The organism is Sphingomonas sp. CFBP 13714 (assembly GCF_014842205.1).
GTDB classification, from domain to species: domain Bacteria; phylum Pseudomonadota; class Alphaproteobacteria; order Sphingomonadales; family Sphingomonadaceae; genus Sphingomonas; species Sphingomonas aerolata.
Genome location: NZ_JACYVG010000002.1, coordinates 1 through 110,919, shown reverse-complemented (window position 1 = coordinate 110,919; position 110,919 = coordinate 1). Strand labels below are relative to the sequence as shown.

The 110,919-nt window shown below is 66.6% G+C and carries 115 protein-coding genes and 1 tRNA gene (1 of these 116 only partly in view); 59 read left to right on the top strand and 57 right to left on the bottom strand.

Annotated features, from left to right (window positions below; all coding sequences use genetic code 11):
• From clpA to IFT54_RS04760, 13 genes are all read left to right on the top strand, one after another.
• On the top strand, positions 1 to 2,294 hold the 3' portion of the coding sequence (gene clpA / locus IFT54_RS04820) for an ATP-dependent Clp protease ATP-binding subunit ClpA (protein WP_031394983.1). It extends 25 nt beyond the left edge of the window; 2,294 of the gene's 2,319 nt are visible here — the last part of the coding sequence; its start codon lies beyond the left edge, outside the window; the stop codon is at positions 2,292 to 2,294.
• 151 nt (positions 2,295 to 2,445) lie between these two features.
• On the top strand, positions 2,446 to 4,092 hold the full coding sequence (locus IFT54_RS04815; protein ID WP_166746868.1) for a GGDEF domain-containing protein: 1,647 nt from the start codon (positions 2,446 to 2,448) through the stop codon (positions 4,090 to 4,092).
• A gap of 75 nt (positions 4,093 to 4,167) precedes the next feature.
• Positions 4,168 to 4,365 (top strand): hypothetical protein, encoded by a 198-nt coding sequence (locus IFT54_RS04810; RefSeq protein ID WP_166746869.1) that lies wholly within the window; start codon positions 4,168 to 4,170, stop codon positions 4,363 to 4,365.
• 96 nt (positions 4,366 to 4,461) lie between these two features.
• The gene (locus IFT54_RS04805) at positions 4,462 to 4,701 is read left to right on the top strand and encodes an exodeoxyribonuclease VII small subunit (RefSeq protein ID WP_031394986.1); all 240 of its coding nucleotides are present in this window, start codon (positions 4,462 to 4,464) and stop codon (positions 4,699 to 4,701) included.
• A 7-nt stretch (positions 4,702 to 4,708) separates the two neighbouring features.
• Entirely contained in the window at positions 4,709 to 5,608 is a 900-nt protein-coding gene (locus IFT54_RS04800) for a polyprenyl synthetase family protein (protein WP_192069805.1), read from the top strand.
• A gap of 21 nt (positions 5,609 to 5,629) precedes the next feature.
• The gene (gene coaD / locus IFT54_RS04795) at positions 5,630 to 6,151 is read left to right on the top strand and encodes a pantetheine-phosphate adenylyltransferase (RefSeq protein WP_166746871.1); all 522 of its coding nucleotides are present in this window, start codon (positions 5,630 to 5,632) and stop codon (positions 6,149 to 6,151) included.
• A gap of 116 nt (positions 6,152 to 6,267) precedes the next feature.
• A complete protein-coding gene (locus IFT54_RS04790; RefSeq protein ID WP_192069804.1) occupies positions 6,268 to 6,990 on the top strand; it encodes a peptidylprolyl isomerase in 723 nt (240 codons plus the stop codon).
• A 7-nt stretch (positions 6,991 to 6,997) separates the two neighbouring features.
• On the top strand, positions 6,998 to 8,053 hold the full coding sequence (gene queA / locus IFT54_RS04785) for a tRNA preQ1(34) S-adenosylmethionine ribosyltransferase-isomerase QueA (protein ID WP_192069803.1): 1,056 nt from the start codon (positions 6,998 to 7,000) through the stop codon (positions 8,051 to 8,053).
• 7 nt (positions 8,054 to 8,060) lie between these two features.
• Positions 8,061 to 8,504: an EF-hand domain-containing protein gene (locus IFT54_RS04780; protein WP_192069802.1), complete on the top strand. Its 444-nt coding sequence runs from the start codon at positions 8,061 to 8,063 to the stop codon at positions 8,502 to 8,504.
• Complete coding sequence (gene tgt / locus IFT54_RS04775; RefSeq protein ID WP_192069801.1) at positions 8,504 to 9,649, top strand: tRNA guanosine(34) transglycosylase Tgt; 1,146 nt, start codon at positions 8,504 to 8,506, stop codon at positions 9,647 to 9,649. The genes IFT54_RS04780 and tgt overlap by 1 nt, the downstream gene beginning before the upstream one ends.
• Positions 9,650 to 9,658: 9 nt before the next feature.
• Positions 9,659 to 9,874 (top strand): hypothetical protein, encoded by a 216-nt coding sequence (locus tag IFT54_RS04770; RefSeq protein WP_197975095.1) that lies wholly within the window; start codon positions 9,659 to 9,661, stop codon positions 9,872 to 9,874.
• A 92-nt stretch (positions 9,875 to 9,966) separates the two neighbouring features.
• The gene (locus IFT54_RS04765) at positions 9,967 to 12,720 is read left to right on the top strand and encodes a M16 family metallopeptidase (protein ID WP_244648609.1); all 2,754 of its coding nucleotides are present in this window, start codon (positions 9,967 to 9,969) and stop codon (positions 12,718 to 12,720) included.
• Positions 12,721 to 13,127: 407 nt separating this feature from the next.
• Positions 13,128 to 13,823 (top strand): cell wall hydrolase, encoded by a 696-nt coding sequence (locus IFT54_RS04760; protein ID WP_192069799.1) that lies wholly within the window; start codon positions 13,128 to 13,130, stop codon positions 13,821 to 13,823.
• 76 nt (positions 13,824 to 13,899) lie between these two features.
• Here IFT54_RS04760 and IFT54_RS04755 read toward each other — a convergent pair whose 3' ends face one another.
• The 6 genes from IFT54_RS04755 to IFT54_RS04730 form a co-directional block, all read right to left on the bottom strand.
• Positions 13,900 to 14,124, bottom strand: a complete 225-nt coding sequence (locus IFT54_RS04755) for a hypothetical protein (protein ID WP_082451641.1) — start codon at positions 14,122 to 14,124, stop codon at positions 13,900 to 13,902.
• A gap of 103 nt (positions 14,125 to 14,227) precedes the next feature.
• Positions 14,228 to 14,440, bottom strand: a complete 213-nt coding sequence (locus IFT54_RS04750) for a cold-shock protein (protein WP_031394996.1) — start codon at positions 14,438 to 14,440, stop codon at positions 14,228 to 14,230.
• A 249-nt stretch (positions 14,441 to 14,689) separates the two neighbouring features.
• Positions 14,690 to 15,103 (bottom strand): glycine zipper 2TM domain-containing protein, encoded by a 414-nt coding sequence (locus IFT54_RS04745; protein WP_031394997.1) that lies wholly within the window; start codon positions 15,101 to 15,103, stop codon positions 14,690 to 14,692.
• A gap of 74 nt (positions 15,104 to 15,177) precedes the next feature.
• Positions 15,178 to 15,621, bottom strand: coding sequence for a DUF3597 domain-containing protein (locus tag IFT54_RS04740; protein WP_192069798.1), 444 nt, complete (start codon positions 15,619 to 15,621; stop codon positions 15,178 to 15,180).
• Between the two features lie 25 nt (positions 15,622 to 15,646).
• Positions 15,647 to 15,931 (bottom strand): hypothetical protein, encoded by a 285-nt coding sequence (locus tag IFT54_RS04735; protein WP_192069797.1) that lies wholly within the window; start codon positions 15,929 to 15,931, stop codon positions 15,647 to 15,649.
• A gap of 27 nt (positions 15,932 to 15,958) precedes the next feature.
• Positions 15,959 to 17,596, bottom strand: coding sequence for a hypothetical protein (locus IFT54_RS04730; RefSeq protein ID WP_192069796.1), 1,638 nt, complete (start codon positions 17,594 to 17,596; stop codon positions 15,959 to 15,961).
• 422 nt (positions 17,597 to 18,018) lie between these two features.
• Between IFT54_RS04730 and IFT54_RS04725 the strand changes: the two genes are divergently transcribed.
• Together IFT54_RS04725 and IFT54_RS04720 are read left to right on the top strand one after the other, a co-directional pair.
• Positions 18,019 to 19,440: a deoxyguanosinetriphosphate triphosphohydrolase family protein gene (locus tag IFT54_RS04725; RefSeq protein WP_192069795.1), complete on the top strand. Its 1,422-nt coding sequence runs from the start codon at positions 18,019 to 18,021 to the stop codon at positions 19,438 to 19,440.
• Entirely contained in the window at positions 19,424 to 20,203 is a 780-nt protein-coding gene (locus tag IFT54_RS04720) for a hypothetical protein (protein ID WP_192069794.1), read from the top strand. Before IFT54_RS04725 ends, IFT54_RS04720 begins: the two co-directional genes overlap by 17 nt.
• Before the next feature lie 202 nt (positions 20,204 to 20,405).
• On the opposite strand, the gene uvrA is transcribed toward IFT54_RS04720, so the two are convergent.
• Positions 20,406 to 23,300: an excinuclease ABC subunit UvrA gene (gene uvrA / locus IFT54_RS04715; RefSeq protein ID WP_192069793.1), complete on the bottom strand. Its 2,895-nt coding sequence runs from the start codon at positions 23,298 to 23,300 to the stop codon at positions 20,406 to 20,408.
• Between the two features lie 152 nt (positions 23,301 to 23,452).
• Here uvrA and IFT54_RS04710 point away from each other — a divergent pair, with 152 nt between their 5' ends.
• A complete protein-coding gene (locus tag IFT54_RS04710; RefSeq protein ID WP_192069792.1) occupies positions 23,453 to 23,944 on the top strand; it encodes a hypothetical protein in 492 nt (163 codons plus the stop codon).
• Between the two features lie 40 nt (positions 23,945 to 23,984).
• Here the strand turns inward: IFT54_RS04710 and IFT54_RS04705 are convergent, their stop codons facing one another.
• The 11 genes from IFT54_RS04705 to IFT54_RS04655 form a co-directional block, all read right to left on the bottom strand.
• A complete protein-coding gene (locus IFT54_RS04705; RefSeq protein ID WP_342354761.1) occupies positions 23,985 to 24,647 on the bottom strand; it encodes a DUF4893 domain-containing protein in 663 nt (220 codons plus the stop codon).
• Between the two features lie 1,108 nt (positions 24,648 to 25,755).
• Entirely contained in the window at positions 25,756 to 27,150 is a 1,395-nt protein-coding gene (gene lpdA / locus IFT54_RS04700) for a dihydrolipoyl dehydrogenase (protein ID WP_192069791.1), read from the bottom strand.
• Positions 27,151 to 27,277: 127 nt separating this feature from the next.
• The gene (odhB, locus tag IFT54_RS04695; RefSeq protein ID WP_192069790.1) at positions 27,278 to 28,537 is read right to left on the bottom strand and encodes a 2-oxoglutarate dehydrogenase complex dihydrolipoyllysine-residue succinyltransferase; all 1,260 of its coding nucleotides are present in this window, start codon (positions 28,535 to 28,537) and stop codon (positions 27,278 to 27,280) included.
• 127 nt (positions 28,538 to 28,664) lie between these two features.
• Positions 28,665 to 31,604, bottom strand: a complete 2,940-nt coding sequence (locus IFT54_RS04690; RefSeq protein ID WP_031440110.1) for a 2-oxoglutarate dehydrogenase E1 component — start codon at positions 31,602 to 31,604, stop codon at positions 28,665 to 28,667.
• 160 nt (positions 31,605 to 31,764) lie between these two features.
• Complete coding sequence (gene sucD, locus IFT54_RS04685) at positions 31,765 to 32,649, bottom strand: succinate--CoA ligase subunit alpha (protein WP_192069789.1); 885 nt, start codon at positions 32,647 to 32,649, stop codon at positions 31,765 to 31,767.
• Positions 32,650 to 32,705: 56 nt separating this feature from the next.
• Complete coding sequence (locus IFT54_RS04680) at positions 32,706 to 33,002, bottom strand: GIY-YIG nuclease family protein (protein WP_031440111.1); 297 nt, start codon at positions 33,000 to 33,002, stop codon at positions 32,706 to 32,708.
• Between the two features lie 67 nt (positions 33,003 to 33,069).
• A complete protein-coding gene (gene mdh / locus IFT54_RS04675; RefSeq protein WP_192069788.1) occupies positions 33,070 to 34,032 on the bottom strand; it encodes a malate dehydrogenase in 963 nt (320 codons plus the stop codon).
• Between the two features lie 262 nt (positions 34,033 to 34,294).
• Positions 34,295 to 35,386 (bottom strand): cell division protein ZapE, encoded by a 1,092-nt coding sequence (gene zapE / locus IFT54_RS04670; protein WP_192069787.1) that lies wholly within the window; start codon positions 35,384 to 35,386, stop codon positions 34,295 to 34,297.
• 129 nt (positions 35,387 to 35,515) lie between these two features.
• Entirely contained in the window at positions 35,516 to 35,980 is a 465-nt protein-coding gene (locus IFT54_RS04665; RefSeq protein WP_192069786.1) for a PaaI family thioesterase, read from the bottom strand.
• Positions 35,981 to 36,253: 273 nt separating this feature from the next.
• A complete protein-coding gene (locus IFT54_RS04660; protein WP_031393667.1) occupies positions 36,254 to 37,036 on the bottom strand; it encodes a succinate dehydrogenase iron-sulfur subunit in 783 nt (260 codons plus the stop codon).
• Positions 37,037 to 37,170: 134 nt separating this feature from the next.
• Positions 37,171 to 37,752 (bottom strand): ClpP family protease, encoded by a 582-nt coding sequence (locus IFT54_RS04655; protein ID WP_031393666.1) that lies wholly within the window; start codon positions 37,750 to 37,752, stop codon positions 37,171 to 37,173.
• 96 nt (positions 37,753 to 37,848) lie between these two features.
• Between IFT54_RS04655 and IFT54_RS04650 the strand changes: the two genes are divergently transcribed.
• Both IFT54_RS04650 and brnA read left to right on the top strand, forming a co-directional pair.
• The gene (locus IFT54_RS04650) at positions 37,849 to 38,124 is read left to right on the top strand and encodes a BrnT family toxin (protein ID WP_031393665.1); all 276 of its coding nucleotides are present in this window, start codon (positions 37,849 to 37,851) and stop codon (positions 38,122 to 38,124) included.
• Positions 38,102 to 38,386 (top strand): type II toxin-antitoxin system BrnA family antitoxin, encoded by a 285-nt coding sequence (brnA, locus tag IFT54_RS04645; protein WP_197984579.1) that lies wholly within the window; start codon positions 38,102 to 38,104, stop codon positions 38,384 to 38,386. Before IFT54_RS04650 ends, brnA begins: the two co-directional genes overlap by 23 nt.
• 2 nt (positions 38,387 to 38,388) lie before the next feature.
• Here brnA and IFT54_RS04640 read toward each other — a convergent pair whose 3' ends face one another.
• Genes IFT54_RS04640 through sdhC form a run of 4 tightly spaced genes read right to left on the bottom strand, consistent with a single transcriptional unit; the run spans position 38,389 to position 41,208 of the window.
• Positions 38,389 to 38,676: a hypothetical protein gene (locus tag IFT54_RS04640; RefSeq protein WP_056405189.1), complete on the bottom strand. Its 288-nt coding sequence runs from the start codon at positions 38,674 to 38,676 to the stop codon at positions 38,389 to 38,391.
• Positions 38,676 to 40,478 carry a succinate dehydrogenase flavoprotein subunit gene (sdhA, locus tag IFT54_RS04635; protein ID WP_031440116.1) on the bottom strand — a complete coding sequence of 601 codons (1,803 nt, stop codon included), beginning with the start codon at positions 40,476 to 40,478 and terminating at the stop codon, positions 38,676 to 38,678. The genes IFT54_RS04640 and sdhA overlap by 1 nt, the downstream gene beginning before the upstream one ends.
• Entirely contained in the window at positions 40,478 to 40,864 is a 387-nt protein-coding gene (gene sdhD / locus IFT54_RS04630; RefSeq protein WP_031440117.1) for a succinate dehydrogenase, hydrophobic membrane anchor protein, read from the bottom strand. Before sdhD ends, sdhA begins: the two co-directional genes overlap by 1 nt.
• Positions 40,864 to 41,208, bottom strand: a complete 345-nt coding sequence (sdhC, locus tag IFT54_RS04625; protein ID WP_031393660.1) for a succinate dehydrogenase, cytochrome b556 subunit — start codon at positions 41,206 to 41,208, stop codon at positions 40,864 to 40,866. The genes sdhD and sdhC overlap by 1 nt, the downstream gene beginning before the upstream one ends.
• Positions 41,209 to 41,529: 321 nt before the next feature.
• Between sdhC and IFT54_RS20685 the strand changes: the two genes are divergently transcribed.
• From IFT54_RS20685 to IFT54_RS04605, 4 genes are all read left to right on the top strand, one after another.
• Positions 41,530 to 42,873 (top strand): methyl-accepting chemotaxis protein, encoded by a 1,344-nt coding sequence (locus tag IFT54_RS20685; protein WP_031393659.1) that lies wholly within the window; start codon positions 41,530 to 41,532, stop codon positions 42,871 to 42,873.
• Positions 42,874 to 42,894: 21 nt separating this feature from the next.
• Complete coding sequence (locus tag IFT54_RS04615; RefSeq protein ID WP_197984578.1) at positions 42,895 to 44,286, top strand: methyl-accepting chemotaxis protein; 1,392 nt, start codon at positions 42,895 to 42,897, stop codon at positions 44,284 to 44,286.
• 65 nt (positions 44,287 to 44,351) lie between these two features.
• Entirely contained in the window at positions 44,352 to 45,056 is a 705-nt protein-coding gene (locus tag IFT54_RS04610) for an SDR family NAD(P)-dependent oxidoreductase (protein ID WP_192069785.1), read from the top strand.
• Complete coding sequence (locus IFT54_RS04605; protein WP_192069784.1) at positions 45,046 to 45,996, top strand: 50S ribosomal protein L11 methyltransferase; 951 nt, start codon at positions 45,046 to 45,048, stop codon at positions 45,994 to 45,996. Before IFT54_RS04610 ends, IFT54_RS04605 begins: the two co-directional genes overlap by 11 nt.
• Positions 45,997 to 46,436: 440 nt before the next feature.
• Here the strand turns inward: IFT54_RS04605 and phhA are convergent, their stop codons facing one another.
• Positions 46,437 to 47,306 carry a phenylalanine 4-monooxygenase gene (phhA, locus tag IFT54_RS04600; RefSeq protein WP_192069783.1) on the bottom strand — a complete coding sequence of 290 codons (870 nt, stop codon included), beginning with the start codon at positions 47,304 to 47,306 and terminating at the stop codon, positions 46,437 to 46,439.
• Between the two features lie 22 nt (positions 47,307 to 47,328).
• Between phhA and IFT54_RS04595 the strand changes: the two genes are divergently transcribed.
• Positions 47,329 to 47,994, top strand: a complete 666-nt coding sequence (locus tag IFT54_RS04595) for a TIGR02117 family protein (protein ID WP_192069782.1) — start codon at positions 47,329 to 47,331, stop codon at positions 47,992 to 47,994.
• Between the two features lie 211 nt (positions 47,995 to 48,205).
• Here the strand turns inward: IFT54_RS04595 and IFT54_RS04590 are convergent, their stop codons facing one another.
• Both IFT54_RS04590 and IFT54_RS04585 read right to left on the bottom strand, forming a co-directional pair.
• Positions 48,206 to 48,484 carry a hypothetical protein gene (locus IFT54_RS04590; protein ID WP_031396071.1) on the bottom strand — a complete coding sequence of 93 codons (279 nt, stop codon included), beginning with the start codon at positions 48,482 to 48,484 and terminating at the stop codon, positions 48,206 to 48,208.
• Positions 48,485 to 49,489, bottom strand: a complete 1,005-nt coding sequence (locus IFT54_RS04585; RefSeq protein ID WP_192069781.1) for a glycerophosphodiester phosphodiesterase — start codon at positions 49,487 to 49,489, stop codon at positions 48,485 to 48,487. It abuts the gene before it with no gap.
• A gap of 129 nt (positions 49,490 to 49,618) precedes the next feature.
• Between IFT54_RS04585 and IFT54_RS04580 the strand changes: the two genes are divergently transcribed.
• From IFT54_RS04580 to IFT54_RS04555, 6 genes are all read left to right on the top strand, one after another.
• Entirely contained in the window at positions 49,619 to 50,182 is a 564-nt protein-coding gene (locus IFT54_RS04580) for a 2Fe-2S iron-sulfur cluster-binding protein (RefSeq protein ID WP_081874216.1), read from the top strand.
• Complete coding sequence (locus tag IFT54_RS04575; protein ID WP_192069780.1) at positions 50,179 to 51,159, top strand: FAD binding domain-containing protein; 981 nt, start codon at positions 50,179 to 50,181, stop codon at positions 51,157 to 51,159. Before IFT54_RS04580 ends, IFT54_RS04575 begins: the two co-directional genes overlap by 4 nt.
• 2 nt (positions 51,160 to 51,161) lie before the next feature.
• Positions 51,162 to 53,393 (top strand): xanthine dehydrogenase family protein molybdopterin-binding subunit, encoded by a 2,232-nt coding sequence (locus tag IFT54_RS04570; protein WP_056679786.1) that lies wholly within the window; start codon positions 51,162 to 51,164, stop codon positions 53,391 to 53,393.
• A 360-nt stretch (positions 53,394 to 53,753) separates the two neighbouring features.
• Positions 53,754 to 55,958 (top strand): xanthine dehydrogenase family protein molybdopterin-binding subunit, encoded by a 2,205-nt coding sequence (locus tag IFT54_RS04565; RefSeq protein WP_192069779.1) that lies wholly within the window; start codon positions 53,754 to 53,756, stop codon positions 55,956 to 55,958.
• 46 nt (positions 55,959 to 56,004) lie between these two features.
• On the top strand, positions 56,005 to 56,928 hold the full coding sequence (locus tag IFT54_RS04560) for an XdhC family protein (RefSeq protein WP_192069778.1): 924 nt from the start codon (positions 56,005 to 56,007) through the stop codon (positions 56,926 to 56,928).
• On the top strand, positions 56,915 to 57,532 hold the full coding sequence (locus IFT54_RS04555; protein ID WP_192069777.1) for a nucleotidyltransferase family protein: 618 nt from the start codon (positions 56,915 to 56,917) through the stop codon (positions 57,530 to 57,532). The genes IFT54_RS04560 and IFT54_RS04555 overlap by 14 nt, the downstream gene beginning before the upstream one ends.
• On the opposite strand, the gene IFT54_RS04550 is transcribed toward IFT54_RS04555, so the two are convergent.
• From IFT54_RS04550 to IFT54_RS04535, 4 genes are all read right to left on the bottom strand, one after another.
• Entirely contained in the window at positions 57,507 to 58,715 is a 1,209-nt protein-coding gene (locus tag IFT54_RS04550; protein ID WP_192069776.1) for an ABC transporter permease, read from the bottom strand. The genes IFT54_RS04555 and IFT54_RS04550 overlap by 26 nt on opposite strands.
• A 196-nt stretch (positions 58,716 to 58,911) precedes the next feature.
• Positions 58,912 to 59,568, bottom strand: a complete 657-nt coding sequence (locus tag IFT54_RS04545; RefSeq protein WP_081874217.1) for an ABC transporter ATP-binding protein — start codon at positions 59,566 to 59,568, stop codon at positions 58,912 to 58,914.
• Between the two features lie 55 nt (positions 59,569 to 59,623).
• Entirely contained in the window at positions 59,624 to 61,012 is a 1,389-nt protein-coding gene (locus IFT54_RS04540; RefSeq protein WP_192069775.1) for an efflux RND transporter periplasmic adaptor subunit, read from the bottom strand.
• Positions 61,012 to 62,445, bottom strand: coding sequence for an efflux transporter outer membrane subunit (locus IFT54_RS04535; protein WP_235188322.1), 1,434 nt, complete (start codon positions 62,443 to 62,445; stop codon positions 61,012 to 61,014). The genes IFT54_RS04540 and IFT54_RS04535 overlap by 1 nt, the downstream gene beginning before the upstream one ends.
• A 243-nt stretch (positions 62,446 to 62,688) precedes the next feature.
• On the opposite strand from IFT54_RS04535, the gene otsB reads away from it, so the two are divergent.
• From otsB to IFT54_RS04520, 3 genes are read left to right on the top strand one after another with little or no spacing between them, the layout of a single operon-like run.
• Positions 62,689 to 63,447 (top strand): trehalose-phosphatase, encoded by a 759-nt coding sequence (gene otsB / locus IFT54_RS04530; protein ID WP_192069774.1) that lies wholly within the window; start codon positions 62,689 to 62,691, stop codon positions 63,445 to 63,447.
• Entirely contained in the window at positions 63,444 to 65,270 is a 1,827-nt protein-coding gene (locus IFT54_RS04525; protein ID WP_244648607.1) for a glycoside hydrolase family 15 protein, read from the top strand. The genes otsB and IFT54_RS04525 overlap by 4 nt, the downstream gene beginning before the upstream one ends.
• Positions 65,267 to 66,655: an alpha,alpha-trehalose-phosphate synthase (UDP-forming) gene (locus IFT54_RS04520; protein WP_192069773.1), complete on the top strand. Its 1,389-nt coding sequence runs from the start codon at positions 65,267 to 65,269 to the stop codon at positions 66,653 to 66,655. The genes IFT54_RS04525 and IFT54_RS04520 overlap by 4 nt, the downstream gene beginning before the upstream one ends.
• Positions 66,656 to 66,862: 207 nt before the next feature.
• On the opposite strand, the gene IFT54_RS04515 is transcribed toward IFT54_RS04520, so the two are convergent.
• Positions 66,863 to 67,948 (bottom strand): mechanosensitive ion channel family protein, encoded by a 1,086-nt coding sequence (locus IFT54_RS04515; protein WP_192069772.1) that lies wholly within the window; start codon positions 67,946 to 67,948, stop codon positions 66,863 to 66,865.
• A gap of 261 nt (positions 67,949 to 68,209) precedes the next feature.
• Here IFT54_RS04515 and IFT54_RS04510 point away from each other — a divergent pair, with 261 nt between their 5' ends.
• From IFT54_RS04510 to IFT54_RS04445, 14 genes are all read left to right on the top strand, one after another.
• Positions 68,210 to 69,868, top strand: coding sequence for an MFS transporter (locus tag IFT54_RS04510; protein ID WP_031440138.1), 1,659 nt, complete (start codon positions 68,210 to 68,212; stop codon positions 69,866 to 69,868).
• Positions 69,865 to 71,052: an HlyD family secretion protein gene (locus IFT54_RS04505; RefSeq protein WP_192069771.1), complete on the top strand. Its 1,188-nt coding sequence runs from the start codon at positions 69,865 to 69,867 to the stop codon at positions 71,050 to 71,052. The genes IFT54_RS04510 and IFT54_RS04505 overlap by 4 nt, the downstream gene beginning before the upstream one ends.
• A 269-nt stretch (positions 71,053 to 71,321) precedes the next feature.
• A complete protein-coding gene (locus IFT54_RS04500; protein ID WP_446740658.1) occupies positions 71,322 to 72,734 on the top strand; it encodes an efflux transporter outer membrane subunit in 1,413 nt (470 codons plus the stop codon).
• A 210-nt stretch (positions 72,735 to 72,944) separates the two neighbouring features.
• On the top strand, positions 72,945 to 73,652 hold the full coding sequence (locus IFT54_RS04495; RefSeq protein WP_192069770.1) for a phosphocholine cytidylyltransferase family protein: 708 nt from the start codon (positions 72,945 to 72,947) through the stop codon (positions 73,650 to 73,652).
• Positions 73,649 to 74,755, top strand: coding sequence for a hypothetical protein (locus tag IFT54_RS04490; RefSeq protein ID WP_192069769.1), 1,107 nt, complete (start codon positions 73,649 to 73,651; stop codon positions 74,753 to 74,755). The genes IFT54_RS04495 and IFT54_RS04490 overlap by 4 nt, the downstream gene beginning before the upstream one ends.
• 47 nt (positions 74,756 to 74,802) lie before the next feature.
• Positions 74,803 to 75,918: a CDP-alcohol phosphatidyltransferase family protein gene (locus IFT54_RS04485; RefSeq protein ID WP_192069768.1), complete on the top strand. Its 1,116-nt coding sequence runs from the start codon at positions 74,803 to 74,805 to the stop codon at positions 75,916 to 75,918.
• 73 nt (positions 75,919 to 75,991) lie between these two features.
• Complete coding sequence (locus IFT54_RS04480) at positions 75,992 to 77,320, top strand: lipopolysaccharide biosynthesis protein (RefSeq protein WP_042467122.1); 1,329 nt, start codon at positions 75,992 to 75,994, stop codon at positions 77,318 to 77,320.
• Positions 77,321 to 77,415: 95 nt separating this feature from the next.
• Positions 77,416 to 77,880: a DUF2141 domain-containing protein gene (locus IFT54_RS04475; RefSeq protein ID WP_042467124.1), complete on the top strand. Its 465-nt coding sequence runs from the start codon at positions 77,416 to 77,418 to the stop codon at positions 77,878 to 77,880.
• Between the two features lie 66 nt (positions 77,881 to 77,946).
• Positions 77,947 to 78,984 (top strand): diacylglycerol kinase family protein, encoded by a 1,038-nt coding sequence (locus tag IFT54_RS04470; protein ID WP_192069767.1) that lies wholly within the window; start codon positions 77,947 to 77,949, stop codon positions 78,982 to 78,984.
• On the top strand, positions 78,981 to 79,874 hold the full coding sequence (locus IFT54_RS04465; protein WP_192069766.1) for a hypothetical protein: 894 nt from the start codon (positions 78,981 to 78,983) through the stop codon (positions 79,872 to 79,874). Before IFT54_RS04470 ends, IFT54_RS04465 begins: the two co-directional genes overlap by 4 nt.
• Positions 79,871 to 80,641, top strand: coding sequence for a nucleotidyltransferase family protein (locus IFT54_RS04460; protein ID WP_192069765.1), 771 nt, complete (start codon positions 79,871 to 79,873; stop codon positions 80,639 to 80,641). The genes IFT54_RS04465 and IFT54_RS04460 overlap by 4 nt, the downstream gene beginning before the upstream one ends.
• 101 nt (positions 80,642 to 80,742) lie before the next feature.
• Positions 80,743 to 81,471 carry a 4-hydroxy-tetrahydrodipicolinate reductase gene (dapB, locus tag IFT54_RS04455; protein ID WP_056405144.1) on the top strand — a complete coding sequence of 243 codons (729 nt, stop codon included), beginning with the start codon at positions 80,743 to 80,745 and terminating at the stop codon, positions 81,469 to 81,471.
• A 4-nt stretch (positions 81,472 to 81,475) separates the two neighbouring features.
• A complete protein-coding gene (gene nth / locus IFT54_RS04450) occupies positions 81,476 to 82,165 on the top strand; it encodes an endonuclease III (protein WP_192069764.1) in 690 nt (229 codons plus the stop codon).
• Between the two features lie 23 nt (positions 82,166 to 82,188).
• A tRNA-Arg gene (locus IFT54_RS04445) sits at positions 82,189 to 82,265 on the top strand.
• A gap of 4 nt (positions 82,266 to 82,269) precedes the next feature.
• Here IFT54_RS04445 and IFT54_RS20880 read toward each other — a convergent pair.
• The 9 genes from IFT54_RS20880 to IFT54_RS04400 all read right to left on the bottom strand — a co-directional run bounded on the left by IFT54_RS20880 (position 82,270) and on the right by IFT54_RS04400 (position 86,279).
• On the bottom strand, positions 82,270 to 83,376 hold the full coding sequence (locus tag IFT54_RS20880; protein WP_192069763.1) for a tyrosine-type recombinase/integrase: 1,107 nt from the start codon (positions 83,374 to 83,376) through the stop codon (positions 82,270 to 82,272).
• Entirely contained in the window at positions 83,373 to 83,528 is a 156-nt protein-coding gene (locus tag IFT54_RS04435; RefSeq protein ID WP_192069762.1) for a hypothetical protein, read from the bottom strand. The genes IFT54_RS20880 and IFT54_RS04435 overlap by 4 nt, the downstream gene beginning before the upstream one ends.
• Positions 83,529 to 83,900: 372 nt before the next feature.
• Entirely contained in the window at positions 83,901 to 84,143 is a 243-nt protein-coding gene (locus tag IFT54_RS04430) for a DUF2312 domain-containing protein (protein ID WP_197984591.1), read from the bottom strand.
• Between the two features lie 29 nt (positions 84,144 to 84,172).
• The gene (locus tag IFT54_RS04425) at positions 84,173 to 84,451 is read right to left on the bottom strand and encodes a hypothetical protein (RefSeq protein WP_192069760.1); all 279 of its coding nucleotides are present in this window, start codon (positions 84,449 to 84,451) and stop codon (positions 84,173 to 84,175) included.
• The gene (locus IFT54_RS04420) at positions 84,448 to 84,606 is read right to left on the bottom strand and encodes a hypothetical protein (RefSeq protein WP_192069759.1); all 159 of its coding nucleotides are present in this window, start codon (positions 84,604 to 84,606) and stop codon (positions 84,448 to 84,450) included. Before IFT54_RS04420 ends, IFT54_RS04425 begins: the two co-directional genes overlap by 4 nt.
• Entirely contained in the window at positions 84,603 to 85,040 is a 438-nt protein-coding gene (locus IFT54_RS04415) for a hypothetical protein (RefSeq protein WP_192069758.1), read from the bottom strand. The genes IFT54_RS04420 and IFT54_RS04415 overlap by 4 nt, the downstream gene beginning before the upstream one ends.
• A gap of 113 nt (positions 85,041 to 85,153) precedes the next feature.
• Entirely contained in the window at positions 85,154 to 85,492 is a 339-nt protein-coding gene (locus IFT54_RS04410) for an ogr/Delta-like zinc finger family protein (protein WP_192069757.1), read from the bottom strand.
• Positions 85,489 to 85,983 (bottom strand): hypothetical protein, encoded by a 495-nt coding sequence (locus tag IFT54_RS04405; protein ID WP_192069756.1) that lies wholly within the window; start codon positions 85,981 to 85,983, stop codon positions 85,489 to 85,491. The genes IFT54_RS04410 and IFT54_RS04405 overlap by 4 nt, the downstream gene beginning before the upstream one ends.
• Positions 85,980 to 86,279, bottom strand: coding sequence for a transcriptional regulator (locus IFT54_RS04400; protein WP_192069755.1), 300 nt, complete (start codon positions 86,277 to 86,279; stop codon positions 85,980 to 85,982). Before IFT54_RS04400 ends, IFT54_RS04405 begins: the two co-directional genes overlap by 4 nt.
• Before the next feature lie 83 nt (positions 86,280 to 86,362).
• Here IFT54_RS04400 and IFT54_RS04395 point away from each other — a divergent pair, with 83 nt between their 5' ends.
• A complete protein-coding gene (locus IFT54_RS04395) occupies positions 86,363 to 87,025 on the top strand; it encodes a S24 family peptidase (RefSeq protein ID WP_192069754.1) in 663 nt (220 codons plus the stop codon).
• A 2-nt stretch (positions 87,026 to 87,027) separates the two neighbouring features.
• Here the strand turns inward: IFT54_RS04395 and IFT54_RS04390 are convergent, their stop codons facing one another.
• The 15 genes from IFT54_RS04390 to IFT54_RS04320 form a co-directional block, all read right to left on the bottom strand.
• Positions 87,028 to 88,038, bottom strand: coding sequence for a contractile injection system protein, VgrG/Pvc8 family (locus tag IFT54_RS04390; protein WP_192069753.1), 1,011 nt, complete (start codon positions 88,036 to 88,038; stop codon positions 87,028 to 87,030).
• Positions 88,035 to 88,427, bottom strand: coding sequence for a phage tail protein (locus tag IFT54_RS04385; RefSeq protein WP_342354760.1), 393 nt, complete (start codon positions 88,425 to 88,427; stop codon positions 88,035 to 88,037). The genes IFT54_RS04390 and IFT54_RS04385 overlap by 4 nt, the downstream gene beginning before the upstream one ends.
• A 2-nt stretch (positions 88,428 to 88,429) precedes the next feature.
• Positions 88,430 to 90,868, bottom strand: a complete 2,439-nt coding sequence (locus IFT54_RS04380) for a phage tail tape measure protein (RefSeq protein WP_192069752.1) — start codon at positions 90,866 to 90,868, stop codon at positions 88,430 to 88,432.
• Between the two features lie 4 nt (positions 90,869 to 90,872).
• Positions 90,873 to 90,989 carry a GpE family phage tail protein gene (locus IFT54_RS04375; protein WP_192069751.1) on the bottom strand — a complete coding sequence of 39 codons (117 nt, stop codon included), beginning with the start codon at positions 90,987 to 90,989 and terminating at the stop codon, positions 90,873 to 90,875.
• 11 nt (positions 90,990 to 91,000) lie between these two features.
• Positions 91,001 to 91,306, bottom strand: coding sequence for a phage tail assembly protein (locus tag IFT54_RS04370; RefSeq protein WP_192069750.1), 306 nt, complete (start codon positions 91,304 to 91,306; stop codon positions 91,001 to 91,003).
• A 35-nt stretch (positions 91,307 to 91,341) separates the two neighbouring features.
• Positions 91,342 to 91,848 carry a phage major tail tube protein gene (locus IFT54_RS04365; RefSeq protein ID WP_192069749.1) on the bottom strand — a complete coding sequence of 169 codons (507 nt, stop codon included), beginning with the start codon at positions 91,846 to 91,848 and terminating at the stop codon, positions 91,342 to 91,344.
• A gap of 40 nt (positions 91,849 to 91,888) precedes the next feature.
• Positions 91,889 to 93,058 carry a phage tail sheath subtilisin-like domain-containing protein gene (locus IFT54_RS04360; protein WP_192069748.1) on the bottom strand — a complete coding sequence of 390 codons (1,170 nt, stop codon included), beginning with the start codon at positions 93,056 to 93,058 and terminating at the stop codon, positions 91,889 to 91,891.
• A 10-nt stretch (positions 93,059 to 93,068) separates the two neighbouring features.
• Entirely contained in the window at positions 93,069 to 93,437 is a 369-nt protein-coding gene (locus IFT54_RS04355; protein WP_192069747.1) for a GPW/gp25 family protein, read from the bottom strand.
• On the bottom strand, positions 93,434 to 94,003 hold the full coding sequence (locus tag IFT54_RS04350) for a phage baseplate assembly protein V (protein WP_192069746.1): 570 nt from the start codon (positions 94,001 to 94,003) through the stop codon (positions 93,434 to 93,436). Before IFT54_RS04350 ends, IFT54_RS04355 begins: the two co-directional genes overlap by 4 nt.
• 77 nt (positions 94,004 to 94,080) lie before the next feature.
• Positions 94,081 to 94,332, bottom strand: a complete 252-nt coding sequence (locus tag IFT54_RS04345) for a hypothetical protein (protein WP_192069745.1) — start codon at positions 94,330 to 94,332, stop codon at positions 94,081 to 94,083.
• A 24-nt stretch (positions 94,333 to 94,356) separates the two neighbouring features.
• A complete protein-coding gene (locus IFT54_RS04340; protein WP_192069744.1) occupies positions 94,357 to 96,309 on the bottom strand; it encodes a hypothetical protein in 1,953 nt (650 codons plus the stop codon).
• A 12-nt stretch (positions 96,310 to 96,321) separates the two neighbouring features.
• The gene (locus IFT54_RS04335; RefSeq protein WP_192069743.1) at positions 96,322 to 96,867 is read right to left on the bottom strand and encodes a phage tail protein I; all 546 of its coding nucleotides are present in this window, start codon (positions 96,865 to 96,867) and stop codon (positions 96,322 to 96,324) included.
• On the bottom strand, positions 96,864 to 97,763 hold the full coding sequence (locus IFT54_RS04330) for a baseplate assembly protein (RefSeq protein ID WP_192069742.1): 900 nt from the start codon (positions 97,761 to 97,763) through the stop codon (positions 96,864 to 96,866). Before IFT54_RS04330 ends, IFT54_RS04335 begins: the two co-directional genes overlap by 4 nt.
• Positions 97,764 to 98,595: 832 nt before the next feature.
• The gene (locus IFT54_RS04325) at positions 98,596 to 98,850 is read right to left on the bottom strand and encodes a hypothetical protein (RefSeq protein ID WP_192069741.1); all 255 of its coding nucleotides are present in this window, start codon (positions 98,848 to 98,850) and stop codon (positions 98,596 to 98,598) included.
• Between the two features lie 80 nt (positions 98,851 to 98,930).
• Complete coding sequence (locus IFT54_RS04320) at positions 98,931 to 99,191, bottom strand: hypothetical protein (RefSeq protein WP_192069740.1); 261 nt, start codon at positions 99,189 to 99,191, stop codon at positions 98,931 to 98,933.
• Positions 99,192 to 99,805: 614 nt separating this feature from the next.
• On the opposite strand from IFT54_RS04320, the gene IFT54_RS04315 reads away from it, so the two are divergent.
• Positions 99,806 to 100,426 carry a DJ-1/PfpI family protein gene (locus tag IFT54_RS04315; RefSeq protein ID WP_192069739.1) on the top strand — a complete coding sequence of 207 codons (621 nt, stop codon included), beginning with the start codon at positions 99,806 to 99,808 and terminating at the stop codon, positions 100,424 to 100,426.
• 102 nt (positions 100,427 to 100,528) lie between these two features.
• Here the strand turns inward: IFT54_RS04315 and IFT54_RS04310 are convergent, their stop codons facing one another.
• From IFT54_RS04310 to IFT54_RS04300, 3 genes are all read right to left on the bottom strand, one after another.
• Positions 100,529 to 101,335 (bottom strand): DNA adenine methylase, encoded by an 807-nt coding sequence (locus IFT54_RS04310; protein ID WP_192069738.1) that lies wholly within the window; start codon positions 101,333 to 101,335, stop codon positions 100,529 to 100,531.
• A gap of 150 nt (positions 101,336 to 101,485) precedes the next feature.
• Entirely contained in the window at positions 101,486 to 102,499 is a 1,014-nt protein-coding gene (locus tag IFT54_RS04305) for a phage portal protein (protein WP_192069737.1), read from the bottom strand.
• Positions 102,499 to 104,319, bottom strand: a complete 1,821-nt coding sequence (locus IFT54_RS04300) for a terminase large subunit domain-containing protein (RefSeq protein ID WP_192069736.1) — start codon at positions 104,317 to 104,319, stop codon at positions 102,499 to 102,501. The genes IFT54_RS04305 and IFT54_RS04300 overlap by 1 nt, the downstream gene beginning before the upstream one ends.
• 171 nt (positions 104,320 to 104,490) lie before the next feature.
• Between IFT54_RS04300 and IFT54_RS04295 the strand changes: the two genes are divergently transcribed.
• The 11 genes from IFT54_RS04295 to IFT54_RS04245 all read left to right on the top strand — a co-directional run bounded on the left by IFT54_RS04295 (position 104,491) and on the right by IFT54_RS04245 (position 110,831).
• Entirely contained in the window at positions 104,491 to 105,318 is an 828-nt protein-coding gene (locus IFT54_RS04295) for a GPO family capsid scaffolding protein (protein ID WP_192069735.1), read from the top strand.
• Positions 105,319 to 105,363: 45 nt separating this feature from the next.
• Entirely contained in the window at positions 105,364 to 106,434 is a 1,071-nt protein-coding gene (locus IFT54_RS04290) for a phage major capsid protein, P2 family (protein WP_192069734.1), read from the top strand.
• A gap of 94 nt (positions 106,435 to 106,528) precedes the next feature.
• The gene (gpM, locus tag IFT54_RS04285; RefSeq protein WP_244648605.1) at positions 106,529 to 107,251 is read left to right on the top strand and encodes a phage terminase small subunit; all 723 of its coding nucleotides are present in this window, start codon (positions 106,529 to 106,531) and stop codon (positions 107,249 to 107,251) included.
• A 135-nt stretch (positions 107,252 to 107,386) separates the two neighbouring features.
• On the top strand, positions 107,387 to 107,869 hold the full coding sequence (locus IFT54_RS04280) for a head completion/stabilization protein (protein WP_342354759.1): 483 nt from the start codon (positions 107,387 to 107,389) through the stop codon (positions 107,867 to 107,869).
• Complete coding sequence (locus tag IFT54_RS04275) at positions 107,869 to 108,084, top strand: tail protein X (protein WP_192069732.1); 216 nt, start codon at positions 107,869 to 107,871, stop codon at positions 108,082 to 108,084. The genes IFT54_RS04280 and IFT54_RS04275 overlap by 1 nt, the downstream gene beginning before the upstream one ends.
• 4 nt (positions 108,085 to 108,088) lie before the next feature.
• Positions 108,089 to 108,442, top strand: coding sequence for a hypothetical protein (locus IFT54_RS04270; protein WP_192069731.1), 354 nt, complete (start codon positions 108,089 to 108,091; stop codon positions 108,440 to 108,442).
• The gene (locus IFT54_RS04265) at positions 108,442 to 108,957 is read left to right on the top strand and encodes a lysozyme (RefSeq protein ID WP_192069730.1); all 516 of its coding nucleotides are present in this window, start codon (positions 108,442 to 108,444) and stop codon (positions 108,955 to 108,957) included. The genes IFT54_RS04270 and IFT54_RS04265 overlap by 1 nt, the downstream gene beginning before the upstream one ends.
• Positions 108,954 to 109,418, top strand: a complete 465-nt coding sequence (locus IFT54_RS04260; RefSeq protein ID WP_192069729.1) for a hypothetical protein — start codon at positions 108,954 to 108,956, stop codon at positions 109,416 to 109,418. The genes IFT54_RS04265 and IFT54_RS04260 overlap by 4 nt, the downstream gene beginning before the upstream one ends.
• A 16-nt stretch (positions 109,419 to 109,434) precedes the next feature.
• Complete coding sequence (locus tag IFT54_RS04255; RefSeq protein ID WP_342354758.1) at positions 109,435 to 109,665, top strand: hypothetical protein; 231 nt, start codon at positions 109,435 to 109,437, stop codon at positions 109,663 to 109,665.
• Between the two features lie 216 nt (positions 109,666 to 109,881).
• Positions 109,882 to 110,376, top strand: a complete 495-nt coding sequence (locus IFT54_RS04250) for a phage tail protein (RefSeq protein ID WP_192069727.1) — start codon at positions 109,882 to 109,884, stop codon at positions 110,374 to 110,376.
• Positions 110,373 to 110,831 carry a phage virion morphogenesis protein gene (locus tag IFT54_RS04245; RefSeq protein ID WP_192069726.1) on the top strand — a complete coding sequence of 153 codons (459 nt, stop codon included), beginning with the start codon at positions 110,373 to 110,375 and terminating at the stop codon, positions 110,829 to 110,831. The genes IFT54_RS04250 and IFT54_RS04245 overlap by 4 nt, the downstream gene beginning before the upstream one ends.
• Positions 110,832 to 110,919: the final 88 nt, after the last annotated feature.

Sequence of the window (110,919 nt, the reverse complement as noted above, 5' to 3'; positions counted from 1 at the left end):
AGACCACCCTGCACAAGGCACTCGAGGCTGCATCGTCCCGACGCCACGAATATGCGACGCTCGAGCATCTCTTGCTGGCGTTGATCGACGACGAGCACGGATCGAAGGTCATGGGCGCCTGCAACGTCGACCTGGGCGAGCTGAAAACCACGGTAGCGCATTATCTCGACACCGAGCTTGATGCGCTCAAGGTCGATGCCGCGACCGATCCGTCGCCGACGAGCGGCTTTCAGCGCGTCGTCCAGCGCGCCATCCTTCATGTTCAGTCTTCGGGCCGCGACGAAGTGACGGGTGCCAATGTGCTCGTTGCCTTGTTTAGCGAGCGGGAAAGCTATGCCGTCTATTTCCTGCAACAGCAGGACATGAGCCGCCTCGATGCGGTCAGCTTCATCAGCCACGGCGTCGGCAAGGGCGGGCAGCAGCCGACCGAAGCCTCGACACCTAAGGGTGCCGACGACGAGAAGCCGACCAAGGGACAGGAGAAGGGCAAGACGGAAAGCGCGCTCAAACAATTCACGGTCGACCTGAACGAGAAAGCCAAGAACGGGAAGGTCGATCCCCTGATCGGGCGCGGGCCGGAGGTGGATCGCACAATCCAGATCCTGTGTCGTCGCTCGAAGAACAATCCGCTTTATGTCGGCGATCCCGGCGTCGGCAAGACCGCGATCGCGGAAGGCCTCGCGCGCAAGATCGTCGAGGGCGAGGTCCCCGACGTGCTCAAGCCGGCGGTAATCTATTCGCTCGACATGGGCGCATTGCTGGCAGGCACCCGGTATCGTGGTGATTTCGAGGAACGCCTGAAGGCAGTCGTCAACGAGTTGGAGAAGATGCCGGACGCGGTCTTGTTCATCGACGAGATCCACACAGTCATCGGTGCCGGCGCGACGAGCGGCGGTGCGATGGATGCGTCAAACCTGCTCAAGCCGGCGCTCTCGGGCGGCACGATCCGCTGCATTGGCTCGACGACGTACAAGGAATTCCGCAATCATTTCGAGAAGGATCGCGCCCTGCTGCGGCGATTCCAGAAGATCGATGTGAACGAGCCGACGATTGAGGACACGATCAAGATTCTGGCGGGCCTGCGCTCGGCGTTCGAAGACCACCACAACGTCAAATACACCCCCGACGCGATCAAGTCGGCGGTGGAGCTCAGCGCGCGCTACATCAATGACCGCAAACTGCCCGACAAGGCGATCGACGTGATCGACGAGGTCGGTGCGATGCAGATGCTGGTGCCGCCGAACAAGCGCAAGAAGACGATCACCCCCAAGGAGATCGAACAGGTCATCGCGACCATGGCGCGCATCCCGCCGAAATCGGTTTCGACCGACGACAAGCTCGCGCTCGCCACGCTCGAAACAGATCTGAAGCGCGTGGTGTTCGGGCAGAATGCGGCGATCGAAAAGCTCAGTTCGGCGATCAAGCTGGCGCGAGCGGGTCTACGCGAGCCAGAGAAGCCGATCGGCAACTATCTGTTCACCGGCCCCACCGGCGTCGGCAAGACGGAGGTGGCCAAGCAGCTGTCTTCGATCCTGGGTATCCCGCTCCAGCGATTCGACATGTCCGAATATATGGAGCGGCACTCGGTCAGCCGTCTGATCGGTGCGCCCCCGGGCTATGTCGGGTTCGACCAAGGTGGGTTGCTGACCGATGCCGTCGACCAGAATCCGCATTGCGTGCTACTGCTTGACGAGATCGAGAAGGCGCATCCAGACCTGTTCAATATCCTGTTGCAGGTGATGGACAACGGGCGCCTTACCGACCAGCACGGCAAGTCGGTCGATTTCCGCAACGTCATCCTGATCATGACGACCAATGCGGGGGCCAGCGACATGGCGCGCGAGACGGTGGGCTTCGGCAACCTTACGCGTGAAGGCGAGGACGAACAGGCGGTGCAGAAGATGTTCACGCCGGAGTTCCGCAATCGCCTCGATGCGATCGTGCCGTTCGGCTATCTGCCGACGACCGTGGTCGCCCGGGTCGTGGACAAATTCATTCTCCAGCTCGAGCTTCAGCTGGCGGACCGCGGCGTCCATATCCAACTCGATGACGAGTCGAAGGCGTGGCTCACCGAGAAGGGCTATGACAAGCTCTACGGAGCACGTCCGATGGGGCGTTTGATCCAGGAAAAGATCAAGCAGCCACTTGCCGAGGAGCTGCTGTTCGGGAAACTGGTCCATGGCGGCGAGGTGACGGTGAAGATGAAGGATGGTGCGCTTTCGTTCGCGATTGAAAGTGCGGCGCCGAAAAAGCCCAAGAAGAAGGGGAAGGCTGAACCCGTCTCTGCCAAGTAGCAGCGAGACGGCGTCAAGCCGCGTTTATGAGACCCGGCGGCAGCGCTTGCCGCCGGGTTTTTTTGTGCCATAGCCAGCCACGTTTACCGTTCTTTGCCGAACGCGCTTTACGAGGCATGTCATGGGGATATGGGCATATATGCGGTGGGTCATGGTCTTGCTGCTGTGGACGCTCTGCTTGGTGACTGCACCGCCCGCCGCCGCGACCGCCTTCCCTCTGGCGACCTGTCTCGTCCGCGCAGCACCCGGCATGACGGCGCCGGCCCTGTTCAAGACGCCGGAACGATTCGACTGCACCACCCCACAGCGCCGATTCGGCCCGGGTGATTTCTGGGTCCTGTCACAGCCGCTTCCCGCCGCTCAGCTACGCGGCACCAGCGTGCGTATCGGCAGTATCTGGATGACGCGCATCACGCTCTACGTCCGCTATGCCGATGGTGCGATTCGCCATGTCGGCGTCACGCCAAAAACCGCCCATGAGATCCTGAACCTCGGCGCCGTCCTCTCGCAACCGCTGCCGCGCCATGACGCGCCACCAGTGCGCCTCCTGTGGCATGTCGAAGGCGCCACGAATCTTCGCGGCGTCATCCTGCAGCCGGTACTGGCGGATCATGGCGAGGCGGCGACGACGGAGATCGTGCGCGGCGCACTTTACGGCGCCTTTGCCGGCATGGCGATCGCGCTGATCGTCTACAATCTAGCGCTATGGGGTGCGCTTCGCCAGGCTTTCCAGCCGGTCTACTGCCTCCTCGTCCTGTGCTTGCTGGCCTATGTATCGACGTCGTCAGGTGCTGCGGGCCAAGTCTTTACGGGCCTCGACAATAACGACCGCCAGCGGCTCAACATACTGTTCCTGGCCGCATCAGCCAGCACAGCACTCCTTTTCGCCCGCAGCTTTTTCGAACGCGCCGTGTTCTCGGGTTGGGTACGGCCGCTCAGCAGTGCTGTGATGGTCGGGCTGGTCGGCATGGCGGGGCTCTGGGTTATGCTCGCCCCCCGCGCGATCCATGTCCTCGATACCGGCATGTCGATCGCATATCTGGGGTTCATCGGGGTTGTGGCGATCATCCTGTGGCGCGCGTGGCGCGTCCGCAGCAATTATCTGTGGTTGTTTGCGCTTGCGTGGGGTGCACCGATCGTCATGTCCGGGCTTCGCATCGCCAGCAGCTTCGGGATGGTCGAGCCGAGCCTGCTGGTCGACAATTCGACGGTCATCGCGATGGCGATCGAGGCGCTTCTGTCGAGCACGGCGATTGCCTATCGCATCCTGTTGCTGAGCCGCGAACGCGACGCCGCGCGGGAACAGGAGATCGCGGCGCGCCTGCTTGCCGATACTGACCCGCTGACCGGCCTGCTCAATCGTCGCGCCTTCCTGGAACGTGCGATTGGCCGCCTCGGCCAGCAGACGCTGCTGATCGCCGACATCGACCATTTCAAGCGGGTCAACGAAACGATCGGTCATGATGGCGGCGACGAGGTGTTGAGGGCCTTCGCCCGTGCGCTTCGCAGCGCACTGCCAACCGATACGCTCATCGCCCGAATTGGTGGCGAGGAGTTTGCTATCCTCGTCGATGCCTCGACATCGGTTTCGCCCTGCGCAATCCGCGACCGTGTCCGCGGCCAGTCGATGCCGTATGATATCACCGTCACCGCCAGCATCGGTACGTGCACCGGCCCCCTGTTGCACGACGCCGACTGGAAGACGCTCTACCGCGACGCCGACCGCGCCTTGTTCGAGGCCAAAGCGGCGGGCCGCGATCGATCGCGAAGCGCGGTCAGCCTCGTCTCGGCCGCCTGAGTGCGGTGCCTGGTGCCGCGGCTTGTCAAAGCGGATTAACGACGTCAGGATGCAGCTTCGCCCGGGAGAATGACGATGCGTAATCGTAAGGCTGCCCTCGCTGTCGCTGCGCTGGTGCTGACGCTCGCAGTAATGCCGCGACCGACGGCGGATATCCGCCTCATCACGCATGACCCGTCCGACCCCGCGCCGCACAGGATGCAGGCTGCAGTCGACCTGGGGCTGATCGGCATATCGGTGCTTTACACCTGGACCGTCGACCGGTTGCGCTAGAATTCGCGGCAAACTCGGCGCGTGCCGGTCGCGGCATAGCCTCCGCCGTCGACGCGTCCTTGACCCCCGTCGCGCGCCTGCTCCATAGCAGCACCCATGGAAACGCCGACCGAAGACCTCTCATTCGAAGAGGCATTGAAAGAGCTGGAGACGATCGTGGGGCAGCTCGAGCGTGGCGATACGCCGCTGCAGCAGGCGATCGAGCTTTACGAACGCGGCAACAAGCTGCGCCAGCGTTGTGCCGATCGGCTCGATGCTGCGCAGGCGCGGATCGAAGCGATCCGGCTCGATGCCGAGGGTAAGCCGGCTGGGGTTCGCCCCTTTGCGGCAGGTTGAGCCGCGCATGACGACCTTGCCGCAATCGCTGGCGGAAGCGCTCGCTGAGGTTTCCGCAGAGATCGACGCGCAGTTCGACGTCCTTCTGGCGATTCCCGAAGATCCGCGTGCGGACCTGTATAGCGCGATGCGTCATGCCGCGATCGGCGGCGGCAAGCGGCTACGCCCGTTGCTCGTTTTCGCGACCGCCAGCCTGTTCGGGGTCGACCGTGCTTGTGCGGCGCGGGTGGCCACGGCCATCGAGGCGATCCATGTCTATTCGCTGATCCATGACGATCTCCCGGCCATGGACGATGACGACATGCGTCGTGGCAAGCCGACCGTGCACAAGATGTTCAGCGAAGCATGCGCGATCCTCGCAGGTGACTGCCTCCACGCGCTGGCGTTCGAGATCCTCGCCGACCCGGCAACACACCCCGATCCGTTCGTGCGCGCTGATCTGGTGCTCGACCTTGCCAAGGCGTCCGGCCCGACTGGGATGGCCGGCGGCCAGATGATGGATCTCGAGGCGGAGAATGCCCGGTTCGATCTGAACACTGTCACCCGGCTTCAGCAGATGAAGACCGGTGCGCTGATTTTGGCGTCCGTCGAAGCAGGCGCCATTCTTGGCAGGATTGCGCCCGAGGGCCGGGTTGGCCTGCGCGGCTATGCGCACGATCTGGGGCTCGCCTTTCAGATCGCCGACGATCTGCTCGACGCCGAAGGCGATGAGGCGGCGGCGGGTAAACGCCTCCGCAAGGATGCCGGTGCGGGCAAGGAGACGTTCCTGTCGCTGCTCGGCGCGGATCGCGCGCGTGAACAGGCCCGCATGCTTGTCGACCAGGCGATCGCACATCTGCACAGCTATGGCCGCGAGGCCGATCTGCTCCGCGAGATCGCACGCTTCGTGCTTGACCGCGACCGCTGACCTCTTCCGGAGACACCGACCATGACGGCAAGCCACGAGACCGTAAGGGTCGGTGTTTACCCGGGTACGTTCGACCCGATCACGCTGGGCCATATGGACATCATCCGGCGTGGCGCGAAGCTGGTCGACCGGCTGGTCGTCGGCGTCACGACGAATGCCTCCAAATCGCCGATGTTTACGATCGAGGAACGCATGGCGATGGTGAGGCGTGAGGTAGACGGCGTGGCCGGCGAGATCCACGTGGTCGCGTTCGACTCATTGTTGATGGATTTTGCCGAGCGCGAAGGGGCAAAGGTCATCGTCCGCGGTCTGCGTGCCGTCGCCGACTTCGAATATGAGTATCAGATGGCGGGGATGAACCAGCAGATCAATCCGCGGGTCGAGACGGTGTTCCTGATGGCGGATGTCGCGCTGCAGCCGATTGCGAGCAAGCTGGTCAAGGAAATCGCGCTCTTCGGCGGGGACATAGCCAAATTCGTGCCGCCTGCCGTCAGTGAAGAGGTCATTGCCCGCGTCAACCGGATCGGCCGCAAGGGAAGTTGACGCGCGCGGGACGTCAGTCGGCGGACGATGTTCAGTTTGGCGCAAGCACGGATTTGTTCTAAGCGGCGGGCTTCAAGGTCGGCCCCGGCCTCATGGCCAATGCGAGTAGGGATTTGATGCGCTTTTTCGCCGGTATGTTTGCGATCCTCGGGTGCCTCGTCGCGGCGCCTGCGTCCGCCCAGATCATCGATCCCGCCGTTGCCGGACGCGCTACCCCGCCGTTGACGACGGACACGCAGAACCTGCTGCTGCTTGACCTGTCGACGGGGGGCCGGGTCACGATCTGGCTTCGTCCCGACGTCGCCCCTTTGATGGTCGAGCGCATCAAAACCCTGACCCGGCAGCATTTCTACGACGGCCTGGCGTTTCACCGGGTGATCGACGGTTTCATGGCACAGGGCGGCGATCCAAAGGGTGACGGTACCGGTGGCTCACCCCTGCCCGACGTGAAGGCCGAGTTCAATTATCTGCCGCACGTTCGCGGCGCGGTGTCCGCGGCGCGTTCGGAAAAGGAAGACAGCGCGAACAGCCAGTTCTTCATCGTCTTTCAGCCGCGCCTCAGCCTCGACAAGAAATATACCGTGTTCGGCCGGGTGATCGACGGCATGCAATATGTCGACGCCATTGAGCGCGGCGAGCCGCCGGCAAACCCCTCGCGGATCCTGCACGCTTATATCGCTGCGGACAGCCCGCCGGCCTATGTCGCCGCGCCCGTTACCCCGCCATCGGCACTGGGCGCGCCTGTAACCCTGCCGGGGACCGGCAGCAGCAAGTCGGGGCCAGCACAGGCGGTCGTTGCAAAGCCCAAGCTTGCCAAGAAGGCCCCCGCGAAGAAGTGAGAGTCCGTTGAACGTCGACCTTTTCGACTTCGACCTGCCGACCGACCGTATCGCACTCCGGCCCGAAACGCCGCGCGATGCCGCACGGCTGTTGGTCTTAGAAGGGGATGCAACACGCGACCTACGCGTCACGGATCTGGCTGGACAGCTGCGTCGCGGCGACCTGCTGGTGTTCAACGACACGCGGGTCATTCCGGCGCAGCTCGAAGGACGTCGTGCTGGGATCGAGCAGGACGGGCAGCTATCGTCCGGGGCGAAGATCGGGGCGACGCTGCACAAGCGCGAGGGGCCGCGGCGTTGGCGCGCCTTCATTCGAAATGCGCGCCGTCTGCGCGATGGGGATCCGATCGATTTCGGCAACTGCGTCGTCGCCCGGGCGGTCGACCGGGCAGAAGACGGCAGCTACGCGCTCGAATTCGCTGGCGACGAACCGATCGAACTGCTGCTTGATCGCGCGGGGCGAATGCCCTTGCCTCCTTATATCGCGGCGAAGCGCCCGACGGACGCGCGCGACGCCGAGGATTACCAGACGATGTTCGCCGCCGAGCCCGGCGCGGTCGCGGCGCCGACCGCGGCGCTGCACTTCACCCCATCAGTGATGGCGGCGCTCGAGGCTGCGGGCATCGCGAAGGCAACGCTGACGCTGCACGTCGGTGCGGGCACGTTCCTGCCGATGAAGGTGGACGATACCGACGATCACCAGATGCATGCCGAATGGGGCCGAATCGATGCGACCACGGCGGACCGGCTGAATGCGGTCCGCGCCGCCGGCGGCCGGGTGATCGCCGTCGGCACGACATCGCTGCGACTGATCGAGAGCGCGACCGGTGACGACGGCGTCATCCGCCCGTTTGAGGGCGACACGGCGATCTTCATCACGCCGGGCTACCGCTTCAAGGGGATCGATGGCCTTATGACCAATTTCCATCTGCCGCGGTCAACGTTGTTCATGCTGGTATCGGCGCTGATGGGACGCGAGCGGATGCAGGCCGGCTATGCGCATGCAATTGCGGCCAAGTATCGCTTCTACAGCTATGGCGATGCCAGCCTGCTGCTGCCATGACCGGCCCATGTTGATCCCGTTGATTCTGGCTTTGCAGGTCGTGCCTTCCGCTGGGGTCGCGCAACCGCCCGCAACGATCTTTGCCGAACCGGCCGCAATGCTGGTCGCCGCCTGCGATGCGGATCGCGACGCGCGCGTGACCAGGCCCGAACTCGACACTTGCCTCGCGCGGAGCTTTGCGGGCGCCGAGGGCAGCACGACAGGTAAGATCGGCTATATCGCCTATGCCGACTGGTCGCTGAAATGGCTTGGCGATCGCAACGCCCTGCCCAGCCCCTTCGAAGTCGATCGCGACGGCGACAACGCGATCACCCTTGCCGAGCTTCAGGCCAGATTTGCGCAGTTCTTTCTCCGCTTCGACCGCAACCGGGACGGTGTGCTCGTGCGCGAGGAGCTGCTCACGATCAGAAGCTTCGCCCCCAACGCCCCACCGCGCGGCAAGCGCCGTTAATGGATCATCCCGTGTCCCCTCGTTTCGACTTCACCATTTCTGCCACCGATGGCGCCGCGCGCACAGGTCAGATTGCGATGCAGCGCGGCGTGATCCGTACCCCCGCCTTCATGCCGGTCGGCACCGCCGCGACGGTCAAGGCGATGAAGCCCGACGACGTGGCGGCCGCCGGGGCCGACATCATCCTCGGCAACACCTATCATCTCATGCTGCGTCCCGGCGCGGAACGCGTCGCGCGACTGGGCGGGCTTCACGGCTTCATGGGCTGGTCGAAGCCGATCCTGACCGACTCGGGCGGGTATCAGGTGATGAGCCTCGCAGATCTTACCAAGCGGTCCGAGGAAGGGGTGTCGTTTAAATCGCATCTCGATGGTACTCGGCACCTGCTCAGCCCCGAACGGTCGATCGAGATCCAGCGATTATTGGGGTCGAACATCGTCATGGCGTTCGACGAGCTTGTCCCGACGACGTCGACGCGTGAGGTTCAGGCAGCCGCCATGGAACGATCGATGCGTTGGGCGAGGCGATCGCGCGACGCCTTCGATGCAGGCGGTGCGCATGCGGAGAACAACGCGATCTTCGGAATCCAGCAAGGCGCGCTGAACGAGTCGTTCCGCAAATCCTCGGCGGACGCGCTGATCGATATCGGCTTTGATGGCTATGCGGTCGGCGGATTGGCGGTCGGCGAGGGACAGGAGGCGATGTTCGGATGCCTGGATTTCGCCCCCGGACAATTGCCCGCCGACAAACCCCGCTACCTGATGGGCGTCGGCAAGCCTGACGATATCGTGGGCGCTGTCGAGCGCGGAATCGACATGTTCGATTGCGTCATGCCGACGCGATCCGGGCGGACCGGACAGGCGTTCACGCGCAAGGGCCCGATCAACATCCGCAACGCCCGGTTTGCCGAGGACCAGTCGCCGCTGGCGGCCGACTGTGCCTGCCCGGTCTGCGCCACCTGGAGCCGGGCCTATCTGCATCATCTCGTCCGCGCGGGCGAGATGCTTGGCGCGATGTTGATGACCGAGCACAATATCTGGTTCTACGAAACGCTGATGGCAGATCTGCGCGCTGCGATCGCCGCCGGCACATTGACGAAGTTCGCAAATGATTTCCGAGCGGAGTATGGTCGGAAATCGAGTTAGGAGAGTGACGTGACCGACCCCATCACAACGGCTGCCGACGACGATACACCCAACGAAATCCTCGCCGCAGCCAAGGAAGCAAAGCTTCACGCCGAAGCCGCAGCAAAGGCGACCGTCGAGAAGGCGAAGACCTGGCCGCTTGCAAAGATCGGGCTTGGCGTCGGCATAGGATCTGCCGCCATCGCCGGCGCGGTGCTTTTTAACCGCTCGCGTACCCAGAAGTAAGGACACAGATGCGCCTCCTCCGCTCCGCCTTGCTGCTTGGCGCAGCCTGTTGTCCTGCAGCGGTGGTGGCGCAGTCCGCCCCCCCAAAATCTATGTCGAACGTCTCGGTAAAGCCGCTCGCCTTCACTGAGCGCGTGCTGGCCAACGGTTTGCGTGTCTACGCCATCCGGGACACGGCGACACCCAACGTGTCGGTCCAGGTCTGGTATGACGTCGGGTCGAAGGACGATCCCAAGGGCCGGTCCGGCTTTGCCCATATGTTCGAACATCTGATGTTCAAATCGACCCGCAACCTGGTGTCAGAACAGATGGACCGGCTGACCGAGGACGTCGGCGGCTATAACAACGCATCGACCAACGACGACTATACGAATTATTACGAGGTGGTTCCGGCCAATCACCTGCAGCGTCTGCTGTTTGCAGAGGCCGACCGGATGGCGAGCCTCGTGGTCGAGCCTAAGAGCTTCGCCTCCGAACGCGACGTCGTGAAGGAGGAGCTTCGCCAGAGCACGCTGGCTCGGCCCTATGGCAAGCTGTTCTCGCTCTATTATCCCGCGCTCGCCTATGCGCGACATCCCTATGCACGTGGTACGATCGGCAGCCTGGAAAATCTCGAAGCCGCCGGCATCGACGACGTCCGCGCCTTTCATGCAACCTATTACCGACCCGACAATGCGGTCCTAGTCGTCTCGGGCAATTTCGAGCCTGCACAGCTCGACCGCTGGATCGACACCTACTTCGCCCCCATCAAGAAGCCGAGCGGGGAAATTCCTCGGGTAACGGTCGCCGAGCCGGCCCGTACCCAAGCCGTGACGCGTACCGTCTACGAGCCCAACACGCCGCTCCCCGCGGTGCTGATCAGCTATCATATCCCGGCGGACCGCGCTGCCGACATCTCTGCGCTCAGTCTCCTGAAAGCGATATTGTCGGAGGGCGAAAGCTCGCGGCTCTACGAAAGCGTCGTCTACCGCGATCAACTCGCACAGTCCGCGGACGCCATGATCGACAGCAAGCAGTCGACCGGCAATCTGGTCGTCTATGCCATCATGGCCGGGGGCAAGAGCGTCGACGCTGGCGAGGCCGCGCTCAAGCGAGAGATCGCACGGCTGCGCGACGCCCCCGTCACCCCTGCCGAACTGGCCGAGGCGAAGAACGAGATCCTGACTGCATCGATCATTGCCCGGGAAACCGCCGAAGGAAAGGCGAGCACGCTTGCTTCATCAGTGATCGTGGATGGCGATCCGCGGGCCGCGGACCGGCAGCTCACGGCCATTGCGCAGGTCACGGCCGCAGATATCCAGCGCGTCGCACGGACCTATCTGGCTGACGCGCAATCCGCGACGATCCGGTATCTCCCGCTCGATGCCAAGCCGGCCGCGACGCGGGTCGCGACGATCGATGTGGCTCCCAGCGTCCACGTCGCCGATCTTAAGGCGCCCGCCAACGTCGAGATCGTTACCCCCGCCGCCGAAGGACAGCGCGTCCTTGCCCCCGCCCCCGGTACACCGATTTCGCCGACCCTGCCCCAGCCGATCTCGACGCAGCTCGCCAATGGCATGCGGCTTATCACCGTAGAGCGGCACGATCTGCCGATCGTCACCGCCTATCTCGTTACCGGTGGCGGCGCGGCAACCGATCCTGCCAATCAAGCAGGCGTCAGCAGCTTGGCGGCCGAGTTGCTGACCAAAGGCACGCGCACGCGAACGGCCACGCAGATAGCACGGGAGATCGAAGGCCTTGGCGGATCGATCGGCAGCGATGCAGGCAGCGACGGTGCCTCGGTCGATGTCACGGTGAAGGCGGATCAGCTTACCCCTGCCCTGTCGATCCTTGCCGATGTGGCGATGCATCCTGCGTTCGCTCCCGAGGAAATCGAACGCGCGCGGACACAGCAGATCGACGCGGTATCGCTCGCGCTTAAGAATCCGGCGCAGCTTGCCGCACTGGTCGCCGACCGGGCGGTTCTCGGCGCGTCCGCCTATGGCGCGCCGATCGGCGGCACGCCGATCTCGTTGAAGGCAATAACCCGGGCCGACATCACCGCGGCCTATGCGCGCAGCTTCAGCCCCGATCAGGCTACGCTCATCATGGTCGGCGACGTCACCGCGGCGCAGGCGAAGACGCTGGCCGACGCCCAATTCGGCCCTTGGAAGAAGACCGGCGCGGCGACGACACCCGGCATGCCGATCGATTACCCGGCGCCTCGCGTGATCGTCGTCGACATGCCCGATGCGGGCCAGGCTGGCGTCGTCGTCGCCCGGCCGGCGATCGCGCGCACCGACCCCCGCTATTATTCGCTGGCGGTAGCGAACACCGTACTTGGCGGAGGCTTTTCTTCACGGCTGAACCAGGAAATCCGGATCAAGCGCGGTCTGGCCTATGGCGCCGGCAGCACGCTGGACGCGGGGAAGACACAGGGAACGATTGCCGCGCGGACACAGACCAAGAACCCTACCGCAACGGAAGTGGTCTCGCTGATCGCAACTGAACTGGCGGGCATGGGCAAGGCGCCCGTATCCCCGGGTGAACTGGAAACGCGCAAGGCGGTACTTGTCGGGAATTTCGGGCGCGGGATCGAGACGACGTCCGGCGTTGCGGGAATTCTGGGATCTTATGTCCAGAACGGCGTCAGCGTCGATGAACTGCAGCAGTTTACGGCAAAGGTTGGCGCAGTTGATTCCGCGTCAGTCCAAACCGCAGCCGCGGCGCTGCTCGATCCCAAAAAGGCTAGTATCGTGGTCGTCGGCGATGCCAGGCAGTTCGCCCCCTCGCTTCGACAGGCCTATCCACAGGCCGAGGTTATCCCTGAGGCTGCGTTAAACCTCGATACCGCCGCACTTAAATAACCCTCGCCGCGACGATCGCGGGCATTCGGTAGCGGAACGGTAGGGTTTGCTGCGATATGGCTGGCCGTCTTTGATGACGGTGGCGCAAGGATAGCGGGATTTTGAACACGGCGCGCTGGGCCTCCCGGTCATCGAGACGACGATGGTTGCCGGTGGCCATATCCGGCGTGATCGCGTCGACCGCGCTGTTTGCGCACGCGGCGTTCCGCTACGCGCCAAGGGATGCCGGGACACCTCTGCGCGGCGGTGATGGCGAGGGGCCCCATAGCAATGCCCTCAAGAGCATTCCCGGGGACTTTGGGGCTCCCGTCCCCGGGGTGACGGGAACGACCGCCCTCCCCAAGGTGCCCAGTTCCGTTGATGTTCGTACAGGGGATCCCGGCGTCGTGGCAGCGCGTCCCTTTTCAATGACGGGGACCAGCGCGGCGGACCGGGCCCGGGCGTTGTTCTGCCTGACGACTGCGATCTATTACGAGGCCGCATCCGAACCCGATGCCGGGCAACGCGCGGTTGCTCAGGTCATTCTCAATCGTGTCCGCCATCCCGCCTTCCCGGCAAGCATCTGCGGCGTGGTCTATCAGGGGCCCCATTCGGGCGGGGCACCGACTGCATGTCAATTCAGCTTTGCCTGTGACGGCGCGACCGCGCGCGCGCCGGCTAGGCTTGCGTGGGTCCGGGCCGAGCGGAATGCGGCGATGGTTTTGGCAGGCTATGTGTATTCGCCGGTCGGGCTGGCAACGCATTATCATACCTATGCCGTCACGCCGCCTTGGAGCCGCAGTCTGGTGATGACGGCGGTGGTCGGCGCACATTTCTTCCACCGGTGGAAAGGCTATTGGGGCACCGCTGCGGCCTTTAAGCAGCACTATCTCGGCCGTGAGCCGCTGCCAGGTAGGGCCACCGGCGCGGCATTTGCAGCACTTCCGACCACAGCGCGGCCAGACATCGCGGATGGCGCCAGAGGCGCCTCGGGTTCGGGTGTCGTGATGTCGGCTACGGTGCAAACCAATGCGGGGATCGGATCGACGCCTGCCGAGGCGGATCGATTACCACCCGCGCCGGAAATACTCGACCGGTGGAAGGATACCGGCGGGTTGCGCTGACGTTGCGGCATGTCGCCATGCCCAAACGCTGGATATGGAAACGGCCGCCGATAGCGGCGGCCGTCCAGAGCCGATCTTATTCGGCGGGAATCATGGTAGAGTTCGCCATGCGCTCGCCACCGGGAGGGGCAGCTTCGCGGGCGGCGCGCAATGTCTGCGTACGCTCGGCGCGGCTGGCCATGTCATCCCAGGCCTTTTCGGCGCGGCGGCAGCGGTCGCGGACGTTGTCGAGCGAGGCGGCATCGCCGTTGCGACGCTCTTCTTCAGCGCGGGCCCGGTAGAATTCTGGATTATCGGCCATGCTGCTGCGCTCCTGAGGAACTAGAGGAAGTAGGCGCGGCGACCAGATGGGTCGCCGCGCCGCAACCGAAATCAGTCATCGGCGGACAAGTCCGCCGACAGCCTCAGTCGGCCGGCTGGAGGTTCACAGCCGACTGCTTGCCGCGCTTGTCGGGCTCGAGCTCGTAGGTGACGCGCTGGTTCTGGTTCAGCGTGGGCATGCCGGCGCGCTCAACCGCGGTGATGTGCACGAATGCATCGTTGCCACCGCCATCGGGAGCGATGAAGCCATAGCCCTTGTCGGCGTTGAAGAACTTTACGGTGCCAGTGATAGCCATGCGATGGCTCCTTCTTTGTTATGGGGCAATCCGAGGTTCGGACCGCCCGATGCCGCGGAGCAGGGAAAGAAGGAGAAAGGTGCCGCAAAGCGCCAAGAACCGTCGATATGCGACTGTAGCAAATCTTCATATGGGCCAAACGACCCGAAATTGCAAATCTGGCGGTGTTTTTAGACGACCATTACCGTCAGAAAGATCCCCCGCAGCGCCAAGGCCGGCGGCGTAACATATCGCCGCCGGCCCCGGTCATTAGCGGCAGCGTGCCGGGGTGTTGCCACGATCGACCGCACGTCCGGCGAGCGCGCCGCCGGCGGCGCCGAGCACGGTGCCGAGCAGGCCCGAACCGCCGGGTGCGATCACGTTGCCGAGCACGCCGCCGGCCACGCCGCCGACGATCAGACCGGTCGTCCCATCGTTGCGGCGGCAATAATAGCGGCCGTCATTGCCGCGGTAGATGCGGTCGTTGTTCGACAGGCGGCGTTCGCGGTAGCGGCGGTCGTCGCGGTAGTAGCGGCCGGCGTCGTAGCTGCCATAGGCAGGGTCGGGCCGGTTATAGTCATAGGACCGATAGCGTGGGTCGACGCCGTAGCGGTCGCCGCCACCGCCGACGCAGCCGGCGATCAGGGTGGAGGCGGCCATAAGGCCCAGCGTCATAGCGCGCATTTGGTGTCCTTTCAGAGGGTTGTCGGTATCACCTCAATGCTCGGCGCCGGCCTTGGTTGCCGGCGCCTGCGCACTCAGTCCTGCAGACCTGCGGGGACGGTGCCGCCATTCTTGGCCAGTTCGCGCATCACGGCCTTGTGCAGCCAGATGTTCATCTCCGCGCTGCCGTCCTTGGCACCGGTATAGCCGAGCTCGGTGGCGAGCTCCTTCCGGTTGTCGAGGCTGGAGTCGAGGTCGAGCAGCTTCATCAGGTCGACGATCGAGCTGCGCCAGTTGAGATCCGAATTCTTGCGCGACGCCATGCCCGAGAGCACCGCCTCGACATCGACCGGCTGGGTGGCGGCGGGGGCGGTCTGCGGAGTAGGTGCCGCCGGAGCAGCGGGGGCGGGCTTCGGGGCGATGGCGGCGGGGGCCGGCGCGGGTGCCGGTGCGGCGGGCTTGGGGGTGCCGAAATGGCCGCTGCCGAGCGGGCCCTTTTCGCCGAAGATGGCGGATTTGATCTTGCTGAAAATGCTCATGAAACTCTCCGTGAAAAAACTGAAATCAGGTGACCGGCAACGTCGCGGGACGCAGCGACTCATATTCCGCCTTGGTCGGGACCGCGGTGGGATCGGGGCGGAAGGCCTCCGGCGCGCGGTCGGCGGGGCCGGGATGCGGGCGGGCGGGGGCGAGATCGGGGGCGGCATGCTCGGCCGGATTGGCGGGCGCGCGGCGCAGCCAGGCCGCGAGCAGCGCGCCGCCCAGGCCGAGCGCGGCGACCCCCGCGGCGATCGCTGTGCGGCCGAAGGTCTTGGGCTTGCGGTGCGGGTGACGCACGGGGGTTGGCATGACGAATGTCCTGGTTGTTGCGCAGCCTCAACGGCTTGCGTGCAACCCTGTTCCCGGATCGAGGCCGGGTTCGGCACCGGAACCGTCGCCGGGATCCGCCGACGCGGCGAGCTGAACCGTCAGGGCGGCGATCCGCGTCGTGACGCGCGCGAACCAGCGGTCGCGATCCTGCCGCTCCGACGCCGCGAGCGACGCGCGCGACAGGTCCTGCGCCGCGTCCATCAGCTCGGCCTCGGCCGGCGTGAGCGCACGGGCATAGTCGTCGTCGCCATAATCGCCGACCACCGCGCCCGCGAACCCCGCAGGCGGCGGGAAGCGGGTGCGCCATGCGCCGGTCGCCGCGCAGCGCCAGACCGGCGGGTCGAAACCGGGCAGCGCGCCCCCGACGTCCCCCGCCTCCGCATAGTCATCATCGTCGTCGTCATAGTCGTCGTCGTCCTCCTCCTCCTCCTCGGCCGAATGTTGCGAATGTTGAGACGATGAAGCGGTTTCGTCGTCCGCGGCGGGAGGGGGCGCGGGCGGCGGCGGGGCGAGCGCGACCATCCCGGCGGCCTCGGCGCGCGCCCATTGCTCGCCGCTCCAGCCGGCGCGCGCGGCGGGATCGAGATCGGCGATATCGACCTCGGCCGCGGTCGCGACGCCGGTGCGGACGAGCCGGTCGGCGGCGGCGAGCGCGTAGATCGGCGCGAGATCATGCGCGTCGCCGCCCGCGGGATCATCGGCACCCCCTGCCCCGGCCCCAACCCCGCCGGTCCGCCGCGCGAGGAACAGCCCCGCGCGCGCCGCGCCCTGATCGCGCCCGACGAGATCGAGATAGGCGTCGAATTCCTGCGCGACGAGCCGCGCGGCCTTGGCATCGGCATCGGGCGCACTCTCCGCCTGGCGATCGAGCCGGGCGAGCAGCGCGAGGCCGAGCCGGTTGTCATATCTGTGCCGGGTGATGACCGTCTCGCCGCGGACGATCGTGTCGACCGTCCCCTCGAGCGCGCGGACGAGCAGCGTCTCGGCGATCGAATCGCGCGCGACGAGCGCGGCGGCGCGCCAGCCGAGCGCGAACACCGCGCCCTTGGCGGTGCGGCGGAACGCATAGGCCGAGGTGGCGGACAGGCCGACGCGGCGCGCGGCGACATCAACCCCGTGCCCCTCGGCGAGTGCCTCGAGAAAGCGGCGCTGGTTGGCGGCGGACCAGCCGTCCTGGCGGCGCGAGCCACAGGCGGCGCCCGGTGGCATGAGGTCGAGCGCGTCGAGCGCGGGCTGGTGCGGGTCGGGGTGGTCGCCGGGCGTGTCCGGGTCGGCGGACGCGCGGGGCGGCGCCACGGCGGCGAGCGTGTCGAGGGGGTCGTCGTCGTCCTCCTCCGCGCCGCCGGTGACGAAGGTGGTGGGCGGCGAGGCCATGACGGCCGTGTAGCGATCGTCCGTGCGGGGACCGCTCGCGGGGGCGCCGCCTCCGGAGACGATCGCGCGGGGGACCGCCAGACCGGCGCCCGAGACGGCGGGGCCGGGCTGCACGCGGAGCCGCGCGGGCGTGCCGCCCCATCTGGGGGTGTCGGCGGTCGAGGTGATCCGCGGCTTTATGGGCTCGGGCGCGTAGAGCGCGGCATAGTCGGTGCCGGGGACCGTCGCGAAGGCCGGTGCGCGGGGCGGCGTGTCGGAACGTTTGTTCACGGTTTGATCCTATCCCGAGGGGAGAGGACCGATCAGATATGCTGAAACGGGGGTAGTAGGACAGCCCCACGGGGCGGTCATTCCGTACCTTTTGGCGAGGTGTTTCGTGCAATTCGGCGGCGGGGCGGCGGTGGGGGGCCGGATCGGGCGGCAGAGACGGCGCGACTCGGCCGAGGGGGTGCAGGGTCAGGCAGCAGGAAACGGTGCGGGTTGATCCCGACGTGCGCGCGGAGTTTCGCGAGGGCGGGTCGGGCTGGCGGTGGAATGGGCCGCTGCCTGCGGCAGTTGATAGTCATCCTGACATCCGAAAACCACCGCTGATCACAACATCACCCCCTCGGAACGTCTTGAGAACGAATATCAGATTATGGTTGTTGAGCGGTGAGCTACGATCGGGCATGTGTCACCGGAAGGATAAAAACATGGCATCGATTTGGTCAAATGCGCGTTTCCCAGAGACCGGTGCAAGCACATTTGCCGATCCAAATGAGCACCGATCACATTTTCAACGCGACTACGATCGGCTACTATTTTCAACTCCTGTACGCCGTCTCTCCGACAAAACTCAGGTTTGGCCGATGGACGAAAATGATGGGGTGAGAACCCGTCTGACGCACTCACACGAAGTTGCGAATCTAGCAAAGTCTATCGGAACCAGAATTTATGAAAAAGCCCCTGGACTATTTACCGGTGTACATTTGTATGATGTCGTACAACCTATTCTATCGTCCATTGGGCTAGTTCATGATTTAGGGAACCCCCCATTCGGGCACCAGGGCGAGCAGGCCATCAAACAGTGGTTTCTTGAACGCAGCGACTGGATCTTTTCAAGGCATTCGCGAGACGGTGAAGGGCTAATGCCAGTCCCGTTGGAATTACGTTCAGAGTTTTTAGACTTTGACGGAAACCCACAGACATTCAGGCTCGTTACAAAACTTCAAACTTCAGTTGCGAATGTTGGATTAGGATTAACCGCCGCAACGTTAGCCGCGTCTCTAAAATACCCGATCGGTGCTCGACAACAGGATAGTGCTTCAAAGACACGAAAAAAGTTTGGGTATTTTGGATCGGAGGAAATAATTGTTCAATGGCTTCGAAACGAAACGGGCCTGACTGAGGGCGACAGACACCCCCTTACGTGGATTATGGAAGCCTGCGACGACATTGCCTACTCGGTTTTGGACGTTGATGACGCAATGAAGAAAAATGTCGTTTCGCCAGATGATGTGATTGAGTTGATATCAAGCTGCAACATACTCAATAAGTCACAGGCGTATATCGACATTCAAGGCCACTTTACGAAAATTAGAAGTGCAGGACATCGACCAGAAATTGCACGAGATATTAAGATTGGATATTTGCGTGCTACTTTTATCAGTGCGTTGATACGCGAAGCTAGCGATAAGTTTATTACGAACGGAGCCGCCATATTTGATTTCAAATATGAAACACCCCTGATGGATGGAAGCGACCTTTGCGATAAGCTCAAAGATGTCGCTCGCCAGTACGCGTTTGGGGCACCCAGCGTGCTCCGCATGGAAGCTAAGGGAGCAGAAGCCATTCACGGCCTAATGTCCGTTTTTTGGAACGCAATTGCACAGCGGAAATTACACGGCGACATGACCTCCCGAAGGACAAGTCCCGTCAGCAAATACGCGTACTCACTAATTAGCCCGAACTATATAGAGGATGCCATTAGAACCCATGACGCTAAGGATACGGCAGGTTCTATTCGTTATCGCGAACTCCGCCTCCTGACCGACATGATATCGGGCATGACAGACACTTTCGCAATTCGGTTGTGGCAAGATATTAGGCAGTTGGACGATGTTGGTACCAAATGACTTATACGATCTCAAACGAAGAATTGATCGATACTTGTGGGATGATGACTCATTGCCATTGGTTCGTCTTCGCGAGATTCTAAGCAAAAATTTCTTAGACTTTCCGGATGTGGCAATTGTTGGTGGGATGGTGCGCGATTTTGCAAGACGAGGGCCAGACTTATTTAAATCAGATATCGACTTAGTTATAGAAGCAAAATCCGAGGATGTTGCTAAGTTGGCGGCCCGCCTTGGGGCGGCAAAAAACCGCTTTGGCGGCTATGCTTATCAACATCCTTTGTGGAAGGTGGATTTTTGGGCCCTAGAAACAACTTGGGCTGCAAAAAATGGCCACGTTGAAGTAGCGACCGTACGCGATATAACTCGCTGCACGTTCTTCGATTGCGACTCTTCGGCCTATGGCCTAAAAGACAAAAGAGTCTATGCCTCGCCCAATTACCTTAATAAATTAAAGCGGCGGGTTATCGATATAAATTTGCGCCCTAACCCAAGCATTAATGGAAACTTGCTCCGCGCCATAAGACGAATAATGCTCTGGAACTTGCAGCCCGGCCCCGATTTACGAGATTTTATAGAGCGCCATCTAAACGACGAGAGCATGCGTCAGATATCGATCGCAGAAAATTCTCTTTATTCCAATCCAATAGTTCAGAATTATGAAAACTCCAACATGCTACTGCGGCAAGTAAATTACCGATCGGGCCGGGATGTTCTCGACGCTTCGTTTGGACATCAACTTGAGCTTCCATTTAGTTCAATTTAAAGCACCCCGCTTCTCTAGCAACGGCGGCAGACACTTGCCCGTGAAGTTGCTCTTGGCCTTCGCCACCTTCTCCGGCTTGCAACGCCGCTAACCTAGCGCGGTTGTCGTTCCGCGATCCTGATCGGTCGGTTGGCAGGCGTGGCAGACCTTCCTTTACGCCCCTCTCCCCAGCCCTCTCCCCTGAGGGGAGAGGGCGTTTGGGTCAGGCCGCCACCACCTTCTTCTCCAGCAACGGCGCCAGATACTTGCCCGTGAAGCTGCCCTTGGCCTTGGCGACCTTTTCCGGCGTGCCTTCGGCGACGATCTCGCCGCCCTTGACGCCGCCCTCCGGCCCCAGGTCGAGGACCCAGTCGGCGGTCTTGATGACGTCGAGATTATGCTCGATCACGACGACGGTGTTGCCCTGCTCGACGAGCGCGTGGAGGACCTCGAGGAGTTTGCGGACGTCCTCGAAATGCAGGCCGGTGGTGGGCTCGTCGAGGATATACAGCGTGTTGCCGGTCGCGCGGCGCGAGAGTTCCTTGGCGAGCTTGACGCGCTGCGCCTCGCCGCCCGAGAGCGTCGTCGCCTGCTGGCCGACCTTGACGTAGCCGAGGCCGACCTCGACCAGCATCGCCATCTTGTCGCGGATTGGGGGGACCGCCTTGAAGAACTCGGCGGCGTCCTCGACAGTCATGTCGAGCACGTCGGCGATGCTGTGGCCCTTGAACTTCACCTCGAGCGTCTCGCGGTTGTAGCGCGCGCCGTGGCAGACGTCGCACTGCACATAGACGTCGGGGAGGAAGTGCATCTCGATCTTGAGCACGCCGTCGCCCTGGCACGCCTCGCAGCGGCCGCCCTTGACGTTGAAGCTGAACCGGCCGGGCTTGTAGCCGCGCGCCTGGGCTTCGGGCAGGCCGGCGAACCAGTCGCGGATCTGCGTGAAGCTGCCGGTATAGGTGGCGGGGTTGCTGCGCGGGGTGCGGCCGATCGGCGACTGGTCGATGTCGATGACCTTGTCGAGATATTGCAGGCCGGTGATCTTGTCGTGCTTGCCCTGGACGATGCGCGCGCCGTTGAGCTCGCGCGCGGCGGCGGCGTAGAGCGTGTCGATCGTGAAGCTCGACTTGCCCGACCCCGAGACGCCGGTGACGCAGGTGAAGGTGCCGAGCGGGATGCTCGCGGTGACGCCCGTCAGGTTGTTCGCGGTGGCGTTGTGGACGGTGAGCTTCTTGCCGTTGCCCTTGCGCCGCGTGGCGGGGACCGGCACTTCGCGCGTGCCGTTGAGATAGTCGGCGGTGATGCTGCCCTTCGACTTCAGGATCTGTTTCAGCGTGCCCTGCGCGACGACCTGGCCGCCGCGGACGCCCGCGCCGGGGCCCATGTCGATGATGTAATCGGCGGTGCGGATCGCGTCCTCGTCATGCTCGACGACGAGCACGGTGTTGCCGAGATCGCGCAGGCGGCGCAGCGTCTTGAGCAGCATGTCGTTGTCGCGCTGGTGCAGGCCGATGCTGGGCTCATCGAGGACGTAAAGCACGCCCGACAGGCCGCTGCCGATCTGCGACGCGAGGCGGATGCGCTGGCTCTCGCCGCCGCTGAGCGTGCCGCTGGTGCGGTCGAGGTTGAGATAGTCGAGGCCGACATTGTTGAGGAAGCCGAGGCGCTCGACGATTTCCTTCAGGATACGCTCGGCGATCGCGTTCTGCTGGTCGCCGAGATGCTGCGGCATGTCGGTGAAGAACTGGAGCGCGTCGACGACCGAGAGGTGGGTCGCGTAGCTGATGTCCTTCATCGCGATCTTGACCGCGAGCGCTTCGGGCTTCAGGCGCGCGCCGCCGCAGACCTCGCACGGGGCGGCGGACTGGTATTTGTTCAGCTCCTCGCGCATCCACGCGCTCTCGGTCTGGAGCAGGCGGCGGTTGAGGTTGCCGATGACGCCCTCGAACGGCTTGGAGACGTCGTATTTCTTCTTGCCGTCGATGAAGGTGAGCGTGACGGGCTTGCCCTTCGAGCCGTGCAGGATGACGCGCTGGACCTCTTCGGAGAGCTCGCCCCAGGGGGTCTCGATGTCGAACTTGTATTCGCGCGCGAGGCTGCCGAGGACCTGCATGTAATAGGGCGACGGCGGGTTGGACTTCGCCCAGGGGACGACCGCGCCCTTCTTGATGCTGAGCATGTGGTTGGGGACGACGAGGTCTTCGTCGAACAGCAGCTTCTCGCCGAGGCCGTCGCAGGCCGGGCACGCGCCCTGGGGGGCGTTGAACGAGAAGAGACGCGGCTCGATCTCGGAGATGGTGAAGCCGCTGACCGGACAGGCGAACTTCTCGCTGAAGACGATGCGGCCGTCGGGGGCGTTGCTGCCGAGGATTTCGGACTTGGGGGTGTGCGGCTCGACCGGGTCGGCGGGGTCGACATAGGCGAGGCCCTCGGCGAGCTTCAGCGCGGTTTCGAAGCTCTCGGCCAGGCGCGTGGCGATCTCGCCGCCGACGACGAGGCGGTCGACGACGACCTCGATGTCGTGCTTGTACTTCTTGTCGAGCGCGGGCGCCTCGTCGATGTCGTGGATCGTGCCGTCGATGCGGACGCGCGTGAAGCCCGCCTTCTGCCACTCGGCGAGTTCCTTGCGATACTCGCCCTTGCGGCCGCGGACGACGGGCGCGAGCAGATAGAGCCGCGTGCCCTCGGGGAGCGCCATGACGCGGTCGACCATCTGGCTGACGGTCTGCGCGGCGATCGGCTCGCCGGTCGCGGGGGAATAGGGGATGCCGACGCGCGCCCAGAGCAGGCGCATGTAATCGTAGATCTCGGTGACGGTCGCGACGGTCGAGCGCGGGTTGCGTGACGTCGTCTTCTGCTCGATCGAGATGGCGGGCGAGAGGCCCTCGATATGGTCGACATCGGGCTTCTGCATCAGTTCGAGGAACTGGCGGGCATAGGCGGACAGACTCTCGACGTAGCGGCGCTGACCCTCGGCATAGATGGTGTCGAAGGCGAGGCTCGACTTGCCCGAGCCGGACAGCCCGGTGATCACCGTCAGCGTGTCGCGGGGGATGTCGATATCGACGTCCTTGAGGTTGTGTTCACGCGCGCCGCGTACGGAAATCTTGGTCAGCATAAAGAAGTCTGTTCCACATTTGTTCGGACGCGACAAGCCCGGGAGGGCGCCGGGCGGGTGCTCGCAAAGATGGGTAACGCCGAACCATTGTCCAAGGTGCCGACGATAGTTACATAGTGTATTGTTAGTACAATACAGTGCTGGAGACCGAGATGGGCAAGAAGAAGGAGCGTCGCGAACGCGAGGCGCGGGAGCGCGAGGCCGAGACGGGCGCGACGAAAGGCGATGGGTTCGAGGCGCGCTGGTCTGCCAAGGCGGGCAAGCATGGCAGCGCGGCGCCGTTCGCGGGGATCGCGGCGGCACTGACGCGGCAGATGGGCACGCCCGCGGGACGCCAGGTGATCGCGGCCGGGCTGATGATGGCGGCGACCGCGATCACGGCGAAGGATATGCGTGGGGCGACGCCGCCACCTGCACCGCCCGAACCACCGAAGCCGCCCAGGCCGCCAGAACCCTCGGCCGAGGCTTCGCCGGAGGCTCCGGGCGCGTCGACGGCGGGCAGCGGGCCGTTCGCGGGCGAGACGCCAGAACCGCCCAGGAGCGACGCTGCTGCGCTGCCGCCCGAATTCGCCAAGGTGATCGACTCGTTCGCATCGGGCGTGGAGCGGTTCGCGGCGAACTTCGCCAAGCCGCCAAAGGGCTGATGCTTCCGATCCTCCCCCGCAAAGGGGGAGGATTCTGCGCTCAGCGCGGCGTCGCGGGCGTCGCAGGCGGCACCGGGACCAGCTCGTAGAGATCGAGGATCGCGCCCTGCCCCGCGCGCGTCATCACGAGGCGCCAGCGCAGCGGGCCGACGCGTTCGACGACGCCTGCGACGTCGCGCGCGGGGTTGGTGCCATAGGGCGGCGCGACCTGCGCGGGCGTGGTGCGGACGGTGCCGAGGAACACCTGCCGCCGGTCGCTGTCGGGGTGCAGCCAACCACCGGGCAGCGTCGTGCCGGTCTGCTTGGTGAAGGAGAGCCCCGCGCCGTCGCCGTCGACATAGCAGAAATCGGGCGCGAAGCTCGCATAGCCCGCCCGCCCGCCGAGCCGGACCAGCCGGCAGCGATAGGAACCGGGCGACAGCGCGGGCAGGTCGAGCGCGCCTGCGGGATCGAGCAGCGCACCCTCGGCCGCGATCTTGCCCGCCAGCCGTCTGGGCACCGCGGCGCGCGCGCGCGTCCAGCTGTCGCCGAGTGCCGCGAGCCGGGCGCGGTCGTCGGGCGTCGCGATCGTCGTCCAGTTTGGGGCGACCGGTACGGGCTCCGCCGCCACGGCCGGGGCCTTGCCCGCGCTACCGCCCCGGGGCTGCGTCGCGCAGCCGGCGAGACAGGCCGTTCCTACCGCCAGGATCATCAACGCACGCACGGGCAGGCTCCTTGCACGGCCGGTCGCGACGATGGCGTCGCCGCGGCGTGGAGACGAGTGGCTATGCCGGGCTGGTAAACGGATTGCTAACAACTGCACTAATCTGGCTCAGTTTCGACCCGAGGTGAGGGATGGATGCGGTGAGGTGCGGGTGAGCGGTTGGTGGAGGTTGGCAGGGTACGAGGCAACCCCCTGCCTGTCGTCATTTCGGCCCGAACCGGGACTCAGGGCAGCGGGCGGGCGCGCTTGTGGTTCTGGGTACCGGCTTTCGCCGGGATGACGGGGGGGGGGGGGTGTCGCGGGTGAGCCAGCCGCGGTGGCCGGGCGATCGACTGGTTGAGAGACATATTGCGCCCACCTCTTCCGTCATCCTGGGCTCGACCCAGGATCCAGAGCCGTGGGGGGTTGCGCTTGCGGCTCTGGATCCTGGCTTTCGCCAGGATGACGGGAGGGGGCGGGTTGTGGCGGGTGCGGGAGCGATTTTGTGGCGCCTCCCCTTCCCGTCATCCCGGCGGGCGTCGAGACCGATGGTCGCGGACCGGGTTATGACGGCACGGGATCGCCGGGTCCGCCGTAACCATGGGTCCCGGCGTTCGCCGGGATGACGGATGGGGTGCGGGTCGTTGCGGCTCCGCGGGGGGTGTGGGGGCGGGCTGCTCCAGAGGAGATCACTGCGAGTCCGGGGGCTGCGGGTGCGGACTGCCGCTGGGCGGACGCCGCGGCTCCGGCTCTGCGGGTGTGACTTTATCGCTCCCACCCCCATCCCCCGTCATCCCGGCGGACGCCGGGACCCATGGTCGCGGGCCGGGTTATGACGGCGCGGTATCGCCGGGTTCGCCGTAACCGTGGGTCCCGGCTTTCGCCGGGATGACGGATGGGGGGTGCGGGTCGCTTATGGGGTTTGGGCTTGAGAGCGTGGACGTTTCGCGCGCGATCGGGAGACGTGGAGAGGGCGCCGGTGGGGTTTCCACCGACGCCCTTCCGAAACGCAGCTTGAGCGGGCTTGGCCGGACAGGGGCGAAGCCCCTGTCGTCGGACGGCGCTGGAGCGCCGCCGGCCGGTCTGACCGCTGGGTGCTAGGCCGTAGCTTCGCTACGGCCTTGCGCGGTCAGATGTGGATCGGCTTGCCCTGTACTGCCATCGCCGCTTCCTTGAGCGCCTCGGCATGCGTCGGATGCGCGTGGCAGGTGTAGGCGATGTCTTCGCTGGTCGCGCCGAATTCCATCGCGATGGCGGCTTCGGCGATCAGCGTGCCGGCGAGGCTCGAGACGATCCAGACGCCAAGCACGCGGTCGGTCTTGGCATCCGCGATGACCTTGACGAAGCCGTCGGTGTCGCGGTTGGTCTTGGCGCGGCTGTTGGCGGCGAAGGGGAACTTGCCGACCTTGATCTCGGTCAGATCCTTCGCAGCCTCTTCCGTGAGGCCGACGCCGGCGATTTCGGGCATCGTGTAGACGACGGACGGGATGACGTCCTCGTTGACGATGCCGGTCTGGCCGGCGATGTTCTCGGCCACCGCGACGCCCTCGTCCTCCGCCTTGTGCGCGAGCATCAGGCCGGGGACGCAGTCGCCGATCGCCCACACGCCGTCGACCTTGGTCTTGAAGCTGTGGTCGGTCTCGATCTGGCCACGCTTGTTGAGCTCGAGGCCGATGGCTTCGAGGTTGAGGCCGTCGACGTTCGCCTTGCGGCCGATCGAGACGAGCACCGCGTCGGCGGTCATCGTCTCGGACGCGCCGCCCGCGGCGGGCTCGACGGTGACGGTCGCGACGCCGTTGTCGACGGTCACACCGGTGACCTTGGTCGAGAGCTTCAGCTCCATGCCCTGCTTCTTGAAGAGCTTGGCGCTCTCACGGCGGACTTCGCCGTCGAAGCCGGGGAGGATCTGGTCGACGAATTCGACGACCGTGACCTTCGCGCCGAGGCGACGCCAGACGCTGCCGAGTTCGAGACCGATCACGCCGCCGCCGATGACGACCATGTGCTCGGGCACCTTGGGGAGCGCGAGCGCGCCGGTCGAGTCGACGACCGTGGTCTGGTCGACCTCGACGCCGGGGAGCGGCATGACGCTCGAGCCGGTGGCGATGACGATGTTCTTCGCGGTGACCGTCTGGCCGTTGACGTCGACGGTGTGCGCGTCCTGGAACGCGGCCTTGCCCTTGAGCCAGGTCACCTTGTTCTTCTTGAACAGGAACTCGACGCCGCCGGTCAGTTCCTTGACGGCCTTGGCCTTCTCGGCGTGCATCTGGTCGAGGTTGAGCGTGACGCCGGTGAACTCGACGCCGAACTTAGTCATGTGACCGGCCTTGGCCTCCTCGTACAGCTCGGATGCGTGGAGCAGCGCCTTGGACGGGATGCAGCCGACGTTGAGGCAGGTGCCGCCAAGCGTGTCGCGGCTCTCGGCGCAGGCGGTGCGCAGCCCGAGCTGTGCGGCGCGGATCGCGGCGACGTAGCCGCCGGGGCCTGCGCCGATTACGAGGACGTCATAGTCATAGTCAGCCATTGTCGCTTCTCTCTTACTTCCCCGGCGCAGGCCGGGGCCCAGTTGGGAGATATATGGGGAGGGCGAGGCGCTTCGTCACCGCGGCCTTCCCCACTGGGCCCCGGCCTGCGCCGGGGTGGTTAGATACTTACAGGTCGATCAGGATGCGCGTCGGATCCTCGATCGCGTTCTTGAGCGCGACGAGGAACGTCACGGCTTCGCGGCCGTCGATCAGGCGGTGGTCGTAGCTGAGGGCCAGGTACATCATCGGGCGGATGACGATCTGGCCGTTCACGACGACCGGGCGCTCCTCGATACGGTGGAGGCCAAGGACCGCGGACTGGGGCGGGTTGATGATCGGGGTCGACATCAGCGAGCCGAACACGCCGCCGTTCGAGATGGTGAAGGTGCCGCCCTTCATCTCGTCCATCTTGAGCGCGCCGTCCTTGGCGCGCTTGCCGAAGTCGCCGATCGTCTTCTCGATCGTCGCGACCGACATCTGGTCGGCATCGCGGATCACGGGGACGACGAGGCCGCCCGGCGACGAGACCGCGACCGAGATGTCGGCGTAATCATGATAGACGATGTCGTCGCCGTCGATCGACGCGTTGACCGATGGGATGTCGCGCAGTGCCATGGTCGCGGCCTTCACGAAGAAGCCCATGAAGCCGAGGCGGACGCCGTGCTTCTTCTCGAACAGGTCCTTGTACTTGGCGCGCGCCTCGATCACCGCGGTCATGTCGACGTCGTTGAACGTCGTCAGCATCGCGGCGGTGTTCTGCGCTTCCTTGAGGCGCTTGGCGATCGTCTGGCGCAGGCGCGTCATGCGGACGCGCTCTTCACCGCGGCCCGAGGCTGCGGGCGCTGCGGCCGGTGCGGGCGCAGGTGCTGCGGCCGGAGCGGGCTTGCTCGAGGCGGCGGCGGTCACGTCTTCCTTGGTGATGCGACCGTCGCGGCCGGTGCCCTTGACGGTGCCGGGGTCGACGCCGTGCTCGAGCACCGCGCGGCGGACCGACGGCGAGAGTGCTGCGGGCGAGTCGCTGGTGCCGGCGCCGGGCTGGTCGCCGTAGCCTGCGCCGGACTCGTCCTTGGCGGGCGCCGCGGGCGTTGCGGTCACGGCGGGCTCGGGTGCCTTGGTAGGAGCTGGGGCGGGCGCTGCGGCGGCGCCGTCGCCCGAGTCGATCGTGGCGAGCATCGCGCCGACCTGGACCGTGTCGCCGACTGCGACCGCGTGCTGGCCCATGACGCCGGCGACCGGCGAGGGCACCTCGACCGAAACCTTGTCGGTCTCGAGGCTGGCGATGGGCTCGTCGACGGCGACGGGATCGCCGGGCTGCTTCAGCCACTCGCCGAGGGTGGCTTCGGTGATCGATTCACCCAGGACGGGGACGGTGACTTCGGTTGCCATTTTCTCGGTTCCTCCACCCCGGCGTAGGCCGGGGTCCAGTTACGAAACGCTGATTGGCCGGCGTTTCGCTCAATTATATCTACCATCCCAACTGGGCCCCGGCCTTCGCCGGGGTGGTAGAAAAGGTTCAGTTCGCGCGGGTGCGGCGGATCTCGTCGCGGACGCTGTGGCCGAGCGCGTCGGCGACGAGTGCGCCCTGCTCGGCCTGGTGACGCTTCATCAGGCCGGTCGCGGGCGAGGCCGAGGCGCTGCGCCCGGCGTAACGCGCACGCTTGACCGGCGAATTCACGCTGGCCAGCGCCTCCTCGATCAGCGGCTCGACGAAGAACCAGTAGCCGTTGTTCTTCGGCTCTTCCTGCGCCCAGACGATCTCTTCCAGGTTCGGCATCTTGGCGACGCGCTCGGCGATCGGGTTGCCGGGGAAGGGATAGAGCTGTTCGACGCGGACGATCTGCGTGTCCGTATCGCCCGCCGCATCGCGTGCCTCGATCAGGTCGTACGCGACCTTGCCGGTGCACAGGACGAGACGCTTTGTGTCGACATCCGCCGCACCGTTGGTGTCGGACAGCAGGCGACGGAAGTGGCTGTCGCCCTGGAAGTCCTCGGCGTTCGACACCGCGAGCTTGTGACGGAGCAACGACTTGGGCGTCATCACGATCAGGGGCTTGCGGAAGTTGCGGTGCATCTGCCGGCGGAGCAGGTGGAAATAGTTCGCCGGGCTGGTGCAGTTCGCGACCTGGATATTGTCGTCCGCGCAGGACTGGAGGAAGCGCTCGGGACGGGCCGAGCTGTGCTCTGGCCCCTGCCCTTCATAGCCGTGCGGGAGCAGCATCACGAGGCCGTTGGCGCGGAGCCACTTCGACTCGCCGGACGTGATGAACTGATCGATCATGATCTGCGCGCCGTTGACGAAATCGCCGAACTGCGCCTCCCAGAGGACGAGCGTCTTCGGGTCGGCGAGCGCATAGCCATATTCGAAGCCGAGCACGCCGTATTCGCTCAAGGGGCTGTCGAGCACCTCGAAGTTGCCGTGCTCGATCTCCTGCAGCGGCACGTACTTGTGCTCGTCGGTCTGGTCGACCCAGACCGCGTGACGCTGCGAGAAGGTGCCGCGGCCCGAATCCTGGCCGGACAGACGGACGCCGTATCCTTCGGAGAGCAGGCCGCCGAAGGCTAGCGCTTCGCCGGTCGCCCAGTCGAAGCCCTTGCCCGACTTGAACATCTCGCGCTTGGCATCGAGCACGCGCGCGAGCGTCTTGTGGATCTTTACGCTCTCGGGAACGGTCGTCAGCGTGCGGCCGAGCGAGTCGAACAGCTTCTGGCTGAGACCCGTCTCGACGTTGCGGCGCGCGGACGCACCGTCGGTCGGCGCGCTGAGGCCGGTCCAGCGACCGCCGAACCAGTCCGCCTTGTTCGGCTTGTACGACGCACCCGCCTCGAACTCACCCTCGAGACGGAGTGTGAGCTGCTTCACATTCTCGTCGATCCAGGGCTGGTCGATCACGCCTTCCTTGATCAGGCGGTTGCCATAGACCGAGCTGACGCCGGGGTGCTTGCGGATGATGTCGTACATCAGCGGCTGGGTGAAGGAGGGCTCGTCGCCCTCGTTGTGACCGAAGCGGCGATAGCACCACATGTCGATGACGATGTCGCGGTGGAACTTCTGGCGGAATTCCATCGCCATCTTGGTGGCGAAGGTCACCGCCTCGGGATCGTCGCCATTGACGTGGAAGACCGGCGCCTGGACACCCTTGGCGACGTCGGACGGGTAGGGCGACGAGCGCGCGAACTGCGGGCTGGTCGTGAAGCCGACCTGGTTGTTGATGATGAAGTGGACGCAGCCGCCGGTGTTGTAGCCGCGAATGCCCGAGAAGCCGAGGCACTCCCAGACGATCCCCTGCCCCGCGAACGCCGCGTCGCCGTGGATCAGCACGGGCAGCGAAGCGACATGGTCCTTCAGATCGTTGTTGAGCGTCTGGATCGCGCGCGTCTTGCCAAGCACGACCGGGTCGGCAGCCTCGAGATGCGAGGGGTTGGCGACGAGGCTCATATGAACCTTGTGGCCGTCGAACTCGCGGTCGGTGCTGGTGCCGAGATGGTACTTCACGTCGCCCGAACCACCGATGTCATCGGGGTTGGCCGAACCGCCGGCGAATTCATGGAAGATGACGCGCAAGGGCTTCGCCATCACGTTGGCGAGCACGTTCAGACGACCGCGATGCGCCATGCCGATGACGATCTCGCGCACGCCCATCTGGCCGCCATACTTGATGACCGATTCGAGCGCGGGGATCATCGATTCGCCGCCGTCGAGCCCGAAGCGCTTCGTGCCGACATACTTCTTGCCGAGGAATTTCTCCCACTGCTCGGCTTCGATGACCTTGTTGAGGATCGCCTTCTTGCCGTCGACGGAGAATTCGATCGCCTTGTCCTGGCCCTCCATGCGCTCCTGGAGGAAGCGGCGCTCCTCGACATCGGCGATGTGCATGTATTCGAGGCCGACATTGCCGCAATAATTCTTGCGCAGCGTGTCGACGAGCTCGCGGATGGTCGCCCATTCGAAGCCCATCGTGCCGCCGAGATAGACCTTGCGGTCGATGTCGGCGTCGGAGAAGCCGTGATATTCGGTCTTCAGATCCTCGGGCATCTCGCGCTTCGAGAGACCGAGCGGATCGAGATTGGCGGCGAGGTGACCGCGGACGCGGTAGGTGCGGATCAGCAGCTGCGCGCGGATCGCGTCGGCCGCGGCCTTGGCGATCTCGTCCTTCGAGACGGGCGCGGGCGCGGCGGCGGCGGGAGCAGGCTTGCCGCCACCCTTTGCGGGCTTGGGCGCGGGCTCCATCTGGGTCGGGTCGAGCGCCGCGGTGAGATCGTCCGTGGTGGTCAGCGGCCAGCGCGCGCTTTCCCAGCTCGGGCCCTGCGCGGAGCCTTCGAGCCCCTCGAAGAACGTCCGCCAGCCGGATTCGACCGAGGCCGGATCGGCGGTGAACTTGGCGTAGAGCGTCTCTACGAACGCCGGGCTGACGCCGGCTGCGATATCGCTGAAATCCTGGCCTTCGTAGCCCATGTCGTTCGTCCTCAGTTTCCCTCTCCCCCGCGGGGGAGTGGGAGGGGCCCGCCCGCACTTGCGGGTGGGAGGGTGAGGGCACGGGCGGTCACGTGCCCTCACCCTTCCGCCGCCAAATGGCGGCTCCTTCCCTCTCCCCGAAGGGAGAGGGGTAGTAAGATCAACCCTTCAGCACGCTCAGCAGCGTCTCGGCGAGCAGGCTGGGGCTTTCCGAGACCTTGATCCCGGCAGCTTCCATCGCCGCGATCTTGCTCTCGGCATCGCCCTTGCCGCCCGAGACGATCGCACCGGCATGGCCCATGCGACGACCCGGAGGCGCCGTGCGGCCCGCGATGAAGCCGGCCATCGGCTTCTTGCGGCCACGCTTGGCCTCGTCGATCAGGAACTGCGCGGCCTGCTCCTCGGCGTCGCCGCCGATTTCGCCGATCATGATGATCGACTTGGTCTCGTCGTCCGCCAGGAACAGCTCGAGCACGTCGATGAAGTTCGTGCCGTTGACCGGATCGCCACCGATGCCGACCGCGGTCGTCTGACCAAGGCCTGCGTTCGAGGTCTGGAAGACCGCCTCATAGGTGAGCGTGCCTGAACGGCTGACAACGCCGACCGAGCCCTTCTTGAAGATCGAACCGGGCATGATGCCGATCTTGCACTCGCCGGGGGTCAGGACGCCGGGGCAGTTCGGGCCGATCAGGCGCGACTTGGAGCCCGCGAGCGCGCGCTTGACCTTGACCATGTCGAGCACGGGAATGCCCTCGGTGATCGCGACGATCAGCTCGATCTGTGCGTCGATCGCCTCGAGGATCGAGTCGGCCGCGAAGGGGGGCGGCACGTAGATGACCGACGCGGTCGCGCCGGTGACCGACTTCGCTTCGGCGACGGTGTTGTAGACGGGGAGGTCGAGGTGAGTCGTGCCGCCCTTGCCGGGGGTGACGCCACCGACCATCTGCGTGCCGTATTCCAGCGCCATCTTGGTGTGGAAGCTGCCGGTTTCGCCGGTCATGCCCTGCGTGATGACCTTGGTGTTCTTGTCGACGAGGATGCTCATCTAGTTTTCTCTCTCTCGTTCCCCGGCGGAGGCCGGGGCCCAGTTGGGAAGGCGGGTCAGTCTGGCGTCAGCGTATCAAACAGATCATCCCAGTTCGGGTTCATCCCTTCGATCGCTTTCACCTTCCAGGCCCGTTTCCATTCCTTCATCTGCAGCTCACGCTGCCGGGCGGCGTCCAGATCATCATAGACTTCGTACCAGACGAGTAGATGACAACCGTATTTCTTCGTAAATCCTGCGACGACCCCGTTGCGATGCTCCCAAGCACGCTTGGGAAGATTGCTGGTGACGCCGAGATAGATCGTGCCGTTACGCCTGCTGGCCATGATGTAGACGCAGAAGGCGGTATCCATCACGGGACTTCTCCCAACTGGACCCCGGCCTTCGCCGGGGAACAGCAGATCAGCTCATGTCCTCAAATCAGTTCAGGCTACCGTCGATACCCTTGCACGCCACGATCAGTTCCTTGACCGCGTCGACCGAGACCTGGAGGTTGCCCTTGGCTTCGTCGTCGAGCTTGATCTCGACGATCTTCTCGACGCCGCCGGCGCCGATCACCACGGGGACGCCGACATACAGGTCGTCGAGGCCATATTCACCCGAGACGTATGCCGCGGCGGGCAGGACGCGCTTCTGGTCGTAGAGATAGGCTTCCGCCATCGCGATGCCGCTGGTGGCGGGCGCGTAATAGGCCGAGCCGGTCTTGAGCAGCGCGACGATCTCGCCGCCGCCGCCGCGCGTGCGCTTGACGATCGCGTCGATCTTTTCCTGGCTCGACATGCCCATCGCGATGAGATCGGGGACGGGGATGCCCGAGACGGTCGAGTAGCTGATGACCGGGACCATCGTGTCGCCGTGGCCGCCGAGCACGAAGCTGGTGACGTCCTTGACCGAGACCTTGAACTCGTCGGCGAGGAAATGGCTGAAGCGCGACGAGTCGAGCACGCCGGCCATGCCGACGACCATGTGGTGCGGCAGACCCGAGAATTCGCGCAGCGCCCAGACCATCGCGTCGAGCGGGTTGGTGATGCAGATGACGAATGCGTCGGGTGCGTTGGCCTTGATGCCCTCGCCGACGGCCTTCATGACCTTCAGGTTGATGCCGAGCAGGTCGTCGCGGCTCATGCCGGGCTTGCGCGCGACACCGGCGGTGACGATGATGACGTCCGCGCCTGCGATATCGGCATAGTCGTTCGAGCCGGTGATCGTCGAGTCGAAGCCTTCGACCGGGCCGCACTGCGACAGGTCGAGCGCCTTGCCCTGGGGGATGCCCTCGGCCACGTCGAACAGGACGATATCGCCCAGACCCTTGAGTGCTGCGAGGTGCGCGAGCGTGCCGCCGATGTTACCGGCGCCGATCAGCGCGATCTTCTTGCGAGCCATTCCAATCCGTCTCCGTCTGATGTGCGGGGTGATTGGTGACGCCGGTTACGCGCATTATGGCGCTACGGCAACCGTTAAAGCGGAAAAGTGGTCTCGTTATTGCAACTCGTTCGCAGGAGCAATAAGCTTGCCGACGTGCGCTGGACCACCCCGGCGGAGGCCGGGGCCCAGTTGGGGGACGGTGCAAACTAGGCGCAGTTCTTCGTTACGACTGCCTTTCCAACTGGGCCCCGGCCTTCGCCGGGGTGGTGTTTGGGGTGCGTCAGATATGCCCTTCCGCCAGATACTCCTCGGAGCGCATCTCTTCCAGCCGGCTGATCGTGCGGTCGAACTCGAACCGCCCGTCGCCGCTCGCGTAGAGATCGCCCGGCTGCGCGTCGGCGGCGGCGAGCAGCTTGACCTTGTGCTCGTAGAGCGCGTCGATGAGGCCGACGAACCGCGCGGCCTCGTTGCGGTTTTCGGGCCCGAGCTTGGGGATGCCGACGAGGATGATCGTGTGGAATTTGCGGGCGATGGCGAGATAGTCGGCCACCCCCCTCGCCTCGCCGCACAGCTTCCTGAAGCTGAACACCGCGACGCCCTTGAGCGATTTCGGCACGCGCAGGGCGCGGCCCTGGACGATCAGCTCCTCGGACGGGACATGCTCGCTGTCGTCGGGCGAGAAGTCGGTGAGGCGGAAGAACGCGGCGGAGAGCTGCGCGGTGGCCTCGGCGCCGTTGGGGACGAGCCAGGTGTCCTGGCTGCCGAGCCGGTCGCGGCGGTAATCGACGGGGCCGTTGAGCGGGAGGACGTCGAGCCGCTGTTCGATCGTCGCGATGAAGGGGAGGAAATGCTCGCGGTTGAGGCCGTTCTTGTAGAGATCGGCGGGCGGGCGGTTCGAGGTGGTGACGATCGTCACGCCGGAATCGAGCAGCGAGGTGACGAGCCGCGACAGGATCATCGCGTCGGGGCTGTTGGTGACCATCATCTCGTCGAACGCCAGCAGCCGGGTCTCCTCGGCGATCGCGGTGGCGACGGGGACGATCGGGTCGCCGACCTCCTTGCGACGCTCGGCGGCGATGCGGGCATGGACCTCGAGCATGAATTCGCCGAAATGGACGCGGCGCTTCCGGTCGACCGCAACCTCGGCGAAGAACAGGTCCATCAACATCGACTTGCCGCGGCCGACCCCGCCCCAGAGATAGACGCCGCGCGGCGCCGGCTTTTTCGCAAAGCGCGCGAAGAAGCCGGTCGCGACGGGTGCGGCGAGTTCGGTAGCGAGCGTGTTCAGGCGTGCGGCGGCGGCGGCCTGTTCGGGGTCGGGGCGGAGTTCGCCCGAGGCGACGAGCGCTTCGTAGGCGGCGAGGACGGTCATTGGCCTTTACCACCCCGGCGGAGGCCGGGGCCCAGGGGGGAAGGTCGCCGTGATAGAACGCTACGCTTGAACAATGATCGTGTCCCAACTGGGCCCCGGCCTTCGCCGGGGTGGTGATAGCGGTCGGGGTCAGCCCTTCGGCGGCTTAGGCGACGGCTTGCGGATCGTCGCGGAGAAGGCCGCGATCTTCGCTTCGTCGTCGCCTTGCACCACGAGGCCCCGCAGGAACAAGAGGCGGCCGGTTTCCTTCAGCACCTCGACCTGCGCCTCGATCGGCGCGCCGATGCGGCCGCCACCGATGAACTGGGTGTTGAGGTCGAGCGTCACCGCGGTGCCGGCGGTGATCAGCCCGAAGCCGCGTGCGGCGGCGAAGAGCGCGACGTCGATGAAGCCGAGCAGCGCGCCGCCGTGCACATTGTCCTGCAGGTTCGAATGGCGACGCTCGGGCGTGATGCGGACGCGGACGAGGTGGCCGTCGACGCGGTAGAGCATGGGGCCGAGGAGCGTGTTGAACCGGGTCGGGTCGGACAGGGTCCAGCTGCGCCAGCCGGGGTTTGCGGGGTCTTCGGCGTCGAGGAAATGGGGGGTGGTCATGAGTTCCGTTCGTCCTGAGCGAAGTCGAAGGACTTTTGGGAGCGCCACCCCCTGCCCCGGGGCCTGTGCTTCGACTACGCTCAGCACGAACGGGGTTGGGGGAGCGCCACCACCTGCCCCGGGCTTGTGCTTCGACTTCGCTCAGCACGAACGGGGGTGGGGGAGCGCCGCGCCCTGCCCCGGGCCTGTGCTTCGACTTCGCTCAGCACGAACGGAGGGTGGAGCGAGGCGGGGCGAGAGCGGGGTGGAGGGGACCGCCCTCCCCCTGCCGGATCAGACGATTCGTTCGGCTTCCATCTTCTTGATCTCGGCGATCGCCTTGGCGGGATTCAATCCCTTGGGGCAGGCGTTCGCGCAGTTCATGATCGTGTGGCAGCGATAGAGGCGGAACGGATCCTCGAGCTCGTCGAGCCGCTCGCCGGTCATCTCGTCGCGGCTGTCGGCGAGCCAGCGATAGGCCTGGAGCAGGATCGCGGGGCCGAGGAACTTGTCGGCGTTCCACCAGTAGCTCGGGCACGAGGTCGAGCAGCAGGCGCACAGGATGCACTCGTACAGGCCGTCGAGCTTCGAGCGGTCTTCGGGCGACTGGAGACGCTCCTTGCCCGAGGGCGGCGGGGTGACGGTCTGGAGCCAGGGCTTGATCGACGAATATTGCGCGTAGAAATGCGTGAAATCGGGGACGAGATCCTTGATCACGTCCATGTGCGGCAGCGGGGTGATCTGGACCTCGCCCTTGCAGTCCTCGATCGCAGTGGTGCAGGCGAGGCCGTTCTTGCCGTCGATGTTCATCGAGCAGGAGCCGCAAATCCCCTCGCGGCACGAGCGGCGGAAGGTTAGCGAGCTGTCCTGCTCGCCCTTCATCTTGATCAGCGCGTCGAGCACCATCGGGCCGGTCTCGTCGAGGTCGAGCTCGAACGTATCGTAACGGGGATTTTCGCCGCTATCGGGATCGTAGCGATACACCTTGAACGATTTCAGCCGCTTGCCCCCGCTGGTCGAGGCGTGCTTGACGCCCTTCTTAACGACGCTGTTTTTCGGGAGCGAGAATTCGGCCATTGCGAGCGGTCCGTCCGTGGTGTGATGACAAGGTTGTCAGAGCCGATACATGACAGGGGCCCTGCCCGCAAATCCTTAGCTTCGCGGGTGCAACATGAGTCACATGTGGGGCGCGGCACGGACCGCCGCAACCGTCAGATGATGTCGAGGATCAGCCCGAGATCGCGCGCTTCCTCCGCCTCGATATACCAGTTGGACGGTGCCTTGGCCTTGAGCTCCTCGATATCGACCTTGGTGCCGCGGACGAGATCGCGAAAGCCCTCTTCCTGGATGTTGATCGAATCCTCGATCTCGTGGAGCTTGGCCTTCAGCGTATAGGACAGCGCGTTGAGCGGGCCGTTGAGCTGGATCGTGCTCGTCATCTGGCGCTCATGGATCATCAGGCGGCTGTTGCGCGTAAGGAACCGGCTGTCGGCGGGAAAGGCGGACATGAAGGTGGCACCAGCCGAATAGACCGCGACCTTGCCGAGGAACAGCGTCTCGCGATCGGTATATTCGCGCAGCAGGCGGATATGGTCGCCCATCGCGCGCGCCATTTCGGGGTCGCCGCCAAGCGTGGTGATCGAGACGACGAGCGGCCCCTCGGTCGGCGCAGCCGCGACTTGCGCCTTGAAGCTGTCGTACATCGCGTCGTCGACGGGGCCGTGCAGCTGGACATGGGGGACGGCGAGCAACGGATAGTTGCGCGCGTTCGAAGCGGGGGAGGTGTCGGTCATGCGCGGGCAAACTTACCGCGGTATCGAGCGGTTCCGATGTCGTCCGCAAAAGACCGGGAGTATAGATTCTATACCGAAATTGCGGTAGAGTTGGGCATGTTCGAATTCGACCCGGACAAGAGCGCGGCCAACGCGGTCAAGCACGGTATTGATTTCGTCGAAGCTCAGGCGCTGTGGGGCGATGACGAGCGGATCGTCGTCGGATCGGCCCAGCGCCATGTGGGCGAAGACCGGCAACTGGTGATCGGCCGGATCGGCGATCGCCTGTGGACGGCGATCGTCACCGATCGCGGTACGGCGACCCGGATCATCTCGGTTCGCCGCGCGAGAGATTATGAGGAACTGGCTTATGAACGCGCCCGCACCGGCTAAATCCGTGCTGTACAAGGCTATCTCAGCCGACGAGCTCGACCGGCGGTTCGACGAGGGCGAGGATGTCAGCGCGTATTTCGACTGGTCCAGCCCGCGCAAGCCTGCGCTGGAGGCCAAGCGCGTGAACGTCGATTTCCCCACGTGGATGGTAGAGAGTCTCGACGTGCAGGCCCGCAAGCGTGGCGTCACGCGTCAGGCGCTCATCAAGATGTGGCTGGCGGATCGTCTGGAAGCGGCAGCGAATGCGCCCGCCAGCCCCTGAGGTCAGATGTCCCGGTCGAGTGCCGGATTGGCCTGTCGCTTGTGCTGGAGGATCCAGCCGACCAGGCCGCCAGGGACGCCGCCCGCGAGCGAGAAGAGCGCGAAGAAGGTGATGGCGATCTTCTGCGGGTCTTCGCCGGGCGCGCGCGTTTCGATGCCGTAGATATAGATCGCGGTCCCGATCGCGACGATCGCCGGCCAGAGAAAGCCGGCGATCATCGGCGGGAACCGCGTCAGCAGCCCCACCGCGACGGGCACGAGAAACCCGATCGCGATGATGGCCCAAATCATCAATAGACCCGCTTCTTGGGCTTGATGTAGTCGACGTCGTCGGTGAGCGTGTAGTCGTGCACCGGGCGGAAATCGATCTTGGTCTGACCGCCCTTGCCGCCCCAGCCGTCGAAGGTCGTGATGGTGTGCTTCATCCAGTTGGCATCGTCACGCTCGGGGAAATCCTCGTGCATGTGTGCGCCGCGCGACTCGGTGCGGTTGGCGGCCGAGTTCATCGTGACGACGGCCTGGCCGATCAGATTGTCGAGCTCCATCGTCTCGACCAGATCGGTGTTCCAGATCATGCTGCGATCCTTCACGGCGACGTCGGTCATCCGGTTGTAGATGCCCGCCATCTTCTCGACGCCCTGGTTGAGCAGTTCGGTATCGCGGAACACCGCGCAATGCTTCTGCATCGTCTGCTGCATGTCGAGACGGATCTGCGCGGTCGGCGACCCGCCGCTCGCATTGCGGAACGTGTCGAGACGCGTGAGCGCGAGATCTTCCGAACCCTTGGGCAGCGGCGCGTGCGCGGTGCCGGGCTTGAGCGTGTCGCGGATCCGCAGACCGGTCGCACGGCCGAACACCACGAGATCGATCAGGCTGTTCGAGCCCAAGCGGTTGGCGCCGTGGACCGAGACGCAGGCGGCCTCACCGACCGCGAAAAGGCCGGGGACGACCGCGTCGGGGTTGCCGCCGACGAGGTTGACGACCTCGCCGTGGAAGTTGGTCGGGATGCCGCCCATGTTGTAATGCACGGTCGGCGTGACGGGCAGCGGCTGGCGCGTGAGATCGACGCCCGCGAAGACCTTGCCGGTCTCGGTGATGCCGGGCAGGCGCTCTGCCAGAACCTTCGGATCGATGTGATCGAGGTGCAGGAAGATGTGGTCGCCATTCTTGCCGACGCCGCGGCCTTCGCGCATTTCGAGCGCCATCGAGCGGCTGACGACGTCGCGCGAGGCGAGGTCCTTCGCCGACGGGGCATAGCGCTCCATGAAGCGCTCGCCCTCGGAGTTGGTCAGGTAGCCGCCCTCACCGCGTGCGCCCTCGGTGATGAGCACGCCCGCGCCGTAGATGCCGGTCGGGTGGAACTGGACGAACTCCATGTCCTGCAGCGGAAGCCCGGCGCGGAGCACCATCGCATTGCCGTCGCCGGTGCAAGTGTGCGCCGAGGTCGCCGAGAAATAGACGCGGCCATAGCCGCCGGTGGCGAGCACGGTCTGGTGGCTGCGGAAGCGGTGGATCGAACCGTCTTCCATGCACAAGGCGATCACGCCGCGGCAGACGCCGTTTTCCATGATCAGGTCGAGCGCGAAATACTCGACGAAGAAGTCCGTGTTGTACTTCAGGCTCTGCTGGTAGAGCGCGTGGAGCATCGCGTGGCCGGTACGATCGGCGGCAGCGGCGGTGCGCTGGACCGGGGGGCCCTCGCCCATGTTCTGCATGTGGCCGCCGAACGGACGCTGATAGATCGTGCCGTTCTCGTTACGGCTGAACGGCATGCCGGCATGTTCGAGCTCGTAGACCGCCTGCGGCGCCTCGCGGCACAGATACTCGATCGCGTCCTGGTCGCCGAGCCAGTCGGAGCCCTTGACGGTGTCGAACATGTGCCAGGTCCAGTGATCCGGCGAGTTGTTGCCGAGCGACGCGGCGATGCCGCCCTGGGCGGCGACGGTGTGCGACCGGGTCGGGAAGACCTTGGTGATGCACGCGGTCTTCAGGCCGCTCTCGGCGATGCCCATCGTGGCGCGCAGGCCCGAGCCGCCGGCCCCGACGACGACCGCATCATAGGTATGATCGATGATCTTGTAGGCAGCTGACATTACGCAGGAGCTCCGGAGAAGGCGACCTTCAGGATCGCGAACAGGGCGATGCCGCCCAGCGTGAAGGTGAACAGGTTGAGCAGGATCATCGTCACGACGCGGCTTTCGCCGTGCATGTAATCCTCGATCACGACCTGCAGACCGAGACGGAAATGGTAGAAGACCGACAGGATCAGCAGCGCCATCGGGATCGCCGCCCAGGACGACTGGAGCCACAGATGCACCGAGGCATAGTCATAGGCGGGCATCCGCGCGACCGCGACCATCAGCCAGGCCATCAGGAAGATGTTGGCGCCGGCGGTCAGCCGCTGCTGCCACCAATGCTGCGTGCCGTGCTTGGCGCTGCCCAGACCGCGGACGCGGCCGACTGGCGTACCCGAACCCATTACTTCATCCCCATGTAGAGCCAGAAGGCGACCGTCAGCAGCGTGCTGGCCAGGATCGTGGCGCGCGCACCCATGCGGTTGCGCTTAAGTTCGAAACCGGCGCCGGTGTCCATCACCAGATGGCGGATGCCCGTCATCATGTGCTGGAGCAGCGACCAGGTCAGGCCGATGCCGATGACATAGCCCAGAATGTTGAGCCCGCCCGTATCGGTCGTGAACACGTCGACAAAGGTCGCATAGGCCTGATCCCCCGAGGCGATCGCGGCGAGCCACCAGACGAGCAGCAGGCTGCCGACGGTCGCCATGCCGCTGCCGGTCGCGCGGTGCAGGATCGAGACCAGCATGTGCGGGCCCCATTTATAGACCTGCAGATGGGGAGAAAGCGGGCGTGCCGGGTTGCGCGATGCCAAGGGCTGTGTCCTCGAGTACGAAGGGCGAGTAACGAACGGTTTGCCGGTCTATTAGACGCCATGTGCTGCGATGCAACCCATCGCCGCCCGGCTTGATAACCCAGGGCAATGCGCAGGGGCTACCGGGCGGTTGGTCGGGCGGGGCGGCGGGCGCCCCCTGCCCCGCGGCATCGATCCCTAACCTGGCCTTAAGGAATCACCGTTAGCGCTGGCCGGGCAACGCGATCCGGAGTTTACCCTTTGACCTCACTCGACATGCCGGCCCCCGGGTCGATCGCCACCCAGATCGACCTGGCCGCACGGCTGCGCGCGTTTGACTTTGACGGCTCGCTCGCGGCGGCCAGCCGCGAGCTCTGGGCGCTGATCGAACCGCATGTCGTCACCATCTCCCAGGCCTATTGGGAACAGTGGCAGCGCTGTTTCAGCAACGAGCGGATCTGGTCGCCGCACGAGGCCGACGCGATGATCGAGGTCGGCTGCAATTTCCTGCGCGACCGCTTCCTCAACACCAATGCGCGCGGCTGGGTCGAATCGGTCGAGCGATCGGTCGCCGCGGCCTATGCCGCCGACGTGTCGCCGATGGCGTTGCTGTCGATGATCAGCGCGAGCGACCGTGCTGCGCTCGGCGTGCTGATGCAGAGCGTGGCGCGCGACAATGACCGACTTTCCTTGTATATCGACACGCTGATGAGGCTGTCGGCGCTGGAAGGTGAGATCACCGTGGCGATCTATACCAAATATCGCAACTTCTCGGCGCAGGGCGCGCGCGACACGCTGGCGGTCGAATTCCGCGACGGAATCGCGACAATGGTCGAGACCGCGACCGACGAGGGGCATGTGCTGCGCGAGCAGGCGGTCCGCAGCTCGGCCTCGACCCGCGCGGTGCTGGGCAAGGCGAGCGAGGTGGCCGCCGCCGCCGAACAGTCCGCCGTCGCGATGCGCGAGGCCGCACAGACCGCCGCGGGGCTGATCCGCGCGATCGAGGATGCGCGCAGCGAGGTCGAGGCCGCAGCCGAGATCGCCAATCGCGCATCCGCACAGGCGACCGACGCGGTCGGCATGTCCGAGGCGCTGAGCGATCACGCCAAGTCGATCGAGTCGATCCTGGGGCTGATCCGCGACATTGCCGGCCAGACCAACCTGCTCGCGCTCAACGCGACGATCGAGGCGGCGCGCGCGGGCGATGCCGGGCGCGGCTTCGCGGTGGTGGCGCAGGAAGTGAAGAGCCTCGCCAGCCAGACCGCACGCGCGACCGACGACATCGCCGCCAAGATCGCCGCGATCCAGTCGGCGACGCGCGGCACGGTCGCGACCAATGCGAGCATCAAGGCGACCGTCGCCGAGGTGCAGGACAGCGCCGACCGGATCCGGCACGCGATGGAGGCGCAGGCGCAGACCGTCACCGCGATCACCGCCGCGGTCGACGAAACCGCGCTCGCCGCCGATTCGATGTCGACGACGATCGCGGCGATCAGGGCGGATACCGAAATGGTGGCGACCGAGATCGACGGCGTCGGCCGGGGCTTCGACATGCTCGACAGCCGGCTGAGCAATCTGAAGACCAGCGCGGGCGTATTCATCGCGAAGGTGGCTGCATAACGGACGGCACAAGGGGGGAGCATGACCGCGCCAATCGACCGCATGAGCAATGGCGTGCCACACGGCACGCTGGACTGGGGCAATGATGGCCGGCCGCTGTACGAACGCGTGCGCGACTATGACTGGGACGGCGCGATCGGGCCGAGCTGCGCGACGCTGACCGCGATGCTGGATGCCGCCGACCACCGGCTGATCGCGGAGACGTTCTGGCGGCATTACCTCTCGCTCGAGAGCGCGCTTCATGTCCGGCCCGCCTTCACCCCCGAGCGACTCGAGCGCAGCATCGTCGCGAGCGCGCACTATGTCCGGCTGAAATATCTCTCCCCCTATGACCTGGCGTGGCGGGACATCGCGATCGACCATGCGGTCCAGTCGCGCAAGGCGAACATCCCGCTGCCCGCCTTGCTCGCCGCGCTGGCGTTCGCGCACAGCGTCACGCTCGGGCTGATCGCCAAACGGGTCGGCACCGACACCACGTCGATGCGGATGCTGGGCGACGTGATCCAGCGGCTCGCGCTGATCGAAGCGGACATCATGGCGTCGCATCTGAGCGCGTCCGATGCCGAGGCGGCGCGGATCGCCCGCAGCGCGCGGGCGGCGGCGTTCCGTGAGAGCATCGCCTCGTCGATCGAGGACACCGCCGAGCTGGGCGCGCGGATCCGCGTCCAGGCGATGGGCGCGTCGACCTCGACCCGCAGCGTGCTGGGCAAGACGAGCGAGGTCGCCGCCGCCGCCGAACAGTCGGCGCTGGCGATGCGCGAGGCGGCGCATACCGCCTCGGGACTGATCTGCGCGATCGAGGGCGCGCGGATCGAGGTCGAGGCGGCCGCCGAGATCGCCAACCGCGCGTCGGCGCAGGCGACCGACGCGGTCGGCATGTCCGAAACGCTGAGCGCGCATGCCCAGTCGATCGAATCGATCCTGGGGCTGATCCGCACGATCGCGGGGCAGACCAATCTGCTCGCACTCAACGCGACGATCGAGGCGGCGCGCGCGGGCGATGCCGGGCGCGGCTTTGCGGTGGTGGCGCAGGAGGTGAAGAGCCTCGCCAGCCAGACCGCGCGCGCGACCGACGACATCGCGACCAAGATCGCCGCGATCCAGGCCGCGACGCACAGCTCGGTGACGACCAGCGTCGGCATCCGCACGACCGTCGGCGAGGTCCAGGACAGCGCGGTGCGGATCCGCCAGGCGATGGACGCGCAGGCGCGGACCGTCGCGTCGATCACCGCCGCGGTCGACGAGACCGCGCTGGCCGCCGACACGATGTCCGCGACGATCGACATGATCCGCGGCGACGCGGAGGCGGTCGCCAACGAGATCACGCTGCTCGGCCAGGATTTCGGGCTGATCGACGACAAGCTGAGCGTGCTGCGCGGGGCCGCCGACGGGTTTTCGTCCAGCGTGGCGTGAGCGACCTCACCGCCGTGCAATCGGGCAGGTGACGGACCCTTACCGGGCGCGCTAAGGCACCGCGCATGACCATCCTACTCACAGGGTCGAGCCGGGGCATCGGCGCGGCCATTCACCAGGCGCTGACCGACGCGGGCGCCACCGTCATCGGGCACAAGAGCAGCAACGGGGGCAGCGCGAGCGGGCTCCCCGCCGACTTTGCCGATCCCGCCGGGCCGACCGCGCTCTGGAACGCCGCGCTCGAACAGGCCGGCGGCACGATCGACGTGCTGATCAACAATGCCGGGGTGTTCGAGGCGAGCCCGCTGGGTGACAGCGACTGGACCCAGCAATGGGAGCGGACGATGCGGGTCAACCTGACCGCGTCCGCCGAACTGTGCCGGCTCGCGGTGCTGCACTGGCAGGCGCGCGGGTTTGCCGGGCGGATCGTCAACATCGCCAGCCGCGCCGCCTATCGCGGCGATTCGCCCGCGCACTGGCATTATGCCGCGTCGAAGGCGGGGATGGTGGCGATGACCAAGACGATCGCGCGCGGCTATGCCCGCGAGGGGATCCTGGCGTTCGCGATCTGCCCCGGCTTCACGATGACCGGGATGGCGGAGGAGTATCTGTCGAGCCGCGGCGGCGATGCGCTGCTCGCCGACATTCCGCTCGGCAAGGTCGCGGACCCCGCCGAAGTCGCCTCGGTCGCGCGCTATTGCGCGCTCGAGGCGCCGGCGTCGATGACCGGCGCGGTGATCGACGTGAACGGCGCCAGCCATGTCCGCTGAGAGCTGGAAACTCACCCTCCCCTGCACGCGCGCGGAGGCGGAAGCGATCGATGCGAGCGGCGATCTGGGGGATGCGATTCCCGCCGACGCGGTGCTGATGACCACCGAGGAGATCGAGGACGACGTCGAATCCTGGCGGCTCGACGCGTATTTCGAGCATGAGCCGGGCGCCGACACGGTCGCGGCGGTGCGCGCGCTGGTGCCGAGCGCGGCGGGGGCCAGAATCGCGGTCGAGCGGCTGGCCGCGGCGGACTGGGTGACGATGAGCCAGGCGGGGCTCGAGCCGCTGTCGGTCGGGCGGTTCTTCGTCCACACCCGCGCGCATGCCGACGCGGTGCCCGCGGGGAAGCGCGCCTTCCTGATCGAGGCGAGCCGCGCGTTCGGAACGGGGCATCACGAGACGACCAGCGGGTGCCTGGCGATGCTCGACGGGCTGGCGGATGCGGCTTTCGCCAACGTCATCGACATCGGCACGGGGACCGGGCTGCTCGCCTTTGCCGCGGCGCATCTGTGGCCGGATGCGGCGGTGATGGGGACGGATATCGATCCGGTCTCGATCGAGGTGATGCAGGAGAATGCGGACCTGAACGGGGTCGCGGGGATCGACCTGGTGGTGGCCGACGGGACGCTCGACGACGCGATCGTCGCGCGCGCACCCTATGACCTGGTGATTGCCAACATCCTGGCGGGGCCGTTGGTGTCGATGGCGCCCGAGATCGCGTCGATCGCGGATGCGGGGGCGACGATCGTGCTGGCGGGACTGCTCGAGACGCAGCGCGCGGGCGTGGTCGCGGCGTATATGGCGTGCGGGTGCTCGCTGGAGGCGGTCGACCGGCGCGGGGACTGGAGCGTGCTGCGGCTGCGCGCGGGGGCGACGCGGTTCGTGGCGGATGGGCCGTTCGATCCCAAGGGGCGCGACGGGTGGGCGCTGGATATCTGATCCTGCTCCGCCGCGAAGGCGGGGGAAGTTGAGGGTGCGGCCCGTGGCTCGCCTCACACCCGGCACCACCCCGGCGGAGGCCGGGGCCCAGTTGGGATGGCCGTTCGGTTCCATCTCCGGGGTTCGCCCAACTGGGCCCCGGCCTTCGCCGGGGTGGTTCGTGGGTGGGGGGCGTTCGGTCTTACCAGGTGATACGGCTCGGCGCTGAAATTCTGAAAGCTCTTCCTCAGGACGCCTGTTCCCCCGCGAAGGCGGGGGTCCAGACTGGGCCCCCGCCTTCGCGGGGGAACATCGGGGTGCGGCCCGCGCCTCGCCTCACACTCTACACCACCCCGGCGGAGGCCGGGGCCCAGTTGGGTGAACCTTCGCGCATGAATCGCACAGCCTTCCCAACTGGGCCCCGGCCTTCGCCGGGGCGGGTTTGGGGTTAGCGGCTGGGTTCAGGCCGCAGCCTTGGCCTTTGCATAGGCCTGCGTGCCTTCCGTCAGCACGACGTCGCCGGGTTCGATCTGCGCGACGGGGATGTCGGGCTGGGCCTTCAGTTCCTCGTACAGCGGTGCGAAATCGGTCTCGACCGTCAGGCGCAGCAGTTCGTCGAAGCTCGGGATGACGAAATAGTTCTGCTGGAAATCGTCGATCCGGTATTCCGTCCGCATGACGCGCGCGAGGTCGAGCGCGATGCGGTTGGGGCTGGGGTCGTCGAGCGCGAAGCGGGTTTCGGCGAAGCTCGAGACGATGCCCGAGCCGTAGATGCGAAGCCCCTCGGGCTCGGCGATCAGGCCGAATTCGACCGTGTACCAGTAGAGCCGGCCGAGATATTTGAGCGCGTCGAGCCCGAGCGCGCGCTGGCCGCCGCGACCATAAGCCGCAAGATAGTCGGCGAAGACCGGGTCGGCGAGCATCGGCACGTGGCCGAACACGTCGTGGAAGACGTCGGGTTCCTGGAGATAGTCGAGCTGGTCGGGACGGCGGATGAAATTGCCCGCGACGAAGCGGCGATTGGCCATGTGATCGAAAAACACGTCGTCGGGGACGAGGCCGGGCACCGCGACGACCGACCAGCCGGTGAGCTTCATCAGCCGTTCGGACAGTTCCTCGAAATCGGGAATGCCGGGCTTCGAGAGTTTCAGCACGTCGAGCCCGCGCAGCCACGCGTTCGAGGCGCGACCGGGGAGCAGTTTCGACTGGCGCGCGAACAGCGTGTCCCAGGTCGCATGATCCTCGGCGGTATAGCTCGACCAGTTTTGCGGGATCGTCCAGTCGGGTGCCCCTTCGGGCGGCGTGCTGAGCACGTGCGTTTCTTCTAGCATGGCCATCGTCTAGCATGACCGAATGACAACGGAAACGCGCTGGATTCATTGGTCGTTAAGGATCCTTGCGGTCGTCTTCGGGCTCGTTGCAGCATATGCCGTGGCGGGGCTGGTCGGCGGGGCGATCTCGACCAACCGGGACTGGCGCCCTTCCCCGCGCGGCATACGCATCTTCGTCGAGAGCAACGGGGTGCATACCGGGATCATCGTCCCGAAGGTCGCAGCCGGGGTGGACTGGCGCGGGTTTGCCCGGCCCGGTGAACTGCGCGACCCGCGTTATGCCGCGTCCGATCACCTGGCGATCGGCTGGGGGGAGAAGGCGTTCTTCCTCGAGACGCCGACCTGGGCGGACGTGAAGCTGCGGACCGTGGTGGCGTCGGCGACCGGCAGCGACGCGGTGCTGCTGCACGTCGAGCATCTTGCCGCGCCGGTGCCGGGTGGCGACGTGCGCGCGGTGATGCTGAGCAAGCGGGAGTATCGGCGGCTGGCGGGGTATATCGCGGCGACGATCCGGCCGGGAGGGCGGGCCTATCCGGGCTATGCCGGTTATGACGCGTTCTACGATGCGCGGGGGCATTATAGCGGGGTGGCGACGTGCAATGCGTGGACGGGGGATGCGTTGCGGTTTGCGGGCGTGCGGGTCGGGTGGTGGACGCCGTTTCCGGCTACGGTGATGTGGTGGTTTTGAAGGGTTGCCCCCTTGTGTCCCCGCGAAGGCGGGGACCCAGACTGGGCTCCCGCCTTCGCGGGAGAACAGGATTGCAGGAGCGATTTCTCCTTACCACCCCGGCGAAGGCCGGGGCCCAGTTGGGGGACGTTGGTGACTGAGGTCAGCGCGAGGTTACTTCCGTTTCCCGACTGGGCCCCGGCCTTCGCCGGGGTGGTGTTTTTTTTTGCTGTCACTCCCCCGCGCGGTACCCCTGATATTGCCCGCATTCGCCGCGCCGGGGGTCCTTCCTGCAGCGTTTGGCGAGTTCCTTGCGCTGCTTGCCCTCCTCGGCCTCCTGCTTGCGCATCTTGCGGCCGTAATTGCGGTCCGATTCCTCCTGGCTGGTGGTCGTCCAGTCGACCGCCTTGCCCGCGACCTGGAACGGCGCCTTCACGATCGACGTCGCGGTGCTGATGCAGCCCGCGGTCATCAGGGGCAGGATCGCCAGAACGGGAAGAACCTTACGCATCTACTTCACTCCCGCGCGCAGCCGATCGCGCGCCTGCGCCCCGTATAGCGGAAAATCGGTGAAGAATCCGTCGATACCTTGCGCGAGCCCGGCGTCGATCTCCGCGGCGATGTCGGCGTGCGCGGCGGGGTCGGTGCCGCGGCGGAAGCGGTCGGAGACGAACATGTTTTCCGCGCGGTAGGTCCAGGGATGGACGCGCAGGCCCGCTTCATGCGCGTCGGCGACCAGTGGCGACGGCGTCGTGCCCGCCCACAACATGCCCTTGTTCGGGCCGATGCCATACGCATAGCCCGCCACCGCCTTCAGGCCCGCGGGCGTGATCATCGCGGCATAGCTCGGCAGCGCACCGTCGGCGGGGCCGCCCTCGCCGTCCATCAGCTGGATCAGCCGCACCCGCGTCACCGCGTGGAGCCGCTGGAGGTTCTTCACCTCGAACGACTGGATGAACACCGGCGCCGTCACCGAATCCCAGCCTGCCACCTTCAGCTGCGCGACCAGCAGCAGATCGGTCGGATGGCCGATGCCGGCGAAATAGGTCGGATGCTTGGTCTCGGGATAGATGCCGATCGTGCGGCCCGTCTCGGCGGAGCGCCGCTTGGCGAGCGCGATGATCTCGGCGAGCGTCGGGATCTCGAACCGGCCGTCATAGGCGGTGTTGGCGGGGCGGAGCTTCGGCAGCCGCTCCTTCGCGCGCAGCGTCTTCAGCTCGGCGAGCGTGAAATCCTCGACGAACCAGCCGGTGAGGTTGTGCCCGTCGATCGTCTTGGTCGTGCGGCGGCTGGCGAATTCGGGACGGTCGGCGACGTCGGTCGTGTCGGCGATCGCATTTTCGTGCCGTGCGACGAGCACGTCGTCCTTCGTCGGGACCAGGTCGGGCTCGATGAAGTCCGCGCCCTGATCGATCGCGAGGTCGTAGGCGGCGAGCGTATGTTCGGGGCGGAGCCCGCTCGCACCGCGGTGGGCGATCACGATCGGGGGCGTCGAGGGAGAATTTTTCGGTGTCATCGCAACAGATTGCCCGCCGGCGACGCCAAGCACCAGTGCGGCGATCCGTGAGAGCCAATCGCAATAGGAAACCATTCGACGCATCGGCGTTCAGTCCTCATATTTCCCGGATCCAGAAGGGGCGACCCCATGCATTTCACGATCAATGGTCAATCATATGACGCCGAGCCCGATATCCGCACCTCGGTGCTCGACCTGTGCCGCGAGCATCTCGGCCTCACCGGCTCGAAAAAGGGCTGCGACCACGGCCAGTGCGGGGCGTGCACCGTCCTGATCAACGGCCGCCGCGTCAATTCCTGCCTGACGCTCGCGGTCATGCACCAGGACGACGAGATCACGACGATCGAGGGGCTCGGCCAGCCGGGCAACCTTCACGCGCTGCAGGATGCGTTCGTGCGGCATGACGGTTACCAGTGCGGCTATTGCACGCCTGGCCAGATCTGCTCGGCGGTCGGCATGCTCGACGAGGTCAAGAAGGGCTGGGCCAGCCATGCATCGGGCGACCTGACCGATCCGAAGTTCGACGATGCCGAGATTTCGGAGCGGATGAGCGGCAACCTCTGCCGTTGCGCCGCCTATCCGAACATCGTCGATGCGATCCGCGAAGTCGGTGACACCGCGCCCAAGGGCCGGTCCGCGGACGAGAAGGACGCCGCGATGGACGCCGATGCGCGCGGGGAGATGGTGGCATGAAGACCTTCACCTATGAGAAACCCGCGACCCCCGAGGCCGCGGTCCGGGATGCCGGGACGGCCGGCGCGCGGTTCATCGCGGGCGGGACCAACCTGCTCGACCTGATGAAGCTGCAGGTCGAGACGCCCGACACGCTCGTCGACATCAGCCGCCTCGATCTGGCGAAGATCGAGGAGCGCGAGGATGGCGGGCTGACGATCGGTGCGCTGGTGCCGAACAGCGACCTTGCCGCCGACCGCCGCGTCGTCGCGAAGTATGAGGTGCTGAGCCGCGCCCTGCTCGCGGGTGCATCGGGCCAGCTGCGCAACAAGGCGTCGACCGGGGGCAACATGCTCCAGCGGACGCGCTGCTATTATTTCTACGACACCGCCGCCGCGTGCAACAAGCGCGAGCCCGGCAGCGGCTGTTCAGCGATCGGCGGCTTCAACCGCATCCTCGCGGTGCTCGGCACGAGCGAGCAGTGCATCGCGACGCATCCGAGCGACATGGCGGTCGCGATGCGCGCGCTCGACGCGACGATCGTGACCTTGAAGGCGGACGGCGATCGCCGGCGCATCTCGGTTCACGAATTCTACCGCCTGCCGGGATCGACGCCCGAGATCGAGACCGTGCTCGAGACGGGTGAGCTGATCACGCATATCGAGCTGCCCGCGCCGCCCAAGGGCAAGCAGGCCTATCGCAAGGTCCGTGACCGTGCGTCCTACGCCTTTGCGCTCGTCTCGGTCGCGGCCGTGATCGACGTGCAGGACGGCGTGATCGCGTCGGCCTCGCTCGCGTTTGGCGGGCTCGGGCCGATGCCGTGGCGCAATCCGGCGGTCGAGGCCGCGCTGGTCGGCAAGGCGCCGTCGGACGAGGCCTTCGAGGCCGCGGCCACTGCGCTGCTCGCCGATGCCAAGGGCTATGGCTCGAACGACTTCAAGATCCCCCTCGCGCGTCGCACGCTTATCGCGACGCTGCGCACCGTAACGGGAGCATAAATATGTTCGGTTTTGGAACCACCAACAGCCTGACGATGGACAAGCCGCATCCGGACAGTCTTCTGGACAGCGGCGTGCAGGGCGTCATTGGCAAGCCGCTCGACCGCATCGACGGTCCGCTGAAGGTCAGCGGCACCGCGACCTATGCGGCGGAATATCAGTTCGACGACATGGCCTACGGCGTGCTCGTCGGTACGAAGATCTCCGCGGGCAAGGTCGTGTCGATCGACGTCGACGCGGTGAAGAGCATCCCCGGCGTGCTCGACGTCGTCACCGACTTCGACCAGTTCATCCGCGTGTCCGCCCAGGGCGGCGCGACCGATGCACCGACGCAGGGCGTCAAGGACATCGCGTTCTTCGGCCAGATCGTCGCGATCGTGCTCGCCGAGAGCTTCGAGGTCGCGCGCGATGCGGCGGCCCGCCTGCCGATCGTGTATGACGAGGCGGAGGGCCAGTATGACTTCGCGGCGCACCGCGACGAGACGCGGACGCCCCCCGACGATGCCGCGCCTGCGCATTTCAAGCAGGGCGATGTCGACACGGCGATGGCCAATGCGGCGGTGACGGTCGATTCGACCTATGTCACGCCGAGCCAGAATTCGGCGGCGATGGAGCCGCATGCCTCGACCGCGGTGTGGGAAGAGGACGGCTCGCTGACGCTGTACGGTGCCTATCAGATGCCGACGTCGGACGCGCAGCAGCTCGCCAAGTCGCTCGGCCTGTCCGAGAAGAAGGTCCGGATCGTCGCGCGCTATATCGGCGGCGGGTTCGGGTCAAAGCTCGGCATCGCGCCCGAGAGCGTCGCGGCGGCGATCGCCGCCAAGCAGCTCGGCCGTCCGGTCAAGGCGGTCATGTCGCGCCCGCAGGTGTTCGAGGCGACCGTGCGTCGCTCTAACACCGAGCAGCGCGTCCGGCTCGCGGCGAACGCCGAGGGCAAGCTGACCGCGATCGGGCACGAGACGCTGGCTTCGAACCAGTCGACCGAGGATTATTTCGAGCCCGCGGGCATCGGCACGCACCTGCTCTATGGCGGCGAGAACCGGCTGATCACGCATGAGCTGGTCGACGTGAACCTCGTCCTGTCGGGATCGATGCGCGCGCCGGGCGAAGCGGTCGGGATGCTCGCGCTCGAGGGTGCGATGGACGAGCTGGCCGAAAAGCTCGACATGGATCCGATCGAGCTGCGCAAGCGCAACGATCCGCGGATCGATCCGGAGAAGGACGTCCCCTATTCGTCGCGCAACCTGACGCGCGCGCTCGACGAGGGTGCGGTTCGGTTCGGCTGGGACAAGCGCCAGAAGGCCGGCACGCGCCGCGAGGGCGAGTGGCTGATCGGCATGGGCGTCGCCTCGGCTGTGCGCGGCAACATGATGATGGAATCGTCCGCCAAGGTCGAGATCCATCCCGACGGCACCGCGACCGTATCGTCGGCGATGACCGATATCGGCACGGGCAGCTACACGATCCTCGCGCAGATCGCGTCGGAGATCCTGGGCATCCCCGTCGAGAACATCACCATGTCGCTGGGCGATACCAATGATCCCCCCGCCGCGGGTTCGGGCGGGTCCTGGGGTGCGGCCTCGTCGGGGACCGCGGTCTATCTCGCCTGCGAGATGCTGCGCGGCAAGATCGCCAAGGCGATGGGCGTCGACGAGGACGGCCTGACGCTGAAGGACGGCAAGGCGATCGGCGACAACCGTTCGACGCCGATCGGCGAGCTGGTCGGCAAGGGCCTCGAGGCGACCGGGCACATCAAGCCGGGCAAGCAGGAAAAGGAGACGTCGCAGGCAGGCTTCGGTGCGCATTTCGCCGAGGTCGCGGTCAACGTCATCACCGGCGAGACGCGCGTGCGGCGCATGCTCGGGTCGTTCGCGGCAGGGCGCGTGCTCAACGCGAAGACCGCGCGGTCGCAGTGCCTTGGCGGCATGACCTTCGGCATCGGCACCGCGCTGACCGAGGATCTGATCCACGACACGCGCACCGGCAAGCTGGTGAACCACGATCTCGGCGAATATCACGTGCCGGCCAATGCGGACGTGCCGCAGATGGACGTCCACTTCGTCGACGAGCGCGACATCCATGCAAACCCGATCCATGCGAAGGGGATCGGCGAGCTGGGGATTTCGGGCGCGGGCGCGGCGGTTGCGAACGCTGTGTATAATGCGACGGGGATCCGGGTGCGCGAGTTCCCGATTACGTTGGACAAGCTGCTGGATCAGTTGCCGGCGGTTTGACCTGTTCCCCCGCGGAGGCGGGGGTCCAGGAGCCACAAACGGCACCCTTAGTAAAGCTGGATCCCCGCCTTCGCGGGGAAACAGGTGGGGTGGGTGCTACCCTCCTTGCTACCACCCCGGCGAAGGCCGGGGCCCAGTTGGGGGACTTTCCTGACAGCGGATCGCCCTTCTTCACGACGACCTTCCCAACTGGGCCCCGGCCTTCGCCGGGGTGATGGTGAGGGGACGGCACCAGCCGTCGCTTGGGTCGAGCTGGCGCTGCGCCATCCTTCATCGGGGTTGCGTTGAGACCACACCCCCACCCTCGTCAAACACCCCCTCCCCTCCTATCTCAGACCCTCCACACCCGAGGACGAGCCTATGACCGACCATGTAATGGACGCCGCGTTTCGCCCGGCCGGGCTCGACCGGGCGACGCAGGGGGTTCTCGGGCGCGGGATCGATCGGGTCGAGGGGCCGGCCAAGGTCACCGGCGTTGCCGATTATGCCTATGAGGGCACGCCCGAGCGCGTCGCCTATGCCGCGATCGTCGGTACGCCGGTCGGCAGCGGCCGCATCCTCAGCATCGACGCGCGTGCGGCCGAGGCGATGCCCGGGGTGATTGCGGTGCTCCACGGCGATCCGCGCATGCCTGCGGGCGAATCCAATTCCAGCGCGCTGCCGCTGTTCGATACCGACACCATTCTTCATCTCGGCCAGCCCGTCGCGGTCGTCGTCGCCGAGGACCAGGCGATCGCGCGCGATGCCGCAGCCCTGGTCCGCGTCGAGACCAAGGCGGGCGAGGACCGGTTCGACGTCGAGGCGCAGCCGGTCGATACCGATCCCGCGATCGGCTTCGTGCCGCCGGTCGACATGGGCGACCTTGATGCGGCGATGCGCGAAGCGGCCGTGACGCTCGATGCGACCTATACGACGCCGGTGCATTTCCCCGCCGCGCTCGAACCGCACGCGACCACCGCCTGGTGGGACGGCGACCGGCTGACGGTGCGGTCGAGCAACCAGGTGATCGGCGCCGCGTGCAAGACGATCGCCAAGGTGCTGAAGATCGATGCCGACAAGGTCCGCGTGCTCGCACCCTATGTCGGCGGCGGCTTTGGCGGCAAGACCGGGGTCGGCCCCGAGGCGATCCTCGCCGCGATCGCCGCGGAGGCGGTCGGCCGCCCGGTCAAGATCGCGCTGCCGCGGCGCCAGACCGCCTATGTCGTCCACCACCGCTCGCACACGACGCAGCGCATCCGTATCGCTGCGGACGAACGCGGCGTGATCCAGGGCATGGGGCATGAGAGCGTCGCCGCGCAGAATGACGACGCGCCGTTCCTCGAACCCGTGCCGTTCGGGACGATCCCGCTCTATCGCGGCGAATCGCGGCGGTTCAGGACCGACCTCGTCCGCGTCGACCTGCCCGCGAGCGGCGCGGTCCGCGCGCCGGGCGAGGCGGTCGGCACGTTCGGCGTCGAATGCGCGATGGACGAGCTCGCGGTGCAGCTCGGGATCGACCCGATCGAGCTGCGCCGCCGCAACGAGCCCGACTGCGATCCGGGCAGCGGCAAGCCCTTCTCCACGCGGCGCATGCTGGACTGCTACACGCAAGGGGCAGAGCGGTTCGGCTGGCCCGCCGCCGTCCCCGCGCCCGCATCGGTGCGCGAAGGCGAATGGCTGATCGGGATCGGCATGGCGGCCAGCCTGCGCGGCAATTTCACCGTCCAGGCGCAGGCGCGCGTGCGCCTCGAGGCGGACGGTCGCGCCGCGGTCGAATGCGACATGACCGATATCGGCACCGGCACCTACACGATCCTGGCGCAGGCCGCGGGCGAGATGCTCGGGCTGCCGGTTGCGGATGTGGACGTCCGGCTGGGCGATACCGACTTCCCGCCGACTGCCGGGTCGGGCGGGTCGTTCGGTGCAGGGAGCGCGGTGTCCGCGGTGGTGCTGGCGTGCGAGGACATCCTTGCCGAGCTCGCGCTCCGGATGAACGCGGCGCCCGAGGAGCTGAGCCTCAAGGACGGGTGCGTCAGCGCGGGCGGGCGGCAGGTGAAGCTTGCCGACCTGCTGCGCGGTGCGCCGATCGTCGCGATGGGCAAGACCGGGCCGGGCAAGGAGAGCAAGCGGACCAGCCAGGCGAGCCACGGCGCACATTTCGTCGAGGTCGCGGTCAACGCGGTCAGCGGCGAGGTGCGGGTGCGGCGGATGCTCGGCGTGTTCGACGTCGGCCGCGTGCTCAACCGCAAGACCGCGACCAGCCAGATCATCGGCGGCATGGCCTGGGGCATCGCCTATGCGCTGACCGAGGAGGGGGTCGTCGACACGCGCACCGGCGCGTTCGTGAACCCCGATTTCGGCGAATATCACGTCGCGGTGAACGCCGACATTCCGCAGCTCGAAGCCTATTTCATCGAGGAGATCGACGATTCGGCGAATCCCGCGGGCGCCAAGGGGGTCGGCGAGCTCGGCATTTCGGGTGCGGGCGCGGCGGTCGCCAACGCGATCTACAATGCGACGGGGGTGCGGGTGCGTGATTTCCCGGTGACGCTCGACAAACTGCTCGAGGGCTTGCCCGCGGTGTAACGTCTGTTCCCACGCCGATGCGGAGGAACGAGAAGAGAGAGAAGACATGGCCGAAAACGATAGCGTGATTGCCGCGGCGAAGACCTGGAAGGGCCAGAGGATGGCGATCGCCACGGTCGTCTCGACCTGGGGCTCCGCGCCGCGTCCCAAGGGGAGCCACATGCTCGTCCATGAGGACGGCCGGTTCGAAGGCTCCGTCTCGGGCGGCTGCGTCGAGAGCGACATCCTCGCGACCGCCGCCGACGTGATCGCGGGCGCGCCGTTCCAGCTGCGGAACTACGGCGTCGCGGATGCCGCCGCGTGGGAAGTCGGTCTGCCCTGCGGCGGCGAGATCGCGGTGATGGTCCAGCCGGTCTCCGCCGAAGGCTTCGATCCCGAATTGTTCGACCGGATCGCCGATGCGCGCGACCAGGGCGATGCGCTGACCGTCACCACCGACCTCGCCACCGGGCACAGCGATGCGCGGCCGGCGGAGACGGGCGAGGTGTTCGTCAACCGCTATGATCCGCCGCGCCGCCTGCTGATCGTCGGCGCGGTGCAGATCGCGCAGGCGCTGGCGGGTCTCGCACGCGAACTGGGGATCGCGACGGTCGTGATCGACCCGCGCGCGCGCTTCCTGACCGACGAGCGCTTTCCCGGCGTCACGCTCGACGATCGCTGGCCCGACGAGGCGATCGCCGCGCTGCGCCCGGGTCCGTCGACCGCGGTGGTGACGCTGAGCCACGACATCAAGATCGACGACCCCGCGCTGATCGCCGCGCTGGCGACCGACGCCGCCTATGTCGGTGCGCTCGGCAGCCGCAAGAGCCATGCGGCGCGGCGCGAACGGCTGGCCGCAGCGGGGGTCAGCCCTGAGAATATCGACCGGATCGACGCACCCGTCGGCATCGACATCGGCGCGATCGGGCCGTCCGAGATTGCGCTGTCGGTCGCCGCCGCCATGATCGGAGCCTTCCATGATCGCCGCTGAAGACGTCGTCCTCATCCTGCTCGCCGCGGGCCGATCGCAGCGGTTCGGCATCCCGAACAAGCTCGAGGTGCCGTTCCTCAACAAGCCGGTCGGGTTGCACGTCGTCACCGCGTTCGAGGCGATCCCGTTCCGCGACCGGCTGGTCGTCACCGATGGCTGCACGCTCGACTTCGCGAGCCATGGCTATGCAGTGGTGCATAACGACGATCCCGCGGCGGGGATGGCACAGTCGGTCAAGCTGGGCGTGCAGCGCGCCAAGGACGACGGTGCGCAGGCGGTGCTGATCGCGCTGGCCGACATGCCGCGCGTGACCGCGGCGCATGTCTACCGGATGCTCGATGCCGCCGACAGCGCGGATGCGGTGGTCGCGTCGAGCGACGGGGTGAGGCCGTCGCCCCCTGCCCTGTTCGCCCGCGACCGGTTCGATTTCCTGCTCTCGCTCGACGGCGATGCGGGTGCGCGCGACCTGGTGCGCGCGGGGCGGCACGTGGTGACCGCGCCGGCCGAACTGATTGACATCGACACGCCCGAGGATCTGGAGCGGCTACAGGCGCTGGTCCATGACCCGCGCGCCGCGATCACTCGTGCCTTAACGCGTCGATAGGGTTCATCGCGGCGGCGCGGCGTGCGGGGAAATAGCCGAAGACGACGCCGATCACCGCCGAGATCCCGAACGCGAACAGGTTGATCTCGGGCACGAACAGCCACTGGACCTTGATCAGCGGCGCGATGATCGCGATCGCCAGCTGCGCGATCACCAGCCCGATCAGCCCGCCCAGACACGACAGCACGATCGCCTCGACGAGGAACTGCAACAGCACCTCGCGCGCGACCGCGCCGATCGCGAGCCGGATGCCGATCTCGCGCGTGCGTTCGGTCACCGACACCAGCATGATGTTCATGATGCCGATCCCGCCGACGACCAGGCTGATCCCCGCGACCGCCGCGACGATGCCCGTCAGCAGCGTCGTCGTGCCGGTCAGCGTGTCGGAAATCTGCTTGGTGTCGAAGATGTTGAAATCATCCTCCTTGCCCGCGGTGATCGTCCGGCGTTCGCGCAGCAGGTCGGTGATCGACGCCTGCACGGTCGCGGTCGAGAATTTCTGGTCGATGCCCACCAACATCAGGCGGATGTCGCGATTGCCCGTGAAGCGGCGCTGCACCGCCTTGATCGGCATGATGACGACGTCGTCCTGATCACCGCCGAACCCCGCCTGCCCGCGCGTCGACAGCACGCCGATCACGTCGCAGCTGATCGCGCCGATCCGCATGCGGAGGCCGACCGCGTCTCCCCCGCGGAACAGGTTGGTGCGTACGGTATTGCCGATGATGCACACCGCCTTGCCCGAGGCTTCCTCGACCGGCGTGAAGATCCGCCCGGTCGCCAGCGGCCAGGGCTGGACCTGGAAATAGGCGCTGGTGGTGCCGTTGATCGTCGTCGACCAGTTCGCGCCTTCATAGATCGCGGTGGCGGTCGCCTGCGCCTGGGGGGCGACCGCGGTGACGCCGGCGATCTGGTTGGCGACCGCGGTGACGTCCTCGGGCTTGAAATCAGGCGGCCGCGGTCCGCCGCCGCCGCGGCCAAAGCCCTGACCCGGCCGGATCTGCAGGATGTTGGTGCCGAGCGCGGAGATCGACTGCTGTACCGCGGCGGTCGTCGCCTTGCCGAGCGTGACCATCGTCACGACCGCCCCGACGCCGATGACGATGCCGAGAATAGTCAGGAACGACCGCAGGATGTGGCGGCGGATCGAGCGCAGCGCGAGCGAGAGGGTTGTGCCGAACATTACCGGGTCATCCCGCCAGCGTGGTCCCGTCGAACCTGGCCAAAAGACCGACAGAAGAGACCCGTCATCCCCGCGCAGGCGGGGATCCAGATGCTCGAGGGCTGGCGGGCTTGTCGCGACGGTTGCCGGTCTGGATTCCCGCCTGCGCGGGAATGACGGTGTCGGGTGGGGGCGTAAGTGTATGATGTCTGGGCCATCATGACTCGACCCTTTCGCCTTGCTCGTGGCGGCTTTCGATGCGTTCCACCAGGCCGTCCTTGAAGTGGACGACGGTGCGCGCGAAGGCGGCCATGTCGGGTTCGTGGGTGACCATCAGCACGGTGATGTTCTGTTCCGCGTTGAGCCGCGTCAGCAGCTGCATGATCTCGACCGAGCGTTCGCTGTCGAGGTTGCCGGTCGGTTCGTCGGCGAGCAGCACATCGGGGTTCGTCACCAGCGCGCGCGCGATCGCGACGCGCTGTTGCTGGCCACCCGACAGCTCGGCGGGGGTGTGGTCCCACCAGTCCGCCAGCCCGACCGTGTCGAGGCTCGCCATCGCCGCCGCACGCCGCGCGCGCTTCTCGTCGCCGCGATAGAGCAGCGGCAGCTCGACATTCTCGAGCGCGGAGGTGCGCGACAGGAGGTTGAACCCCTGGAACACGAAGCCGAGATATTTACGGCGGAGCAGCGCGCGCTGGTCGCGGTCGAGCGTCTCGACATGATGACCGCGGAACAGGAACGTCCCCGCGCTCGGCACGTCGAGACAGCCGAGGATGTTCATCGTCGTCGACTTGCCCGACCCCGACGGCCCCATCACCGCGACGAAATCGCCGCCGGCAATGTCAAGGTCGACACCTTTCAGCGCCTGGAACATCGTCGCGCCCGCGCCGTACGTCTTGGTGACGCCGCGCAACGAGATCAGGGGCGGATTACTGGCCACCGCCCCCGCCCTTGCTCGCGCCGCCGCCGCGACGGCCACCGCCGCCACCGCGCTTGGTCTCGTCCGACCCGCTGGCGAGCTGGCCGGTGATGACCTGCGCGCCGGGCTGGAGATTGCCCGACAGGACCTCGGTCATCGTCCCGTTGGTGTCGCCGGTGGTAATCTGCACCGGCTGCGGCGTGCCGTCGGCGCCCTTGACGTAGATCGTCTGCTGCGCGCCGCGGCCGAGCGTCGCGGTGCGCTCCGCCCCGCCGCCGCGCCGCGGCCGGAAGGTCAGTGACCCGGCGATCCCGCCGCCCGCATCGCCCGACGCGGCGGTCGGCTTGAACCGCAATGCGGCGTTAGGGACGAGCAGCACGCGCTGCTTGTCCGACGTCACGATGTCCGCGGTCGCGGTCATCCCCGGGCGCAGCGTCAGCGACGGATTGGCCACGGTCAGGTCGGCGGCGTAGGACACGACCTGGCCGGTGGTGGTCGTCGTGCTGGTGCTTGAACTCGACGACGTCGCTGAGCTGACTGTCAGGTTCGAGCCGAGATCGACACGCGTGATCGTCGCGGGAAAGGTCTTGCCGGGAAAGGCGTCGACGGTGAAGTTGGCGCGCTGGCCGATCTTGACCTCGCCGACGTCCGCCTCGTCGATCGCGACCTCGAGCTTCATTTTGGTCAGGTCCTCGGCGATCACGAACAGCGTCGGCGTGTTGAACGACGACGCGACGGTCTGGCCGGGATCGATCTGCCGCGCGAGCACGACGCCGGTCACCGGCGAGCGGATGATCGCGCGCGCGCGCTGCGTCTGGCTCTGCGCGAGTGCGGCGCGACTGGCGACGACATTGGCCTCGGCGACCTTTTGCGCGGCGAGCGCACGCTGATAATCGGCACGCCCGGCCTGAAGCTCGGTCTTGGACGGCACGCGCCCGCCCGACAGCCGCGCGACTTCCTCGAGCCGGTTGAGCTGTGCGCGCGATTCGGCGACGGTCGCCTGCGCCTGGTTCACCTGCGCCTGGTTGGCGGCGAGCTGCGCATTGCCCTGGCGGATCTGGTCGTCGAGCTGTTCGGGATCGATCAGCGCGAGCGGCTGGCCCGCGACGACACGGTCGTTGACGTCGGCGACCACCTTGGTGACCAGCCCCGACAGCTGCGACCCGACCGTCACCTGGTTGGTCGGCGCGAGCTTGCCCGTCGCGGACACCGTCACCGTCAGGTTGCCGCGCTCGGCCGCCTGGGTCGAATATTGCGTCTGCTCCTTCGCGCCGAAGCACTTGGCGAGCAGCAGGCAGAGCAGCACGACGCCGACCGCGATCGCGACCCATTTGATGTAGCGTTTCCAGGGGGCTTGCGGCCTCACGCCCAGAAAGTCGTCGATCGATGCGTCGGCCATCAGCGTGCCTCTGGATTGGAGATGGGCGCTTGCGGGATCACGGTCGCGTCCCAGCCGCCGCCAAGCGCGGCATAGAGCGCGACCAGCGCGGTCGCGGCGTCGGCGCGCGCCTGGGTCGCGCCGTTGCGCGCGGACAGCAGCGCGACCTCCTGCTGGTTGAGCGTGGTGAAGTCGGTCAGCCCGGTGCGATACTGGCTGCGGCTGAGGATCGCGGAGTTGTTCGCGGCATCGAGCGCGATGGCGAACTGCCGCTCGCGTTCCTGCGCGGTCTGGAGTGCGACGACCGCATTCTCGACATCCTCGAGCGCGGTCAGCACGGTCGACTTGTAGAAGGCGAGTGCGCCGTCGGCGGCGGCCTCGCTGGTCCGCACCTGGCTGCGCAGCCGGCCGCCGTTGAAGATCGCCTGGGTCAGCCCCGCGAACAGCCCGCCGGTGATCGCATCGCCGATATTGCCGATCGAGGTGGCGTTGGTGTTGATGTTGCCGGTGATCGCGAGCGCGGGATAGAGCTGGGCCTTGGCCACCCCGATCCGCGCGGTGGCGGCGGCCAGCGCGCGCTCCGCCGAGCGGATGTCGGGACGCTGGCGCAAAGTGTCGCCGGGAATGCCGACGCCGACCGCCTTCGGCCCGACCGGGATCGGCTTGACCGGCGCGAGCAGCGGCCGGAGTGCGCCCGGCGCCTGCCCGGTCAGCACGCCGATCCGCGCGACCGCGGCGGCATATTGCTGGTCGAGGCTGGGGATCGTCGCGGCGGTCTGGGCCCGCTGCGCGCGCGCCTGTTCCTGGTCGAGGCTGGAGACGAGCCCCGCCTGGACGCGGAACCCGGCGATCTCGAGATTGTCGTCCTGGATCGTCAGCGACGCGCGCGCATTGGCGAGCTGTTGCTGATACAGCCGGGCGAGCACGTAATTGCGCGCGACCTCGCTCTCGATCGAGATGAGGACGGTCGCATAGTCGTAGCCCGAGGCTGCGTACTCCGCGCGGCTCGCCTCGATCGTGCGGCGGATCTCGCCGAAGACGCCGACCTGGTAGCTGGCGCTCGCGCCCAGCGTGAAGCTGTTGGTGCCGCCGCCGCCGGTATCGACGACGGTGCCGTCGGGCAAGGTGAACGACCGGCCGCCGCCGCGCAGATTCTCGTTGCGCTGATAGCCGCCCGAGCCGCTGAGCGTGGGGAGCAGCGAGGCGCGGTTCTGGACCAAGCTCTCGCGCGCCTGGCGGAGGCGGGCGACGCTCTGTGCGATGTCGAGATTGGTCGCCGCAGCCTGCTCGACGAGCTGGCCGAGCACGGGGTCGTCGAACCGCTGCCACCAGCGCGTCAGGTCCTCGGGACTGGTCGCGGGGGTGACGGAATAGGCGTCGGGCACCCCCAGCTCGGCCGCCGCTTTCGGACGATAATCCGGCCCGACCGAGCAGCCGGCGAGCAGGACGGGCATAAGGAGGAAAGCTCGGACGCGGGACATGGGCGGCAGGCATGACGCAATGCCCCTTCCCTCGTCCAGTGGTTTCGTGTCGCAACCTGTCGCAACCGGGGCGAGCTGTGGGTGGGGGTTGGGGTTGGTGAAGGCCCCGAAGCATCGCCCCGAACCCCAACCCCTGCTATGACGGCAATCGAACCGCACCCGTTCCAATTTTGCACTGCAGCGGAACGGAGCGTCACAGCCGGGGGTTAGACGACCATGCTTGCCGAACGCCAGCCTGCGACTGAAGTCCTCGCACCCCCGCCGCACGTCCGCGACGACGCCAGCCTGTTCTTCGATTTTGACGGCACCCTGGTAGATCTGGCCCCGACCCCCGATGCGGTGGTCGTCGACCAAGGTCTGCTCGACCAGCTCGACCGGCTCGCCCTGCGCTTTCCGGCGCGCGTCGCGATCATCAGCGGGCGGTCGATCGCGCAGCTCGACGCGATGCTCGGGCAACATGCCCGCCGGTTCGCGGTCGCGGGCAGTCACGGCGCGGAACGCCGCACGCCCGAGGATGGCCATGTCGCCGCCGAACGCCCCGCCTCGCTCGAAACCGCCGCGGAGGCGCTGCGCGTCTATGCCGAGGCGAACGCGCTGGTCTATGAGGCGAAATCGCTCGGGGCCGGGCTGCATTACCGGATGGCGCCGGCGTTCGAGGCGGATGCGGTAAGCCTCGCCGAAGAGCTCGCCCGCACGCACGGCCTGACGCTCCAGCGCGGCAAGATGATGGTCGAGCTGCGCACCCCCGGCGACAAGGGCGCGGCGCTGCGCGACCTGATCGCCGCGCCGGCGCTGGTCGGCAGCCGCCCGTTCTTCTTCGGCGACGACGTCACCGACGAGGATGGTTTCGTCGCCGCACATGCGCTGGGCGGTGCGGGGATCCTGATCGGCCCCGAACGCCCTACCGCCGCCACCTACCGCCTCGACGATGTCGCGGCCCTTCGCGGCTGGATTGCCGCCATATTGGAATCATGATGACCGCTACCCAGTCCGCCAGCAGCCTGACCCCGTCCGGCCCGACCCCCGACATGAACCTGTGGCCGATCGGCAATTGCCAAGTGTCCGCGCTGATCGACAGGACCGGCACGTTCGTCTGGGGCTGCGTGCCGCGAGTCGACGGCGACCCCGCCTTTTGCGCGCTGCTCGGTGGTGACGCCCCCGAGACGGGGCTCTGGGCGATCGAGCTCGAGGGCAGCGCGAAGACGACGCAGGCCTATATCCGCAACACCCCGATCCTGGTCACCCGGCACGAGGACGAGGCGGGCAACGCGGTCGAGGTCACCGATTTCTGTCCGCGCTTCGTGCGCGAGGGGCGGACCTATCGCCCGACCAGCTTCGTGCGGATCGTCAAGCCCGTCGCGGGCAGCCCGCGGATCCGCATCCGCCTGCGCGTCGCGACCAACTGGGGCCAGCCGACCACGCATACGCAGGGGTCGAACCATATCCGCTTCCTGATGGACGACCAGACGCTGCGGCTGACCACCGATGCGCCGGTCGGGCATATCGTCGGCGAGCGCTGGTTCCGGCTCGAAAGGCCGATGCACCTGTTCCTGGGGCCCGACGAGAGTTTTGCCGGCGTGCTGCACGAGGCGGCCGAGGCGATGCTGACGCGGACCAAGGACGAATGGCGCCACTGGGTGCGTGGCCTGGCGACCCCGGTCGAATGGCAGGACGTCGTCATCCGCGCGGCGATCACGCTGAAGCTGTGCCAGCACGAGGAGACCGGCGCGATCGTCGCCGCGCTCACCACCTCGATCCCCGAGCATGCGGGGTCGGAGCGCAACTGGGATTACCGCTATTGCTGGATCCGAGACGCCTATTACACGGTGCAGGCGCTCAACCGGCTTGGTGCGCTCGACGTGCTCGAGGGGTATCTCGAATATCTGCGCAACATCGTCGATGCGTCCAAGGGCGGGCATGTCCAGCCGCTCTACGGCGTCGGCGGCGAGGCGACGCTGGTCGAGCGCGTCGCGCCCGCGCTGCCGGGTTACCGCGGCATGGGTCCGGTCCGCGTCGGCAACCAGGCATACGAGCAGATCCAGCACGACGCCTACGGCCAGATCATCCTGTCCGACGTCCAGGCTTTCTTCGACCAGCGACTGTTCCGCATGTCGAGCCACGAGGATTTCAAGAGCCTCGAACTCGTCGGCGACCGCGCCTGGGAAACCTATGACAAGCCCGATGCGGGGCTGTGGGAGTTGCGCACCAAGGCGCATGTCCACACCTATTCCGCGGCGATGTGCTGGGCGGCGTGCGACCGGCTCGCCAATGCGGCGGGCGTGCTCGGGCTCGAGGATCGCCGGACGTTCTGGAATGCGCGCGCGGACACGATCCGCAAGACGATCGAGACATCGGCGTGGCGCGAGGAGACTCAGCGTATCTCCGCGACGTTCGGCGGCGACGATCTCGACGCGAGCCTGATCCAGCTGCTCGACCTGCGTTTCTTCGCGCCCGACGATCCGCGTTTCCAGTCGACGCTGAAGGCGGTCGAAGAGGGTCTGCGCCGCGGCAGCCACATGCTGCGCTATGCGACCGAGGATGATTTCGGCCTGCCGCACACCGCGTTTAACGTCTGCACCTTCTGGCTGATCGAGGCGCTGCACGCGACCGGCCGCACCGCGGATGCGTGCGCGCTGTTCGCCGAGATGGTCGCGCGGCGTACGCCCGCGGGGCTGCTGTCCGAGGATATCGACCCCAACACCGGCGAGCTGTGGGGCAATTATCCGCAAACCTATTCACTGGTGGGGCTGATCAACTGCGCCGTCCTCCTCAGCAAACCCTGGAGCGCCGTACGATGAGTCGCCTGGTCGTCATTTCGAATCGCGTGCAATCGGTCGACGCGCCGTCGGGCAACCAGGGTGGCCTCGCGGTCGCGCTGCTCGCGGCGTTGCGCGAAAAGGGCGGGGTCTGGTTCGGCTGGTCGGGTGCGACCACCGAGACCTTTACCGGGCATATCAACTTCCAGCAGGGCAAGGGCGTCACCACCGCGACGATCGACCTCGAAGAACAGGATTTCGACGAATATTATAACGGCTATGCGAACCGGACCTTGTGGCCGCTGTTCCATTACCGGATCGACCTGACCGAGTTCGAACGCGATTTCTCCAGCGGCTATGCGCGCGTGAACAAGCGCTTTGCCGAGACGGTGCTGCCGCTGATCGAGCCCGACGATCTCGTCTGGGTGCATGATTATCATCACGTGCCGCTGGGGCGCGAACTGCGCAAGCTGGGGGTCGACAACAAGATCGGCTTCTTCCTCCATATCCCCTGGCCGCCGATGGCGATGCTGCTGTCGCTGCCGAGCCACCGCGCGCTGGTCGAATCGATGTTCGCCTACGACGTGGTCGGGTTCCAGACGCAGGACTGGCTCGACAGCTTTCTGCATTACGTCACCAGCCAGCTCGACGGCGTGGTCGGCGAGGATGGCTGGGTGACGGTCGGCGACCGGACGATCAAGGCGATCACGACGCCGATCGGGATCGAGACCGCCGATTTCGAGAAGTCCGCGAGCAGCGACACCGCGCGCCACGCGAAGGAGCGCATGTACATGTCGGCGACCGGGCGCAGCCTGATCGTCGGGGTCGACCGGCTCGATTATTCGAAGGGCCTGGCCGAGCGCTTCTCGGGCTATGAGCGGTTCCTGGCGTCGCACCCCGATCACCGCGGGCTGGTCTACATGCTCCAGATCGCGCCGCCCTCCCGCGAGAAGGTCGACACCTATCAGGAGATCCGCGCGAACCTCGATTCGATGTCGGGGCGGATCAACGGCGAATTCTCGGACATCGACTGGACGCCGATCCGCTACGTCAACCAGGGCTTCCCACGCGACGTGCTGGCGGGGATCTACCGCGCGGCGCGGGTCGGGCTGGTGACGCCGCTTCGCGACGGGATGAATCTGGTCGCGAAGGAATATGTCGCGGCGCAGGATCCCGAGGATCCCGGCGTGCTGATCCTGTCGCAGTTCGCTGGCGCGGCGGCGCAGCTGTCGGATGCGGTGCTGGTCAACCCGTACAGCCCGGAGGAGATGTCCGACGCGATCGCCCGCGCGCTGAAGATGCCGCTGGCGGAGCGCAAGGCGCGCTGGGAGAAGCTGATCGACAACGTCCGCAAGGAGGACGTGATGTGGTGGTGCGAACTGTTCATCACGGCGCTCGAGGATGCGCCGGAGCATGTCGAGGCGTAACGAACGTCGTCATCCCCGCGCAGGCGGGGATCCGGACTGGCTACCCCTGCGAGTCCCCTTCACGGCCAGCCAATATGGATCCCCGCCTCCGCGGGGATGATGGCTTGAGCGGGGATGACGGCTTGAGTTGGGATGGCGCCGAGCGGTGACGGGCTCTCCTCAGAACCCGTCATCCTGACGAAACGGATGCCGTAAGCCGCGCCAGCGTTACGACGCGGTGCCGCGCACGGGGTCCGGGGCCATCAGCAGACGGCCGCGGGGCATCGCCTCGGGCATTTCCGCTGTGATAAACGCCAGCATCGCCTCGCGGACGTCGCAGCGCAGGTCGAACGCGACCGAGGCGTTCTTGGCGGTCATCAGCGCGCGAAGTTCGACCGCGTCCGCCTTCATGTCGGTGACCTGGAGGTTGAAGAACCGCCCGTCCCAGCGCGGATTGGCCTTCACCACCTCGGCGAGCTTCTCGCGCAGGCGGGGCACATCGGTCGACGGATCGACATACCAGAAGACCGAGCCCATCAGCTGGCTGGTCTCGCGCGTCCAGTTCTGGAAGCTCTGTTCGAGGAACTTCGACACCGGCACGACGAGGCGGCGCTCATCCCAGATCTTGATGACGACGAAGGTCAGGTTGATCTGTTCGACGCGGCCCCATTCGCCGTCGACGATCAGCACGTCGTCGAGCCGGATCGGTTCGGTGAACGCCATCTGCACGCCGGCGATCAGGTTCTTGAGCGCGGGCTGGGCGGCGGCACCGACGACGAGGCCGGCGATGCCCGCCGAGGCCATCAGCGTGACGCCGATCGAACGGATGCCGGGGACGCTCAGCAGCATCAGGCAGACGCTGATGAAGATGATGAAGAAGGTGCCGATCCGGCCGAGGATCGCCGCGCGCGTCCGCTTGCGCCGCGCGCGCAGATTGTCCTCGACGGTGATGTCCGAGCGGATCTCGATCACGTCCTGGAATGCGCGCAGGGCGGCGACCGCGAGCCAGCCGAGCAAAGCGGGGACGAGGAAGCCGAGCAGCTGCTTCCACAATTCCTCGATATCGTCGTCCATCGGCAGGATCCGCGCGACGAACGCGACGCTGACCGCGACGAACACCGCGCGCAGCGGCCGGCGGACGCGCGCGAGGACGAGTCCGTCGGTCTTGGCAGTCGACCGCCGCTGCGCATGGCCGGCGATCCGCATCGTCAGCCAGTGCGCGACCAGCGCGAAGAGCACCGCCGCGGAGACCACGGCGACGCTTTCCAGCCAGACCCATTCGGGTGGTATGTGGAGCGATCTGAATATGCGCATGACAGCGCAACGGTGCGGGTGCGGGGATGTTCCGCTGCGGTGCAGCATGGGGGGGCGCGCGTTGGATATGCGCACCTCCCCGGCGGAGGCCGGGGCCCAGTTGGAAAGGTCGCAGTAATGGAGGGCGGCCCGTCGTTACCGCCGTCCCCCAACTGGGCCCCGGCCTTCGCCGGGGTGGTGTGCTTTTCTGACCCGCGTCGCTTGCCGCGCCCCGTCTTCCCGGATGACGCGCCTCCGTGATCATGCCACAAGACAGCGACCATGATCGCCCGGAGAATCAGACGCTTCCTGAGCGAGGAAGACTGGACGTTCGCACCGCACGAACTGCCCGTCCTTCCCGGCTCGCCGGGTTCGCCCGCGCATCCGCGGCATCGCCAGATCGCCTATGCGCTGATCGGCATTTTGCTCGGGCTGACGGTCGGGTTCGGCAATGCGCTGATCAGTGCGAACACCTATACGTTGCAGGGCGCGCTCGGCCTCGATCCCGCCGAGATCGCGTGGCTGCCGACGGTCTATGTCATGACGAACGTCAGCATCAACCTGCTGATGATCAAGTTTCGCGCGCAGTTCGGGCTCAGGCCCTTCGCGCTGATCTTCCTCACGCTCTACGTGCTGGTGACGCTCGCGCATCTGTTCGTCCACGGCTTTGCCACCGCGATCGCGGTGCGCGCGATCAGCGGGATGGCGGGCGCCGCGCTCAGCAGCCTGTGCCTCTATTATGTGATGCAGTCGCTGCCCGCGAAATGGCGGCTGAAGGCGGTGGTGCTCGGCATCGGCATCCCGCAATGCGCGACGCCGCTCGCGCGGCTGTTCTCGCCCGATCTGCTCGCCATGTCGCAGTGGCGGACGCTGTATTTGTTCGAGCTGGGCCTCGCTTTGCTGTCGCTCGCCGCGGTCGCCGCGCTGCGGCTGCCGCCGACGACGCGGAGCAAGGCGTTCGAGCCGCTCGACTTCCTCACCTTCGTGCTGTTCGCGGGGTCGACCGCGCTGTTCGCCGCGGTGCTCGGGCTGGGGCGGATCCTGTGGTGGACCAATGCGCCGTGGATCGGCTGGGCGCTGATCGTCGCGATCCCGATGTTCGCCGCCGCGATCGTCGTCGAGCATCACCGCGTCAACCCGCTGCTCAACACCCGCTGGCTCGGCAGCGCGGACATATTGCGCTTCACCGTCGTCATCGTGATGGCGCGGATCGTGCTGTCCGAACAGACCTATGCCGCGGTCGGGTTGCTGACCGTGCTGGGGCAGAACAACGACCAGCTCATCCCGTTCTTCCTGATCATCTTCGTCGCGTCGGTCGCGGGCGTGATCGCGAGCGCGGTGACCCTCGACGTCGAGCGGCTCGGCCATCCGATCATGCTCGCGATCGGGCTGGTCGCGGTGGCGGCGTGGTTCGATTCCTATGCGACCAGCCTGACGCGCGCGCCGCAGATGTACGTGACGCAGGCGATCATCGGTTTCTCCGCGACCTTCTTCCTGGGGCCGGCATTGCTGTTCGGGATGACGCGCGCGCTGAAGGAGGGTGCGGGGCACATCATCAGCTTCATCGCGCTGTTCGGGATCATCAATTCGCTCGGCGGGCTCGGTGGGACCGCGTTGCTCGGCAGCTATCAGGTGGTCCGCGAGAAGGCGAACAGCGCGGCGCTCGTCCAGCAGATCTCGCCGACCGACCCGATCGTCGCGCAGCGCATCGCCGCGGGCGGCGCCGCGGTCGGCCGGGTGATCGTCGACCCGACGCTGCGCAGCGCGGAAGGCGCGGCGATTTTGTCGCAGACCACGACGCGCGAAGCAAACGTGCTTGCCTATGCCGACGTCTTCCGCTTGGTCGCGATTCTCGCCGGAGGGACGTTCGGGTATCTCGTCTTCCTGATGGTGCGACGCCAACGACGCGAACGCCGTGCGCGACTTGAGAGGACGACATGACCGACGCCCGCAGCCCGGTGGCAGAAGGACCCGCGACGGAGGAGAAACAGGCGGAGACGGCTGCCGCCCCTACGGCCGCGCCTGCGCCTGCGCCCGCCGCGACGCCCGCCACCCCGGTCGGCTCGGGCTGGCGGCCGCAGCCGCCGAGCCCGCGCGTCATCGGCGTCATCGTCCTGCTCGTGATCGCGGGCGTCTGCGCGGTGCTCGCGGCGTGGCGGCTGCCGCCGTTCGCGACCAGCTACCAGTCGACCGACAATGCCTATGTCCGCGGCCGCACCACGGTGATCAGCCCGCAGGTCAGCGGTTATGTGACGCAGGTGCTCGTCCGCGACTTCGCCGATGTGAAGGCGGGCGATCCGCTGGTGAAGATCGACGACCGCATCTACCGCCAGCGGATCGACCAGGCGCAGGCGCAGGTCGACGCGCAGGCGGCGACGCTGTCGAACAGCCTCCAGACCGCGCGCAGCCGCCAGGCGAGCCTCGCCGCGCAGGACGCCGCGGTCGCCAATGCCGCGGCGCAGCTGATGCGCGCGCAGGCGGACATGGCGCGCGTCAACGACCTCGTCACCGACGGCTCGGTCAGTCTGCGCGAACGCGACCAGACGCTCGCCGCGCTCCGCCAGGCGGAGGCGCAGGTCCAGCAGGCCAAGGCCGCGCGCGAGATCGCCCGGCAGGACATCCGCACCGTCGAGGTCGGGCGCGGCGGCCAGGAGGCGGGCGTCTCGGGCGCGGAGGCCGCGCGCCAGCTCGCGCGGATCGACCTTGCCAACACGGTGATCCGCGCGCCCGAGACGGGGCGGCTGAGCGAGGTCGGCGTCCGGCTCGGCCAATATGTGACCGCGGGGTCGCAGCTGATGTTCCTGGTGCCGCCCGAAACCTGGGTCATCGCGAACTTCAAGGAAGCGCAGACCGCGCGCATGGCGGTCGGCCAGCCCGCGTCGTTCACCGTCGACGGGCTCGCGAACGAACGGCTGACCGGGCGCGTCGAACGGATCTCGCCCGCGGCGGGGTCCGAATTCGCGGTGCGGAAGGCGGACAATGCGACCGGCAACTTCACCAAGGTGCCGCAGCGGATCGCGGTGCGCATCCGCGTCGATCCGGGCCAGCCGCTGAGCGCGCGGTTGCGGCCGGGGATGTCGGTGCAGGCGCGGGTCGATACCGCCGGCGGGCCGGGGCCGCGGTGATGTCGCCCAACCCCCTCGGCCCCTGTTCTCCAGCCCAGCCTGGATCGCCGCCTTCGCGGGGAAACATTTTGGCAGGGACGGTAAGCCACACAAAAACTTCCACCCCGGCGAAGGCCGGGGCCCAGTTGGGGGACGGCGATGACGTAGCGCTGTCCGCCGTTACTGCGACCTTCCCAACTGGGCCCCGGCCCTCGCCGGGGTGGTGGCTAACAGTGCGGGTGCGGCGCGGCGTGCCGGGGTGTTGGCCAGCAGTGCGAGCGTGGGGCGGCGTGCGGACGTGGCGGCGCAAACACGCATGGCGGACCGCCGCCGCCCTCCCCCTCGCGCTGCTCGCCACCGCGTGTATCGGCCCCCGCCCCGAGGCGCCTGCCGCGACCGCGGTTGCGCCGCCGCCGGCGTGGCGGACCGCGCTGGGGCCGGGTACGCCGATCCGGGCGGACTGGTGGAGCGCGTTTGGTGATCCCGCGCTGACGAGCCTCGTCGCTCGGGCGCTTGCCAACAGCCCCGATCTGGGGGCGGCCGCCGCGCGGATCGACGAGGCGCGCGCCGCAGCACGGCTGGCACGGGCGCAGCAGACGCCGCTGGTCAACGGGTCGGCGCCCGGCACCACCGGGCAGACGGTCGGCGCGCTCGGCACGCCGATCGATGCGATCGGCGCGCAGCCCGCGGTCAGCATCAGCTATGATCTCGACCTGTTCGGCCGCCTGCGCCAGGCGAGCCGCGCGGCGCAGGCGCAGTTGCTCGCGAGCGAAGCGTCGCGCGACACTGTCCGCCTCGCGATCGCAAGCAGCGTCGCGACCGGCTACATCACGTTGCGTGCGCTCGACCAGCGGCTCGCGGTCGCGCGCCAGACGCTCGATGCGCGCGCCGAGGGGCTGCGCATCGCCCGCCGCCGCGCCGAGACCGGCTACACCTCGAACCTCGAACTGCGCCAGGCCGAGGCGGAATATCACGCCACCGAACAGCTCGTCCCCGCCGCCGAACTGTCGATCAGCCGCCAGGAAAACGCGCTCAGCCTGCTGCTCGGCGATGTCCCCGGGCCGATCCCGCGCGGCCTGCCGCTCGACCGGCTCGCCGCGCCCGCGATCCCCGACGGGCTGCCCGCCGACCTGCTGCGCCGCCGGCCAGACCTGTATCAGGCGGAGCAGACCCTGGTCGCGACCGACCGCTCGCTGGACAGCGCGCGCGCGGCGATGCTGCCCAATCTCGCGCTCACCGGCTCGGCGGGCGTCGTGCTGTCGAGTGCGCTCGCCGATCCGATCGCGGTGTTCTCGATCGGTGCGAGCGTGCTCAGCCCGATCTTCGACGGCGGGCGGCTGGGGGCGCAGGCCGATGCCGCGACCGCGCGCCGCGACCAGGCGGCGTTCGCCTATCGCCGCACCGCGCTCCAGGCGTTCCGCGAGGTCGACGACAGCCTTGCGGGCGTCCGCCGCTCGGGCGAACAGGCCAATGCGTTCGCGGCACAGCGCGATGCGCTCGCGGGCGCGCTGCGCAACGCGTCGAACCGCTACCGCGCGGGCTATTCGGCCTATATCGACCAGCTCGACGCGCAGCGCGGGTTGCTGACCGCGGAGCTGTCGCTGGTCCAGGCACGCGCGGACCGGCTGACGGCCTATGTGACACTCTACCAGGCGATGGGCGGCGGCTGGTCGCGCGACGATGCGGCGATCGTGCGGCGCTGAGGGGCGTGCCCCCAGGGTTACGCAGGACATCGCCCGTAACCCTGGGCTCCCGCCTTCGCGGGAGAACAGTTTCTGCCACACCGGATCCGCCACCGTTCCCCCGCGCAGGCGGGGGTCCAGCACCAGGCAGGACGACGCGCGCGACTCTGTGCCGCATCCACGGACGAAGCGCTGCATTTTCCTGCCACAGTTGATGCATAAGCGGGTGCCATGAAGGCCATCATCCTTGCCGCGGGCCACGGATCGCGGCTCCTGCCGCTGACGCTCAGCACGCCGAAATGCCTGGTGCAGGTCGGCGGGCGGGCGATCCTCGATTCGCAGCTCGACGCGGTCGCGGCGGCGGGGTTCGATGGTGCGGTGATCGTCGGCGGGTACCGTATCGACCAGATCGCCGCGCATCTGGCCGGGCGGCGCGGCGACCCGCCGACGACGCTGGTCTTCAACCCCTTCTGGTCGGTTGCCAACAGCATCGGCAGCGTCTGGGCGGCGCGCGCGCATCTGGGCGCCGCGTTCGCACTGATGAACGGCGACACGCTGTTCGACGCCACGATCCTGCAGGCGGCGCGCGCCGAGCCCGCGCCCGGCGTGACCCTGGTGGTCGAGCCGCTCCACGAACCCGGCCTCGACGACATGCTGGTCGAGGCGGAGGGCGAGCGGGTGATCGCGGTCGGCAAGCATCTGGTCGGGCATCAGGCGACCGACCGGTCGCTCGGGCTGATCCTGTCGGGCGGCGGCACCGCCTATGCCGACGCGCTGCGCGCGGTGATCGGCGAGGACGAGGGGATCCACGCCTATCACCACGCGGTCGTCCGCCGCGTCGCCGAAGGCGCCGGCGTCCGCGCGCTGAGGATTCCTGCGGGTGCGCGCTGGCAGGAGATCGACCGGCCCGAGGACATTGCGCATTGGCAGGCGTCATGAGCCGGAAGGTCGCGTTCCTGTTCCTCGGCGAGACGCTGCTGATCCCGCATCTCTATCCGATCGTCGAGGCGCTCGCCGCCGCCGAGCCGACGCTGCCGATCGAATTGTGGGTCAGTACCTCGGTCCACGAGACGCTGCTTGCACGCTGGAGCACGGGGCTTGGGCAGGTGACGATCCGGCGCGCGCCGGGGTTTCGCGCGCTGCCCGGCCATGTCGAGGGCGACAATCCGCCGCTGCCGCCCAAGCTGCCGACGCTGTTCCGCCTCCTGCCGCATCTGTTGCGCACGCCGGTGGTGGTGTGCGCCGAACAGACCAGCCTGTGGCTGCCCGCGACGCTGCCGCTGCGGACGCGGTTCATCGATACGTTCCACGGTGCGGGGTCGATGATGGCGCGCGGGCACTGGCGGCGGCGCGCAGGGTGGCGCACCTTGGTCGCGGCCGAGCGCGACCGGCAGGCGCTGATCGACGGCGGCGACGCGCCCGAGCGGATCGTCACCACCGGCTATGTGAAGGCCGCGTTCCGCCAGCGCACCCCCGCCGCGCGGCTGTTCGCCGATCCAAGGCCGGTGATCCTCTACACCCCGCACTGGCAAGCGCATCGCTCGTCCTGGTGGCGCTGTGGCCCCGAGGTGGTCGAACGCATTCTCGCCGACGGCCGCTACAACCTGATCTTCGCGCCGCACCAGCGGCTGGTCGAGCGCGCGCCCGAGCTGCGCGGCTTCGTCGCCGGGCTCGCCGGCCGCGCGGGCGTGCATGCCGATCTCGACAGCTTCGCGATGGTCGATGGCAGCTATACCGCCGCCGCCGACCTGTATCTGGGCGACACGTCGAGCCAGGTGGTCGAATATATGATGAGTCCGCGGCCGTGCGTGTTCCTGAACGCGCTGGGGGCCGACTGGGTGGACGATCCCTCTTATGCGATGTGGGGCGCAGGCGCGGTGGTCGACAGTCTCGACGCGCTGATCCCCGCGATCGACGCAGCGCCCGCGCTGCATCCCGGATATCGGGATTTCCAGACGCGGTTCGTCGAGACCGCGCTCGGCGACGTGTCGGGCGGCGCACCCGCGCGCGCGGCGCAGGCGGTGCTCGCCGCGCTGCGCTGATCCAGCCCGGGCTCGCAATCCGCGCGCAATCGGCTATCGGGCAGCGGATGCAAGACATGCCAGCACTCGTGCCCCTGGGCGACAATCCGACCCTGCTCTGGGGGATGCGCAATGACGAGCGGCTGCGGCGGATCGGCGTGGCGCAGGGCTTTGCCGGAAGCGACGCGGCGGACGGCGCCGCGATCCTCGCCAACATGGCGTTCGCGTTCGACCCGGTCTGGACCGCGCATCTGAAGACGCGCCCCGGCACCGTGATGACGCGCGCGGGCGTTCCCGTGCTGGCGCATGTCCGGACCGCCGAGGAGCGCGCGCGGGTCGCCGCGGCGATGCACGCGGACGCAGCGCTCGACGCCGCCAGCGGGCTGACGCTCATCGCCGCCGAGTCGGACGAGGGAATCCTCAACGAGGCGCTGCGCAAGCGCGAAAAGCCGTTTGCCGAGCGGCTCGTCCCCGCCGCGGTCCCCGCGATCGAGCGGGCGAGCTATGTCGGCGCGTACAAGGGCGTCACCGACCTGCTGACCAAATATCTCTGGCCCGAATGGGCGCTGGCGATCACCCGGGTCTGCGCGCGTGCGGGGATCACGCCGAACCAGGTCACCGCGATGGGATCGGTCCTGTGCATCGTCGCGACGATCGCCTTCTGGTATGGCTGGTTCTGGACGGGGCTTGCGACCGGCCTCGTCTTCATGGTGCTCGACACCGTCGACGGGAAGCTCGCGCGCTGCACGATCACCGCGTCGAAGCTCGGCAATGCGTGGGATCACGGCGTCGATCTGGTCCATCCGCCCTTCTGGTGGTGGGCCTGGGCGGCGGGCTGCGCGCCCTATGGCCGGCCACTCGACGATGCGACGTTCTGGGCGGTGATCGGCACGATGCTGTTCGGCTATGTCGCGCAGCGGCTGATCGAGGGGGCGTTCATCGTCCGGTTCGGGATGCACATCCATGTCTGGGAACGGTTCGACAGCTGGTTCCGGCTGATCACCGCGCGGCGGAACCCGAACATGGTGATCCTGTTCGCGGGGCTGGTCGTGACGCGGCCCGACTGGGGGATCATCGGCGTGGCGGCGTGGACCGCGATCTCGCTGGTCGTCCATCTCGTCCGGCTGTTCCAGGCGATGGCACGGCGCGCGAAGGGCGGCGCGATCACGAGCTGGCTCGCCTGATCGCGTCGAACGCCCCGACCCGCCAGCCGCGACTTGCCGCACCGCACCGCGCGCTTTAGGGGCCGCAGGGCGCATGACCCAGGCCCCCGCCCCTTCCCCCACGACCAAGGATTTCGGTGGCGTGCTGCGTTCGGCGGCGCGCAACCTGGGCTGGCTGCTCGCGAGCCGCAGCGTGCTGGCGATCCTGTCGCTCTTCTATCTCGGCTTTGCGACGCGGACATTGGGGGTCGTCGATTTCGGCCGGTTCGCGCTGATCACCGGTGCGGTCCAGGCGCTGACGACGTTCGTCGGCTTCCAGACGTGGCAGATCATCGTCCAGTACGGCGTCCAGCCGCTCCATGACGGCGACAGCCCGCGGCTCGCGCGGCTGTTCCGGCTGGCGGCGCGGCTCGACCTGTCGAGCGCAATCCTCGGCGCGCTGCTGACGATCGGCATCCTCCAGATCTGGGCGAACGCGTTCGGCATTCCGCGCGACCTGATGCACTACACGCTGGTCTTCGCGGTGATCCAGCTGCTGACGATCCGCTCGACCCCGCTCGGCATCCTGCGGCTGCGCGACAAATTCTCGCTCTCCGCACTCGCCGACAGCATGACGCCGGTGATCCGCTTCGTCGGCGCGGGCGCGGCGATGCTGTTCGACCCGACGATCCGCGGCTTCATGATCGCCTGGGCCGCAGCCGAGCTGGTCACCGCGGCGACCTACTGGATCATGGTCTGGCGCAGCGGCGACTTCGCACTGCTGCTGGGCGGGCGCAGCGGCTGGCGCGCGCTGGTCGCGGAGAATCCCGGCGTGGTGAAGTTCGCGCTGAGCACCAATGCCAGCGCGACGCTCGGCCTGTCGAGCAAGCAGATCCCGCTGCTGCTCGTCGGCGCGTCGATCGGCCCGGCCGCGGCGGGCGCGTTCCGGCTCGCGGCACAGGTGGCGCAGGCGCTCGCCAAATTGTCGCAGCTCCTGTCGCGCGCCGCCTTCCCCGAGATCGTCCGCGCGGTCCGCACCGCGGCGCCAGAGCGGCTGCGCTATATCCTGGTGCGGACGATGCTGGCGAGCAGCGCGGCGGCGCTCGCGATCCTCGCGGTCGTCGCGCTGATCGGTGAGCCGATGCTGAAACTGGTCGGCGGCAAGTCGTTCGGCAGCGCCTATCCGGTGCTGTTGTGGCTCGCGGCGGCGGGGTGTTTCGACTTGGCGACCGTCAGCCTCGACACCGTGCTGACCGCGGTCAACCGCGCGGGCACGGTGTTCGCGATCCGCGTCGTCGGCGTCATCCTGCTGTTCATCGGCGCGTTCGCGCTGATGCCGCTCTATGGTTCGTCCGGGGTGGCGATGGGCGTCGCGATCGGCTCGGTCGCGGTCGCGATCCTGCTCGGCTTTGCTGCGGCGAATCTGACGCGCAGCCGTCCCTGAGGGCGGCACGCCCCGCCGCGGTCGATAAAGCGCGGGTTCACAGAGCCGACGTCATTGGCCTCCAAATTGCCGTTATGCGATTGCAAGGGTCCCCCATGACGAATCTGCCTCTCCTGCTCGCGCTCGCCGCGGGTGCAACGCTCGCCTCGACGTCCGCGGCTGCCGCGGAGACGTGCGTCGGCACGCCCGGCAACGGCGCGGCCAAGCTCGTGCTCGAGGCGACCACGCTGCACAATGCGGTCGGCGAAGTCGCGTTCACCGTCTATCCCGATGACAAGGGCCGGTTCCTGTCCAAGGGCGGCAAGCTGGCGCGCGCGCGCGTGCCCGCCGCGCAGCCGCACGCCTGTTTCTGGCTGAAGCCCGGTTATTACGCGATCGCGCAATATCATGACGAGAACAGCGACCATGATTTCAACCGAACGCTGTTCCTGCCCAAGGAGGGGTTTGGATTTTCGAACGACGCCCCCACATCGGTCGGCCTGCCCTCCTTCGCGTCGGCGCGGGTGGCGCTGCCGGCCGGGGGGACGGTCGTGCGGATGAAGATGCGGTATCGGCGCTAGCGTCGATCAGGGGCAGACGTGCCATAAAAATGTAGCGATACTAGCCTGCGACAGGTAGCCAAGAGTGTGAGCGACGCCGTTTCCAATTTCCAGGCCTTTGATGGCGTGCCGTTTCCAACGGCCAGACGCGGCGCGGCACCGGACGTGACCGCGCGCAGTGCTGCGTCGCAGATCCGCACCGGGATCATCTGCAACCCCAAGAGCCACCGCAACCGCAGCAGCGTCGAGGCGACGCGGCCGTTCGTGTCGGGTACGGTGCTGGCAGTCACGCCGCGGACACAGGCCGAGCTGGCCGAGGTGCTGACCGATTTTGCGCAGCACGGGATCGAGCTCTTGGTGATCGACGGCGGCGACGGCACGATCCGCGACGTGCTGACCGCGGCGGCGACGGTGTGGACGGGCGCGATGCCGCGGGTCGCGATCGTGCCGTCGGGCAAGACCAACGCGCTCGCACTCGATCTCGGCATCCCCGATCACTGGACGCTCGACCAGGCGCTCGCCGCGGCGCGCGACGGCGCGAGCATCGTCCGTCGCCCGGTCGAGGTCGAACGCGCCGGCACCGGCCAGAAACTCCGCGGCTTCCTGTTCGGCGCGGGCGCGTTCGTCGAGGCGACCGGGCTGGCCCAGCGCGCGCACCGCGCGGGCGCGTTCAAGGGGTTCGCGGTCGGCGTCGCGCTGAGCTGGGCGATCGTCCAGACCTTGTTCGGGCGCGCATCGGGGATGTGGCGCGCGGGCAACCGGATGCACGTCCGCTACGATGCCGCCGCCGATGCCGGCCGGGTCGCGGACACCGACACGCATCGCTACATCCTGCTCGCCTCGACGCTGACCCGGATGCCGCTGGGCGTCCAGCCGTTCGGCCCCGCGCGCGACGGGCTGAAGACGCTGCTGGTCGATGCGCCGCCGCGCTGGCTCGCCGCCGCCGCGCCGCTGATCGTCGCGGGGTCGCCCGCCAAATGGCTCGACCGGGCGGGCTATCACCGGATCGATACGCCCGCGCTCGACGTGACGATGGAGGCGGGCTTCATCCTCGACGGCGAAGTCTATCCGGGCGGCGCGCTGACGATCCGCCAGGCGGCGCCGATCAGCTTCGTCGTTCCGTGAGCGCGACGCTCGGCGCGCTGGTGCGCGACCAGCTCGCCACCCCGGTGATCCCTGCGGTGCGGCGTGTCGCCGAGGCGCTTGCGGCGACGCCCGGCGCGGTCGGCATCCTGTTCTACGGCTCGAACCTGCGGACCGGCGCGACCGAGGGCGTGCTCGACTTCTACGTGCTGACCGCGGGCGCGCCCGAACGCGGCATCTGGCCGACCGTCAGCTACCGCGAGTTCGACGAGGCGGGCGAGACGCTGCGCGCGAAGATCGCGACGATGCGGCTGTCGACCTTCGCCAAAGCGGCGGACGCGGGGACGCTCGACACGACGATCTGGACGCGCTTCGTCCAGCCCTGTGCGCTGGTGTGGTCGCGCGACGAGGCGACGACCGCGCGGATCGCCGAGGCGATCGCCGCCGCCGCGCGCTCCGCCGCGCGGTTCGCCGCCGCGCTCGGCCCCGAGACGGGCACCCCGCGCGACTATTGGCGGGCGCTGTTCCGCCAGACCTATGCCGCCGAATTCCGCGTCGAAAAGGGCGGGCGCGAGGATCAGATCATCGGCTTCGACCCCGACCGCTATGACCGGCTGCTCCCGCTCGCCTGGGCGGCGGACGGGATCGCCGTGACCGCCGAGGGCGAGGCGCTGCGCCCTGCCCTGCCGGCCGCACGCCGCGCCGCGGTGCTGCGCGCGTGGCGGCTGCGGCGACGCGCGGGCAAGCCGATCAACATCGCCCGGCTGATGCGTGCCGCCTTCACCTTCGACGGCGCCGCGCGTTACGGCGCGTGGAAGATCGAGCGGCACACCGGGATCGCCGTGTTGCTGTCGCCCTGGGCCGAGCGGCATCCGATTCTCGCCGCGCCTGGCGTGCTGTGGCGCGTCTGGCGTGCGCGGCAGGCGGCATGACGGACGCCGTGCCTACCCCGTTCAACGCGCTGATCCTCGCGGGGTCGCGCGGCGGCGTCGATCCGCTCGCAGCCTATGCGGGCGTCGCGCACAAGGCGCTGATCCTGCTCGAGGGACGGACCTTGCTCGCGCGGGTCGCGGACGCACTGCGACAGGCGGGCGCGGGCGTGATCGCGGTATCGGTATCGGACGACGCGGTGCGCGATCATGCGGTCGCGCTGGGGCTGCGGGTCCTCGACGCCGCGAGCGGCCCGAGTCTGAGCGTCGGCGACGGGATCGCCGCGCTCGGCACCCCGCTGCTCGTCACCACCGCGGATCATGCGCTGCTCCGCCCCGAATGGATCACGCGGTTCCAGGCCGACATTCCCGCCGACGCCGATGTCGCGGTGCTGCTCGCGCGACGCGACGTGGTCGAGGCGGCGGCGCCGGGGACGCGACGCACCTATCTGCGCTTCGCCGATGGCGGATGGTCGGGGTGCAACCTGTTCCGCTTTGCTACCCCCAGGTCGATCGCCGCGATCGATCTGTGGCGGCAGGTCGAGGCGGATCGCAAGCGGCCGTGGCGGATCGTCCGCCGGCTCGGCCCGGGGCTGTTGCTGCGCTATGCGCTGGGCCGGCTGACGCTCAGCGATGCGATCGCGCATCTCGGGCGCAAGGCGGGGCTGGTCGCGGCCGCGGTCGCGACGCCGTACGGGCTGGCCGCGGTCGATGTCGACAAGCCCGCCGATCTCGACCTCGTACGGTCGCTCCCGCCCGTCCCGCGATAACGCTATCGCGCGGATTTGGGGTCTATTCGCGACCCCCCGCTTCGTGCGAAAGCGCGCGCATGATTGCACCGACCTCGCCTCCGTCCGCCCGCCGGGCCCGCATGACCGCGATCGGCATCTATGGCAGCGCCGGCCGGATGGGCCGCGCGATTACCGACGCGATCGAGACCGCGGGCGCGACGCTCGCGGGCGGCGTCGATGCCGGCGACGACCCCAGCCCGCTCGCCGCCGCCGCCGACGTGCTGGTCGACTTCTCGACCCCCTCGGCGATCGAGGCGCATCTCGCCGCCGCGCGCGCGGCGGGCACCGCGCTCGTCATCGGCACGACCGGCCTGACCCCGCAGCACCAGTCGCTGATCGACGCGGCCGCCGCCGACATCGCGATCCTCCAGACCGGCAACACCTCGCTCGGCGTTACCTTGCTCGGCATCCTGGTACGCGAGGCCGCGGCGCGGCTCGGCCCCGACTGGGACGTCGAGATCGTCGAGATGCATCACCGCCACAAGGTCGACGCGCCCTCGGGCACCGCATTGCTGCTTGGCGAGGCCGCCGCCCGCGGGCGCGATTCGACGCTCGCCGAGCTGCGCGTCGACAGCCGCGCCGGGCTGGTCGGCGCGCGCAGCGAGGGGACGATCGGATTCGCGTCGCTGCGCGGCGGCTCGGTGATCGGCGACCACAGCGTGATCTTCGCGGGCGAAGGCGAGCGGATCGAGCTCAACCACCGCGGCGACGATCGCAGCATCTTCGCCCGGGGTGCGGTGCGCGCCGCGCTCTGGCTCGCCGACCAGCCCGCCGGCCGCTACCGGATGGGCGACGTGCTGGGGCTGTGAGCCAGTGAAGAAGGCCGACGTCGTCGACTTCTATGCGCGGCTCGCCGAGGCCGATCCGCATCCCGAGACCGAGCTCGGATTCGTCAATCCCTACACGCTCGTCGTCGCGGTCGCCTTGTCCGCACAGGCAACCGACATCGGCGTCAACAAGGCGACGCGCGCGCTCTTCCGCATCGCCGACACGCCGCAGGCGATGCTCGCGCTCGGGATCGACGCGCTGAAGGAGCACATCAAGACGATCGGCCTGTACAACACCAAGGCCAAGAACGTCATCGCGCTGTCGCAGATGCTCGTCGACGAGCATGACGGCGTCGTCCCGAACGACCGCGCCGCGCTCGAACGGCTGCCCGGCGTCGGCCGCAAGACCGCCAATGTCGTGCTCAACGTCGCGTTCGGCGCAGAGACCTTCGCGGTCGACACGCACATCTTCCGCGTCGGCAACCGCACCGGCCTCGCGCGCGGCAAGACCCCGCTCGCGGTCGAGCTGAAGCTCGATGCGGCCACCCCCCAGCCCTTCCGCCTCCACGCGCATCACTGGCTGATCCTGCACGGCCGCTATGTCTGCAAGGCGCGCACCCCCGAATGCTGGCGCTGCCTCGTCGCGGACCTGTGCGCGTTCAAGCCCAAGACCCCGCCGCCCAAGCTCGCCGCCAAGATCGGCGCGGCCAAGAAAATGGCTGGCGCACCCGACTAGGCTTTGCTACGCGCACGCCTCAGGCACCCGTAGCTCAGCTGGATAGAGCGCTGCCCTCCGAAGGCAGAGGCCACTGGTTCGAATCCAGTCGGGTGCACCAAACTTCATTTATTTTCCCCTGATTTCAATGCCTTAGCTGCATCTTTGGCTAACCTTTCCGCAAGGTTAGCCAAAAGTTTGTCCGCGGCGGTGTCTGAAAGCGTGCGCTGATCGGCTGCGGCTGTGTACCGCGCGACCTCGCTGTCGGTCGTGTGACCGGTCCACGCCTTGATCTCCTGATTCGAGCAGCCGGCCTCGGCGAAGCGGCGCGCGGCGGCCTTGCGCAGCCCGTGTGCCGAGCAATTCGGCAGGCCAGCCTCGTCGCACCACTGGCGGAACTTGTTGCCGAAGCCCTTCACCGAGAACTGTTTGCCGAACTCGGTGACGACGAAGAACGCGCCGACCGTTGGTGTTGCGAGGATCGATTCCGCCAAGCCGGGCATGATCGGCAGCGACACGAAGACCTTTGTCTTTTCCTGCGTCAGTTCTAGCCGGGTGTCGCGGACGCTGGCGGGCCCCATCTTGCGGGCGTCACCGCCGCGCTGGCCGGTCCAGATCATCAGATCGAACGCCAGCCGCGCAACCGTGCCGATCGCGTGGCGCCGTTCATAGGCCGCGATCTCTTCTTCGCTCCAGCTATGAAACCCGCCCCCACTGATCTTGAAGGGCCGCGTGACGATGACCGGGTTCGACCCGGCCATGCCAATGCGCATGGCGAACTTCATCAGGGCGGAAAGCCGCTTGCGGAGCATGTTCGCCGACGTCCGGTGCGGCAACAGTTCGGCGAGCATCGCTTCGACGTGCCGCGGCTGCAGCTCGCGCACCATGATCTCGCCGTATCGCCGCCCCTTGCGGGTCCGCGAGCGCCAGCGCTCAAGCGTTCCGCGATAGACGACGCGCGTACGCTCGCCCGGATCGAGGAAGTCGGGCGAGCGGTAGTAGCGGGACAGCAGATCGTCGAACGTGCCGACGATGGCGCGGTTGGCGCCGGCCTTGATCGCAGGCGCGCTGACGCCTTCGTTGCACGCGCGCAGCTCGGCCAGAAACGCGTCGGTCCCCGGCTCGTTCTTAAAATAATAGGTGACGAAGCCCGTCCGGCGATACCGGTAATGGGCCTTGCCATGCCGGTCGCGGAACGTGCTGACGTGCTTCGGAAGCCAGCGCCGCTTCACGCGAACATCTCGTCCAGGCTGTTCGCACCGGCGGGGACGACCCCTGCCCCGGTCGTGACGATGATCCGGCCGGGTTCGATCTCGACGCGCACGGGAATGCCAACTTTCTCAGCTGCGCGAAGCACACGGGTAAGATCAGCCTGTTTGATCATCGCTCGCGCGCTCATGCGTCCGCCCCGTCAATTGGCTTGTTCGACGCCATTGCACGCCTGGCGCGTTGCGCGGCAGGAAGGCGCCAGAGGCGGCGGCGTTGCCGATCGCTCCACCGAGTTTCAAGTCGGCGCATACAGACGACCGAGCGGCCGAAGCCCTGCACGAGAATTATCGCGAACGGCACCAGGATTGTACGCCACTGACGGCGGGCATGGTGCCGGACACTCCCCCGCTCGGCTTTGGTCAGCTGGCGGATCATGACAGCACCGCGGCAGCTGCTGCCGCCAGTGTCAGCATCCACGCGAAGATGCTGGCAGCGATGACAAGGACTAATCGCGAGCGGAGCGTCAGGGCGGCGGCTGGGGCGGCCATCACAGCATCCCCAGCGCCTGGAGATAGACCTCGAGGATCGCCTCCTCTTCCTGATACTCCTCCCGCTTCTTCTTGCGGATCGACAGGATCTTGCGGATCGCCTTGGGGTCGTAACCGCGACCTTTCGCCTCGGCCATTACGTCCTTGATGTCGTCGCTGATCCCCTTCTTCTCTTCCTCGAGGCGCTCGGCACGTTCGATCAGGAGGCGCAGCTCGTCGGCCGCGACGCGACCGCCGCCCATGCCTTCGTTCCGGTCTGCGGTGGTCTGGGTCATGCGATCGAACCTTTTTGTGAGGTGTGGAGGGAGCAAAGGGAGCGCGGAGACATTGGCGGATGCCCTGTCTGGCTTGGCTGACGGGGGCCGCCATCAGTCGCGAGGTGTGGAATGGCGTCCGACACCCGCTGCATGGGTTCGACATTGCCGAGCGCGAGCCGGACGATGCGGGGCCATTGCGGGACCAGGCTGGCGGTGATGACGCCGAGCGCCGTCGCGCCGCCACCGACAAGCAAACCGATGCCGGCGCCGTAAATGAGGTGCGGCACGATCATGCGCGGCGATCCGGCATGCCCGCGATGACCATGACGATCGCGACGGGAATCCAGACGAAGGCGAACGCGATCAACAGCGTGAGTTTGGCAGCACGGCGACGACGCATGCGACGCTCGACCTGGCGCGTACCCGACGCGATGGCGACGACGCTCACTGGTACACCGTGATCGGAAAGGCCTCGCCGCTGCAGCGTGTGCAGGTCGTTTCGTTCGTCCAGGCACAGCTGCCGGCATCGTCAGGCAAGCCGCACGGATCCCAGTGGCTGCAACCGCAACCGACACAGATCCGCGGACGCGCATCGGCAGGCGCATCGCGCAGCTGCAGGTACACGTCGACGTCGAGCGGGTAGGCGTCGCGCAGACCGTGGATCGTCTCGACATAGCGAGCCGCAGTGCCGTCGGTTTCCAGCTGCCGGATCAGCCTGGCGGCGTCAGCCTGGTTGTTCGGTGCGATCCGCCTAGCGGCGTCCGAAACCGATACGCCCGCCGCGGCCCGGCGGAGGCGGAGATATGCGGCGGGCGTGAGTGGGGCGACCTGCGCGGCGGCAAGCGGCACGCAGCTATGGGTCGACGAATTGACGTGAAACATGGCTCGATCCTTTCAGGCAAGGCTTTGGCGTCACCGGAAGCGCAGGCTTCCGGCGGGGCGGTCGGTCGGTGGGAGACGGTGTGGGAGGTGGCGTGCGGCGCTGCCGCGCGCGATCAGCCGGGGGCTGGCGTAATCGCGGCGGGCGACGTCACAATGTCGTCGTTGGCCGGGGTGCGGTTGTCGTCATTCGCCGGCGTCGGTCGGCTCCCGCAAATGTTCGGGTTGGAAAAAGGGAGGCGGATGTCCGGGTTCGGGCAGGCGCTCGGCACGATCGTGCGGATGACCTGCAGCTCGGCAACGAACACGTGCCCGCAGGTGTCGTTCTCGCAGCGATAGCGGATATGCCGCACCATCGTGGTCAACGCCGCGCTGTTGCGGATCCCCGCCGGCCCGCTGCAATGCGGGCAGGCAATGCCGGGGATCCGGTGCTTGGTAGGTTTCAAGATCGTCATTGTGTTCCCCGGACTGGCGCTGTGTTCGATCCCGCGACGAGCCTTGCAATGCTGGCGAGCCGACGGCGGATCGCGGCCAGCGCGCTCTCGGCCTCCTCGACCTCGACGACGGCACGGATGATGTCGCGCTCGGAGGCGTTCGAAAGCGTTACGGCAAACCCGGCGGCGATGGCTTCGCCGGACTCACGCGCGAAGGTCGCGAAGTCCCCGGCAAGCGCATCGCGGCAGGCGATCGCAGCCTCCACGGCAACGTCGAGCTTGTGCATGTAGGTGTCCAGAAACGGGGCACCCTCGCCACCGGACAGCCGGTAGGCGATGTCGAACTGCAACGCCTGCTCGATCGTAGGTCGCTTTTTTGAGCGTTCTTCCGACCAGTAGCGCACCGTCCGGTTGGACCGGTGGACGATCTTCCGGCACGTCTCAAAAGAGAGCGAAGCCGCGACGCGTGTCATGGCGTTCGCGAAAGTGCGGGGCGAGCGAACGGTGGTCATGCTTGAGCAATCCGGTGCGAAATGCCGGTGCGATCGCACGCGATATTGCGTGTAGGATCCGGTACGACATTGGGCGTAGGTTTCAGCGGATAGATATCAGGACGGAGCGAATGTTTTGAAACGCCGGTTTCCCGCTCGACCACGAGGCACAACTCTGCGGGAAGCCGTTTGCTGCGCTGAATCCATTTCCAAACAGCGGTTTGCGAAACACCGCAGACGCGGGCCAATGCTGACTGCGAGCCTGCCCGAGCAACCGCCGCTTGTAGCGCTTCAAAGGGTGTCGCTTTCGTGTGCATACACCCTCCTACAACCTCCGTTGTAAGATAGTCAACGCTAAATAGTACGTATGCTGTTACATCTTAGGTTGTAGGAATGGCCCGTGATAAAAATCGAACGCCTAGCCTTCCTGATGCGTCAACACGGTGTTTCGCAGTCTGAGCTCGCACGACGAGTTGGCGTGTCCCAGCAATCGATCGGCAAGCTCGTATCGGGGGTGTCGTCAGGTTCGCGACACATCGGGCGCATTGCACAGGAACTGCAAACGACGCCGGCCTATCTTGCCGGGCAGGTAGACGATCCGAATGAGGGAGCCATGTTGCTCCCTACCGAGGATGTGATCGCTGACATGCTGGATCTCGTCACAATCGACGAGATCGATTTGGCTTTCGGTTTGGGCGAAACCTACACCGACCATCTATCGGTAGAGACCACTCGTCGAAGGTTTCCTCGCGCCTGGCTGTCGGCTCTCACGGACGCACCGCCTGAGCACCTCGTCTTCGCACGCGGTCGAGGTGACTCGATGATGCCGACGATGCTTGATGGCGACATCGTCCTCATCGATAAAACGCAGAACAGCTTTCGTGAGCAGGATGTGCTGTGGGCTCTGCTTATGGGCGATGCCGCGATGATTAAAAGGCTTCGCATGAGACCGTCAGGGCGCATTGCGCTTCTATCCGATAATCCCACGATCCCGCCTGATGAAGTTGCGTCAGACGAGATCAGGATAGTCGGGCGGGTCGTCTTCATCGGCCGTCGAATGTAATCTTAAACGACGCTTTCCAATGTCAGTGCCGTGGTAAATCCCCGGTCGGGAAGCAGCTCGTGCGTCACATCCGCGACGAGCCATTTCACGGCACCAATCTCCCCTTTGAACCCCGTCACCGTCACCGATCGGTCAGGGTAAATCTCCAGCCGCCCGAGCGCGAGACCAAGATCCAGTGAGCGCGGCTCGCGTGCGGCGCGGCCTTGTTCGGCGATCGCCGCTCGGCGGGCAGCGTCTTCGCTGGAATAGGTCCGCGCCAAGCGCTTAGTCTCGCCGTCACCGCTACCGACCGTCACCGTCTTCTTTTTCGCGCCCTTGCGATCATGCCAGTCGGCAGAAACGCCGCCTGCCTCTTCACGCTTGCGGATGCGGAAGCTATGACGATCGCCGTCGCCGCGGCGGATCGTAATCGCCGGGATCGCCGCGCCGGTTGCCGTTGTCGCGGCACCGGTAGGCGAAAGGATCAATGCGCCGCCCTTCACCGTTGCCACCGCGTCATGCTCGCGCCCGAGCCGGCGCAGCAGCGCAATATCGCTCTCGCGGGTCTGTGCCATCGCCTTGATGGCGATCGGCGCCAGAGCAGCCGCGCAGCGCGGCGTCAGGCGGTTGCGATCGGCGATCTCCCTTACGATTGCGCCGAGGGTCGTGTCATGCCAACTCTTCTCCCGGCGGGTGGCAATCGCACTGGTAAAGTCCGCGGCGTGCGCGCGGATCGTGATCTGGTCGGGCGGGCCGCTATGCTCGACCTCGTCGACGGTGAACTGGCCCTTGTCGACCAGGCCGACTGTCACGCCCGATCCGGCCGACCAGCCGAGCTGGACGCTCAGCGTGGCGCCCTCGCGCGGCATCGCCAGCCTGCCGTCTGAATCGTCGAGCGTGATCTCGAGCTGGTCTGCGTCACCGCCGCGGCGTTCGCTCAACCGCAGCGTGATGAGGCGCGGCCGGATACGATCGGTAAGATCGGTGCCGTCGAGCGTGACCCTGAAATCGGGGACGTTGTTGACCGCGGTCATGCGGTGACGCCCGCATCCTGCGCGACCTCGAGAAGCTCGATCGAGAAGTCGATCTTGCGCGGGGTGCCATCGGGGAAGAACTCCTTCAGCCCTTCGTCGATGTCGGTGATGACGAAGGCGCCGTGGACGCGGCCGGTACCGTCGACCAGCGGCCAGGCCTTTCCTTCCGCCGCCATGTCACGCAGCTGGTCGAGCGACGCGCGGCCGGCCATCAGCTCGGCATAGGCCGCACCCGACAGGCTGATCCTGTCGTTTTCGCGGCCAAGGAACTGCGTGGCATCGATAGCGCCGACCCGGCCGCTGCGCGCATGCCGCCAGCCGCTTTTGCGCTGCTGCTCCTGATAGGCGAGCGTCGGCAGCGAGAAGACGAACATCCCTAGCGCCATCATATTCACAGGTCGGCTCCATCGGGACGGTCGGCAAATGACGATTGCGACATGGCGCGCTGGCGCCCCTGCGCGCGCGCAAGGGCACGCTCCACCGCCGCGGCGAGCGCCTGCTCGCTTTGGCCTGGCGCGCCATAGACGTTGATCGTGATCGGCGCCGCAGCGAACGCCGCGCTGCCAGATCCGACATTCGATCCGGGAGGCGACGTTGCCCCGGCAGGCGTCAACGCCGGCAACGCGGTGCCGACCGCCAGTGCCGCAGTGAGATCGCGCGACAGGCTGCCGATCCGGCGCACGGGCTCGCCAGCGCCGCGCGCGATACCGTTGCTCAGGCCCTGCATCATGTAGCCGCCAAAGCCGGCGAAGACCCGCGACGGCGAACGGATGCCAAGCTTCTGCTTGAACCAGGTCGCGGCCGACGACGCCGCACCGACGATCGTCGCCTTCAGCGCGCCGAGCATGCCGGTAATGCCGTTGATCATGCCGGCGATCATGTTGCGCCCGAACTCGCCAAAGCGCGTGGGCAGGCCGGCGAACCAGCCAAGCGCGCTGGTGACGACGCCGACGATACCGTGCCAGAGCGCGCCGAACCACGCGGTGATCGGTCCCCAATTGGCGTAGATCAGATAGACCGCTGCAGCGAGCAGCGCGATCACGGCGATGATCGCCAGGACGGTGCCGAGGATCGGTAGCAGCCCGATCGACGCTGTACCGCCGGCGATGCCCATCGCGATCAGGCCGGCATTCAGGATAGCGATCGGTCCCATGATCGCGGCGATGACGATCGCGAAACCGCCCAGCACGATGAACATGATCGCGAGCGCCGCGGCGGTCACGGCGATAGCCTTGGCGAGCACGGGATGGCGTTCAGTCCATGCCGCAATCACGCTGGCGTAGCGCGATGCGCGCTCGGTGATGGCATTGACGGCCGGGATCAACATGCTGCCAAGCGACACCGCCAGCACCTTAGCATTGATGCGCAGCTGCCTGGTCTGTTCGGCCGAGTCCTTCATGCGCCCGGCGAAGTCGGTGTCGGTCGTGCCCGAGGCGCCGGCCGCCGTCGCACGGATCCGGCGATATTCCTCGAGGTTCTGGATCAGCGGCCGCAAGCCTTGCTGGACCTGGGCGTCCTCGAAGAGGAAGCCGATCTTGCCGAGGTCGCCGCCCGTCGCCTTCTTCGTCAGTTCGGCGATCGCCTCGAGCGGCGTCTTGCCGTCGGCATAGGCTTTCTTCAGCGCGTTCGGCAGGTCGATGCCGAACTTCGAAAACGCCTTGATCGTCGCGGGCGACGCAATCTTCTGAATGATGTTGGCGACGTTGCCGGCCGCGGTCGCCGAATCACCGGCGCCCTTGCGGGCGATCTGCAGCGCAGCCGCCAGATCCGCGACCGCGCCCGTGCCGGTTTGGCCGAGCGCCTGATAGCCGGCGGTCAGCGCGGGGAACGCGCCTGCCATGTCCTTGATCTCGAAGGCGCCGCTTTTGCCCGCCTGCGCCATGATGTCGATGACGCGCGCGGTCTGCTCGACCGGCACCTTGAGATTGTCGTTGGCAGCGAACGCAGCGGCGGACAGGTCGGCAATCTCCGCCTTGTACGCGGTCGCGGCACGGCCGATAGGGCGCATCATAGCGACCGCCTTTTCGGGACTGAGGCCAAAGCCGGCGAGCGTATCCACGCCCTTCTGCAGCTCGTCAGGCATCTGGTTGGCAGCGCGCGCCGCAGCGAGCAGGTTGCGGCCCATTTTCTCGGATCGGTCGCGCCCCAGATCCGCCTTCTGGGCGATGTCGGTCATCACCGACTGATATTCCTGCGCGTCACCGATCGCGCCGAGGATCGGCCGGCCGAGCGCCATGCCGGTGGCGATACCGGCCGCGCCGCCCGCGGCAATGCCGGTCGCCATGTTCTGGGTGCGGGCAAACCCCTCGCGCGCGCGGCCGAAACGTTTCTGCCGCTCGTCGAGGCGGTCGAACTCGGCGCGCTGCTGACCCATCGTCGCAGTCGTCGCTGCGATATTGTCCCGCAGGCGGGCTTCATGCGCGCCCAGATTGCGGACGTCGATGCCAGCCGAGGTCAGCCCCGAGCGCATGCGCGTCAGCACGTTGCTGTGGTCCTCGCTAGTCCGCACCAGCTTGCGCTCCGCCGCCTCGGCCGCGGCGAGCGCGTTGGTCATCCGCTTGGTAGGCGTGTCGGTGCGGGCGATGTCCTCGCGCAGCGCACGGATCCGGCGCCGGGCGTTGTCGACCTGCCCGAAGATCTCCGCACCCTTGGCCTGGCCGATCCGGAATTCGCCGATCGCGCGCGCCTGGGCGCTCAGATCCTTCAGGCTGTTTCGTGTGACCTTCAGCGCTGCCGCTGCCTTGGCCGAACCCCCGATGATATCGCGCAGCGGCCTGGTGACCTTGTCGCTGGCCTCGAGCAGCATGCGGATGCGGAGGTTGCGGTCCATGGCGTCAGCTTTCCGGGTTGTGGCGCTCGGCCGCGCGCGTGCGCCAGCGCATCAGCTCGGCAATCGTCATCTCGTCCATGGCGGCGGGAGGCCAGTGGAAGACGATCGCCAGATCCGCCATCGCGTCGTCGATCAGCTCCGGGAGTCCTGCTCCTTCGCCGCCCTCGGCAGCAAAAAATCCTGCACTTCCATGCCGAATTGCGTCAGGTCGGCGGGATCGAGATTGTTGACCTCGGCATCGGTCAGGGGCGGCATGGTGATGCGCGGCAGCAGCTTGGCGGTCGCCGCGACATTCATCTGCACCAGGTCGGCGATATTGAGCCCGCGCAGCTCGCCCGAGCGCGGCCGGCGCACCTTGACGCTGTCGATGGTCTGGTCGCCTCGCGCGAACGGGAAGTCGAGCTTGACGGTCGTGTGTTCGGGGTTGGTGTCGCTCATGCGGAATTCCTTGGGGAGATTGGTAGCGGGTTGGATCAGAGGATGATGGCGCGCATGTCGGCGAGGCGATCGATGCCACCGACGATGTGGACCATGTTGAGGACGTCGATCTCGATTAGCACCTCGCCGTTCCACTCGAGGCGGTAATAGACGAGCGCCATCTTGACCTTGAAGTCGCCGCCTTCGCCGACCTTCTGCTCGCCCATGTCGATCTCTTCGTGGCGCCCGCGCACGGTGACCTCGACCGCGTCGGACGTACCGGACGCGTCGTTCTGATACTGGCCGGCAAAGCGCAGGAAGAGGCCGCCGATGGTGGGCGCCGCGCTCTGCAGCAGGACGTCACGCAACGGACCGCCGGCGCTGAATTCCAGCTCCATGGCCTCGGCGCCCATGTCGAGCTTCACGGTGCCGTCCATGCCTCCGCCCCGATATTCTTCGAGCTTGCGGGTCAGCTTGGGGAGCGTGACCGAGGGCACCTCGCCGATATAGCTGCGGCCTTGATTGAACAGGTTCATGTTCTTCAGTTTGCGGGGCAGTGCCATGATCGGCTCCTAGCTTTCAGGTCGGGAAGGTTGGTGGCGATCAGGCGACGGAGAAGTCGGCGAGATAGCTGTCGGTGATGCGCTGGGTGAGCAGCAGGTTCTCGAGCGGCGGGACCGGCGTGAATTCATAGTCGATCGACAGCTTGCCCTGCGCGAGGCTCGAGGCAGGGTTCTTGTCGGCGACGAACCATGCCTTGCCGCCGATCAGCTGCCCGGCGGTCACCAGGCTGGCGATCGACAGGTTAATCGTCTCGACGATGTCTTTCGCAAGGCTCGGCCGCAGCGGCTTGTCGATCGCCCACATCATGCCGGCGCCGATCGTGTCGAGCAGCACCTGCGCGGTGCGCGTTGCGGTCTCGAAGGTGAAGGGCGACGTCGCATCGATGCAGGTCCGGTTGCCCCAGAAGCGGAAGCCCCCGCCCGCCCGAATGAGGGCGGTGACCTGCTTGTCGTTAAGGCGCGCGGCATCGCTGCCCTCGTCCTGGACATCGAACTGGATATCCTTGGTGAGGCCGACGACGCCTTCCACCGTGACGTTGGACAGCGACTTGTGGAAGCCCTCCTCCTGGTCGATGCGGGCGCGCAGGCCGAGGGCGCGCGCGACCGCATAGCTGGTCGCGTTCGCTGCGACCTTCGTGTCGAAGGCGATGAAATCCGGATGGATCAGCATCAGCTCGCGCGCAGCGAAATTGGCCCGGTAGGTAATTGCTGCGGTGATGTCGGCGCCGATCGCCGCGGCATAGGCGAACCCGCGCAACTTCTGCGCGATGATGACCAGCGCGGTCGTGACCGCCTGCGTATCGAGGCCCGGCGCGCCGAGAATCCGCGGCTTGACGCCGAGCTGCGATTCCGCGGCGAGCAGCGCCTGCATGCCCGTCTTCAGACCGTTTGCCGTAGCGCCGATGACGTTCGCACTGGTCGCCGCGGCATCCGCGCCAGCCGCAACGCGCACGACGACGACGGGGGCTTTCGCCTGATCGGCGATAGCGCGGAGCGCCGATGCCAGCGTGCCCGTGGTGCCGGCCACGCCGATCGCCGCCTCGAGGTCGACGACCAGGACGGGGCGATTGAGCGGAAAGGCCGCGTCGAGCGCCTCGGTTGCGGCGCCCGCCGGCGCCGTGGCGGTCGCGACCAGACCGATGACTGCGGTCGCAGCAAGGACGAGCGAACGTGCGCCCTCGGTCACTTCTTTAATGGTGATGCCGTGCATGGTGGCTCCTTCAGGCGTAAACGGTGGGGCTGCTGCGCGGCAGCGGGACGGTGAGGCGTGTGCTGGCGCTCGGGCCGGTCACGTCGGTGCGCCGGCCAGCGAGCTGGGCAGAAAAGACGCCGGGGCCGGTTTGCTCGATGACGACGGCCGACAGCGTGACCCGCGGTTCCCAGCGCTGGATGGCGAGAGCCGTTGCGGCCATCAGGCGCATGCGGCCGACCGCATTCATGGGCTGGTCGACCAGCTCGGCGAGCAGCGAGCCGTATTCGCGCTGGCCGACGCGCGTACCGATCGGCGTCGACAGAATATCCGCGATCGACTGACGCAGATGGTCGAGCCCTTCGAGCGGCTTGCCGGTGACGGCGCTCATGCCGATCATCGTGGCGGTCCCGAGACGGCGCCGCCCGCGGTGATGCCGCTATGCACATGCGACTTGAGGCTCTTGCCCCCGCCGATCACGTCGTCGCTGGCGGTTGCCTTGCCGGTGATGCCGACGTCGCCCGTGATCGTGACCGCGCCGGTGATCGACACGGGACCGGTGATGGTCACGCCGCCCGGCGCGTCGATGCGGACCTTGCCGCCCTCAGGGAGCTGCGCGACGAGCAGATGCGCGTGCGCGTCGTAGGATATGATGGCACCGTCACCGAACTGGATCAGATCCAGATCCTCGGTCGAGGGTGCGGGCATAGCATCGGAGAACAGGCCGAGGACGGCGACACCGCCATCGGTATCCCCTTCGGGGCAGAGCAGCAGGCACTGCTCGCCAATCGTCGGCGGTGACCAGGTGCGGGTGTTGCCGGCACGCTGCACGATCCAGCAGATGTCGCCGGTGACGATCTCGCCGATCCGCACGCGGCAGGTCGCATCGGCACGATCAACGCTGTCGATGGTGCCGAGACGGATGATGTTGCCGATAATCCGGCGGGGATCGGGAAGCGCGTTCATGACGCGCGACATTGGCGCCGCAGCCTGCGCAGCGCGCGGTGTGGCGGGTGTGGAATACGATCCCACACCCCAAGGCCTCATCCGGCGGGCGTAGCGTCTGCTGCCGCCTCGGGCTCCACCTCGGGCAGGTTGACGATCACCCCAAGGCCGATCTTGACCGCGACCCCGCGCGCAACGTCGGCGACCCGATCGCGGGTGGCGGCAGCATCATAGGCGCCGCTTGCATCGTGGCAGGCGTTGACGGTGCGCGTATGCACGGTCTCGCCCTCGGTGAAAGTAACAGGGACGCCGCGCGTCGCCGGGTCGTATTTGCCGATTCTGGTCTTCATGGTCTTGCTACTCCTTATGGACGATCAAACGCCGCGGCTGTGCCAGCGGAAGGTGAGTGCCTCGGCGGAACTGTTGCGAACGGTGAAGCTGGTCGGCGGGGCGCCAGTGACGCTGCGGACGCCGATAGCGCCGGCTCCCGACCCGATCGGGACGCACCAGGCGGTATGCGCCACGGGTAGCGCGACCTCGACGAGTCCTCCCGATGGGACATCGACGACGCCCCAGCATTCCTTGGTGCCATCGGCGAGGACGCGGTAGCCGTTGAAGGCTGAGCTATAGGCTGTGACCCGGTCATATTCGCTGCCCTCGTGGCCATCGAGCAGATCGGCATCGAAGCCGGAACCAGCACCGTCGTTGCCAACATCCATCACCGCGTTGCCGCTGCGGGTGAGCGCTCCACCGATGTTCATCGCCCCGCCAACGCCGACCGCGCCGCCTTGCGGGTTGATGCTGATGTTCATGCCGTAAAGAACGAGATCCTTGAACACGCCCTTGCTGCGGTCATAGGGCTGAAGGATGCCGTTACCGCCGCTGTAGAGCAGCTCAAGGCCGACGCCCGCCGCGAACGATGCCGCGCCCTGAATGCGCGCGCCGGCATGGCCGGTCACCCCGGTAAATGAGCCCCCGGCGACCAGTGCGAAGTCTGTCGCCTCGCGCCCGTCCAGCAGATCGGCATCGAAGCCCGAGCCGGCGCCGTCATTGCCGACATCCAGGACCTTGTTATTGCCGCGGGTTAGCGCGCCGGCAACGTTCATCCCACCGGCCACGCCGACGGTCCCGCCCTGCGGCTCGAGCTTGATATTGGCGCCATAGATGACGAGCTCGCGGAACACGCCAGCCGTGCGATCAAAGGCCTGCAGATAGCCTGTGGTGTTGCCATAGAGTAGCTCGATCCCGGCGCCGTCCTGCGGGATGCCGGTGCCCTGCGCCCGGATATAATTCGCGCTCTCGACGATCGGGGCGCGGACCTTGCCGGTGTACGTGGCACCGCTCAGCAGCGCGAATTCGCCAGCCTCGCGCCCGTCGAGCAGATCGGCGTCGAGGCCAGATCCGGCCCCATCGTTCGCCTGGTCCCATACCCTGTTGCCCGAGCGCGTGATTGCGCCCGCGACGTTGAGGGCGCCGTTTATGGCCACCGGAGCGGTTAGCGCGATGGCGCTGCCATAGAACAGCAGATCGCCGAGCGTGTTGGTGCCACGATTATACGCCTGCACGATGCCCGTGGTGTTTGTGTAAAGCAGCTCCAGCCCGCGCCCCCCAACCGGCGGGGTCGATCCAAAGGCACGCAGATACGCGCCGCTTTCCAGAGAGGCCGCGGCCAGTGGCCCGGTGAAGGTCGCACCGGTGAGCAGCGCAAACTCCGCTGCATGGCGCCCATCGACCATGTCGGCGTCGAGACCAGAGCCAGCACCGTCAGCGCTCAGCAGACGCGCGAGGACGTTCGCCGCGGTGAAGATCGTCGCCATCGCCTTGGGGGTCAGGACTCGCATCGCGTCCGCCAGCCCCGCCGCCTCGGCATCGGTGGCCAGCTCGACAACGCCAGGGGTCTCGGTTGTAGCCGGCGGGTTGAGGAAATTCGCACTGCCGAACGTGATCTGGCTCGCGGCAACGTCCAGCAACGTCGCGTCGATCGCGAGCAACATCAGCGCACCCGCCGACTTTTCGATGATCGGGGCGGCCTGGCCGTATGCGGCGAACAAGGTGCCGTCTGCCAGATAGAGCGCGATGCTGCGCACGGTGTAAGTGTCGGTCGTCTCGTCGCGCACCACGATGTGGATGACATCGGCCGCTACCCCTGCGCCGGAGACCGTAGAGACCCGCTTGATTTCGCCAGGAAGCGCCGCGGTTCCAGCGCTGGCGACGATCGCGGTTGGCGAGACGCCAACGCTCGCGATCTGCACTGCATTGGTGCCGTCATGGGCGGCATTGATGAGGGCGGCGCGGCCGGCGTCCGTAATGCGCAAGGTGATCGACATGATCTCTCCGGGTCAGGCCGCAGGCGCGGTCATGGTAAGGCGGGCGAAAGTGGCGGGGCGTGCCGCGGCGATGGGCACGATGCCGGCGGTCGCGGTGAGCGCCTGGCTGAAGGTGAAGTGCGAGCGGACCGGCTTGGTCCGGTAGACCTCGGCGATCACGGCATCGACAAAGGTGGCATCCGCAGGCGCACCCTGGTCGTCGGTGACGTTGAGGACCAGGCTGAAGGTGTGTGGCACGCCGGGCGGCGTCATCTGCCACCATTCGCGCAGCGCCACGACGCCCCCGAACGAGGCAACGACGTCGCGCACGGAGGCGGACGTGCCCTTGCTGCGCTGGATCGTGAGCGCCTGCCGCACGCGGGCGCGCTTCACCGTTTCGGACCAGCCGCTCGACCAGCCGTCGATCGAGAGCGCCCAGGCGAGATAGGGCAACAGATCGACCGGGCAGGTGTTGGGATTCCACAGGGACCGCAGCGGCACCGCGACGTCGCCGATCCGTGCCATGCTTGTCTCGACCGCGCGCTCGAGCGCGGTTGCGTTGGGCGGTAGGAGCGTCATTCACCGAGCCCGACATGGACGACGGAGATCGCGGTGCACCAGCCAGCCTGGGTGCGATCGAGCACGATATCGGCGGCCGGGCTAGTCAGCACGACGTTCTGAACGCCCTCGGTGTGCAGTGCGCCGAAGATCCCCGACCGGGTGATGTCGCGGCCGAGGCGGTGAGAGTTGGCAATATAGGCGGCGAGCCGGTTGCGAGCCTCGACGATGACGATCGAACCATCGGGGCCGGCAAAGGTCGTGATTTGCGCGTCGACCGCATATTCGACAATTTCCGCCGAGCGGATCGTGACGCGATCGGTGAGCGGGCGGCGCGTTTCGGCCGACACATAGGCGAGCACCGTGTCGAGCAGGGCGGGCGACGCAGTGCCGTTCCCTTCGCGCGCGAGCACCGTCACCCGTACCTCGCCGGTCGCCGGACTGGTGGCGCTGGCGTCGAGTACGTCCGGCGACGCCGACAGCGCGTGGAAGATATACGCGCCCTCAGGTCCGGCAACCGAATAGCCCTCCGGTGCCAACACCAGGCGGCGCCGGAAGTCGTCGTCGCTTTCGAGGACCGCAGGGGCACCCGTTCCGGCGTTTGCGGGTGTGACGACGAGGCGGGAAACGCCCATCAGCGCGGCGAGGTTATCGAGATCCGCACCCAGAGCATAAGCCGGCATGACGGCTCGCGCGGCATCGTTCACCCGCGCGCGCAGCAGCATCTCGCGGTAGGCAGCGACCTGCAGCAGCTTGATGACGGGATCGGATTCGACCGTGGCATCGAACGCCGGCACGAGCGCCTGTAGCGCGGCGAGCATCTGGCCGTAGATCGTGTCGAAATCGAGGGTCTCGACGATAGTCGGCGCTGGCAGGCGCGACAGGTCGACAGCAGTGAAGGTTGACGGATCGGCCATCCGGCCATGTCGTCGGTTAGGTCAGGGCAGCGCTATCATGCTTGGGTGTGGGATGGGATTTCACACCCAGCCAGTATGTCCGTTATTGGTGGTTATGCGACGGTCCGCTTTCGTGCGTTAAATAGCCAAAACAAGACATCTCCTGCATGGCGTTTGCATTTGGTGCGGGTAATCTGCCCAGATGGACACCATTTCGTCACCCTCTCGCATTCGCCAGTGGACCCGCATTGTAACGCGCGCGGCGGTCTTAGTCCTTGCTGCCATTGGCCTCTGCTGGCTTGTCGGCGGGCCAATGCTGCGATTGCTGCTGGCTCCGGCTTATGATCGGCAGATCACAAAGCGCGTTTACTCGCCCAACCGTGCGGCAATCTCAGAAGTAGAAGTAACTAAAGGCGGTCTTGGAACCGTTTGGACTACTAGTGTTTACCTTCGACCGGTCGGCCAAGACGGATGGACCGTATATCAGACCAGAGACAGTGATTTCACTCCATCCATCAATTGGAAAGGTAATGATACTCTTGTCGTTGGATTGCCGTGCCAGCGATTCGATTATCTGTCTAACCCTGACGATTGGCCGCGTAGCAAGCCGGCCGAGCCTCGGCTCAAGGTTCGCTTCATATACATTCGGAACTGCGACGATCTCGCCAGCGGCACCATACAACGTCCGATTTAACGCAAGCAGTTGGACTGAAACAACGTCCAAGGATGAGCGCTTCCCGCCGGTCCTCTTTTTGGTTCTGCTTAGCCGCCAGTGAATGCCGCAACGTTGTGGAAAGTGGCCGTTCGCGATCCTCGTCTTCCAACTATGATCGATCGGATCAGGACATCATAGTCAGCCAAGAAATTTGCTCCATCGGTACGTCAGCAAGCCAACCACGGCGGCCAGAACCGGAAGGCCAAATATCAATGCGAAGAACTCAATCCGCTTGTTAGCAAGGCAGTCGGACACCTCTTGATGGTCGTGAGGCAGACACTCGCCCATCGTGCTGGTTAGCAGCACTGGCAGACCGATAAGCATCAGAAAGCCAGTAGCGAAGACCCAGCCTACAATTCGGTGAAAAGGATTTGGGTCGGGCGTCTTGGCCATCTCCTTCCATGTAGCCGATATTTGAATGTCCGTTAATGGGCGTAAGCGGAATGGCCGGAAGGGAAGGTTAGCGGACACGCCTATTCAGCAGACAGAACGTCTTTTAGCCAGATCAGGGTGCCTAGGGCATCGGTTCGGGCCTCCACTACGGTATCGAACAGACCGGAAAAGCGCGTCGGACTCCAGTACTCCATGATGCCCGCGTCAAACTCGCTAAGGTCTTCAGTAAAGAAGGTATCTTCGTCGTAAGTCACGAAGCCGTCCGAGCGTTGAAGCAGATGCCAACGCTTTTTGCCGTCCGTGCTGACTGCTGTTTGAATTATGACTGGCTCAGCATCCATCTCAGCCTTCTGCCACTCGCGGCGAATGTCCGCAATTGGGCGCTTCCCGCCGGGCTGCTTTTGGCGTCCGCTTTGTTGACCTCCAATGTCGCGAGTTGGTGGAAAGCGGAGGTTAGAGGATCATACCTTGGCGGTATGCGAGCTTTGCAGATCCACGCGGTTTCTCGCCGCGGCTCGTAACTTCGAGGCTAATCTGCGCTCGATCGATGCGCGTAAGAAGCACTCCAAGGCAGTCATACTTCCGCATATCATTTTCCGCGTCAGTTTCGACGTGGACCTCTAAACGATTTGGGTCGGGGCCGAAATTGCGAATGACTGCGTCTGTTCCATAAAAGCGTTGTATCGTTTGCTTAATAAACTCGACCTCGTTCTGAGACAGAGGCGATGGAGTTCTTGGACGCATTGGGGGTGATGCAACCGGCATATGCCTTGTTAGCAGACAAGCGAATGTCTGCAATTGGGCGGAAGCGGTCATTCGGCGCGATAAGCTCGAACGTTCGGGATCAGTAAGGGAATGGACCGGCCGCTTTTAGCGAGGAAGGGCTTATACCCGCCGTGTCATTTTCTCGGGTTCCAGCTACATCGGACGTTGAACATTTGCCGGGGAGGCGTTCATGCAAATTGCGGTTTTGACATTCGAAGGGTTCAACGAGCTCGACTCGTTTATCGCAGCAGGAATACTGAATCGGATGAGGGCACATGGCTGGACCGCGCACATGACCTCGCCGACCGATTCCGTAACGTCCATGAACGGCGTCACGGTCAAGCGTCAGAAACCCTTGGAGTTCGCTGCCGAAGCGGATGCCGTGATAATTGGAAGCGGGATCAGGAGCCGCGAAATCGCGACTGATAATGACCTGCTGTCCCGGATCACCCTTGATCCATCCCGCCAACTGATTGGCGCGCAGTGTTCGGGCACCCTCTTGCTCGCAAAGCTGGGCTTGATTGGCGATCTTCCTGCCTGCACCGACCTGACAACCAAGCCCTGGGTGATCGAGGCGGGCGTCGAGGTGATCGATGCTCCCTTTGTCGCACACGGCAACGTGGCGACGGCCGGAGGCTGTATGGCCTCACAATACCTGGCGGCGTGGATAATCGCCCGTGGCGCTTCGCTGCGCGATGCTGAGGAAGCGATGCACTACGTCGCACCGGTAGGCGAAAAGACACTTTACGTTGAACAGGCCATGAGAGTTGTCGCGCCTTTTATCGCGCCGGCAGCCTCTATCGCCGCTTAAACACGACGCGGTGGCTGGCGCCTTCCCGGTGCCGTCCATCACGTCGGAATGGAAATTTTTGGTGGGAAGCAGCGGGGCAGCGTAAACACCGCCCCGAAGCCTTCACCTCAAGGCCACGTTTGACACGATCAACTCGCCCGCGCGTCGCGCGGCGCCGGCCCCGACCGTATACATTGTCTCGGCCGTGGCGACATGGAACCGCGCGAACGTCGCCCGCGCGCCCGGCGTGTCGTTGATCGACAGGATGAAGCGGCCCTTGATCCCGGCCAGCTGGTCAGCAAGCTGGTCGAAGTCGGCACGGCCAAACACGTCCTGGCCGTAATCCGTCTCGCAGCCCCAATAGGGTGGGTCGAGGTAGAACAGCATGCCGGCGCGGTCATAGCGCCGGATGAAGTCGGCATAGCCGAGCTGCTCGATCACGACGCCGGCCAGGCGCTCGTGGATGTCCGCCAGCAACGGCTCGAGCTTGGTGACGTTGAACCGGGCGCCTTGAGTCTTGTCGACGCCGAAGTGCCGGCCGTTCACCCGTCCCCCGAACGCCAGCCGCTGGAGGTAGAGGAAGCGGCAGGCGCGCTCGAGGTCGGTCAGCGCCTCGGGCGGCGTCGCCTTCAGCCGTTCGAACTCGGCGCGCGACGCTACGCGGAAGCGCAGCATGTCGATCATGTAGGGATAGTGGCGTTGCAGCACGCGGAAGAAGGTCACGACGTCGCCCGACACGTCGTTGATCACCTCGACCTTCGGCCGCGACCGGCGCCGCAGGAAGATGCCGCCCATGCCAACGAACGGCTCAGCATAGCCGTCATGGTCGACGCGCTCGATCATCGCGACCAGGCGCGACGCCAGATTGCGCTTGCCGCCGATATAGCCCGCCGCAGGTGCGACGGGCTGAACGGAATTGAGGGTGTACATGTTGGATTTCCTCGCCTTGTAGAGATCCCGCCCGCGCAGATCGCGCGGGTGCGGGACGGCCGATGGCCGTTGGTCGTGGCGAGACAGATCCTCGTCGGTGTGCCGGGTTGCAGCCCGGCATCCCCCGCCCGGCTATGCCGGACGCGAAAGCTATTTTGCCGGCGCGGTGACGCGCGGCGTGAACCGGACGGCGTCAAAGCCGAGCCGGTCGTTGATCTCGAGAAACGCCATCTGCAGCGGCACGATCTCAAGCTCGAAGAACATGTCGACCGCCTCGCTGATCTTGCCGAGCTGGGACCCTTGCGCCGGCACGATCCCCAGCACCGAGGGCGGCGTGCGGTGTGCGGCGAGCACGTCGTCGCGCGTCGCGTTCTTGATCCCGAGAAACTCGTCCTTGGCACCAACTTCGGCGATCGGCAGGATCTTGATGCTGCCCTCCTTGCCGCCCGGCGCATGGACGAACAGGTTCTTGAAGTTGCCGGGGCCCTTCGAGTTCTTCAGCGCGTCGCGCAGCTCGTCGGTGTCGTTCTCGTCGATGTCGCCGGTGGCGTAGAGGATGTAGCCGGCATGGCTGCCGTTCAGATAATAGCGACGCCGGAACAGCGTCGCCGCCTCGTTGAGCAATGCCGACTGCAGCGCGCTGAGATATTCGGGCACGCCGTAGATCTCCTGGTTGATGTCGGGCTGCATGATCTGGATGACGCTGCCCGGCTTGAACGGCGTCGCCGCGGCAATACCCGGCGACCAGAAGAACTCGCCATCGACCAGCCCGCGCCGGGTGTATTTCGCCAGGCTATGGTCGAGCCGCAGTGCCCCACCAATCACGCTGTCGCGGCGTTCGAGATAGGCGTTTCCGAAGACGAGATAATCCTGCACCGCACGGCCGAACGCCGAGCGCGACAGGATCGGAGTCGCGCCGGCGCCGCGCATGACCGGATCGAATGACGCAACGACCAGATTGCGCTTGAGCATGATCGCCGAGCTGTGATGCGGCGATACGCGGAACGCGCGCGCCAGCCCGTCGAGCGACAGGGGCGGCTCATACCAGCGGTCGGTGCGGTAGCATTCGACCATGTCCATGATCTCGCGTCGGCTGAGCACGGGTTCGGGATCCCCGAACGAAAAGGCGGTCGCCTTGCCGGCGCGTGCGGGCCGCTGGTCCATCAGAATATCTCCATTCGTGTTTTCGGGCGCGCCTGGCCGTCGAGGGGTTCGTTGATGAAAATGTGCATCGCCGCCCAGGCGAGGTCGGCATGGCCGACGGACTCGGTGCGGCTCGCCTTGAAGGTGACGCTCTTGCCACTCTGGGTCAGCGCCTTCTTGATCGACAGGAAGGCCGACTGCAGGTCGATCCAGCCGCGGTCATATTCGATGCGCTGGCGGGCAAAGCTGTGCTGCGCCTTCATGACCAGCCCGGTCTTCACCTCGAGCGAATATTCGATCGCGACGACGCCGCGGACCTTCGCGTCGCGCAGCAGCTGATAGACCGCCGCGCCGACACCCTTCTTGTCGATCCCGAGATAGGTACAGTTGTACCGCGCCAGCCGCGCCTTCACGAACTCGGCCTGCGCCTGAAAGTCACCCTTGATCTGGTGGCGCTCGAGCAGGCGGAACTTGCCGGTCGGGCCTTCGGGTGGCAGCGCGATCACCAACGCGGCATTGTCGCCGTCGACGCTCTCCTGCGGATCATAACCGGCCCAGACCTCACGGTTGCCGACCGGCCGCTTCGCCAGCATGTCGACATCGGGCCAGTCGACCATCGCGTCGACGCCGCAGCGCTGCAGCTCGTTGAACTTGAACGCCGACAGGCTGTCGTCGACGAACCCGCACATGAGCAGGTTGGCGAATTCGTCGGGCGCATATTCGATGCGCAGCTCGTCGATATTGAACAGGTCGCAGCCACGCGCGGCCGCGTCCTCGATGGTCACGATCTGCCGCCAGATCTGATCCTCGCACACCACGCCGGCCTGCAGCCGGGCATGGCCGACATCGATCTCGATGCGGTCGGCCTTCTTCACCCGCCGGTTGCGCCGTTCGCCCGTCCAATAGGGGTGCGCCTGGTGCGCGATCGTCGACGGCGTCGAGAAATAGGTGCGGCGCCAGCGCTTGTGCATCGCCATCGCGCTGGCGACCTTGTTCAGCTCTTCGAAACCGTAGGTCCAGAAGAACTCGTCGAAATAGAAATTGCCGTGATAACCCTGCGCGGTGCGCGCGTTCGTGCCGAGGAAGATCAGCTCGGCCGCGGGCTCGCCGTCGGGGATCGTATCGGCGGTCAGCACGATCGGATCGCCCTGCAGCTTCACGCCGACGCGCGCGGCAAACTGGACGATGTAGTTGCGGAAGATGTGCGCCTGGTTCTTCGACGCTGACAGGAAGATTTGGTTGCCGCCCCCGCGTAGCGCGTCGAGCAGCGCCTCGCGGGCAAAATACCAGGTCGCGCCGATCTGGCGGGATTTCAGGATCATGCGGGTGCGCTGATCCTTCGCCCCCCACCAGTCCTTCTGATAGCCGAACAACTCGTCATGGAAGAGCTGCTCGAGCCGTTCGACCTGCTCGGTGGTGAAGTGGTTCCTTGGCTTGCCCGCCTTGCGCTCTCCGGCGTTGCGGTTGGCGACCTTCTCGTTGAGGTCGCCCTCGTGACCGCCGGGCGCTTCGAAGCGGCGGACGCGCGCGCCGGCAACGACCGCGCGCATCAGCAGGTCAATCTCCTTGAAGTCACCGCCCGTCTTCGCGTCCTTGGCGATCAGCGTGTTGAGCCGGCATTCTAGCGCATCCTCGATCTTCGACAGCGAGGGCGCCTCGTCCCATTTGCGGCGCTGTTTCCACGCCTCGACCGTCGGGCGTTTCAGCCCCAGCTCGTCGGCGATCTGCGTCACGCCCCAGCCGCGCCAGTAGAGGCTGCGCGCCTGGCGCTCGGCGTCGATCGGAATCGGCATCGTCGTTGGCGGCAACGGCATGCCGGTATCTGCGGGGAGCTTGTCCATGTCGCGGCGGACCTTGCCGCGCGATCATGCCGCTCCGCACGGCGTCTAGAGTGTGGAATGCGATCCCACACCTCCACGCGCTTGAGAGATGACCCGGTTTCGGTCCCTTTGCGGCTTCCAGATGCCGCCTGACGCGGCCCACCGATAGCGAACCCCGAGGGACCGACCGCCATGGGCACCAAGAGCAAGTTCTTCCGCGCCTTCGTCGAAGGCCAGACCATCAGCGACGGCCGGAAGATCGATGCCGACTGGATCGACGAGATCGCCGAGACCTTCGACACCGCCACCTATACGCCGCGCATCAATGTCGAGCATCTCGCCGGCTACAGCCCGGAACCCCCGTTCAACGGATACGGCGACGTCGTCGCGGTGCGCGTGCAAACCGACGACATCGCGATCGCGGGCAAGACAGAGCAGCGCCGCGCGCTCTATTGCCAGGTCGACGGCAACGACCAGCTCGTCGCGCTCGTCGCAAACAACCAGAAGCCGTTCCCCTCGGTCGAGCTGACCGACAGCTATGCCGGCTGCGGCAAGGTCGGGCTGCTCGGCCTTGCCTTCACCGACAAGCCCGCCTCGATCGGCACGCAGGCGCTGCAATTCTCGCGCACCGCGCCGGGCTCGCTGTTCGCGCCAGGCGCGGACGCCGTCGCGCTCGAATTCGAAACGCCGCCATCGGATCCCGCCAAGGTGGAGGGCGCCGTCGCTGGCTTCTTCTCGGCACTCGCCGCCCGGCTGAAGGGTGAGCCCGAGAAGCCCGCAACGCCTGCCGCGCCCCCGGTCGCCGCCAATGACAATTTCGATCCGGCCGCTTTCTCGACAGATATCGGCCAGGCGGTCGCCGCGTCGATCGCGGCTGCGCTGAAGCCCGTCACCGACGCACACACCGCGCTGCAGGGCGAGTTTTCGGCGCTGCACGCCAAGCTCGAAGCGACGCCCGAACCCGGCTTCAGCCGGGCGCCCGCCAATGGCGGCAGCGGCGAGCCCGTCACTGACTGCTGACGCCCCCCGTCCGACCCGAACAGAATCGCCCCAGGAGCCGCCCCCATGCGCAACGAAACTCGCCTCAAGTTCAACGCCTACACCACGCAGATCGGCAAGCTGAACGCCGTCGAGGATCCCAGCCGCTCGTTCACCGTTGCGCCCGCGGTCGCGCAGACGCTGCGCGGCAAGATCCAGCAGTCGAGTGCGTTCCTGACCAGCATCAACATCATCCCGGTCGTCGCGCAGGAAGGCGACAAGGTCGGCGTTGGCGTGAAGGGCACGATCGCCAGCCGCACCGACACGCGGATCCACGACCGCCAACCGCGCTACCCGGGCGATCTCGACGAGACGCGTTACCGGTGCGAGAAGACCGACTTCGACACGCTGATCCGCTACGAAACGCTGGACGCATGGGCGCACCAGCCGAACTTCCAGCCGCTGATTCGTGACGCGATCGTCCGGGCCAAGGCGCTCGACATCATCACCATCGGCTTCAACGGCGTGAAGGTGGCGGTCGAAACCGATCCGAACACGTATCCTTTGCTGCAGGACGTCAATATCGGCTGGCTGCAGCACATCCGCCTCGATGCGCCGGCGCGCGTGCTGAGCGAGGGCGACCTTTCGCCCGCCACCAGCGTCAACGGCGTCGTCACCGTCGCAGGCGCGATCTATGTCGGCGCGGGCGAGGTCGGCACCGAGGTCGACTTCGTCAATGTCGACGCGCTGATCTACGATGCGATCGAGCTGCTCGACGAAAATTACCGCGACGATACCGACCTGGTCGTGATCGTCGGCCGCGATCTCGTACACGACAAGTATTTCTCGATCGTCAATGCGGCCGGCGACAAGGCGACCGAACAGCTCGCCCGCGACGTCCTGCTCTCCGACAAAAAGCTGGGCGGCCTGCAGGCGGTCCGCGTGCCGAAGTTTCCGAAGAACGCGCTGCTGATCACCACGCTCGCCAACCTGTCGGTCTACGAACAGATCGGCAGCGAGCGACGCAAGATCGAGGACAACGCGAAGCGCGACCAGATCGAGAATTACGAGAGCGTCAATCAGGCCTTTGTCGTCGAGGACATGGGCAAGGTCGCGCTCGTCGAGAACATCATCATGGGCAAAAAGCCGGCCGCGTAAGCGCCGGCCCATCGCCCCACCAGTTAGCCCGCTCTCCACAGGACATGCCATGAGCCTTGCTCGCAAGCACCGGGACCGTATTCTCGCATCCCAGATGGCATCGGCTCCTGCCCTGGGGAGCGGGTTATCCTCTCCTGCCTCCGACGCCGGTACGCCCGCCGAGCGCGCAGCCGCATCGATCGCGATGCGGCTGCAGCACGATCTGCGCCGGCTGAAGGAGATCCAGTCGATCGCTCGCCGCATCGACGTGAAGCGCGAGATGCTGCCCGCCTATACCGACTGGGTTGCCGGCCTGCTCGACGGCGGGCGCACCGCCGGCGCCGGCATCGCCGAAGACGTGCTGCCGACCGTGATGGTCTGGCTGATCGACACCGGCGACTATGCCCGTGCCCTGCTGCTCGCCGAACACGTCATCACCTATGATGTGCCGCTGCCGTCGCGCTACGAACGCTCGGCCGCAGCGCTGATCGTCGAGGAGATCGCCGACGCGGCGATCCGCGCGCAGACTGCCAAGGCGCCGTTCCCGCTCGACGTGCTCGAGAACGTCGCTGAGCTGACTGCCGACGCGGACATGCACGACCAGGTGCGCGCCAAGCTTCACAAGGCGATCGGCACCGAGCTGGCGCGTGCGGCCGACGCGATCGACCCAACCAAGCCGGAATTTGCCGCGCTCGCGCAGCGCGCGCTCGACCCGCTTCGCCGTGCGGTCGCGCTGCACGACCGGGTCGGCGTCGCTGGCCAGATCAAGCGGCTCGAGCGCGCGCTGGCGCCGCCAAAGCCGACCACGAAACCCGCCGGCACCGCGCCGGCGACCTAAGCTCGCCCCCGGCGCTCGGGGGCGGATCATGCGGGATGGGAGGGCGCCACGGCGCTGAGGGCCATCGTCCGATCTGATCCCCACCCCCGAAAACACGAAGGACCGCACGATGCCCGCCAGAATCGTATTTGTCGCGTGACCGGCTTCAGCTGCACGCCATCGCTGATGCCGGCGCCGGTCGTGTCGACCGAGGCGCCGATCCGTAATGACGGCTGGTTCCCCGACATCGACCCGGCCGAGCTGCGCGCCGCGCGGCGCATTCGCGAGGTCATCACCCCCGAACGCCTGAAGCTCGCCGTCACCGGCGCGATGATCACCGTCGGCAACCAGCTCGCCGTGTGGCAGGCCGCGCATATGCTTGCCGGCATCGCGGATCTCGCCGCGGTGCCGTCACGCAAGCTGGACGATACCAGCCGCCTCGTCCTCCTCTACACCCGTGCAATCGGCGCCTATGCCAAGGCCGAGCTGGTCGAGGCGTACCGCGACACGGATCTGACGGGACAGGGTCAGCACGACGCCGAAACCGTCGAACCGTCGATCGTCGAGCTGCGCCGCGATGCGATCCACGCGATCCGCGACATGCTCGCCCGCCCGCGGCTGCGCGCCGAGCTGATCTGATGGCCGATGTCCTCACCGCAAAGCAGGGCGACACGCTCGACGAGCTGATCTGGCGCGAGCGCGCCCTAGGTGCGCCCGACATCGGCCGCGTCCTCGCGCTCAACCCGGGCATCGCCGACGTCGGTGTGGTCCTGCCGCTCGGCACCCGCGTGACGATGCCCGCCAGCATGGCGCCGGCTGCGCGGACGCTCCCGCTTATCCAGCTCTGGGACTGACCGCATGAAGGATTTTCTCCACGATTTCGGGATCGGGCTGTGGGCGTTCGTCGTCAGCCTCATCCCTGCCGGCCTCGGGTCGATCGTCAGCCTGCTGGTCGAGAGCGGCCTCACATGGGGGCAGCGCATCGCGCAGGTCTGGGTCGGGATCGTCGTCAGCTATTTCGTCACCAACGCGGCCGGCGCGCTCTTCGGCATGCACCCGTTCGTATCGCAGGCGATCGGCTTCCTCGTCGCAATGGTCGCCTTCAAGGGCGCGCCCGGCTTCATCGCCGGCTGCAGCGCCGTCCTCGCCGAACTTCCCGGCAAGCTCAGCGAGCGGCTGCTCGCGCTCATTCCGCGAAAGGACTCCAAGTGATGCCACAGCCCGATAAGGGATCGTCCGCGCCTGTGAAGCGCAAGACGCTGATCGGCGTCATTGGCGCGGCAGCCGCGCTGATCGTCACGCCGTTCGTGTCGGGCTGGGAGTCGGGCGGCACGCCGCGGCTCGTCGCGTACCAGGACATCGTCAAGGTCTGGACGATCTGCGGCGGTGAGACGCTCGGCGTGAAGCCCGGCATGGTCGAGACGATCGAGGGCTGCGCGCTTCGCGAAGAGGCCGCGCTCATTCGTCATGCCGAGCCGGTTCTCGCCTGTACGCCTAACCTGCGCACCCATCCCAACCAGCTCTCGGCTGCGATCAGCCTCGCCTACAACATCGGCACGGGTGGCTATTGCGGATCCACCGTCGCGCGGCGCTTCAACGCGCGCGACTGGCGGGGCGCGTGCGACGCCTTCCTGATGTGGAACCGGGCGGGCGGGCAGGTCGTGCGCGGCCTCGATCGCCGACGCCGCGCCGAGCGCGACCTCTGCCTGAAGGAGCTGCCCCGATGATCCGCGCCCTCTTTGCCAAGGTGAAGGCCGAGGCCTTCTTCCTCGTGCTGCTCGCCGTCGCGGCGGTCGGCGCCTGGCTGTACGTCCAGTACCGCCAGGTCAGCGCCGACCGCGACGATCTGCAGCACCGCGCCGAGCTGATCTGCGCAGGGTCGGGCACCGACTTTGCCGCGATCGGAAAGACGGCGCGCGGCGTGCACTGCGCGCAGACCGTCGCCGGCCTCGTCAAGTTCAAGGGCGACAGCGACCAGCTCGCTGCTGCCACGCTCGCCCAGGCGATGGCCGATCACGATGCCCGACAAAACAACGACACCCGCGCCGCGCGCGCTGCTGCCGAGGCAGCGAGCTCGGCCGCACAACGAATGGAGATGGCAGATGCGCAAGCTGAACGGACGAACCTTGTCGATCGTGACTGGTTTCGCGCTGTCAACGGCGTTGCCGGCCTGCGGGCGGCACGCTGAGGCGCCGCCCGCGGTCGTGTCGACGCCGATCGCCGTCAAGGTGAAGGACACACCGCCCGCCGAGCTGCTGCGGTGCGCCAATCGCCCCGAGGGTCTGCCCGAAGATCCGGCGCTGATCGCGCAGATCCCGACGCGGATCCGCGCCGGGATCATCCGCCTCGCGCGATCCTTCGCCGCCAACGCTGATCACCTCGACCGCCTCATCAACTGGAGCACGCCCGCCGCGTGCCCCTCGCCAAAAGGATGAGACATTGGCCGGTACCCGCCACGTCCACCGCGCACGATCGCCGTAAATCACCCTCTGGTGAGCTTCATGACCAATTCCGAAACCAACACGAAAGGAGGTGATCCCATGCGTTATTGGCCCGTTGGCAAACCCATCCGTTAATTGATGCGCCCGGTTCGCAAGAGCCGGGCGACATCGTCTCGCAATGCAATACACCCTTGAGACGAAGGACGTTCGTTGAAGAAGCCGGAAAGCCTGCGGCAGACGCTACAGATGTTCGTGCCCGCGCTTGCGGCGGATCCGTCCAGATTGTCGATCTTCGTCGACAAGGGACGGATCGCGGCGGGTGCGGGATCGCTCAGCCTCGAATATCGCTACACCGCCAATATCGTCGTGCAGGATTACGCCGGCGACGTGGACGATCTCATGGTGCCGATCCTCGCGTGGATAGCCCAGCATCAGCCCGACCTGTTGCAGCACACCGATCAGGAGCCATTTCGCTTCGAGTCCGAGCTGCTCGACGCGGAGACCGCCGACGTGTCGATCTTTATCGACCTCGACGAAGCCGTGCGCGTGTCCGCCAAAGAAGGCGGCGGTTTCATCGCCGAGCGCACAGAGCCTGCAGGTGATCCTGACAGCTTCGGAATTAGATGCGTACCCTTGTGGCAGCTTCTCATGGGTGACCAAGTCGTGGCGCAGACCAACGACCCGCGCTTCGTGGCCAATCAGTGAGCGACTTCGCCGACATTGAGGCGCTCGCAGGCGCGCTGCTGCGCCGTGTCGATGCCGGCGAACGCAGCAAGATCCTGCGTGTCATGGCGCGCACGCTCCGGAACAGCCAGGCGGCACGCATCACGCGTCAGCAGGATCCGGACGGCCAGCCTTTCGCCGCGCGTAAGGCGCAGCCCCTTGGTCGGCTGCGGCGAGGCGGGACGATCAAGCGCGAAGCCATGTTCCGCAAACTGCGCAATACGACCAACCTGCAGGCAGGGTCGACCGACACCGAGGCGTGGGTCGGGTTCAGCGGGCGTGCCGCCCGAATCGCACGCGTGCATCAAGAGGGGCTGGAAGATGCACCCGCGAAGGGTGCGAAGCCGGTCCGATACGCGCGACGCATGCTGCTCGGCGACACGGACGCGGAGCGTCAGGCGCTGCTCGACATCCTGTTTACGCATGTAACGGACTAGGTCGTGAACCAACAAAAGCGAATGACCGCTTTCGCCCAATTGCAGACGCTCAAAAGCGACTAGCAATTTCCCGATTGCTGCCTTTAGA

Excerpts from the sequence above, each read along its gene's own strand:
- IFT54_RS04390 (WP_192069753.1), bottom strand. The coding sequence starts at position 88,038 with ATGACCGCGGTCAACAACGTCCCCGATTTCAGGGTCACGCTCGACGGC.
- IFT54_RS04305 (WP_192069737.1), bottom strand. The coding sequence starts at position 102,499 with ATGGACCAGCGGCCCGCACGCGCCGGCAAGGCGACCGCCTTTTCGTTC.
- IFT54_RS04540 (WP_192069775.1), bottom strand. The coding sequence starts at position 61,012 with ATGGCCGACGCATCGATCGACGACTTTCTGGGCGTGAGGCCGCAAGCC.
- IFT54_RS04460 (WP_192069765.1), top strand. The coding sequence starts at position 79,871 with ATGACGGACGCCGTGCCTACCCCGTTCAACGCGCTGATCCTCGCGGGG.
- IFT54_RS04260 (WP_192069729.1), top strand. The coding sequence starts at position 108,954 with ATGATCCGCGCCCTCTTTGCCAAGGTGAAGGCCGAGGCCTTCTTCCTC.
- mdh (WP_192069788.1), bottom strand. The coding sequence starts at position 34,032 with ATGGCTCGCAAGAAGATCGCGCTGATCGGCGCCGGTAACATCGGCGGC.
- tgt (WP_192069801.1), top strand. The coding sequence starts at position 8,504 with ATGGATCATCCCGTGTCCCCTCGTTTCGACTTCACCATTTCTGCCACC.
- IFT54_RS04475 (WP_042467124.1), top strand. The coding sequence starts at position 77,416 with ATGACGAATCTGCCTCTCCTGCTCGCGCTCGCCGCGGGTGCAACGCTC.
- zapE (WP_192069787.1), bottom strand. The coding sequence starts at position 35,386 with ATGACCGTCCTCGCCGCCTACGAAGCGCTCGTCGCCTCGGGCGAACTC.
- IFT54_RS04735 (WP_192069797.1), bottom strand. The coding sequence starts at position 15,931 with ATGCCAACCCCCGTGCGTCACCCGCACCGCAAGCCCAAGACCTTCGGC.
- IFT54_RS04355 (WP_192069747.1), bottom strand. The coding sequence starts at position 93,437 with ATGATCGGCATGAGCGCCGTCACCGGCAAGCCGCTCGAAGGGCTCGAC.
- IFT54_RS04400 (WP_192069755.1), bottom strand. The coding sequence starts at position 86,279 with ATGCACACGAAAGCGACACCCTTTGAAGCGCTACAAGCGGCGGTTGCT.
- IFT54_RS04495 (WP_192069770.1), top strand. The coding sequence starts at position 72,945 with ATGAAGGCCATCATCCTTGCCGCGGGCCACGGATCGCGGCTCCTGCCG.
- IFT54_RS04385 (WP_342354760.1), bottom strand. The coding sequence starts at position 88,427 with ATGATGGCGCTAGGGATGTTCGTCTTCTCGCTGCCGACGCTCGCCTAT.
- IFT54_RS04580 (WP_081874216.1), top strand. The coding sequence starts at position 49,619 with ATGCATTTCACGATCAATGGTCAATCATATGACGCCGAGCCCGATATC.
- IFT54_RS04335 (WP_192069743.1), bottom strand. The coding sequence starts at position 96,867 with ATGACGCTCCTACCGCCCAACGCAACCGCGCTCGAGCGCGCGGTCGAG.
- IFT54_RS04610 (WP_192069785.1), top strand. The coding sequence starts at position 44,352 with ATGACCATCCTACTCACAGGGTCGAGCCGGGGCATCGGCGCGGCCATT.
- IFT54_RS04480 (WP_042467122.1), top strand. The coding sequence starts at position 75,992 with ATGACCCAGGCCCCCGCCCCTTCCCCCACGACCAAGGATTTCGGTGGC.
- IFT54_RS04720 (WP_192069794.1), top strand. The coding sequence starts at position 19,424 with ATGTTGGTACCAAATGACTTATACGATCTCAAACGAAGAATTGATCGA.
- IFT54_RS04745 (WP_031394997.1), bottom strand. The coding sequence starts at position 15,103 with ATGCGCGCTATGACGCTGGGCCTTATGGCCGCCTCCACCCTGATCGCC.
- IFT54_RS04750 (WP_031394996.1), bottom strand. The coding sequence starts at position 14,440 with ATGGCTATCACTGGCACCGTAAAGTTCTTCAACGCCGACAAGGGCTAT.
- IFT54_RS04665 (WP_192069786.1), bottom strand. The coding sequence starts at position 35,980 with ATGACCACCCCCCATTTCCTCGACGCCGAAGACCCCGCAAACCCCGGC.
- coaD (WP_166746871.1), top strand. The coding sequence starts at position 5,630 with ATGACGGCAAGCCACGAGACCGTAAGGGTCGGTGTTTACCCGGGTACG.
- gpM (WP_244648605.1), top strand. The coding sequence starts at position 106,529 with ATGGCATCGGCTCCTGCCCTGGGGAGCGGGTTATCCTCTCCTGCCTCC.
- IFT54_RS04615 (WP_197984578.1), top strand. The coding sequence starts at position 42,895 with ATGACCGCGCCAATCGACCGCATGAGCAATGGCGTGCCACACGGCACG.
- IFT54_RS04590 (WP_031396071.1), bottom strand. The coding sequence starts at position 48,484 with ATGCGTAAGGTTCTTCCCGTTCTGGCGATCCTGCCCCTGATGACCGCG.
- IFT54_RS04270 (WP_192069731.1), top strand. The coding sequence starts at position 108,089 with ATGAAGGATTTTCTCCACGATTTCGGGATCGGGCTGTGGGCGTTCGTC.
- IFT54_RS04320 (WP_192069740.1), bottom strand. The coding sequence starts at position 99,191 with ATGGATGCTGAGCCAGTCATAATTCAAACAGCAGTCAGCACGGACGGC.
- IFT54_RS04740 (WP_192069798.1), bottom strand. The coding sequence starts at position 15,621 with ATGAGCATTTTCAGCAAGATCAAATCCGCCATCTTCGGCGAAAAGGGC.
- IFT54_RS04360 (WP_192069748.1), bottom strand. The coding sequence starts at position 93,058 with ATGCACGGCATCACCATTAAAGAAGTGACCGAGGGCGCACGTTCGCTC.
- odhB (WP_192069790.1), bottom strand. The coding sequence starts at position 28,537 with ATGGCAACCGAAGTCACCGTCCCCGTCCTGGGTGAATCGATCACCGAA.
- sucD (WP_192069789.1), bottom strand. The coding sequence starts at position 32,649 with ATGAGCATCCTCGTCGACAAGAACACCAAGGTCATCACGCAGGGCATG.
- IFT54_RS04650 (WP_031393665.1), top strand. The coding sequence starts at position 37,849 with ATGTTCGAATTCGACCCGGACAAGAGCGCGGCCAACGCGGTCAAGCAC.
- IFT54_RS04815 (WP_166746868.1), top strand. The coding sequence starts at position 2,446 with ATGGTCTTGCTGCTGTGGACGCTCTGCTTGGTGACTGCACCGCCCGCC.
- sdhA (WP_031440116.1), bottom strand. The coding sequence starts at position 40,478 with ATGTCAGCTGCCTACAAGATCATCGATCATACCTATGATGCGGTCGTC.
- IFT54_RS04295 (WP_192069735.1), top strand. The coding sequence starts at position 104,491 with ATGGGCACCAAGAGCAAGTTCTTCCGCGCCTTCGTCGAAGGCCAGACC.
- IFT54_RS04535 (WP_235188322.1), bottom strand. The coding sequence starts at position 62,445 with ATGCCCGTCCTGCTCGCCGGCTGCTCGGTCGGGCCGGATTATCGTCCG.
- IFT54_RS04640 (WP_056405189.1), bottom strand. The coding sequence starts at position 38,676 with ATGATTTGGGCCATCATCGCGATCGGGTTTCTCGTGCCCGTCGCGGTG.
- IFT54_RS04565 (WP_192069779.1), top strand. The coding sequence starts at position 53,754 with ATGACCGACCATGTAATGGACGCCGCGTTTCGCCCGGCCGGGCTCGAC.
- IFT54_RS04510 (WP_031440138.1), top strand. The coding sequence starts at position 68,210 with ATGATCGCCCGGAGAATCAGACGCTTCCTGAGCGAGGAAGACTGGACG.
- IFT54_RS04660 (WP_031393667.1), bottom strand. The coding sequence starts at position 37,036 with ATGGCCGAATTCTCGCTCCCGAAAAACAGCGTCGTTAAGAAGGGCGTC.
- IFT54_RS04755 (WP_082451641.1), bottom strand. The coding sequence starts at position 14,124 with ATGGCCGATAATCCAGAATTCTACCGGGCCCGCGCTGAAGAAGAGCGT.
- IFT54_RS04555 (WP_192069777.1), top strand. The coding sequence starts at position 56,915 with ATGATCGCCGCTGAAGACGTCGTCCTCATCCTGCTCGCCGCGGGCCGA.
- IFT54_RS04435 (WP_192069762.1), bottom strand. The coding sequence starts at position 83,528 with ATGATCAAACAGGCTGATCTTACCCGTGTGCTTCGCGCAGCTGAGAAA.
- IFT54_RS04605 (WP_192069784.1), top strand. The coding sequence starts at position 45,046 with ATGTCCGCTGAGAGCTGGAAACTCACCCTCCCCTGCACGCGCGCGGAG.
- IFT54_RS04570 (WP_056679786.1), top strand. The coding sequence starts at position 51,162 with ATGTTCGGTTTTGGAACCACCAACAGCCTGACGATGGACAAGCCGCAT.
- IFT54_RS04800 (WP_192069805.1), top strand. The coding sequence starts at position 4,709 with ATGACGACCTTGCCGCAATCGCTGGCGGAAGCGCTCGCTGAGGTTTCC.
- IFT54_RS04415 (WP_192069758.1), bottom strand. The coding sequence starts at position 85,040 with ATGTTTCACGTCAATTCGTCGACCCATAGCTGCGTGCCGCTTGCCGCC.
- IFT54_RS04515 (WP_192069772.1), bottom strand. The coding sequence starts at position 67,948 with ATGCGCATATTCAGATCGCTCCACATACCACCCGAATGGGTCTGGCTG.
- IFT54_RS04410 (WP_192069757.1), bottom strand. The coding sequence starts at position 85,492 with ATGACGATCTTGAAACCTACCAAGCACCGGATCCCCGGCATTGCCTGC.
- IFT54_RS04805 (WP_031394986.1), top strand. The coding sequence starts at position 4,462 with ATGGAAACGCCGACCGAAGACCTCTCATTCGAAGAGGCATTGAAAGAG.
- IFT54_RS04655 (WP_031393666.1), bottom strand. The coding sequence starts at position 37,752 with ATGACCGACACCTCCCCCGCTTCGAACGCGCGCAACTATCCGTTGCTC.
- IFT54_RS04725 (WP_192069795.1), top strand. The coding sequence starts at position 18,019 with ATGGCATCGATTTGGTCAAATGCGCGTTTCCCAGAGACCGGTGCAAGC.
- IFT54_RS04375 (WP_192069751.1), bottom strand. The coding sequence starts at position 90,989 with ATGGCGGATCTGGCGATCGTCTTCCACTGGCCTCCCGCCGCCATGGAC.
- brnA (WP_197984579.1), top strand. The coding sequence starts at position 38,102 with ATGAACGCGCCCGCACCGGCTAAATCCGTGCTGTACAAGGCTATCTCA.
- IFT54_RS04790 (WP_192069804.1), top strand. The coding sequence starts at position 6,268 with ATGCGCTTTTTCGCCGGTATGTTTGCGATCCTCGGGTGCCTCGTCGCG.
- otsB (WP_192069774.1), top strand. The coding sequence starts at position 62,689 with ATGCTTGCCGAACGCCAGCCTGCGACTGAAGTCCTCGCACCCCCGCCG.
- IFT54_RS04710 (WP_192069792.1), top strand. The coding sequence starts at position 23,453 with ATGGGCAAGAAGAAGGAGCGTCGCGAACGCGAGGCGCGGGAGCGCGAG.
- IFT54_RS04680 (WP_031440111.1), bottom strand. The coding sequence starts at position 33,002 with ATGGATACCGCCTTCTGCGTCTACATCATGGCCAGCAGGCGTAACGGC.
- IFT54_RS20685 (WP_031393659.1), top strand. The coding sequence starts at position 41,530 with ATGCCGGCCCCCGGGTCGATCGCCACCCAGATCGACCTGGCCGCACGG.
- IFT54_RS04350 (WP_192069746.1), bottom strand. The coding sequence starts at position 94,003 with ATGAACGCGCTTCCCGATCCCCGCCGGATTATCGGCAACATCATCCGT.
- IFT54_RS04310 (WP_192069738.1), bottom strand. The coding sequence starts at position 101,335 with ATGTACACCCTCAATTCCGTTCAGCCCGTCGCACCTGCGGCGGGCTAT.
- IFT54_RS04315 (WP_192069739.1), top strand. The coding sequence starts at position 99,806 with ATGCAAATTGCGGTTTTGACATTCGAAGGGTTCAACGAGCTCGACTCG.
- IFT54_RS04520 (WP_192069773.1), top strand. The coding sequence starts at position 65,267 with ATGAGTCGCCTGGTCGTCATTTCGAATCGCGTGCAATCGGTCGACGCG.
- IFT54_RS04380 (WP_192069752.1), bottom strand. The coding sequence starts at position 90,868 with ATGGACCGCAACCTCCGCATCCGCATGCTGCTCGAGGCCAGCGACAAG.
- IFT54_RS04690 (WP_031440110.1), bottom strand. The coding sequence starts at position 31,604 with ATGGGCTACGAAGGCCAGGATTTCAGCGATATCGCAGCCGGCGTCAGC.
- IFT54_RS04290 (WP_192069734.1), top strand. The coding sequence starts at position 105,364 with ATGCGCAACGAAACTCGCCTCAAGTTCAACGCCTACACCACGCAGATC.
- uvrA (WP_192069793.1), bottom strand. The coding sequence starts at position 23,300 with ATGCTGACCAAGATTTCCGTACGCGGCGCGCGTGAACACAACCTCAAG.
- lpdA (WP_192069791.1), bottom strand. The coding sequence starts at position 27,150 with ATGGCTGACTATGACTATGACGTCCTCGTAATCGGCGCAGGCCCCGGC.
- IFT54_RS04265 (WP_192069730.1), top strand. The coding sequence starts at position 108,442 with ATGCCACAGCCCGATAAGGGATCGTCCGCGCCTGTGAAGCGCAAGACG.
- IFT54_RS04585 (WP_192069781.1), bottom strand. The coding sequence starts at position 49,489 with ATGACACCGAAAAATTCTCCCTCGACGCCCCCGATCGTGATCGCCCAC.
- IFT54_RS04370 (WP_192069750.1), bottom strand. The coding sequence starts at position 91,306 with ATGAGCGACACCAACCCCGAACACACGACCGTCAAGCTCGACTTCCCG.
- dapB (WP_056405144.1), top strand. The coding sequence starts at position 80,743 with ATGACCGCGATCGGCATCTATGGCAGCGCCGGCCGGATGGGCCGCGCG.
- IFT54_RS04595 (WP_192069782.1), top strand. The coding sequence starts at position 47,329 with ATGACAACGGAAACGCGCTGGATTCATTGGTCGTTAAGGATCCTTGCG.
- IFT54_RS04485 (WP_192069768.1), top strand. The coding sequence starts at position 74,803 with ATGCAAGACATGCCAGCACTCGTGCCCCTGGGCGACAATCCGACCCTG.
- IFT54_RS04765 (WP_244648609.1), top strand. The coding sequence starts at position 9,967 with ATGTCGAACGTCTCGGTAAAGCCGCTCGCCTTCACTGAGCGCGTGCTG.
- IFT54_RS04345 (WP_192069745.1), bottom strand. The coding sequence starts at position 94,332 with ATGAAGACCAGAATCGGCAAATACGACCCGGCGACGCGCGGCGTCCCT.
- IFT54_RS04545 (WP_081874217.1), bottom strand. The coding sequence starts at position 59,568 with ATGTTCCAGGCGCTGAAAGGTGTCGACCTTGACATTGCCGGCGGCGAT.
- IFT54_RS04780 (WP_192069802.1), top strand. The coding sequence starts at position 8,061 with ATGTTGATCCCGTTGATTCTGGCTTTGCAGGTCGTGCCTTCCGCTGGG.
- IFT54_RS04430 (WP_197984591.1), bottom strand. The coding sequence starts at position 84,143 with ATGGGCGGCGGTCGCGTCGCGGCCGACGAGCTGCGCCTCCTGATCGAA.
- IFT54_RS04525 (WP_244648607.1), top strand. The coding sequence starts at position 63,444 with ATGATGACCGCTACCCAGTCCGCCAGCAGCCTGACCCCGTCCGGCCCG.
- IFT54_RS04560 (WP_192069778.1), top strand. The coding sequence starts at position 56,005 with ATGGCCGAAAACGATAGCGTGATTGCCGCGGCGAAGACCTGGAAGGGC.
- IFT54_RS04760 (WP_192069799.1), top strand. The coding sequence starts at position 13,128 with ATGACGGGGACCAGCGCGGCGGACCGGGCCCGGGCGTTGTTCTGCCTG.
- IFT54_RS04550 (WP_192069776.1), bottom strand. The coding sequence starts at position 58,715 with ATGTTCGGCACAACCCTCTCGCTCGCGCTGCGCTCGATCCGCCGCCAC.
- phhA (WP_192069783.1), bottom strand. The coding sequence starts at position 47,306 with ATGCTAGAAGAAACGCACGTGCTCAGCACGCCGCCCGAAGGGGCACCC.
- IFT54_RS04325 (WP_192069741.1), bottom strand. The coding sequence starts at position 98,850 with ATGGCCAAGACGCCCGACCCAAATCCTTTTCACCGAATTGTAGGCTGG.
- IFT54_RS04575 (WP_192069780.1), top strand. The coding sequence starts at position 50,179 with ATGAAGACCTTCACCTATGAGAAACCCGCGACCCCCGAGGCCGCGGTC.
- IFT54_RS04505 (WP_192069771.1), top strand. The coding sequence starts at position 69,865 with ATGACCGACGCCCGCAGCCCGGTGGCAGAAGGACCCGCGACGGAGGAG.
- IFT54_RS04340 (WP_192069744.1), bottom strand. The coding sequence starts at position 96,309 with ATGTCGATCACCTTGCGCATTACGGACGCCGGCCGCGCCGCCCTCATC.
- IFT54_RS04425 (WP_192069760.1), bottom strand. The coding sequence starts at position 84,451 with ATGATCGTGCCGCACCTCATTTACGGCGCCGGCATCGGTTTGCTTGTC.
- IFT54_RS04365 (WP_192069749.1), bottom strand. The coding sequence starts at position 91,848 with ATGGCACTGCCCCGCAAACTGAAGAACATGAACCTGTTCAATCAAGGC.
- IFT54_RS04330 (WP_192069742.1), bottom strand. The coding sequence starts at position 97,763 with ATGGCCGATCCGTCAACCTTCACTGCTGTCGACCTGTCGCGCCTGCCA.
- IFT54_RS04300 (WP_192069736.1), bottom strand. The coding sequence starts at position 104,319 with ATGGACAAGCTCCCCGCAGATACCGGCATGCCGTTGCCGCCAACGACG.
- IFT54_RS04490 (WP_192069769.1), top strand. The coding sequence starts at position 73,649 with ATGAGCCGGAAGGTCGCGTTCCTGTTCCTCGGCGAGACGCTGCTGATC.
- sdhC (WP_031393660.1), bottom strand. The coding sequence starts at position 41,208 with ATGCTGGTCTCGATCCTGCACCGCGCGACCGGCAGCGGCATGGCGACC.
- IFT54_RS04405 (WP_192069756.1), bottom strand. The coding sequence starts at position 85,983 with ATGACCACCGTTCGCTCGCCCCGCACTTTCGCGAACGCCATGACACGC.
- IFT54_RS04810 (WP_166746869.1), top strand. The coding sequence starts at position 4,168 with ATGCGTAATCGTAAGGCTGCCCTCGCTGTCGCTGCGCTGGTGCTGACG.
- IFT54_RS04275 (WP_192069732.1), top strand. The coding sequence starts at position 107,869 with ATGGCCGATGTCCTCACCGCAAAGCAGGGCGACACGCTCGACGAGCTG.
- sdhD (WP_031440117.1), bottom strand. The coding sequence starts at position 40,864 with ATGGGTTCGGGTACGCCAGTCGGCCGCGTCCGCGGTCTGGGCAGCGCC.